The organism is Paraburkholderia sp. CNPSo 3272 (genome assembly GCF_024206495.1).
GTDB lineage: Bacteria > Pseudomonadota > Gammaproteobacteria > Burkholderiales > Burkholderiaceae > Paraburkholderia.
In genome coordinates this window covers 57,672-157,479 of the sequence record NZ_JAMBPQ010000016.1, presented here as the reverse complement: position 1 = coordinate 157,479, position 99,808 = coordinate 57,672, and the positions used below count along the sequence as shown (strand labels likewise).

Genomic DNA, 99,808 nt, shown 5'->3' with positions numbered 1-99,808 from the left:
CGGACCAAGCCGCACGTGAACGTGGGCACGATCGGTCACGTTGACCACGGCAAGACCACGCTGACGGCAGCGATCACGACGGTTCTGACCGCCAAGTTCGGCGGCGAGGCGAAGGCGTACGACCAGATCGACGCAGCGCCGGAAGAAAAGGCACGTGGTATTACCATCAACACCGCGCACGTCGAGTACGAAACGGCTAACCGCCACTACGCACACGTCGACTGCCCGGGCCACGCTGACTACGTGAAGAACATGATCACGGGCGCGGCGCAGATGGACGGCGCGATCCTGGTGTGCTCGGCCGCTGACGGCCCGATGCCGCAAACGCGTGAGCACATCCTGCTCGCCCGTCAGGTTGGCGTGCCTTACATCATCGTGTTCCTGAACAAGTGCGACATGGTCGACGACGCCGAGCTGCTCGAGCTGGTCGAAATGGAAGTGCGCGAGCTCCTGTCGAAGTACGACTTCCCGGGCGACGACACGCCGATCATCAAGGGTTCGGCCAAGCTGGCGCTGGAAGGCGACAAGGGCGAACTGGGTGAAGTGGCGATCATGAACCTGGCCGACGCACTGGACACGTACATCCCGACGCCGGAGCGCGCAGTTGACGGCGCGTTCCTGATCACGGCTGAAGTGTACGTGCTGAGCAAGGACGAAGGCGGCCGTCACACGCCGTTCTTCAACAACTACCGTCCGCAGTTCTACTTCCGTACGACGGACGTGACGGGCTCGATCGAGCTGCCGAAGGACAAGGAAATGGTCATGCCGGGCGACAACGTGTCGATCACGGTGAAGCTGATCGCTCCGATCGCGATGGAAGAAGGTCTGCGCTTCGCAATCCGCGAAGGTGGCCGTACCGTCGGCGCCGGCGTAGTTGCGAAGATCATCGAGTAATTCGAGTAGAATACTCGGCTCGCTGTAGAAGTTGATGTATCCAGGGACCGTTCTCGCGACGCCTTGTCGCGGGGCGGTCCTGCGCTCTTTATATCGTTTGGCGGCGCAAGTCCGCCTCGCTCTTTTCAAGGAATTGTCATGCAGAACCAAAAAATCCGTATCCGTCTGAAGGCTTTCGACTACCGTCTGATCGACCAGTCGGCTGCTGAAATCGTCGATACGGCGAAGCGCACGGGCGCCATCGTCCGCGGTCCGGTGCCGCTGCCGACGCGTATCCAGCGTTTCGACATCCTGCGTTCGCCGCACGTCAACAAGACGTCGCGCGATCAGCTCGAAATCCGCACGCACCTGCGCCTGATGGACATCGTCGACCCGACGGACAAGACCGTTGACGCGCTGATGAAGCTGGACCTGCCGGCTGGCGTGGACGTCGAAATCAAGCTGCAGTAAGAGCCTCGAACGCCGCCGAAATCTTCTGGTGGCGCTAAGTCTTTGATTGCTTGCGGAAAACGAAGAAGGACGTTATACTTGACGTCTTTTCGCGCGTTTGCGCAAAAATCGGTGTGTCCCTATCAGGCCTTTACCCTGGAAAACACGCCGGTACTTTGTAAATTAGCCCCGACCAATCGCAGTCGGGAATGGAGAAAACGATGAGCCTTGGACTCGTAGGTCGCAAGGTTGGCATGACCCGTATCTTCACGGCCGAAGGGGATTCGATTCCCGTGACCGTGCTGGACGTGTCCGACAACCGCGTGACGCAGATCAAGACTGTAGAAACCGACGGCTACACGGCCGTGCAGGTTACTTTCGGTACTCGCCGCGCATCGCGCGTGACGAAGCCGCTCGCAGGTCATCTCGCCAAAGCTGGCGTTCAAGCCGGTGAAATCCTCAAGGAATTCCAGATCGACGCCGCTAAGGCCGCCGAGCTGTCCGCTGGCGCTGTGATCGGTGTGGAACTCTTCGAAGAAGGCCAGAAGATCGACGTGCAAGGCACCTCGATCGGTAAGGGCTACGCCGGTACCATCAAGCGTTACAACTTCGCTTCGGGTCGTGCTTCGCACGGTAACTCGCGCTCGCACAATGTGCCGGGCTCGATCGGTATGGCGCAGGATCCGGGTCGCGTATTCCCGGGTAAGCGCATGACCGGTCACATGGGTGACGAGACCGTGACGGTGCAAAACCTCGAAATCGCCCGTATCGACGCAGAGCGCAAGCTGCTGCTGGTCAAGGGTGCCGTGCCGGGTGCAAAGGGCGGCAAGGTTTTCGTGACGCCCGCCGTCAAGGCGCGCGCCAAGAAAGGAGCGCAATAATGGAACTGAAGCTCCTGAACGCTAATGGTCAGGAAGGCGCAGCTGTTAACGCGTCGGACGTCGTGTTCGGCCGTGACTACAACGAAGCGCTGATCCACCAGATCGTTATCGCCTACCAGGCGAACGCGCGCAGCGGTAACCGCGCGCAGAAGGACCGCGAACAGGTCAAGCACACCACCAAGAAGCCGTGGCGTCAGAAGGGTACGGGCCGCGCTCGTGCCGGTATGTCGTCGAGCCCGCTGTGGCGTGGCGGTGGTCGCATCTTCCCGAATTCGCCGGAAGAAAACTTCTCGCACAAGGTCAACAAGAAGATGCATCGCGCAGGTCTCTGCTCGATCTTCTCGCAGCTGGCCCGCGAAGGCCGCATCTCGGTCGTCGAAGAGCTTTCGCTCGAAGCGCCGAAGACGAAGCTGCTGGCCGAAAAGTTCAAGGCCATGGGTCTCGAATCCGTGCTGGTCATCACCGACACGGTCGACGAGAACCTGTATCTCGCGTCGCGCAACCTGCCCCACGTGGCAGTCGTTGAGCCGCGTTTTGCCGACCCGCTCTCGCTGATCTACTTCAAGAAGATCCTGATCACGAAGGCAGCGGTCGCCCAGATCGAGGAGTTGCTGTCATGAGCGAGATTCGCAAGAACGATCATCGTTTGATGCAGGTCCTGCTCGCACCGGTGATCTCCGAAAAGGCGACGCTGGTTGCGGAGAAGAACGAACAAGTCGTCTTCGAAGTCGCGCCGGACGCGAACAAGCAGGAAGTCAAGGCTGCTGTCGAGCTGCTGTTCAAGGTGGAAGTCGAGTCCGTCAACGTGCTGGTCCAGAAGGGCAAAGCCAAGCGCTTTGGCCGCTTCAACGGCAAGCGCAAAGACGTGAAGAAGGCGTATGTCTGCCTGAAGCCCGGCCAGGAAATCAACTTTGAAGCGGAGGCCAAGTAATCATGGCAATCGTGAAAGTTAAGCCGACCTCGCCGGGTCGCCGCGCGATGGTCAAGATCGTCAACAAGGACCTCCATAAGGGCGCGCCGTTCGCGGCACTGCTCGAAAAGAAGTCCTCGACGGCCGGCCGTAACAACAACGGTCGCATCACGACGCGTCACCAGGGTGGCGGTCACAAGCAGCACTACCGTGTGATCGACTTCCGTCGTACGAAGGATGGCATCCCCGCGAAGGTGGAGCGTCTCGAGTATGACCCGAACCGTAGCGCGAACATTGCGCTGGTTCTTTACGCAGACGGCGAGCGCCGCTACATCATCGCGCCGAAGGGCGTGACGGTTGGCACGCAGCTGATGTCGGGTTCGGAAGCGCCGATCCGTGCAGGCAACACGCTGCCGATCCGCAACATTCCGGTCGGTACGACGATCCACTGCATCGAAATGCTGCCGGGCAAGGGCGCGCAAATGGCGCGTTCGGCTGGCACGTCGGCAATGCTGCTGGCACGTGAAGGCGTCTACGCGCAGGTTCGTCTGCGTTCGGGCGAAATCCGCCGCGTGCACGTCGAATGCCGCGCAACGATTGGTGAAGTCGGCAACGAAGAGCACAGCCTCCGTCAAATCGGTAAGGCTGGCGCGAACCGCTGGCGCGGCATCCGCCCGACGGTCCGTGGCGTTGCAATGAACCCGGTCGACCACCCGCACGGTGGTGGCGAAGGCAAGACTGCGGCTGGTCGCGACCCGGTGAGCCCGTGGGGCACGCCGACGAAGGGCTATCGCACCCGCAGCAACAAGCGCACGACGAGCATGATCGTCCAGCGCCGTCACAAGCGTTAAGGAGTAGGCAATGGCACGTTCTATTAAGAAAGGTCCGTTCTGCGACGCCCATTTGCTGAAGAAGGTTGAGGCGGCTGCAGCAACGCGCGACAAGAAACCGATCAAGACCTGGTCGCGTCGTTCGACGATTCTGCCGGACTTCATCGGCCTGACGATCGCCGTGCACAACGGCCGTCAACACGTTCCGGTGTATGTCACGGAAAACATGGTCGGCCACAAGCTTGGCGAGTTCGCATTGACCCGTACGTTCAAGGGTCACGCGGCCGACAAGAAGGCCAAGAAATAAGGGGCAATCAAGATGGAAGTGAAGGCAATTCATCGCGGTGCCCGCATCTCGGCGCAGAAGACGCGCCTTGTGGCTGACCAGATCCGCGGTCTGCCGGTCGACAAGGCACTGAACGTTCTGACGTTCTCGCCGAAGAAAGCGGCTGGCATCGTGAAAAAGGTTGTGCTCTCGGCGATCGCAAACGCGGAACACAACGAAGGTGCTGACATCGACGAGCTCAAGATCAAGAGCATCTACGTCGACAAGGCAGCTTCGCTGAAGCGTTTCACCGCGCGCGCCAAGGGCCGCGGCAACCGCATCGAGAAGCAATCCTGTCACATCACTGTGACGGTCGGGAATTAAGGAGCCATACGATGGGACAGAAAATTCATCCGACTGGCTTCCGTTTGGCCGTCAGCCGCAATTGGGCTTCGCGTTGGTACGCGAACAACAACAATTTTGCGGCGATGTTGAAGGAAGACATCGGTGTTCGTGAATACCTGAAGAAGAAGCTGAAGAACGCTTCGGTGGGCCGTGTTGTGATCGAGCGTCCGGCAAAGAACGCTCGCATCACGATTTACAGCTCGCGCCCGGGTGTGGTGATCGGCAAGAAGGGCGAGGACATCGAACTCCTCAAGGCCGAACTCCAGAAGCGCATGGGCGTTCCGGTTCACGTGAACATCGAGGAAATCCGCAAGCCGGAAACCGATGCTCAACTGATCGCCGATTCGATCACGCAGCAGCTCGAGCGCCGCATCATGTTCCGTCGCGCAATGAAGCGCGCGATGCAGAACGCGATGCGTCTGGGTGCCCAGGGCATCAAGATCATGAGCGCCGGCCGTCTGAACGGTATCGAAATCGCACGTACCGAGTGGTACCGCGAAGGTCGAGTGCCGCTTCACACGCTGCGTGCTGACATCGACTACGCAACCTCGGAAGCGAAGACGACGTACGGCATCATCGGCGTGAAGGTTTGGGTCTACAAGGGCGACACGCTCGGCCGCAACGACGCACCGGTGGTGGAAGAAGTCGCCGAAGAAAAGCGTCCGCGCCGCAACGCGCGTCCGGGCGATCGTCGTCCGCGCCGTGATGGTGAAGGCGCACCGGGTGCCCGTCGTGGCGCACCGCGCCGTGGCGCCGGCGGTGACGGCAAGAGTGGAGAATAACGATGCTGCAACCGAAACGCAGGAAGTATCGCAAAGAGCAGAAGGGTCGTAACACCGGCGTCGCAACGCGCGGCAACGCAGTTTCGTTCGGTGAATACGGTCTTAAGGCTATCGGTCGTGGTCGCCTGACCGCGCGTCAGATTGAAGCAGCGCGTCGTGCAATGACGCGTCACATCAAGCGTGGCGGCCGCATCTGGATCCGTATCTTCCCGGACAAGCCGATCTCGCAAAAGCCGGCGGAAGTGCGTATGGGTAACGGTAAGGGTAACCCTGAGTACTACGTCGCCGAGATTCAGCCGGGCAAGATGCTGTATGAAATGGATGGTGTGTCCGAAGAACTGGCCCGTGAAGCCTTCCGTCTGGCTGCAGCCAAGCTGCCGCTGAAGACGGTCTTCATGGTTCGCCAGCTCGGCGCCTAAGGAGTGATTGATGAAGGCATCTGAACTTCTTCAGAAAGACAAGGCCGCGCTCGACAAAGAGCTGTCGGACCTCTTGAAGGCGCAATTCGGCCTGCGCATGCAACTCGCGACCCAGCAGCTCACGAACACGAGCCAGCTGAAGAAGGTCCGTCGCGACATCGCACGTGTGCGGACCGTCCTGACTCAGAAGGCGAACCAGAAATGAACGAAAGCGTGAAAACCTCGCTTAAGCGGACGCTGGTCGGCAAGGTCGTCAGCAACAAGATGGACAAGACGGTCACCGTCCTGGTCGAGCGCCGCGTCAAGCACCCGATCTACGGCAAGTACGTCGTGCAGTCGAAGAAGTACCACGCTCACGACGAAGCGAACACGTACAACGAGGGTGACCTCGTTGAAATCCAGGAAACGCGTCCTCTCTCGAAGACGAAGGCCTGGACCGTGTCGAAGCTGATCGAAGCAGCACGCGTCATCTAAAAGTGGCGCATCACCCCGGGGAGCAACTTCCCGGGGTGTAAAAGTAATTGAAATCGCTGAAGATTTCGCTTGCTAGACCAAGATTATCGCGTTATAGTCTTGGTCTTCCCTCTTTATGGGCTTGCTGTTGGCAAAGCGGCAAGCGGCAAGTGGAAGTAGGTGGGGAAGCAGATCCGGGCGCCAGTCCGGGTTAGCAAGATTCACCGGAATGCGATGGCCGGTTTCGTTTGCCGTCGCTGCTGTTCTTACCCAAGCAGCTGAGCGGTCGTTCTAGTGGCGGCGCGGCTGACGGGACCAAGACTGACCGGATGTGCCATGGTGGCGCAACCGGATTAAGTTGGGAAAGATAAACCATGATCCAGACCGAAACTCGGCTTGAAGTGGCCGACAACACGGGTGCACGTGAAGTCCTGTGCATCAAGGTGCTCGGCGGCTCGAAGCGTCGTTATGCCAGCATTGGCGACATCATCAAGGTGAGCGTCAAGGAAGCAACGCCGCGTGGGCGCGTGAAGAAGGGCGAAATCTACAACGCTGTTGTGGTTCGCACCGCGAAGGGCGTGCGCCGTCAAGACGGCTCGCTGATCAAGTTCGATGGCAACGCCGCCGTGCTTTTGAACACCAAGCTTGAGCCGATCGGCACCCGCATCTTCGGGCCGGTCACGCGTGAGCTGCGTAGCGAACGATTCATGAAGATCGTTTCGCTTGCGCCGGAAGTGCTGTAAGGAGTCGCGATGAACAAGATTCGCAAGGGTGACGAAGTCGTCATCATCACCGGCAAAGACAAGGGCAAGCGCGGTGTCGTGCTGGCCATGGGCGAAGGGCGCGTGACCGTCGAAGGCATCAACATTGCCAAGAAGCATGTGAAGCCGAACCCCATGAAGGGTACGACGGGTGGCGTCGAAGCCAAGGCAATGCCGCTGGCTATCTCGAACGTCGCACTGGTCGACGCGAACGGCAAGCCGTCGCGCGTAGGCATCAAGGTCGAAGGGGACAAGAAGGTTCGTTTCCTGAAGACGACCGGTGCTGTCCTGAGCGCCTGACGCTGCGGAGTAAAAAATGGCACGTTTGCAAGAATTTTATAAAGAGAAGGTCGTTCCTGGCCTGATCGAGAAGTTCGGTTACAAGTCGATCATGGAAGTGCCGCGCCTCACCAAGATCACCCTGAACATGGGTGTCGGTGAAGCCGTCGCTGACAAGAAGGTCCTCGAGCACGCCGTTGGCGACCTCACGAAGATTGCCGGTCAAAAGCCGGTCATCACGAAGTCGCGCAAGGCAATCGCGGGCTTCAAGATCCGTGAAGGCTACCCGATCGGCACGATGGTCACGTTGCGTGGCCAGGCTATGTACGAATTCCTCGACCGTTTTGTGACGGTTGCGCTGCCTCGCGTGCGCGACTTCCGCGGCGTGTCGGGTAAGGCGTTCGACGGCCGTGGTAACTACAACATCGGTGTGAAAGAGCAGATCATTTTCCCCGAAATCGACTACGACAAGATCGACGCGCTGCGTGGGCTGAATATCAGCATCACGACGACCGCGAAGACCGACGAAGAAGCAAAGGCACTGCTCGCCAGCTTCAAGTTCCCGTTCAGAAACTGAGGTTACCGTGGCTAAACTGGCACTGATCGAACGTGAAAAGAAGCGCGCTCGTCTGGCAGCGAAATTTGCGCCGAAGCGCGTAGCGCTGAAGGCGATCATCGACGACCAAAGCAAGTCGGAAGAAGAGCGTTACGCAGCTCGCCTTGAACTGCAACAACTGCCGCGCAACTCGAACCCGACCCGCAAGCGTAACCGCTGCGCGCTCACGGGTCGTCCGCGTGGCACGTTCCGCAAATTCGGTCTCGCACGTAACAAGATTCGTGAAATCGCGTTCCGTGGTGAGATCCCTGGCATCACCAAGGCGAGCTGGTAATAGGAGAAACATAAATGAGCATGAGTGATCCTATCGCCGATATGCTGACTCGCATCCGCAATGCGCAGATGGTCGAGAAGGTTTCGGTTGCTATGCCCTCGTCGAAAGTGAAGATTGCGATTGCGCAGGTTCTGAAGGACGAAGGTTATATCGATGACTTCGCGGTGAAGACCGAAGGTGCGAAGTCTGAATTGAACATCGCGTTGAAGTACTACGCTGGCCGTCCCGTTATCGAGCGCATCGAACGCGTCTCGAAGCCGGGTCTGCGCGTGTACCGCGGCCGCAACGACATCCCGCAGGTTATGAATGGCCTGGGCGTGGCGATCGTGTCGACGCCCAAGGGTGTGATGACGGACCGCAAGGCGCGCGCTACTGGCGTCGGCGGCGAAGTTATCTGCTACGTCGCTTAAGGCCTAAGGAGAAGAAACATGTCTCGAGTAGGTAAGAGCCCGATCGCGCTGCAAGGCGCAGAAGCGACGCTCAGCGACGAGAAGATTACCGTCAAGGGCCCGCTGGGTACGATTTCGCAAGCTGCGAACCGCCTCGTGAAGGTGGTGAACGACAACGGTACGCTCAAGTTCGAGCCGACCGATGAAAGCCGCGAAGCCAATGCGATGTCGGGCACGATGCGCGCGATTGTCGCGAACATGGTGCTAGGCGTGACGAAGGGTTTCGAGCGCAAGCTGACGCTGGTTGGCGTTGGTTATCGTGCTCAAGCGCAAGGCGACAAGCTGAACCTGTCGCTGGGTTTCTCGCACCCCGTGGTGCACCAGATGCCGGAAGGCATCAAGGCTGAGACCCCGTCGCAAACGGAAATCGTGATCAAGGGGATCGACAAGCAGAAAGTCGGCCAAACCGCTGCAGAAGTGCGCGGTTATCGCCCGCCTGAGCCCTACAAGGGCAAGGGTGTGCGTTACGCCGACGAGGTCGTGATCCTCAAAGAAACGAAGAAGAAGTAAGGGTGCGCAATCATGGATAAGACTCAATCTCGCCTGCGCCGCGCTCGTCAGACGCGTCTCAAGATCGCTGAGCTGCAGGTCGCGCGTCTGGCCGTGCATCGCACGAACACGCACATCTATGCGCAAGTGTTCTCGCCCTGCGGCACCAAGGTGCTGGCCAGCGCGTCGACGCTTGAAGCTGAAGTGCGTGCGCAACTGGCTGACCAGTCGGGCAAGGGCGGCAACGTCGCCGCTGCCTCGCTGATCGGCAAGCGTATTGCAGAAAAGGCTAAGGCCGCCGGCATCGAATCCGTCGCCTTTGACCGCTCGGGTTTCCGCTATCACGGCCGCGTCAAGGCGCTGGCTGATGCTGCGCGCGAAGCCGGGCTCAAGTTCTAAGGAAGGAATTCGTCATGGCAAAGATGCAAGCGAAAGTTCAGGCTGACGAACGCGACGACGGCCTCCGCGAAAAAATGATTTCGGTCAATCGCGTGACCAAGGTCGTGAAGGGTGGCCGTATTCTCGGTTTCGCCGCTCTGACCGTGGTTGGCGACGGTGATGGCCGCGTCGGTATGGGCAAGGGCAAGTCGAAGGAAGTGCCCGTTGCTGTCCAGAAGGCGATGGAACAAGCTCGCCGCAACATGTTCAAGGTGCCCCTGAAGAACGGCACCCTGCAACACGAAGTGCACGGCAAGCACGGCGCATCGGTCGTCCTCCTCGCTCCGGCGAAGGCAGGTACGGGCGTGATCGCCGGCGGCCCGATGCGCGCAGTGTTCGACGTGATGGGCGTGCAGAACGTCGTGGCCAAGAGCCACGGTTCGACGAACCCGTACAACCTCGTTCGTGCCACGCTGGACGGTCTGCGCAAGCAGTCGACGCCGGCTGACATCGCGGCGAAGCGCGGCAAGTCCGTCGAAGACATTCTGGGCTAAGGGTGGGCACCATGTCTGAAAAAACTGTCAAGGTTCAGCTCGTCAAGAGCCTGATTGGGACCCGCGAAACGCACCGCGCCACGGTGCGCGGTCTCGGCCTGCGCCGCCTCAACTCGGTCTCCGAGCTGCAGGACACGCCGGCTGTGCGCGGCATGATCAACAAGGTCTCGTACCTCGTCAAGGTCATCGGCTAAGCGGTCGACCAGGACTCCAGGAGTTGAAAATGGAATTGAATAACCTGAAGCCGGCAGAAGGCTCGAAGCACGCCAAGCGTCGCGTCGGTCGCGGCATCGGCTCCGGCCTCGGCAAGACCGCTGGCCGTGGTCACAAGGGTCAGAAATCGCGTTCGGGCGGCTTCCACAAGGTTGGCTTCGAAGGCGGTCAAATGCCGCTGCAGCGCCGTCTGCCGAAGCGCGGCTTCACCTCGCTGACGAAGGAATTCGTCGGTGAAGTGCGCCTCGCCGACATCGAGAAGCTGCCGGTCGACGAAATCGATCTGCTGGCTCTCAAGCAGGCAGGCCTCGTGGGCGAACTGACCCGTAGCGCAAAGATCATCGCCACCGGCGAGATCAAGCGCAAGGTCGTCGTGAAGGGTCTGGGTGCGACGAAGAATGCGCGTGCTGCGATTGAAGCAGCAGGCGGTTCTTTTGCCGAGTGATTGTGAGTGGTGCGCGCGGGCTTGCCCGCCGTCACTAGCATCTGCATCGGAGAAGCTACTTGGCTAACAGCCCGAGTCTCGCAAAAACCGGTCGCAGCGCTCCGAAGTTCGGCGACCTGCGCCGGCGTGCAGTGTTCCTGCTGCTGGCGTTGGTCGTTTATCGTATCGGCGCGCATATTCCGGTTCCGGGTATCGATCCGGACCAACTGGCGAAGCTCTTTCAGAGCCAGTCGGGCGGCATCCTTGGCATGTTCAACATGTTCTCGGGTGGCGCACTGTCGCGGTTCACGATCTTCGCGCTGGGTGTGATGCCGTATATTTCGGCGTCGATCATCCTGCAGCTGATGGCAATTGTTTCGCCGCAGCTGGAAGCGCTGAAGAAAGAAGGGCAGGCTGGGCAACGCAAGATCACGCAGTACACGCGGATCTTCACGGTGGTGCTGGCGACGTTTCAGGCGTTCGGCATCGCGGTCGCGCTGGAAAACCAGCCTGGCCTCGTGATCGATCCGGGCATGGTGTTCCGCTTGACGACGGTCGTGACGCTCGTAACGGGCACGATGTTCCTGATGTGGCTTGGTGAGCAGATCACGGAACGCGGGCTTGGCAACGGTATCTCGATCATCATCTTCGGCGGGATCGCGGCAGGCTTCCCGAATGCGCTCGGTGGTCTTTTCGAACTGGTCCGCACCGGCTCGATGAGCATCATCTCGGCGATCATCGTGGTCGTTCTGATCGCAGCCGTGACGTACCTGGTGGTGTTCATCGAACGCGGCCAGCGCAAGATCCTCGTGAACTATGCGAAGCGTCAGGTCGGTAACAAGATTTACGGCGGGCAGTCGTCCCACCTGCCGCTCAAGCTGAACATGTCGGGTGTGATTCCGCCGATCTTCGCGTCGTCGATCATCCTGTTCCCGGCAACTATCCTGAACTGGTTCAGTTCGGGGTCGCGAACCGGCTGGTTTGCGGACACGCTGCACAATGTGGCCGAAGCCCTCAAGCCTGGCCAGCCCGTGTACGTGTTGCTGTACGCGTTGGCGATCGTGTTCTTCTGCTTCTTCTACACCGCACTGGTGTTCAACAGCAGGGAAACGGCCGACAACCTGAAGAAAAGTGGCGCGTTCGTACCTGGCATCCGCCCGGGCGATCAGACGGCACGCTATATCGACCGCATCCTCACGCGTCTGACGCTGGCCGGTGCGATCTATATCGTGTTCGTTTGCCTGCTGCCGGAGTTTCTGGTGCTGCGCTGGAATGTGCCGTTTTATTTTGGTGGAACGTCGCTGCTGATCATTGTCGTCGTCACAATGGACTTCATGGCGCAGGTGCAGTCGTACGTGATGTCGCAACAATATGAATCGCTGCTCAAGAAGGCCAACTTCAAGGGCGGCGGCGTCCCGATGCGTTGAAAGGACCTATGGCCAAAGACGATGTAATCCAGATGCAAGGCGAGGTGATCGAAAACCTCCCCAACGCTACCTTCCGGGTGAAGCTGGAAAACGGCCATGTCGTTCTGGGACATATTTCCGGAAAGATGCGGATGCACTACATCCGCATTCTCCCGGGCGACAAGGTGACGGTTGAGTTGACGCCTTACGATCTGTCGCGTGCGCGGATCGTGTTCCGGGCGAAGTGATTTAGGAAAAAGGGTAATATCATGAAAGTGATGGCATCGGTAAAGCGCATTTGCCGCAACTGCAAAATCATCAAGCGCAACGGCGTCGTTCGCGTGATCTGCAGCTCGGACCCGCGCCACAAGCAGCGCCAAGGCTGATTAGCGCGCTTGCGCTTTTTGTTTGAGGAAAAACAATGGCTCGTATTGCAGGGGTTAACATCCCGAACCACCAGCACACCGAAATCGGCCTGACGGCAATTTTTGGTGTTGGCCGCACGCGTTCGCGCAACATCTGCGTGGCCGCCGGTGTGCCGTTCAACAAGAAGGTCAAGGACCTGAACGACGCGGATCTGGAAAAGCTGCGTGAGGAAGTGGGCAAGTTTGTCGTCGAAGGCGATCTCCGCCGTGAAGTGACGATGAACATCAAGCGCCTGATGGACCTCGGCTGCTACCGCGGCGTGCGCCATCGCAAGGGCCTGCCCCTGCGTGGCCAGCGTACGCGTACCAACGCTCGTACGCGTAAGGGTCCGCGCCGCGCAGCACAGTCGCTGAAGAAGTAAGCGGAACTGAAAGTTACAGGAAAACGTAATGGCTAAGGCTTCGAACAACTCCGCGGCGCAACGCGTTCGCAAGAAGGTTAAGAAGAACGTCGCCGAGGGCGTGGTTCACGTTCACGCGTCGTTCAACAACACCATCATCACGATCACCGACCGTCAAGGCAACGCGCTTGCCTGGGCAACGTCGGGCGGTCAGGGCTTCAAGGGCTCGCGTAAGTCGACCCCCTTCGCAGCTCAGGTCGCAGCCGAGTCGGCTGGCCGCGTGGCGATGGAATACGGCGTCAAGAACCTCGAAGTGCGGATCAAGGGCCCCGGTCCTGGCCGCGAATCGGCGGTGCGCGCGCTGCATGGTCTTGGCATCAAGATCACCGCGATCTCCGACGTGACGCCGGTTCCGCACAACGGCTGCCGTCCGCCGAAGCGTCGCCGTATCTAAGGCGTCGCGTTCGCCGTTCGCCTGAGCCGCCGGAAACGGCGACCCAGGCTCTCGGCGTTATTGAATTGACTAAGTCCACCGTTCGGTCCAAAGGGCCGGACTAGCGCGATACCGCGGGTTTCCCCACTCAGGTTTCGCGTGATCAATTATCGAAGGAAAGCAACGTGGCACGTTATATCGGCCCGAAGGCCAAGCTGTCCCGCCGTGAAGGCACCGACCTCTTCCTGAAGAGCGCGCGCCGCTCGCTCGCCGACAAGTGCAAGCTCGACAGCAAGCCGGGTCAGCATGGCCGCACCTCGGGCGCCCGTACGTCCGACTACGGCACGCAGCTTCGCGAAAAGCAGAAAGTGAAGCGTATCTACGGCGTGCTCGAGCGCCAGTTCCGCCGCTACTTCGCGGAAGCTGACCGCATCAAGGGCAACACCGGCGAAAACCTGCTGCAACTGCTCGAGTCGCGTCTCGACAACGTCGTGTACCGCATGGGCTTCGCATCGACCCGCGCTGAAGCGCGCCAGCTCGTGAGCCACAAGGCTCTCACGCTGAACGGCGTCGTCGCGAACATCCCGTCGATGCAAGTGAAGGCTGGCGACGTCGTCGCGATTCGCGAAAAGGCGAAGAAGCAGGCGCGTATCGTCGAAGCCCTCTCGCTCGCAGAGCAAGGCGGCTTGGCAGGTTGGGTGTCGGTCGACGCGAAGAAGTTCGAAGGCACGTTCAAGAGCATGCCTGAGCGCAGCGACATCGCTGGCGACATCAACGAAAGCCTGATCGTCGAATTGTATTCGCGGTAATCGGATTGACGGCCGGGGTAACCTCTGTGCTTCGCGCAGGAGGCGGCCTCGGCCGTTTTTTTCAGGTTGTTGCCATCTCAGCCTTATCGGTGTAACGAGCCGAGGGTATTGAAAAGGAAAACCTATGCAAACCAGTTTGTTGAAACCCAAGATCATCGCTGTGGAATCGCTCGGCGACAACCACGCGAAAGTGGTCATGGAGCCGTTCGAACGCGGTTATGGCCACACCTTGGGTAACGCGCTCCGGCGCGTGCTGCTGTCGTCGATGGTGGGCTACGCGCCGACCGAAGTGACGATCGCAGGCGTCGTGCACGAATACTCGACGCTCGATGGTGTGCAAGAGGATGTGGTCAACCTGCTGCTGAACCTGAAGGGTGTCGTTTTCAAGTTGCATAACCGTGACGAAGTGACGGTTACGCTGCGCAAGGAAGGCGAAGGCCTCGTCACCGCTGGCGACATCGAACTCTCGCATGACTGCGAAGTGATCAACCCGGATCACGTGGTTGCGCATCTGACGAAGGGCGGCAAGCTCGACGTGCAGATCAAGATCGAAAAGGGCCGTGGCTATGTGCCGGGCAACGTGCGCCGTTACGGCGAAGAGTCGGCCAAGATCATCGGCCGCATCGTGCTGGACGCGTCGTTCTCGCCGGTTCGCCGCGTGAGCTACTCCGTGGAAAGCGCGCGTGTCGAACAGCGTACCGACCTCGACAAGCTCGTGATGAACATCGAAACCAACGGCGTGATCTCGCCTGAGGAAGCGATCCGCCAGTCGGCGCGCATCCTCGTGGATCAGCTGTCGGTGTTCGCGGCGCTGGAAGGCACGGAAACGGCCGCGGAAGCGCCGTCGCGCGCCCCGCAGATCGACCCGATCCTGCTGCGTCCGGTGGACGATCTCGAACTCACGGTTCGCTCGGCGAACTGCCTGAAGGCCGAGAACATCTACTACATCGGCGATCTGATCCAGCGTACCGAGAACGAGTTGCTCAAGACCCCGAACCTGGGTCGCAAGTCGCTCAACGAGATCAAGGAAGTCCTCGCTTCGCGCGGTCTCACGCTCGGCATGAAGCTCGAAAACTGGCCGCCGGCTGGTCTCGACAAGTAAGAAGTCTGGCACGGACGCGGATTTTCCTTTAAAATCCGCGTCTCGCCTTTTTCATGTACCGGCCCGTGCCTTGATCGGGGTTGCCAAACCCGCGAGGCGATAGAAGAGCTGGACCAAAACTTTGTTTCAAGGAAATTGAAATGCGTCACCGTCATGGTCTGCGGAAACTGAACCGCACGAGCAGCCACCGTCTGGCAATGCTCCGTAACATGTCCAACTCGCTCATCGAGCACGAAGTCATCAAGACGACGCTGCCGAAGGCGAAGGAACTCCGTAAGGTTGTCGAGCCCCTCATCACGCTGGGCAAGAAGCCGTCGCTCGCAAACCGTCGTCTGGCGTTCAACCGCCTGCGCGATCGTGACTCGGTCACGAAGCTGTTCGACGTGCTCGGTCCGCGTTTCGCGAACCGTCCGGGCGGCTACCTGCGTATCCTGAAGTTCGGTTTCCGTGTCGGCGACAACGCACCGATGGCACTGGTCGAACTGCTCGACCGTCCGGAAGTCGCGGAAGAGAACGTCCAGGAAGCGGAATAAGCTTTCCGTCGCTCGATCCCCGGATTGAGCCGCATGCAAAAAAGCCAGGCCTAGCCTGGCTTTTTTGTTTTCGGGCGCGGATTAAATCGCGTCGTGCCGTGTTTGCCGGTTGCAGTCCGCTTTTGCCACACGGTGCACGAGAGAAGCCGATCGGCGCCGATGGTACGATTACGTTCTGCCCCGAAGCCCGTTTGCCGTCGCACACGGGCGCCACGCCGGAGTTCGTCGTGACCCTCAATGTGACCCTGATGCTGACTACGGTGCCCGACGAGAGCGCCGCCGAAACGCTCGCCGCCGGGGCGCTCGCGCAGCGTCTCGCCGCGTGCGTGACGCGCCTGGGCGCCGTGCACTCGCAGTATCACTGGCAGGGCAACATCGAGTCGGGCAACGAGATCCAGCTGCTCTTCAAGACGAGCCTCGCCCGCGCGGCCGCTCGAACAGTTCATCCAGACCCAGCATCCCTACGAGACGCCCGAGATTCTCTCGTGGCAAGCCACGGCGTCGAACGCCTACGGGCAATGGGTCAATGCCGAGACTCAGCGCACTCTTCATGTTTAACCGCTTCGATCGGCGCTCGCGCGCCGCGCCGTACGCTACGCTGTCCGGCTTCCTCCTGCTCGTCTGCTGCCTGCTGCCGATGCTGTTTAGCACTTCGCTGGCGCGAGCCGCCGACGACGACTTCCTGCCGCCCGACCAGGCCTTCACGTTCAGCGCGAGTGAAGCGCCGGGCATGGTCGACGTGCACTTCAAGATCGCAGACGGCTACTACATGTACCGCGAGCGCTTCGCCTTCGCCGCGCGCAACGGCACGGCGCAGATCGGCGAGGCGCAGATCCCGCCTGGCCACGTCAAGTTCGATCCGACTTTCCAGAAGAATGTCGAAACCTATCGGGGTGAACTGACGATCCGCGTACCGGTTCAGAAGGCGAGTGGTCCGTTCGATCTCGCGGTGACCTCGCAGGGCTGCGCCGATGCGGGCATCTGTTATCCGCCCGCGGAACACGTGTTTCACGTCAGTGGCGCGGCTTTGCAGGCCGCTGCGGCCGGCCAGAGCGCCGTGCCGGGCGCCGCGAACCCGACGCCCGCGCCCCAGCCGCAGACCAGCGCAGCACCCGCAGCAGACGCCACCGAGGAGCCCTGGTACGAACGCGCCACGAGCGCCGACTACGCGCAGTCGCTGCTGCAAGGCGGCGGCTTTTTCGCCGTGGTGGGTCTCTACTTCGTGGCCGGCATGGTGCTGAGCCTCTTGCCCTGCTCGTATCCGATGATCCCGATCCTGTCGGCGATCATCGTCGGTGAGGGCGAGCGCGTCACGCGCTCGCGCGGCTTCGCGCTCTCGTTCGTCTACGTGCTCGGCATGGCGCTCGTCTACACGGTGCTCGGCATCGCCGCCGCGCTGGTCGGCCAGAGCCTTGGCGCATGGCTGCAGAACCCGTGGGTGCTGGGCGTGTTCGCGGTGCTCCTCACCGCGTTCGCCGTCATGCTGATCGCGGGCTACGACATCGCGCTGCCGCAGCGCTGGCAGGACGGCGCCTCGCGCGCCACCCAAGGCCGTTCCGGCGGCAAATTCGCCGCCGTCGCCGTGATGGGCGCGCTTTCCGCGCTCGTGGTGGGCGCCTGCATGACCGCGCCGCTCTTCGCGGTGCTGGCGTTCATCGCGCACACGGGCAACGCCCTGCTCGGCGGCGCGGCGCTTTTTGCGATGGGCCTGGGTCTCGGCGTCCCGCTGATGATCCTCGGCCTCGGCGCGGGCACGCTGCTGCCGCGTGCGGGCACGTGGATGGACGGCGTGAAGGTGTTCTTCGGCGTCGTGCTGCTCGCGGCCGCGCTGTGGATCGTCTGGCCGGTGCTTGGCGCCACCGCGCAGATGCTGCTCGCCGCCCTCTGGCTGCTGCTCGCGGCCGCCGCGCTTGGCCTGTTCACGCCGAACGCGGGTGCGGCCAACGTCTGGCGGCGCCTCGGGCGTGGTCTCGGCGCGGCGTTCGCGATCTGGGCCGCGACGCTGATCGTCGGTCTTGCGGCGGGTTCGACCGATCCGCTGCGCCCGCTCGCGGTGCTGGCCGCTCGCGTGGGCGGCGCGAGCGATGTTGCCGCCGCCGGCGCGACGCCGTTCACCGGCGCCGGCGAAGCGAAGGCGCTGGTATTCGCACCCGTGCGTTCGCCCGCGCAGCTCGACGCGGCGCTCAAGACTGCGGGCAAACCGTCGATGCTCGACTTCTACGCCGACTGGTGCGTGAGCTGCAAGGAAATGGAGAAGTTCACGTTCAGCGACCCGCGCGTGCAGGCGCGCCTCGCGGAGCTGGGGCTCTTGCGCGCCGATGTAACCGCCAACAATTCGGACGACCAGGCACTGCTCAAGCGCTTCGGGCTCTTCGGACCGCCGGGCATCATTTTCTTCGATACGCAAGGGCGTGAAGTGCTGCGCGTGGTCGGCTACGAGAATGCCGACCGGTTCCTCGCGCGCCTTGATCGCGTGACGGCGCCGGCGCCGCAGACGCCGGCAGCGCCATCGGCCTGATTGGCCCTGATTGGGCCGATCGGCATGATCGGCAGCATTGCGCGCGCGTGAGAGCGCGCATCGGCCCAAAAGCAAAAAGGCACGTCCGCGGACGTGCCTTTTTCATACGATGCGTGCAGCGCTTACTTCTGTGCGCGCAGCAAACGCGCGGCGTCGAGCGCGAAATACGTGAGAATGCCGTCGGCGCCCGCGCGCTTGAACGCGAGCAGCGATTCCATCATCACCTTGTCGTGATCGAGCCAGCCGTTCTGGGCTGCGGCCTTGAGCATGGCGTACTCGCCGCTCACCTGGTACACGTAGGTCGGAAAGCGGAATTCGTCCTTCACACGGCGCACGATGTCGAGATACGGCATGCCGGGCTTCACCATAACCATGTCGGCGCCTTCCTCGATGTCGAGGCGCACTTCGCGCAGCGCCTCGTCCGAGTTCGACGGGTCCATCTGGTAGGTCATCTTGTTGCCCTTGCCCAGATTCGACGCCGAGCCCACGGCGTCGCGGAACGGACCATAGAACGCCGAGGCGTATTTGGCCGAGTACGCCATGATGCGCGTGTGGATGTGGTTCTCGCTTTCGAGCATCTCGCGGATCGCACCGATGCGCCCGTCCATCATGTCCGAAGGCGCGACGATATCGACGCCGGCTTCCGCCTGCGCGCGCGCCTGCGCAACGAGGATCTCGATAGTCTCGTCGTTGATGACGTAGCCGTTTTCGTCGAGCACGCCGTCCTGGCCGTGGCTCGTGTACGGGTCGAGCGCGACGTCGCAAAGCACGCCGAGGTCGGGGAAGCGTTTCTTCAGTTCGCGCACGGCGCGCGGAATCACGCCGTCGGGGTTCGTCGCCTCGATGCCATCGGGCGTCTTGAGCGCCGGATCGACGACGGGGAAGAGCGAAAGCACCGGAATGCCGAGTTCGACGCACTGCTCGGCGACGCCCATCAGCAGATCGATCGACACGCGTTCGACGCCGGGCATCGACGGCACGGCTTCGCGCACGTTGTTGCCCGCAATCACGAATACGGGGTAGATCAGGTCGTTCGTGGTGAGGAGGTTTTCGCGCATCAGACGGCGCGAGAAATCGTCACGTCGCATGCGGCGCGGACGATGATGCGGATAGAAGCTCATGTCGGCGGATATCTTGAAACGGGATGGGTTCCTGGGGCGCAGGAAACTTTTCGGGACAATGGTATATCATACCGATCGAGCGAGGCGCCTGGCGCCGAGCTCCCCGCTTCTCCTCCCTGAGCGGGTGCCTGTCGTTTTTCGATAAGGCTGTTTAACCCGCCGGAAATCACGGCGGGTTTTTTTATGTGCGCCGGAAGGGGCGTGGCAAAGCCCGCGGCGCAAGCGAACGGGCGCTTGTGGCAGCGTTTGGCGTGGTCTGTATGCGCTAGCCCACATAACGCGGCAAATGCCGCGCCGGCCTTGCGAAAAGATCTGATGAAAGCGCATGAAAAGCCCGACAGTATGGGCTTTCACACGACTGAGGGCCTGCCCGAAGCGACTGGCCCGAGGTGCGCTATTCCGCTTGCGCGTCGGTTTCGCCGACGGATTCCTGCGGCACGATCCAGCTCTCGATCACCGCGTGCGCTTCGTCGAGCCCAACGCGCTTGAGCGCCGAAAAGAGCTGGGCGCTCAGCTTCCCTTCGTAGCCTTGCTTGCTGTATTCGTCCAACGCCTTGTTCGTCGTGCGCAGCGCGAGCACGCTTTCTTGGCGCGTCAATTTGTCGCACTTCGTGAGGAGTGTGTGGATCGGTTTGCCCGTCGGCGCAAACCATTCGATCATGCGGCGGTCGAGGTCGGTGAGCGGGCGGCGGGCATCCATCATCAGGATGAGCCCCGAGAGCTGCGCGCGCGTTTGCAGATAGAGCGAAAGCAGCTGCTCCCAGTGCGCCTTCGCGGCTAACGGGACTTCGGCATAGCCGTAGCCGGGCAGGTCGACGAGATAGCCCGCTGGTTCGTCCGCGGGGCCGACTGAGAAGTAGTTGATATGCTGGGTGCGGCCCGGCGTCTTCGAGGCGAAGGCGAGCCGCTTCTGGTTGCACAGCAGATTGATGGCGGTGGACTTGCCGGCGTTCGAACGGCCGGCGAACGCCACCTCGGGCCGCGCCGTAGCGGGCAGGTCGCGCAAATGGTTCACCGTCGTGTAGAAGCGGGCTTGGTGCAGCAGGAAGGCCATCGGAAAGGACCACAATGTGAGACAACGCGGCGGGTGGCCCCGCCGGGCCCGGACGCGCCCGGGATGGATTCTGGGATATCGGGGGCAGGCCCGACTGGCGCCGTGGCGCCTTGCGCGCTATTGTACAATGCGATGGTTTACTGAATACCAGTGAGGCCAGCGCGGGCCTTCGAGGTAGACGGTCGCTGTCGTCCATTGCAGAACCTGATTCCCACAAGACGAAACAAGGTGCGCGAATGAATCGACTGGGCAAGTGCTTGAAGGTATTCGAGAGTGCGATAGCGTCAGGTCTTACAGCAGGTCTATTCATGATGGCGGGGCAGGCAAGCGCGGCGGATCAGGGAACGCCGGCCAAGCCCGACGTCGCCCGGGGGCAAGCCATTGCTGCGCAGGTATGCGCGGCCTGTCACGCGGCGGACGGTAACAGCTCCGGCGGCGCGTATCCCAAGCTCGCCGGCCAGCACGCCGACTATCTCGTCAAGCAACTCAAGGACTTCAAACCGCAGCCCGGCGGCAAGCCGGCGGCGCGCGCAAACCCCATCATGGCCGGCTTCGCTGCCGCGCTGTCAGACCAGGATATGATCAACGTCGCAGCCTGGTTCGCCTCCCAGACACCCAAACCCGGCTACGCGCACGACGCGAAGACCGTGCCGTTTGGCCAGTCGATCTGGCGCGGCGGCATCGCCGACAAGGGCGTGCCAGCCTGTGCAGCGTGCCACGGACCCACGGGCCAGGGGATTCCGATCCAGTTTCCGCGTCTTTCGGGCCAGTGGTCGGAATATGTCGTTGCACAACTCAATGCTTTCCAGCAGGGCACGCGTAACAATAACGATCCGATGCGAACCATCGCGCACCGGCTCTCGGACGACGAGATCAAGGCCGTCGCCGATTACGCCGCCGGGCTGCATTGAGCGTAATCGGTTTGCCGCACGTTTGATCAGCAGTTTCACGGCGCGGCCGGCCGGAAAACAAGAAAAGGGTGAGGGCGTCGTCACGCCGACGGCGCGCCTGCACCCTTTTTTGCTGTAGCGCCTGATCGGCGAGAAGCCAGCAAAAGCGATAAAGCGGAGTTTGAATGAGCGTCACCACGCAGGGTTTGCAGTTGAATGTTCGCCAGAAGGCGGTGAAAGTCGCCGTCGAGCTGATCAGTTCGATGCGCTTCGCGATTGCGCTGCTCGTCGTGCTCGCCATTGCGAGCATCATCGGCACGGTGCTCACGCAGGACGACCCGTACCCGAACTACGTCAACCAGTTCGGCCCTTTCTGGGCCGATATCTTCCGCTCGCTGAGCCTCTACACGGTCTACAGCGCGTGGTGGTTCATGACGATCCTCGGCTTTCTCGTGGTGTCGGTCTCGCTGTGCGTGATCCGCAACGCGCCAAAGATGCTCGCCGACATGAAGAGCTGGAAGGACAAGGTCCGCGAAGGCAGCCTGCGCGCGTTCCATCACAAGGGCGAGTTCGCGGTAGAGGACGGCACGCGCGAGCAAACGGCCGCCACGCTCGGCAAGCTGGCGGGGCGCATGGGCTACCGGTTCGTCACGCGCGAGAGCGATGGCGCGACGCTCATCGCGGCCAAGCGCGGTGCGCTTACGAAGATCGGCTACATCTTCGCGCACCTCGCGATCGTGATCATCTGCCTCGGCGGCCTGCTCGACAGCAATCTGCCGATCAAATTCCAGATGTGGCTGTTCGACAAGACGCCGATCCGCAGCAACGCAGTCATCAACGACATTCCCCCCGAGCACCGGCTCTCGCAGTCGAACCCGACCTTCCGCGGCTACGCGTGGGTACCCGAGGGCCAGTTCGTCTCCACGGCCATCCTCAACCAGCCCGACGGCTCGCTGATTCAGGACCTGCCGTTCTCCATCCAGCTCAACAAGTTCATCGTCGATTACTACTCGACCGGCATGCCCAAGCTGTTCGCGAGCGACATCGTCGTGATCGATCACAAGACGGGCCAGCGCGTTCCGGCGCGCATCGAGGTGAACGAGCCGTTCGAGTACGACGGCGTGTCGATTTATCAGTCGAGCTTCCAGGACGGCGGCTCGCAGATGTCGATGACGGCGTGGCCCATGTCGGGTGCAAGCGCGAAGACCTTCCCGTTCGGCGGCACGATCGGCAATTCGGCGCCGCTCGCGGTGCCTGCTGGCCAGGCGCTGCCGGGCGTGGATGGGCAGACGATCGAATTCGCGGACTTCCGCGCGATCAACGTCGAGAACATCTCGAATGGCAGCGGCGCGAACGACGCGCGCGGCGTGGCGCACCAGTCGCTCAAGGAAGCGTTCGACGAGCGCCTCGGCTCCGGTGCGAAGAGCTCGAAGCCGCTCGACCTGCATAACGTCGGCCCCTCGGTACAGTACAAGGTGCGCGACAAGGACGGCCAGGCGCGCGAGTACAACAATTACATGCTGCCCGTGGACGTGGGCGGCGGCGATCGCATGTTCCTCGCGGGCATGCGCGAGAATCCCGACGATCCGTTCCGCTACCTGCGAATTCCCGCCGACAGCGGCGGCACGCCGAAAGAGTGGATGATGCTGCGCGCGGCCTTCGAGGACCCCGCATTGCGCGCGCAGGCCGCGAAGCGTTTCGCCGCGCGCTCAGTCCCCGCTTCGAACCGCGAGTTGCAACAGCATCTCGAGGACAGCGCCGAGCGCGTCTTGACCCTGTTCGCGGGATCGGACGCCCCGCAGGCAGGCGCTGCGGGGGCTGCAGGTGCCGCAGGCGGCTTCCAGGCCGTGGCGGCGTTCATTGACAAATCGGTGCCGAAGGAGCAGCAGGAAAAGGCCGCGAGCCTCCTGCTGCGCATGCTCGAGGGCGCGACATGGGACCTCTGGCAACTCGCGCGGGAGCAGGCAGGCGAGCCGGACCTGAAGCCCGATGCCGACGCCGCGCGCTTCGTACAGGATTCGATCAACGCGATATCCGACAGCTTCCTGTATGGATCTCCTGTCTATCTACAGCTCGATTCATTCAAGCAGGTGCAAGCTTCGGTATTTCAGTTGACGCGCGCGCCGGGCAAGAAAGTCGTGTATCTTGGCAGCCTGTTGCTCGTGCTCGGCATCTTCTCGATGTTTTACGTGCGTGAGCGGCGTGTGTGGTTCTGGCTGAAGGACCGGAAGGGTCAGGACGGTCAGGACCACGGCGTCGACGTCATCATGGCGATGTCGACCGCCCGCCGTACCCTCGACTTCGAGAAGGAGTTCGCCCGTACCCGCGACGCGGTCGGCCGTGCGCTAGGCGCGGCGCCGCAAACAGGCGCCACCAACCAGGCGGGCGACACGAACGGCAGCGGCACGGACCGTGCGCCCTGATCCACGCACGCGATTGCAGCCACTCACGATCAACACCGGTAAGCCCATGGACTTGTCTCAGGTTTCCTCCTCCGCGAAGGCCCGGCGCGCCGAACGTGCGCAGGTGGCCAATGCCGCTGTGGCGCACGGCGCCGCAAGTGAGCGCGATCCCCTCGCCGATATTCTGTTCGACGAACGCCCTTTCCTGCGCCGCCTGACGGTGGTGGACTGGCTGTTCGCGCTGGCGCTCGTGGCGGGCGCGGGCTTCGCGCTCTCGCGCTACCACGCGCACATGAACTATTACGACAAGCTGGTGCTCTGCGGCACGACGCCGGCACTCGTCGTACTGGGGTGGCGCTGGAAGCCAGCGCGGCTGCTCATGGCCGGCATCGCAGTGCTCGCGCTGTTCGCGATCCAGATCTACCAGGGCGATCTCGCGCGCGCGGATCAGGCCTTCTTCCTCAAGTATTTCCTCTCCAGCCAGTCGGCCATTCTGTGGATGAGCGCGCTGTTCGTGCTCGCCACGCTGTTCTACTGGATCGGCCTGCTTTCGCGCTCGCCCTCGGGCGGCTCGATCGGCTCGAAACTCACGTGGGCGGCGGTGCTCATGGGCTTCGTCGGCCTGATGGTGCGCTGGTACGAGTCCTACCTCATCGGCGCGGACGTCGGGCACATTCCCATCTCGAACCTCTACGAAGTGTTCGTGCTGTTCAGCCTCATCACCGCGCTCTTCTATCTGTATTACGAAAAGCACTACAACACGCGTGCGCTCGGCGCGTTCGTGCTGCTGGTGATCAGCGCGGCCGTGGGCTTCCTGATGTGGTACTCGATCTCGCGCGACGCGCAGCAGATCCAGCCGCTCGTGCCCGCGCTGCAGAGCTGGTGGATGAAGATCCACGTGCCGGCGAACTTCATCGGCTACGGCAGCTTCGCGCTTTCGGCCATGGTGGGCGTGGCGTACATCATGAAGGAGCGCGGCGTGCTGGCGGACCGCCTGCCCGCGCTCGAAGTGCTCGACGACGTCATGTACAAGTCGATCGCCGTGGGTTTCGCGTTCTTCACCATCGCGACGATTCTCGGCGCGCTGTGGGCGGCGCAGGCCTGGGGCGGCTACTGGAGCTGGGACCCGAAGGAAACCTGGGCGCTGATCGTGTGGCTCAACTACGCGGCCTGGCTGCATATGCGGCTCATGAAGGGCCTGCGAGGCGGCGTGGCGGCCTGGTGGGCGCTCACGGGTCTGCTCGTCACGACCTTCGCGTTCCTTGGCGTGAACATGTTTCTTTCGGGCCTGCACAGCTACGGCAAGCTGTAACCGAATCCGCTCTCAAGACGAACTAACCGTCGGATGCCTCGCGCTCCGACGGTTTTTTTTCGTCCGCCGGGAAGTTTTCTGCGAATTGCGCGTTTGCCCGCTTGAGGTCATTCAGTCGATCCACGTCCTGCGCTGCACGGCAGGACGGGTCGAGATACGATCAATGTGCTGGCGGCGCACGCCACGCAAGACGCAGGAGCAGCGATATGTGGATCAAGCGGAGCAGCAGGATCTTGCTCAACGGTGACGACATCCGCGCGAGCGAAATCACGCCGCAAAAGGTATACGAAGAGCGGCGGCGCATTCTGCGGGCAGCGGGCGCGCTCGCGCTCGGCGGCATCGCGGGGCCGTTCGGTGCAAGAGAGGCGCTTGCGGAATACGCCCCCGGCGACCCGAAGGCGCAGAAGCTCGCCGCGCAGACGAACACCAGGTTCATCGCGCTCGACAAGGTCACGCCCTACAAGGACATCACGACCTACAACAACTTCTACGAATTCGGCACCGACAAGGGCGACCCGGCTCAAAACGCGCATACGCTGCGGCCGCGTCCGTGGAAGCTGAGCGTCGAGGGCGAGGTGAAGAATCCGAAGGTCTATGACATCGACGAGATCCTCAAGCTCGCGCCGCTCGAAGAGCGCGTGTACCGGCATCGTTGTGTGGAGGGCTGGTCGATCGTCGTGCCGTGGATCGGTGTTTCGCTTTCCGAACTGATCCGCCGCGCGCAGCCCACGGGCAACGCGCGCTACGTGCAGTTCATCACGCTCGCCGACCCCTCGCAGATGCCGGGCCTCGCCGAGCCGATTCTCGACTGGCCGTATTCCGAAGGCCTGCGCATGGACGAAGCGATGAACCCGCTCACGCTGCTCACGGTGGGCCTTTACGGCCAAGTGCTGCCGAACCAGAACGGCGCGCCCGTGCGCGTGATCGTGCCGTGGAAGTACGGCTTCAAGAGCGCGAAGTCGCTGGTGAAGATCCGCTTCGTCGCGAACCAGCCGCCCACGAGCTGGAACAAGTACGCGCCGAACGAGTACGGCTTTTATTCGAACGTGAATCCGAACGTCGATCACCCGCGCTGGAGTCAGGCCACGGAGCGGCGCATCGGCGAGGACGGCTTCTTCCAGCCCAAGCGCAAGACGCTTATGTACAACGGCTACGGCGACCTCGTCGCGTCGATGTATCAGGGCATGGATCTGCGCAAGAACTTCTGAGCAACGAGCTTGATGGAGCGAGAGATGGAATCGACGACGACACCGCAGGCCGCAGCGCGCGTGGGGGCGGGGCAGACGCGTCCTGCGCGAAAGGCGGGTGCGGCGAGCGTGACGGGCCCGCGCTGGCTGCCGTGGGCGAACGTGGGGGTGTTCGTCGCGGCGTTGTATCCGCTCGCGCGTCTCGTGCTGTTCGGCTTCACAGACGGGCTCGGTGCGAATCCGATCGAGTTCATCACGCGGTCCACGGGCCTGTGGACGCTGGTGTTCCTCTGCATCACGCTTGCGGTCACGCCGCTGCGACGACTCACGGGCTGGAATACGCTGATCCGCTTTCGGCGCATGCTGGGCCTCTTCGCGTTTTTCTACGCGACGCTGCACTTCACGACCTACATCTGGTTCGACAAGTGGTTCGACGTCGCCGCGATGTTCAAGGACGTGGGCAAGCGGCCGTTCATCACGGTGGGTTTCGCGGCGTTCGTGCTGCTGATTCCGCTCGCCGTGACGTCCACGCGCGCGATGGCGCGGCGGCTCGGACGCCGCTGGCAGACGCTGCATCGGCTCATCTACGCGATCGGCGTGCTGGCGATCCTGCACTTCTGGTGGATGAAGGCGGGCAAGCACGACCTCGTGCTGCCCAAGCTCTACGGCGCGATCATGCTGGCGCTGCTCGGCTGGCGCGTGGCCGTGTGGCTGCTTGCACGCTGGCGTGCTTCGCGCGCGGGTGCGGGCGCCGCGTAGGTGCACCGCGCGCAGGCAGGCAAATAAAAAGCGACGCCGTGGCGTCGCTTTTTTACATGGGCGAGCGGACGCAAGACTCAGTCCGGCAGCACGCGCTCGCTCGCGAACAACTGCGCCACGCTTTCGCGCTCGCGCGCGAGATGCACGCGCTTGCCGTCGACCATCACTTCGGCCGCGCGCGCACGCGTGTTGTAGTTCGAGCTCATCACGAAGCCGTATGCGCCCGCGGAGCGGATCGCGAGCACGTCGCCCGGTTCGATCGCGAGCGAGCGGGCGCGGCCCAGCCAGTCGCCGCTTTCGCACACCGGGCCAACCACGTCGTAGGTCTGCGGCGCGGACTGGCGCGCAACCACCGGCTCCATCGCGTGATACGCGTCGTACATGGCGGGACGGGCGAGGTCGTTCATTGCGGCGTCGACGATCGCGAAGTTCTTTTCCGAGCCCGGCTTCAGGAACTCGACCGTGGTGAGCAGGATGCCCGCATTGCCCACGAGCGAGCGCCCCGGCTCGAAGTAGACCTCGCGCGCCTTGCCCGTTCTCGCGCCATACGCCTCGATGCGGTCGAGCACCGTGCGCACGAACTCGCCGATGTCGGGTGGCGTTTCGTCATCGTAGGTGATGCCGAGGCCGCCGCCCACGTCGATGTGGCGGATGTTCACGCCGTCGGCTTCGATCTGGTCGACGAGTTCGAGCAGCTTGTCGATGGCGTCGAGATACGGCGCGATTTCGGTGATCTGCGAGCCGATGTGGCAGTCGATGCCGACCACGTCCAGGTGCGCCATGGCCGCGGCCGCGCGATAGGTCGGGCGCGCTTCGTCGAATGCCACGCCGAACTTGTTCGCCTTCAGGCCGGTGGAAATGTACGGATGCGTTTTCGGATCGACGTCCGGATTCACGCGCAGCGAAACCGGCGCCTTCTTGCCGAGCTTGCCCGCCACCTCGTTGAGGCGGTCGAGTTCGGGAATCGACTCGACGTTGAAGCACTTCACGCCAGCTTCGAGCGCCGCGCGCATTTCGCCGGCGGTCTTGCCGACGCCCGAGAACACCACGTCCTGCGCTTTACCGCCTGCCGCGAGCACGCGGGCGAGTTCGCCCGCCGAAACGATGTCGAAGCCCGCGCCTTCGCGCGCGAATACGTTGAGCACGGCGAGGTTGCTGTTCGCCTTGACCGCGACGTGCACCTTGGCGCGGCGGCCGGCGCAGGCGTCGGCGTAGGCGTGCCATGCGGCGGTGAGCGCCGCGCGCGAATACACATAAAGCGGCGTGCCGTACTGTGCTGCGAGATCTGCGGCCGAGACGCCTTCTACGAAGAGCGTGCCGTTATCGCGGTGAAAAGCGGACTGGGTCATGCGAGCGTTCTTACTGGATTGGCGTGGCGTCGGAAGCCGCCTGCGGGCTGCCGGTGGTCGCGGGTGTGGTGCCGAGTTCGGTGTCCGGCGACAGCGAAAGCGGCGTGCCGGAGGTGTCCGGAATCGTGCCTACGGGCGCCGAAGCCGACTCCGGAGCACTCGCAGGCGTCGCGCCGGTTTCCGGCTGCGTGGTTTCGAAATTGGGCTTGGGCGGAAGCGGCGGCACGGTGGGCATGTAGAGCGCGCCGCGCTGGCCACAGCCTGCGAGCGCGGCGGCGCCGATCGCAAAAGCCGCTAGAATCGCGCGGGGCGTCCATGCGCTGGGGGCCGCTGCGCGCGTCCGGGAAATGACACGCATAATTGTCCCTGAATGAATAACCGGTGGAGTTTAGCATGCCAGACAATGACTACCTGAGCCGCGCGGAGGCCGTGCTGGCGGCCGTGGAGCGGGCCGTGGACGAGGCCGAAGCGGACATCGAACTCGAGCGCAGCGGCAACGTTCTGACGCTCGAATTCGAGAATCGCACGAAGATCATCGTGAACCTGCAGCCGCCGATGCGCGAAATCTGGATCGCGGCGAAGGCAGGCGGTTTCCACTATCGCTTCATCGACGGCGAATGGCGCGATACGCGCACGGGCACCGAGTTCTTCTCGGCGCTCACGGCCTATGCAACGGAGCAGGCGGGCGAGCCGGTACGGTTCGAGCCGTAAGGGCGCAAGCGTGAGCTCATAAAAGAAACGGGCGCGAGTCGCAAGACTGTGAACTGAACCCCAAGAGTTGGACATAGATCCGACCCTTGGGGTTTGTTCATGGCCCTGCGGTGTGCCTCAGTGCCCGCGGAACAGATTCATGATGTCTTCCTTCTCCTTCGCATTCACGTGCTCGGGCGTCGGGTCTGCACCGGCATCGTCGGCGCCCGATGCGCCGCCAGCCGACGCTTCGAGCGCCGCCTGACTGATGCCCACTGTCGAGACGAAGCCGTGGCCCGGCGTGGCGTCGGCGTAGTAGAGCTCGTCGCCGAGCGTAACGATGCCGTCCGGCATCGCCATCTTGTACTCGGGCACGCCGCTGAGCGCCTTCTGCATGTAGTCGATCCAGACCGGCAGCGCGAGACCGCCGCCCGTTTCCTTGTCGCCGAGGCTGCGCGGATTGTCGTAGCCGATCCAGGCGATCGCGGCCAGCGTGTGCTGATAGCCCGCGAACCACGCGTCGCGCGAGTCGTTGGTCGTGCCGGTCTTGCCGCCGAGGTCGGTACGCTTGAGGACGTTCGACTTCGCGCCCGTGCCGCGCTGCGCGACGCTCTGCAAGAGGCTGTTCATGATGTACGCGTTGCGCGGGTCGATGGCGCGCGGCGCGTTCTGCTCGGCCACGAGCGGCTGCGCCTGAGCGACCACCATGCCGCGCTGGTCGGTGACCTCGGCGATCAGATACGGATTCACGCGATAACCGCCGTTGGCGAACACCGAATAGCCCGCGGCCATTTGCAGGGGCGTGACGAGACCGGCGCCGAGCGCCATCGGCAGGTAGGCGGGATGCCGGTCGGCGTCGAAGCCGAAGTGCGTGATGTACTGCTGTGCGTACTTCGTGCCGATGTGGTTGAGGATACGGATCGACACGAGGTTCTTCGACTTCATGAGCGCCGTACGCATGCTCATGGGACCATCGAAGCCGCCACCGTAGTTCTTCGGCTCCCACGGCTGGCCGCCTGTTTCGGCGGCGCTGAAGAAGAGCGGCGCGTCGTTGATGACGGTCGCCGGCCCGAGTCCCTTGTCGAGCGACGCCGAGTAGATGAACGGCTTGAAGCTCGAACCCGGCTGGCGCCATGCCTGGGTGACGTGGTTGAACTTGTTCTTGTTGAAGTCGAAGCCGCCCACGAGCGCGCGGATCGCGCCGTCCTGCGGCACGATCGAGATGAACGCGCCTTCGATTTGCGGCAACTGCGTGATCGACCAGTCTCCCGCGTTGTTGCGCGCGACGCGGATGATCGCGCCCGGCCGGATCTTCTGCGACGGCTGCGCGCGCGCGGAGAGTGCGAACTGCGCGAAGCGCACCCCGTCGCCGGTGATGCTCGTTGTGTTGCCGTCCATGAACGTGACCCGCACTTCCTTCGGGCTCGCCGCCGTCACGACCGCCGCCACGAGTTCGCCGTTGTCGGGGTGCTCGACGAGCGCGTCGTCGATGGCCTGCTCGCGCTCGTCGCTGTCCGTAGGCAGGTCGATGAACGCCTCGGGTCCGCGATAGCCGTGGCGCCGCTCGTAGTCCATCAGCCCCTTGCGCAGCGCGCGATAGGCGACGTCCTGATCGGCGGAGTCGATGGTGGTGACGACGTTCAGACCGCGCGTATACGCCTCCTCGTGGTACTGCGCGTACATCATCTGGCGCACCATTTCCGCGACGTACTCGGCGTGGACGCTGAATTCCTTGCCCGCGCCCTTGACGACGAGCGGCTGCGCCGCGGCCTCGTCATACTGCTGCTGGGTGATGTAGTGCAGCTCGAGCATGCGCTGGAGGATGTACTCCTGACGCACCTTCGCCCGCTTCGGATTGACGACCGGGTTGTAGGCCGACGGCGCCTTGGGCAGCCCGGCCAGCATCGCGCACTCGGCGAGCGTGAGGTCTTTCAGATCCTTTCCAAAGTACACGCGCGCGGCGCTCGCGAAGCCATATGCGCGCTGGCCCAGATAGATCTGATTCATGTACACCTCGAGAATCTGATCCTTCGAGAGCTTCGACTCGATCTTGTAAGCGAGCAGCATCTCGTAAATCTTGCGCGTGTAGGTCTTTTCGCTCGAAAGGAAGAAGTTGCGCGCCACCTGCATGGTGATCGTGCTGGCACCCTGGGTGGCGTGGCCGTTGGTGAGTGCGACGAAGCCCGCGCGCGCAATGCCGGCGAGATCGACGCCGCCGTGATCGTAGAAGCGCGCGTCTTCGATGGCGAGAATGGCCTTCTTCAGGTTGTCGGGCACGTCCTTGAAATGGACGATATCGCGCCGCTCCTCGCCGAATTCGCCGATCAGCACGTGGTCGCGCGTGTAGATGCGCAACGGCACCTTCGGGCGATAGTCGGTGAGCGCCTCGAGCGACGGCAGGTTGGGCGTCGCCACGACGAGCGCGTAGCCGAGCACCAGCGCCACGCACACCACGCCCGCGAAGATGAGGCCGAAAAAGGCGATCAGCAGCGTGGCCCACCACGGGCGCTTGCGCCGCCGGGGCGGCTCGGGCGGCGTGGAAGGCGGTACGGACGAAGGAAGCTGATCTTGCATACGAACACCAGAAAAACAGTCCCGCGATTATAGCCGCCGCTCGCTCGCGGGCTTTCTAGATGCTTACATTGATGGGGGCGCGGACACGCAACCCGCTGTTTTTGTCGACGTTTGTACTGACGCTTCTGTTGATATTCGCACTGTAGACGCGCCCCTCGCGCGTGGATAGCGCTTGCACCGACCGTTGGCCGTTCGGCCGAATATTCGCGCGCCGCCCTGGTTCGCACAATCTCCTCATGGTGGCGCCGTGAACGGTTTGCGGCGCGCGCACGTACGGGAGGGGTGCGATGGGTTTCGGTAATCCGCTGTTGTTGGGCGCTCGCCGCTTTGCTGCGGGAGTGGATCTAAGCGCACGCGGGGTCACGCTCGCGGTGTTGAGCCGGCGCATTCTCGGGGCGGGGCCGGTCCGTCTCGAATGGCTGGCGGCCGCGCCGCTCGCGCGCGAAGCGCTCGCAGGCGCGGAGATCGTCGACCGGGCGGCCATCGTCGCGGCGCTTCGCAGCGTGTTTAGCGAGTTGCCGCGCGCCAGCGCCGCGGCGTCGCTGCGTTGTGCGATGGCGCTGCCCACGAGCGCGACGCTCGTCGCGACTGTGCCGCTCGCGCGTCTGGCGCCCTCGGGCGCTACGGACGAATCGGGTATTCACGCGGCGCTCGAGCCGCTCGTGCTGGCGGAGGCGGAGCGTGTCGCGGGTGTGGAGCGCGGCGAGCTGGCGGTCGACTGGGATGTGCTCCCGGCCACACCACGCAGCCACGAAGCGCAGGTGACGATTGCGGCGACAGCGCGGCAGCATCTCGAAGCGCGCATCGAATGCGCGGCCATGGCGGGCATCACGCTGAGCGCCGTGGACGGCGACGCGCACGCGGCGTTGCGCGCCATGCGGCACGCGGCGCTCTACGAGTTGCCGGCGCACGAACCCTGGGTGGCGATCTGGGTCGGCCCGGAAGGCGTGCACGGCTGGTTGCTCGTCGACGACTCGGTCATCCGGCACATGCGCTTTCCCGCGCTCGAACATGCCGATCTCGTGGAGGCGCTGCGCGACCTCGTCGCGGGCGAACAGGCCGGCTGCGTGCAGGTCTCGGGCGAGCTTGCCATGCTGCGCGGCGCGAATTTCACGATGGCCGACATCGGCGACGCGCTGGGTGCACCGGTGCTGCCCTTCGAATGCGCACCGCTGGCCGACGTCGAGTGGCCGCTCGCGGCGACGCTGCTGCATGACCCGGCGTGCGCGGTGGCCTTCGGACTCGCGCTGCGCGGGGTGGCGGAATGACGCTCGCGCGCGGGGTGCGCGCCTTTCCGGCCCAAGCCATCGGTGGATTCAATCTGTTGCCGTGGCGGCAGCGCGCGATGCGCAGGCTGCTTCGCCGGCGCCTGCTCGAATGGGGCGCCGCGGCGTTTGGCGGGTGCGCTTGTGCGCTGGGTGTCGTGCTTTGGCAGCGCGTCGAATTTAGCGCACTCGAGGCTCGGCGCGTGGCGCTGGAGCGGCCGCTGGCGCAGTGGCGCGCACCGCTCGCCGAGGCGCAGCGCCTCACGCGGGAGAGCGAAGCGCGGCGAGTCGGCGATCGACTGGCCCGGCAGCACGCGCAAGTTACGACGCGCTTTTTAGCCCTTGCAGACGCGTTGGCAAGCGACGCTGCGCCAGGTGTCGGCTTGCAGCAGCTCGCGCAGTTCGCCGATGAAACCGATCTGCAGGCGAGCGCGGCGGACGAATCGGCGGCTGCGGCCTGGCTCGGACGGCTGCGCTCGCTGCCCGACGTCGAGGCCTTGAGCGTGCGTGAACTGAAGCGCGGCGTGCCGGCTGGCGCTGCACGTGAGCGTGCGCCCGATGGCGAACCGATTCGCGTGGCGGCTCATCTCGTCTGGCAAGGCGCCAGCACCGTGCCGCGGGCTGGCGCACCGCGAGCGCGCAAGGCGTCCCGAGCATCGAGCGGCGCCGCAGCGAAGGAGGCGACATGAGCACAATGCCTGCTCACGCCGGACAGGAGCGGGCGCTCGTTTTCGCGCAGTCAGGCATGAGCAGCGCGTTGCGCGGCTGGCCGCCGCTTTACGCGTGGAGCCCGCGCCGCCGCCTGGCTGTCGGGCTGTCGATGGCCGTGCTGGCTCTCGCTATCGCGAGCGGTGCCTGTATTGTCGGGGATCCGCTTGGCGTGCATGAAGCGCGCGCCGCGCTGGAAGGCGCTCAACGGCGCCACGCCGACGCCCGGCAAGTCCTGGCGCGCCTGCCCGCGCTGCGCGACGCTGCGGCGCGAACGACTTCGCGTGCGCCGCGTGCTGGAAATTCCGCCGACGACATTCGCCGCATCTCGCAACTCGCTGCGCAATCGGGCCTCGTGTTGCACGCGCTGGAGCCAGGCGCCGGGGGCGGCGCGCAAGCCGAGGCGTTCAGGACGGTCAATCTGGTCGCCCAAGGCAGCTTCGCGCAACTGCGTGGGCTGCTCGAAGGGTTGGCGGGCGAGCCGGCACTCACGGTGCCATCCGAGCTTGCAGTCCGGCGCACGGGGACCGGCTTGTCGGTCTCAGCAACTTTGCGTGTGTACGATGCGCTTCCCCCTGCGCCGCTGGCGGTAGCGTCTGCCGCAGCGGCGGCTCGCGATCCCTTCACGCATGCGGCTGCGGCCGGGAGGGCGGAAGACGGGTGGCGCCTTGCCGGCATTCTGCAGGATCGGCAGCGCATCGTCGCGCTCCTGGAAACGCCCGAGGGCGTCGTGACCGCGCAGGCGGGCGAGGCGGTCGGTGACGCTCGCGTGCTGGAAATCGGCCCGGCGCGGGTCGTCGTCGCGGCGGGTGGGACGACGCGCGCGCTCGCCTGGGCGGAGCCGGCGCAATGAGCGTGCGCAAACGGAGCGTTGCTGTCCTCGGCGGGTTGACGGTGAGCGTTGCTGCATGCGCTGCATGGGCCGCGGTGCCGTTGCCTCGACCTGGGTGGGCAGGTCCGCCAGCGGCGCTCGCGCGCTACGAAGTGCCGCCGTTACCCGATGGTGCGGCTGAGCCCGCAGTGAAACAGTGGATCGCCAATCCGTTCGCGGGAGGCAGCGATGCTCCTGCGCCCGAAGACGCTTCGCAGGCGCTCGCGGACGGCGACGCTGGCGCGTCCCAACTCGCCTCCCAGCCTTCGCGCGAACCCGGCACCGACGCCCCAGCAGCCGGGCCGCTCGAAGGACCGCCCGTACCCATGCGCGCGCCGATGCGCCTTCGCGACGCCGACGCAGCCAACGACGGGTTGCCGCCGGACCGGCCGATCACGCTCAACTTCCAGCGGGCAGAACTCACGGCTGTGCTGCATGCGTTCGCCCAGTTCACGAAGCTCAATATCGTCGCAAGCGAACGGGCGCGCGGCCGGGTGACGTTGCGCCTCGACCGCGTGCCGTGGCGTACCGCGTTCGACCTGCTGCTAGAGGCAAGCGGCCTGGCGATGTCGCGCATCGGCGATGTGATCTGGGTCGCGCCCGCCGCGGAGGTGGCGGCGCGCGAGCGGCAGCGTTACGAGGCGCACGCCCGGGCCGCGGAGCTGGAGCCGCTCGCGAGCCGGTCGTTCGAGTTGCACTACGCACGCGCCGAGGATTTGCGCCGCTTCCTGACCGGTTCGGGCACCCAGCGCGCTTTGTCGAAGCGCGGCACGGCGGTGGCTGACGCGCGCACGAACCTCTTGTTCGTCACCGACCTGCCGGGCCGACTCGAGCAGATCGGCGAGCTCGTGTGGCGGCTCGATGCGCCCGCGCGTCAGGTGCTGATCGAGGCGCGCATCGTCGAGGGAGACGAGGGGCTGTCGCGCGAATTGGGCGTGCGTCTTGGCGTGACGCCGGTGGCCGTGGATGCAACGCCCTCACGCGGCCTGACCACGAGAGCCGACGGCACGGTGTACGACCTCGCGGCGGGCCCGATCGCCGGCTTCGAGGCCGCAGGCCTTGGGCTCACGTTGCTGGCCGCGCGCGCCACGCGCCTGCTCGACATCCAGTTGAGCGCGCTCGAGGCAGAAGGGCGCGGGCGCGTGGTGTCGAGTCCGCGCGTCGTCACCGCCGACCGTACGAAGGCTGTCGTCGAGCAGGGCACCGAGCTGCCTTATCAGGCGAAGGTCGGGCAGGGCGTTTCGGGCGTGCAGTTCCGGCGCGCCAGCCTGAAACTCGAAGTCGAGCCGCAGATCACACCCGATGGCCGCGTGATACTCGACCTCGATGTGGCCAAGGACAGTGTCGGCGAGCAAACGGCCGCCGGGCCTGCGATCAACACCAAACACGTGCAGACACGCGTGGAAATCGAAGACGGCGGGACGGTCTCGATAGGCGGCATCGACGCCACCGATGACCGTGATGATGTGACGCGCGTCCCACTCCTGGGCAAAATACCGGTTCTGGGCGCGCTTTTTTCGCATCGCGCGCACCGGGATCAGCGCAGCGAACTGGTGGTGTTCATCACGCCGCGTGTCGTGGAGTCGAATTGACCCTCGTTGATTGCCCAGACCGGCCGCAAGCGCGCAGCCGCATGTTCGTCGGGGCCGGAACAACGGGGCAGCAGGCTCGACAACGCCGCCGCTTTGCCAGTAAGCTGCGGCACCAACCTTTCGTAGGAAACGCTGCAAGTGCGGGACGCAAACGCCAATGTATTTTTTGTAGGGCTCATGGGCGCCGGCAAGACGACCGTGGGCCGGGCGGTCGCGCGCCGGCTGGAGCGTCCGTTCTTCGACTCCGATCACGAGATCGAGGCGCGCACGGGCGCGCGCATCCCGGTGATCTTCGAACTCGAAGGCGAAGCGGGTTTTCGCGACCGCGAGGCACAGATGATCGAAGAGCTCACGGGGCGCGAAGGCATCGTTCTCGCGACCGGCGGCGGCGCGGTGCTGCGGCCCGAGAATCGCGCGGCGCTCAAGGCGCGCGGCTTCGTCGTGTATCTGCGCGCGCATCCGCATGACCTGTGGCTGCGCACGCGGCGCGACAAGAATCGTCCGCTCCTGCAAACCGAAGACCCTAAGGCGCGGCTCGAAGCGCTGTACGAAGTGCGCGACCCGCTATATCGCGATGTCGCGGATTTCGTGATCGAAACCGGCCGGCCTTCCGTCAACGGACTCGTCAACATGGTGCTGATGCAGCTCGACATGGCCGGCGTCGTGCGGGCCACGGCGCGCGAGTAGGGCGCAGGTCGCGCTGTGAGTGGCGCTGAGTCCTGAAGCAGGCAGTGCATCGGAAACCCAACAGGTTCAGAGCATGATTACCGTCAACGTCGAACTGGGCGAGCGCGCCTACCCCATCCATATTGGCCCCGGCCTGATCGGTCAGACGGCGCTTTTCGCGCCCCATATCGCCGGCAAGTCGGTGACGATCGTGACGAACACCGTTGTCGACCCGCTCTACGGCGAGGCGCTGCGCGCCGCGCTCGCGCCGCTCGGCAAGGACGTCAACACGGTGGTGCTGCCCGACGGCGAGGCGCACAAGAACTGGGAAACGCTCAACGAGATCTTCGACGCGCTGCTCACCTCGCGCGCCGATCGCAAGACCACGCTCATCGCGCTGGGCGGCGGCGTGACGGGCGACATGACGGGCTTCGCGGCCGCCTGCTACATGCGCGGCGTACCGTTCATCCAGGTGCCGACCACGCTGCTTTCGCAGGTCGATTCGTCGGTGGGCGGCAAGACGGGCATCAATCATCCGCTCGGCAAGAACATGATCGGCGCGTTCTACCAGCCGCAGGCCGTGATCGCCGACATCGGCGCGCTTGCCACGCTGCCGCAGCGCGAGCTGGCGGCGGGCATTGCCGAGGTCATCAAGACCGGCGCGATTGCCGACGCCGAATTCTTCGACTGGATTGAAGCCAACGTCGAATCGCTCAACCGTTGCGAGCCCGAAGCGCTCGCGCACGCTGTCAAGCGCTCGTGCGAGATCAAGGCATCGGTCGTGGCCGCCGACGAGCGCGAGGGCGGCCTGCGCGCCATCCTCAACTTCGGCCATACGTTCGGCCATGCGATCGAGGCCGGGCTCGGCTACGGCGAGTGGCTGCACGGCGAGGCGGTGGGCTGCGGCATGGTGATGGCGGCGGACCTTTCGGTGCGCATGGGCATGCTGGACGAAGTTTCGCGCACGCGCCTCGTGCGCGTGGTCGAGGCCGCGAAGCTGCCGGTGCGTGCGCCCGCGCTCGGTGCCGAGCGCTACGTCGAGCTGATGCAGGTCGACAAGAAGGCCGAGGGCGGGGCGATCAAGTTTATCCTGCTCGAGCGCTTCGGCGAGACGCATATCGGCCGCGCGCCCGACGAAGCCGTGCAGGCCACGCTCGCCGCCGCGACGCAGAGCTGAGGCGGCGCCGGCGACAACCCTTTGCGGAGGAACGGTGAGCGACACCCGCAGCGATAACCGTAGTGATCCCCATAGTGTTCAGGAAGGCAGCGAGGCGCCTGGTGGCGACGCCAGCGCCGCGCTGGTCGCGTCATTCGAGGCCGGCCTCGCGCCTTACGCGGCGCACGCCTCGCGCTCGCGCGGGCGGCGCTACCCAGAGCCGCCGCCCGCCGCGCGTAGCGAGTTCCAGCGCGACCGTGACCGCATCGTCCATTCCACGGCGTTTCGCCGCCTCGAGTACAAGACCCAGGTGTTCGTGAATCACGAGGGCGATCTCTTTCGCACGCGGCTCACGCACAGCCTGGAAGTCGCGCAGATCGCCCGTTCGGTCGCCCGCAACCTGCGCGTGAACGAGGATCTGGTCGAGGCGATCTCTCTCGCCCACGACCTCGGCCATACGCCGTTCGGCCATGCGGGCCAGGACGCGCTCAACGAGTGCATGCGCGAGCACGGTGGCTTCGAGCACAATCTGCAGAGCCTCGCGGTCGTGGACGAGCTCGAAGAGCACTACGGCGCGTTCGACGGCCTGAACCTGTGCTTCGAGACGCGCGAAGGCATTCTCAAGCACTGTTCGCGCGAGCATGCGCGGCATCTGGGCGATCTGGGCGAGCGTTTTCTGCTCGGCCGGCAGCCGTCGATCGAAGCGCAGATCGCCAATATCGCCGATGAAATCGCCTACAACAACCACGACGTCGACGACGGTTTGCGCTCGGGCCTGCTCACCATCGAGCAGCTCGCCGAGGTCGAACTCTGGCAAACGCACTACGACGCCGCGCGCGCCGAATATCCGCAGATCGAGGGCCGCCGGCTGGTTCACGAGACGGTGCGGCGCATCATCAACACGCTGATCGTCGATCTGATCGGGCAGACGCGGCGCAATCTCGCCGAGTGCGCGCCGCAGTCGCTCGACGACGTGCGCACGGCGCCCGCGCTCGTCGCGCACAGCGAGCGCGTGGCCGCGCAGGCGGCAGCGCTCAAGCGCTTCCTCTACCGCAACCTGTATCGCCACTATCGCGTGATGCGCATGGCCAACAAGGCGCGGCGCGTGGTGAAGGGGCTGTTCGAGGCGTTCAGCGAAGACTCGCGCCTGTTGCCGCCGCCGTACCAGACGCAGGACGCCGCCGTGCAGCCGCGGCTGATCGCGCATTACATCGCGGGTATGACCGACCGCTACGCCCTGAAGGAGTACCGCCGTCTCTTCGTCGTCGCCGACGACGTTTGAGGGCGCGGCTCGCCCTATCTCACCGCCCCTGCCTTCCGGGAGCCCATTTGATCAAGTCCTGGCCCTATCCGCGCGTTGCCGCGCACCGAGGAGGCGGCACGCTCGCGCCCGAGAACACGCTCGCGGGGCTGCGCACCGGTGCGGGCCTCGGCCATACGATGGTCGAGTTCGATGCCAGGCTGTCCCTCGACAACGTCGTGTTCCTGCTCCACGACGACACGGTGGACCGCACGTCGAACGGGCACGGCGCGGCGGCGTGCATGCGCTACGCGGAACTTGCCACGCTGGACGCGGGCAGCTGGCGGGACGCGCGTTTTGCAGGCGAACGGATGCCCCCGCTCGCTCAAGTCGCGGCGTGCTGTCGTGAGCTGGGGCTTGCGGCGAACGTCGAGATCAAGCCTTGCACGGGCCGCGACGTGGAGACAGGGCGCATGGTCGGCGCCGAAACGGCGCGCCTGTGGGAGCAAGAAGCGCAGACGGGCATGCCGCCTTTGCTCTCGTCGTTTTCCTACGCGGCGCTCGAGGCAGCGCGCGCGAGCGCGCCGCAACTGCCGCGCGGCCTGCTATTCGAGCGCGTGCCCGCCGACTGGCGCGAGCAGACGGCGGCGCTCGAGTGTGTGTCGCTCCATACGAGCCATCGCCATCTGGACGAGGCGCTCGTCGAGCGCATCAAGTCGGCGGGGCTTTTCATCCTCGCCTATACGGTGAACGACCTCGAGCGCGCCCGGCAACTAGTGAGCTGGGGCGTCGATACGGTCTGCACCGACCGTATCGACGTGATCGGGCCGCACACGCTCGACGCTTGAGGCCCAGCCCGGGCGCCCGGCGCCCGGATCTTCCTTCAGCGGCGCGACAGCAGGGCGCCCATTACCAGCGCTACGCCGCCAGCGATCGCGACGGCCTGCCAGGGATTACGGTGCACGTAGTCGTCGGCGCCGGCGATGGCCGCGTCAGTATGGTCGCGCGCGGCTGCACGCGCCACTTCGAGCCGCTCGCGGGCGGCGTCGAGACGCTTGCGGATGTCGGCGCGCAGCGCGGCGGCATCGGCCTGGGTTCCTTCGCCCAGCGTGTTTTCCAGCTCGGCGAGCAGATCACGCAGCTCGTCGGTGATATCGGCGGCGGCGCTGCGGCCGCGGCGCGCGATGCGCCGCGCGTGTCGGCTGGTGCGCGTCCAGGAATCGCCGAGGGCTTCTCGCGTGTTCGGAAAGGCGCTCATGTATGGCTCCGTCGTTGAAAAGTCACAGGTAAAAAGGCTCGCCGCGGGGCGCACGAAAAAGGGCGCGGTAGGGCGAGGGCAGGAGGGCAAGTATTGCGCAATTCCAGTGCCCGAGCCTTGAACGAGCGCAGCGCGCCGGGGGCAAACGCCTGCCAGGCTGGGATTCGCTCTCTGGTGACAAAACAGGTGATTACGGGGACAGCACGCTTTTTCGCAGAGGCATAGAATCAGGATAAGCCCATGCGAAGGCGGGGAAAAATCGATGGAGACGCCAAGAAGGGAAGTGCACGGCCGGGCGGGAAACGCCGCCCTCCGCCAGACGCCGCAAGGGCGGGGCGAAGGGGCGGCGCGAGGTAGTGCGGGGCGCCGAAGGGCGTTAGAAGTTGTAGCCGACCTTCAGGTACGTCACGAGCGGGTTCAGGTGAATCTTCGATTCCGCGACTCGCTGGGTGCCGAACTGGTTGTTCAGCGTCGTGTGGTACGTGGCCGTCACGTTGATCGGGATGTACGAGAGCGAGAAACCGGCGAACCAGTGCTTCGTGAAGTTGTAGTTGAAGCCCAGGTTAAACACGGGGGCCCAGGAACGATCCGTCGAAACACTGGTCGGACCCCCAAGTACACCCTGTTCGAAGGAGCCGTTGGTGATCTTCGCGTCGGTGAACCAGGCGTAGGTCACGCCGACGCCGAGGTAAGGACGGAATTTTGCTTCGGGGCTGTTGAAGTAGTACTTGAACAGCAGCGCGGGACTCCACAGCTTTGCCGAGCCGACCTTGCCGAAGCTGCTGAAGCTGCCGCCGCCGGAAATATCGAACTTCGGCGGAATGCCCAGTTCGGCTTCGGTAGCGAAGTGGTCGGTGATGTAGTAGCCGAGGGAGAAACCCACGGTGTCGGCCGAGCCGACACTGGCGCCTGTATTCGGAATGGCCATGTTGACGGGCGCGCCGCCGACGGTGTCGATCTTGAGCGGATCGCTGGTGTCCTGCGGCATGAAGCGGAACCAGCCGGTGGTGACGTAGAAGGTGTTTGCGGATTGTGCGTGTGCCGCCGTGAAACTGGCGAGCGCGGCGACCCCTGCCAGCGCCTGTTTTAATTTCATATTAATTGCTCCTCCATGAAAGGCCCGCTCATTATGAACACAACGTTTGCAACAAACCAGACGCGACCGTTAGAGCTTTTTTACTAAGCGCCGCGAGCTTTCCGCCGAAGCCGCATGCCAGCGAGAACTAACGCTGGTGGGGCCTGGCGGGTCTGCGGGTATTCACCAACGGAACCAGGAAAATCGAGCATGGCACGGCTTGCACGTCTTTATGTTCCCGATCAGCCACAGCATGTGATCCTGCGCGGTCTCGATCAGCAGCCCGCGTTCGTCGATGACCAGGACTACGAACTGTTCATCGACTGCCTGAAGGCCGCGGCGCGCGATCATCATCTGGCGGTGCATGCGTGGGTTTTGATGCCCGGCGCGGTGCAACTGCTCGTGACGCCCTCCGACGAATCCAGCCTGCCCAAGGCAATGCAGGCGGTCGGCCGGCGCTACGTGGCGCATTTCAACCGGCGCTATGCGCGTCGCGGCACGCTCTGGGAGGGGCGCTACCGCGCGACGGTCATCGAGGGCGAGCGCTTCTTCCTGCTGGCGAGCCGCGTCGTCGAGCTCGCACCGGTGCGCGGCCACCTCGTGACGGCGCCCGAAGACTATCGATGGTCGAGCTACCGGCATCACATCGGCCTGACCGTCGACAGCCTCATCACCGACCATCCGCTCTACTGGGCGCTCGGTAATACGCCGTTCGAGCGTCAGCGCGCGTATCGCGAACTCTGCGAGCAGGTGCTCGACGAACGCGAAACGACGCAGCTCATGCAGGCCACGCTCAAGGGCTGGGTGCTCGGCAGCGACACGTACCGCGATTGGGCGTCGCGCACGGCGAACCGGCGCGTCTCGCCGCTGCCGCGCGGGCGCCCGCGCAAGGTGCGCGAGGCGCCGGGCACGCCTGCGGCAACGCAGGGCGCTATTGGCGCCGCGCCCACCGCAAGCCCGGCTTCGACGCCTGCGGCCGGATCGGGCGCAGGCGGCGGTCAGCCGGCGGGGCATGGCGCCGCCAAATCTGGCCCCCATTCTAGCTCGCACTCCGGCGCCAACCCGGCTGGCTCGACCTCGACGCACGGAGGCGGCCACGCCGGGAGTGGTTCGGCTACAACATCGGGTGGAAATCCGGGTGGCGCGAGCGGCCATTCCGGTGGTTCGCAGGATTCCGGCAACGGTGCCTCCTCCGGTTCGAGTTCGGAACACGACGAGCGCAAGCCGGGCACTGGTGCTCACTGATTGCTTTTCGGATCAAATGTTTACGAGATAAACGGCATCTCCGGATGCCGTTTTCTTTTGTCCGTCTTTGATATGGCACCAATAAAAAAATGTGCGAATGCACCAACTCGATAATTGGGGTTCAATCATCACCTTTTATTTGCATCCCCTTGATTCGTCGCGTATATTCGCCTTTCGGCTCTCCTGGGCGCATAACGCGGGAAGCACGTAGTACCCGCGCAACGCCGTACAGCGGTCACGTAAGCGGCGTAAATCAAGAAAACGGATTCAACGGCTGGCAACGGCCCCCACTCTGACGGTGTCCCCATGAACGATCACCAGCAGCGCGCCGCGGTGCCCGCCGCGCAAGGTCTCTATGACCCGCAAAACGAACACGACGCCTGTGGCGTCGGCTTCGTCGCCCACATCAAAGGCAAGAAGAGCCACGAAATCATTCAGCAAGGCCTGAAGATTCTCGAGAACCTCGACCACCGGGGCGCCGTGGGCGCCGATCCGCTGATGGGCGACGGCGCGGGCATCCTGATCCAGATTCCGGACGCGTTCTATCGGGAAGAGATGGCCAAGCAGGGCGTGACGCTGCCGCCGTTCGGCGAGTACGGTGTCGGCATGATCTTTCTGCCGAAGGAACACGCTTCGCGCCTCGCCTGCGAGCAGGAGCTCGAGCGCACGGTGCGCGCCGAAGGCCAGGTCGTGCTGGGCTGGCGCGACGTGCCGGTCGATCATGCCATGCCGATCTCGCCCACGGTGAAGGCGAGCGAGCCGCTGATCCGCCAGATCTTCATCGGCCGCGGCAAGGACGTGATGGTCACTGACGCGCTCGAGCGCAAGCTGTACGTCATCCGCAAGACCGCGAGCCACCGCATCCAGGCGCTCAAGCTCAAGCACGGCAAGGAATACTTCGTGCCGTCGTGCTCGGCGCGCACGGTCGTCTACAAGGGCCTGCTGCTCGCCGGCCAGGTCGGCGTGTATTACCGCGACCTGCAGGACGAGCGCGTGGTCTCGGCACTGGCGCTCGTGCACCAGCGCTTCTCGACCAACACGTTCCCGGCGTGGGAGCTGGCTCACCCGTACCGCATGATCGCCCACAACGGTGAAATCAACACCGTGAAGGGCAACGTGAACTGGCTGAACGCCCGTACCGGCGCGATCGCCTCGCACGTGCTCGGCGACGACCTGCCGAAGCTCTGGCCGCTGATCTATCCGGGCCAGTCCGACACGGCATCGTTCGACAACTGTCTCGAACTGCTGGTGATGGCGGGCTACCCGCTCGTCCACGCGGTGATGATGATGATCCCGGAAGCCTGGGAGCAGCACACGCTGATGGACGAGAACCGCAAGGCGTTCTACGAATACCACGCCGCGATGATGGAGCCGTGGGACGGCCCCGCGGCGATCGCGTTCACCGACGGCCGCCAGATCGGCGCGACGCTCGACCGTAACGGTCTGCGTCCGGCGCGCTACATCGTCACGGACGACGACCTGGTCATCATGGCGTCGGAGGCCGGCACGCTGCCGATCCCCGAGTCGAAGATCGTCAAGAAGTGGCGTCTGCAGCCGGGCAAGATGTTCCTGATCGACATGGAACACGGCCGCATCATCGACGACAAGGAACTCAAGGACAACCTCGCCAACGCCAAGCCGTACAAGAGCTGGATCGACGCCGTGCGCATCAAGCTCGACGAGATCGAGCCGAAGGCGGAAGACGTCGCGACCGCGCGCGCCGAAGCCGCCGCGCTGCTCGACCGTCAGCAGGCGTTCGGCTACACGCAGGAAGACCTCAAGTTCCTGATGGCGCCGATGGCAATGTCGGGCGAAGAGGCGGTCGGTTCGATGGGCAACGACTCGCCGCTGGCGGTCATGTCCAACAAGAACAAGACGCTCTACAACTACTTCAAGCAGCTGTTCGCGCAGGTCACGAACCCGCCGATCGACCCGATCCGCGAAAACATGGTGATGTCGCTCGTGTCGTTCATCGGCCCGAAGCCGAACCTGCTCGACACCAACAACATCAACCCGCCGATGCGTCTCGAAGTGTCGCAGCCGGTGCTCGACTTCAAGGACATCGCGAAGATCCGCGCGATCGAGCAGTACACGGGCGGCAAGTTCAGCAGCTACGAGCTGAACATTTGCTACCCGGTGGCCTGGGGCAAGGAAGGCATCGAAGCGCGCCTCGCGTCGCTGTGCGCGGAAGCTGTCGATGCGGTCAAGTCGGGCTACAACATCCTGATCGTGTCGGACCGCCGCGCGGACCGCGACAACGTCGCTATTCCCGCGCTGCTCGCCACCTCGGCCATCCACTCGCACCTCGTGCAGCACGGTCTGCGCACGAGCACGGGTCTCGTCGTGGAAACGGGTTCGGCGCGTGAAACGCACCACTTCGCGCTGCTCGCCGGTTTCGGCGCGGAAGCCGTGCACCCGTACCTCGCGATGGAAACGCTCGCGCAAATGGCGCAGGGCCTCAAGGGCGACCTGTCGGGCGAGAAGGCCGTCTACAACTTCACCAAGGCAGTCGGCAAGGGCCTGCTCAAGGTGATGTCGAAGATGGGCATCTCCACGTACATGTCGTACACGGGCGCGCAGATTTTCGAAGCCGTCGGTCTGGCTGACGACCTCATCGCCAAGTACTTCAAGGGTACGGCCTCGAAGGTGGGCGGCATCGGCCTGTTCGAAGTGGCCGAAGAAGCGATCCGTCTGCACCGCGACGCCTTCGGCGACAACCCGGTTCTCGCCAACATGCTCGACGCGGGCGGCGAGTACGCGTACCGCGTGCGCGGCGAAGACCACATGTGGACGCCGGACGCGATCGCCAAGCTCCAGCACTCGGCGCGCAGCAACTCGTATCAGACGTACAAGGAATATGCGCACCTGATCAACGATCAGACGAAGCGCCACATGACGTTCCGCGGTCTGTTCGAATTCCGCCTCGACCCGGCGCGCGCGATCTCGATCGACGACGTCGAGCCGGCCAAGGAAATCGTCAAGCGCTTCGCCACGGGCGCGATGTCGCTCGGATCGATCTCGACGGAAGCGCATGCCACGCTCGCCGTTGCGATGAACCGCATCGGCGGCAAGTCGAACACCGGTGAAGGCGGCGAAGACGAGAAGCGCTACCGCAACGAACTGCGCGGCATTCCGATCAAGAACGGCGACACGATGCAGTCGATCATCGGACCCGAAGTCGTGAAGGACATCCCGCTCAAGGATGGCGACTCGCTGCGTTCGAAGATCAAGCAGGTGGCGTCGGGCCGCTTCGGCGTGTCGGCGGAGTACCTGTCGTCGGCGGACCAGATCCAGATCAAGATGGCGCAGGGCGCGAAGCCGGGCGAAGGCGGTCAGCTGCCGGGCCACAAGGTTTCCGAGTACATCGGCAAGCTGCGTTACTCGGTGCCGGGCGTGGGCCTCATCTCGCCGCCGCCGCACCACGACATCTATTCGATCGAAGACCTGGCGCAGCTCATTCACGATCTGAAGAACGTGAACCCGGTTTCGTCGATCTCCGTGAAGCTGGTGTCGGAAGTGGGTGTGGGCACGGTGGCAGCCGGCGTGGCGAAGGCCAAGGCCGACCACGTCGTGATCGCCGGTCACGATGGCGGCACGGGCGCCTCGCCGCTCTCGTCGCTCAAGCACGCCGGCACGCCGTGGGAACTCGGTCTGGCGGAAACGCAGCAGACCCTGGTGCTGAACCAGTTGCGCGGCCGTATCCGCGTGCAGGCCGACGGCCAGATGAAGACGGGCCGCGACGTGGTGATCGGCGCGCTGCTCGGCGCGGATGAATTCGGCTTTGCGACGGCGCCGCTCGTCGTGCAGGGCTGCATCATGATGCGCAAGTGCCACCTGAACACCTGCCCGGTCGGCGTTGCGACGCAAGATCCGGTGCTGCGCGCGAAGTTCTCGGGCCAGCCCGAGCACGTCGTCAACTTCTTCTTCTTCATCGCTGAAGAAGTGCGCGAAATCATGGCGCAACTGGGTATCCGCAAGTTCGACGACCTGGTCGGCCGCGCGGATCTGCTCGACACGCGCCGTGGCGTGGAGCACTGGAAGGCGAAGGGCCTCGACTTCTCGCGCGTGTTCTATCAGCCGTCGGTCGGCGCTGAAGTCGCGAAGAAGCACGTCGACACGCAAGACCACGGTCTGGACCGCGCGCTCGATCACACGCTGATCGAGAAGGCCAAGGCTGCGATCGAAACGGGCGAGCACGTCTCGTTCATCCAGCCGGTGCGCAACGTGAACCGCACGGTCGGCGCGATGCTCTCGGGCGTCGTCGCGAAGAAGTACGGCCACGACGGTCTGCCGGAAGACACGATCCACATCCAGTTGAAGGGCACGGCGGGTCAGAGCTTCGGCGCGTTCCTCGCACGCGGCATCACGCTGGACCTCGTGGGCGACGGCAACGACTACGTCGGCAAGGGCCTCTCGGGCGGCCGCATCATCATCCGTCCGACCAACGACTTCCGCGGCAAGTCCGAAGAAAACATCATCTGCGGCAACACGGTGATGTACGGCGCACTCGAAGGCGAAGCCTTCCTGCGCGGCGTGGCGGGCGAGCGGTTCGCGGTGCGTAACTCGGGCGCGACGGCGGTCGTCGAAGGCACGGGCGACCACGGCTGCGAATACATGACGGGCGGCACGGTGCTCGTGCTCGGCGAAACGGGCCGTAACTTCGCGGCGGGCATGTCGGGCGGCATCGCCTACGTGTACGACCCGGACGGCACCTTCGCCGGCAAGTGCAACAAGTCGATGGTCGCGCTCGACCCGGTCCTGCAGCAGGCCGAACAGGAGCGCACCGTGGACCGCGCACTGTGGCACACGGGCCAGACCGACGAAGCGCTGCTCAAGGGACTCGTCGAGCGTCACTTCCAGTTCACGGGCTCGACGCGCGCCAAGGCGCTGCTCGAAAACTGGGATGCGGCGCGCCGCCAGTTCGTGAAGGTGTTCCCGACGGAATACAAGCGCGCACTGACCGAACTCGGCGCGAAGAAGGCGAGCCAGGAAGAACTGGCCGCCTGATCCGCAAGACGACGACTGAACGAAGACGAAGCGCCCGCCGCGCTCACTGAAGCGGCGGCGGGCGCGGTCCCCTCACCGAATAGATAGAGATAGACGAGAACCCTATGGGTAAGGCAACCGGTTTTCTCGAGTTCGAGCGCCAGCATGAGGCGTACGAAGCACCGCTCACGCGCGTGAAGCACTACAAGGAATTCGTGGCGGCGCTCTCCGACGCCGACGCGAAGATCCAGGGCGCACGCTGCATGGACTGCGGCATCCCGTTCTGCAACAACGGCTGCCCGGTCAACAACATCATTCCGGACTTCAACGACCTCGTGTTCCGCCAGGACTGGAAGAGCGCGATCGACGTCCTGCATTCCACGAACAATTTCCCCGAGTTCACGGGCCGCATCTGCCCGGCGCCCTGCGAAGCGGCGTGTACGCTCGGCATCAACGACGATCCGGTCGGCATCAAGTCGATCGAGCACGCGATCATCGACAAGGCCTGGGCCGAAGGCTGGGTCGCGCCGCAAGTCGCGAAGCACAAGACGGGCAAGAAGGTTGCCGTAGTCGGTTCGGGCCCCGCGGGCCTCGCCGCCGCACAGCAGCTTGCCCGTGCCGGGCACGACGTGACGGTGTTCGAGAAGAACGACCGCATCGGCGGCCTGCTGCGCTACGGCATCCCCGACTTCAAGCTGGAAAAGTGGCTGATCGACCGCCGCATGCGCCAGATGGAAGCGGAAGGCGTGACGTTCCGCACCAACGTGTTCATCGGCCGTGGCGAGTTACCTGCGCACATCGGCAACACGGCGAAGGAAACGGTCTCGCCGGAGGAGTTGAAGGACCAGTTCGACGCCGTGGTGATCGCAGGCGGTTCGGAAACGCCGCGTGACCTGCCGGTGCCGGGCCGTGAACTCGAAGGCATCTACTACGCCATGGAGTTCCTGCCGCAGCAGAACAAGGTCAACGCCGGCGACAAGCTGCCGAACCAGTTGCTCGCCAAGGGCAAGCACGTGGTCGTGATCGGCGGCGGCGATACGGGTTCCGACTGCGTGGGCACCTCGAACCGTCATGGCGCGAAGAGCGTCACGCAGTTCGAACTGCTGCCGCAGCCGCCCGAGGAAGAGAACAAGCCGCTCGTGTGGCCGTACTGGCCGATCAAGCTGCGCACGTCGTCGTCGCACGACGAAGGCTGTTCGCGCGACTGGGCGGTGGCGACCAAGCGCCTCGAAGGCAAGAACGGCAAGATCGAGAAGCTGGTCGCCGCGCGCGTGGAGTGGAAGGACGGCAAGATGGTTGAAGTGCCGGGCTCGGAATTCGAAATGAAGGCCGATCTCGTGCTGCTCGCCATGGGCTTCACGCAGCCGGTTTCGCCGGTGCTCGAAGCATTCGGCGTCGAGAAGGATGCGCGCGGCAACGTGCGTGCCTCGACCGAAGGCGAGAAGGCGTACTACACGTCGGTCGACAAGGTCTTCACCGCCGGCGACATGCGCCGCGGCCAGTCGCTCGTGGTGTGGGCTATCCGTGAGGGCCGTCAATGCGCGCGCTCCGTCGATGCGTATTTGATGGGCAGCTCGGAGTTGCCGCGTTAAACCGCGGATTGGGACCAGAGTAAGCGCTAAAGCGCTAACTCTGGTCGACACGTGAGGGCCGTCAATGCGCGCGCTCCGTCGATGCGTATTTGATGGGCAGCTCGGAGTTGCCGCGTTAAACCGCGGATTGGGACCAGAGTAAGCGCTAAAGCGCTAACTCTGGTCGACACGCGAAGGCCGCCAATGCGCGCGCTCCGTCGATGCGTACCTGATGGGCAGCTCGGAGTTGCCGCGTTAAATCCGGTGTGTCCCGCTATTCGACACGGTCGGTTAGAGGGGACACACGGGAGACCGCAGGAGACGCAACGACAGAAGCCGGGCACCCGCGAGGGTGACCCGGCTTTTTTACGTCCGTGCGCGGGTCTGCATGGGCGCGCGCCTCGCCCGAGAGGATTACCATGACGCGATTGCCCGACCGAACGAGGCCCGCCGATCATGTCCGAAGCCCGCGAGACCGATCGTGACACGCAGCAATGGCGGCGCTGCTTCATCGCGCTTTCGCCCACTGCGGCGTCGCGCGATGCGCTCGCCGCGCTGGACGTGCCGCCCAATGCGCGGCGCGTGCCCTATGCGCAGCTCCATCTGACAGTGACATTCATCGGCGCGATGTCGTTCGACCAGGGGCACGCGCTGTCGCGGCGGCTCGCCGAGCACGCGCCGCTCATCCCGCCCGCGCAGGTCACCGATATCGAATGCTGGCCGGGACGTGCGCATCCGCGCCTTATGGTGGCGGTGCTCGCGATGTCGGATGCGTTCACGGCGCTCGACTGGCACGTGCGCTCACTCATGGGCGACGTGGGATTGCCACTCGACGCGCGAGCGTTCCGCCCGCACGTGACGCTCGCGCGCTTCGCGCGCGACGCCGTGGGCGCGCCGGCGGCTAGCAGCGGCGAAGCGCTGCCGCCGTTGCGCTTCGAATCGCTGGTGCTGTATTCGAGCACGCTCGCGAGGCAGGGCGCGCGCTACGAGGCGTTGGCGAGCGTCGCGCTCGATTGAGGCGTCGCCGCGGATTGAGGCGTCGCCGCGAGCTGGAGTCTCGACCGGCGTTTAGTGGCGATACCGCGCCAGCGTCAATCCATCGAGATCGATTTCCGGCACGCGCTGCGTGACGAGATCCGCGAGCACGCGTCCCGAGCCCATCGACATCGCCCAGCCAGTCGAGCCGTGCCCGACGTTCAGCCACAGGCCATCCACGCCCGACGTGCCGAGCAGCGGCGCGCCGTCCGGCACCATCGGCCGGCGCCCCACCCAGAATTGCGCCGACGAAGGCGTCGCGGCGTGCGGGAACCAGTCGTCGAGCACCTTCATGAGCGTTTGCAGCGCCTGCTCGCGCAGCGTCGCGCGGTGGTCGCCCAGTTCCGCCGTCCCCGCCACACGCAGATACGGGCCGAAGCGCGTGATCGCCGTCTTGAGCGACTCGTCCATGAGCGCCGCGCGCGGGGCCTTCTGCTCGTCGACCACGGGCAGCGTGGCCGAATAGCCTTTCACCGGATACAGCGGCACCCGCACGCCAAGCGGCGCGACGAGCGCCGCGCTCTCCACGCCCAGTGCGACCACCACGGCGTCGGCGGCAAGCGTGTAGGGCGTGTCGTCGGTGGGCTCGCTGCGCTCGGCCGGGCGCAGCACTTCGGCCGGCGCGCGGCGCAGCTCGCGCCGGTCCTTTCGGTTGTTCGCCGTGCGCCGTCCAGGCACGGCGCGCACGCGCACGCCGTTCACCTTGCCGCCCGCGGCTTCGAGCGCGAGCACTTCGGTATCGAACAGAAACGTGACGCCGCGTGCTTCGCAAACGGAGCGCAACTCGCGCGTAAAGCGTGCGCAGTCGCCGGCCTCGTCTTCGGGCAGATAGACGCCCGCCACCGGTTTCACGCGCGACCAGGCGAGCCCCGGCTCGACCTGCGCGCAGGCGGCTGCATCGAGCTCGCGATAGACGATGCCCGCGTCGCGCAGCACGCCGAGCGCCGGTTGTGCGAGTTCGAGGTCGTAGTCGCTGCGAAAGAGCTGGAGATAGCCCTGGCTGCGCCCGTACTCGAACGCGTGCGTGGCGCGAAACGCGTGCAGGCATTCGCGGCTGTAATAGGCGATGCGCTGCATGCGCTGCTTGTTCACGCGAAAGCGCGCGAGATCGCACTCGCGCAGCCAGCGCGCGATCCAGCGCCACTGCGCGGCGTCGAGCGTGGGCCGGAAGATGAGCGGCGAGGTAGGCTTGAGCAGATACTTGATGAGCTTCGCGGGCATGCCGGGCGCGGCCCACGGCGTGACATAGCCGGGCGCGATGACGCCGGCGTTGCCGAAGCTCGTGCCGAGCGCGACGCCCGGTTCCCGTTCGACGACCGTGACGTCGCAGCCTCGTTCGCTCAGATAGTACGCAGTAGCGACGCCGATCACACCGGCGCCGAGGACGATCGTTTTCATGCCGGTAGCCCAACACGGAGGGACGGTCGGTATTGCAGCATGTTCGCGCTCATCGTGCAGTGGACTCCGCAGACGCTCGCTCGCTCCCGGCATCAGGCACTTCCTCGGTCAGCGCCTTGCCCTTTGTCTCCGGCAGGCACAACGCCGCGACGATCACGAGCAGATAGCCCGCGCCGGCTACCACGCCGATCGCCTTCACGAGCGAGGTGGTTTGCGCGAACATGCCTACGAGAATGGGGAAAAACGAGCCGAGTCCGCGTCCGAGGTTGTAGCAGAAGCCCTGACCCGAGCCGCGAATCGCGTTCGGGTAGAGCTCCGAGAGATACGCGCCCACGCCCGCGAAAATGCCCTGCACGACGATGCCGAGCGGAAAGCCGAGCAGGAGCATGGCGGTGTCGGTGATCGGCAGCATGGTGTAGGCCATGCCGAGCGCAAACGAGCCGATGGCGAACAGGATGAACGAGGCGCGTCGGCCGATCTTGTCGCACAGGATCGCGCCGACGATGTAGCCCGTGAACGAGCCGACGATCAGCACGATCAGATAGCCGCTCGTGTTGAACACCGAGAGATGGCGCACCGTCTTGAGGTAGGTGGGCAGCCACGTGGTGATCGCGTAGTAGCCGCCGAGCATGCCGGTGCACAGCGCGCTGCCGAGCAGGGTGGTGGCCAGATGCGCGGGCGCGAAGATCTGCATGAAGTGGCTTTGCACCGCGCCGCTTTCGCGCGCCCGGCGCGTGGCGACGAACACGTCGGGATCGCTCACGTTGCGGCGCACATAGAGAATCCAGAGCGCAGGCACGATGCCGATCCAGAAGCACGCGCGCCACGCGTATTCCTCGGGTAGCAGGGCGAAGAAGGCCCAGTACAGGATGGCGGCCGCGCCCCAGCCGAACGACCAGCTGCTCTGCACCGTGCCCACGGCTTTCGCGCGATGCTGCGGCGAGCGGATCGTTTCGGCCATCATCATCGTGACGACCGTCCATTCGCCGCCAAAGCCGATGCCCTGCAGCGTGCGCGTGGCGAGCAGTTGCCAGAACGAATGCGTGAAGCCGGAGAGGCAGGTGAAGAGCGCGAAGGTGGCGATGGTCCACTGCAGCACGCGCACGCGGCCGTAGCGGTCGGCGAGGATGCCGGCGAGCCAGCCGCCGATCGCCGACGAGATCAGCGAACTGGTCGCGATCATGCCGGCCTCGCCCTTGGTCATGCCCCAGGTCGCGATGAGCGTCGGGATCAGGAACGAGTAGATCATGAAGTCGAACGCGTCGACAGCGTAGCCGCCGAATCCCGCGTAGAGCGTGCGCCGCTCGCGCGCGTTCAACTCGGTGAACCAGTGAAAGTAGCCCACAGCGTGTCTCCCATATTTGTTGTGCGCGCAACGAGCCGGGTGAGCGGCGCGTGCTGCGCAAGCGACCCGGCTCGCGCAGACGCGTTGGGTGGCGTGTGCGCTTGACGCTGGCGGGCTGCGCGGTGCGCCGCCGCCCGTCTCCGGTGTGCTGGAGGGCTATTTTACGGTGCGAAACCGCGCTGAGGCGAGGGGCATTTTTTGGCGCCCGCTATCGTTGTATTCCGATAGTTATTTCGAAGTTCAGTTCAGGGTTTAGTTCGATAGCGAGCGAACGACGGCGCGCGCGAACTGCTCGGACGCTACAGCGTGCGCCCGCCGTCGACGTGAATCACCTGGCCGGTGATGTGGCGCGCGGCGTCCGAGAGCAGGAAGGCGATGAGTTCGGCGACATCGGCCGGATCGGCAACGTGGCCGAGCGGCGTTTCCTGTGCCGCTCGCTCCCACACCGGCGCGTTTTCCGACGTGGGGCCCTTGTCCTTGCGCGTATAGCCGGGGGCGACGCAGTTCACGGTCACGCCGTGCGGCGCGAGCTCCGCCGCGGCGGTTTTCGCCAGCGATTCGAGCGCGGCCTTCGCGGCGGCCGTGGCCGCGAACGGTGCGCCGGCGCGGTAGCGGTGCGCGACGAACGAACTCAGCGCAACCACGCGGGCGCGCGCCGAGCGTTCCAGCGCCGGCTGCGCGCGTTGCACGAGCGCCGCGAACGCCGCTGGCATGGCCGCAAAGGCGTTTTCGAGCGATGCGGCGTCGAGCGCGGCGAGCGTCTGGCGCTGCGCGTGCCCGGCGTTGGCGACGAGCTGGTCGAGCGCGCCGAAATGCGCGAGCGTGGCGTCCACGAGCGCGGCCACCTGGCCGGCCTGCGCGAGATCCCCGTACGCGGTGGCGCTGGTCGAGCCGCGCTGTTCGCACTCGGCGGCGACGGCGGCGAGCCGGGCACGCGATGCCTCATCCGCGCCGCGCGCATGCAGCATCAACGCCACGCGAGGCGCCGCGATGCGCCGCGCGAGCGCCGCGCCGATGCCCGAGCCCGCGCCCGTGATCAGCACGACGCGTTCAGGGCGCTCGGCGCTTGCGCTCACGCGGCAACTCGCTCTTCGGGCATGCGCTCGATCTCGAGCGTGTCGTGGTGGTACGCCGCGAGCGACTCGCGGTGAGCGACGCTCACGATCGCCGCCTTGGGCAGGCGTTCCATGAACAGCTTGTAGAGACGGCTTTCGTTGTCGGGGTCGAGCGCGCTCGTCGCTTCGTCGAGGAACAGATAGTCGGGCTTGTGCAGCAGCACGCGCGCGCCCGCAAGGCGTTGCTGCTCGCCCGGCGAGAGCACGCGCGTCCAGTGCGCCGATTCGCCGAGACGATCCACGTACTCTTCGAGGCGGCAGGCGCGCAACGCTTCGCGACAGTCTTCGTCGCTGTAGTCGTCGGCGGGCGAGGGGTAGGTGAGCGCCGCCTTGAGCGTGCCGATGGGCAGATAGCTCTGCTGCGGGATGAACATCATGCGCGCATCGACAGGCGCGTCGATCGAGCCTTCGCCGAACGGCCACAGGCCCGCGAGCGCACGCATCAGCGTGCTCTTGCCCGCGCCCGAGGGGCCGCGCACGAGCCAGCGCGAGCCGGGCTTGATGGCGATGTCGCGCACCTCCGAGAGCGGCGTACCGTTGGGCAGCGAGAGCTTGAGGTGCTCGGTGGCGAGTTCGTTGTTGTCGATGAAGTGCAGGTTGATGCCGCCGTGCTCGGTGGCGGGCGAGACCGATTCCTTCAGGCGCGGCGAGTGCACCACGCGCACGAATTCGCGCAGACGATTCACGGTAGCGCGCCATTCGACCAGCGTGGAGTAACTGTTGATGAACCACGAGAACGAGTCGCTCACGGTGCCGAACGCCTGCGAGATCTGCATCAGCACGCCGAACGTGAAGGCCCCCGCGAAGTAACGCGGCGCGGCCACGACGAGCGGGAAGATGATGGCGATCTGGCCATAGAAGCTCAGCACGAAGGTGAGGCGCTTCGTGTACTTCATCACGCGCCACCAGTTGTCCTTGATGTGCGCGAAGAGGCCTTGCGCGTTGCCGCGCTCGGTGTCCATGCCGTCGTAGAGGGCGATCTGCTCGGCGTTTTCGCGCAGGCGGATCAGGCCGAAGCGGAAGTCCGCTTCCACTTTTTGTTGCTGGTAGTTGATCGACACGAGCGGGTGGCCGACCTTCTGGATCACGAGCGAGCCGAACACCGCATAGAGCGCGGCAGCCCAGACCATGTAGCCCGGAATCGCGAGCGGCTGGCCGCCCAGCGTGACGGTGAGCGCGCCCGCGAGCGTCCACAGGATCGTGATGAACGAGATGAGCGTGACGACCGTGGAGAGCAGGTCGAGCGTGAGCGAGAGCGTGGTCGTGGCGAACGACTGGAGGTCGTCGCTGATCCGCTGGTCGGGGTTGTCGGCGAGGCGGTCGCGCTCGATGCGGTAGAACGCGCCCTTGCCGAGCCACTCGCTCAGGAACCGCGTGGTGAGCCACTGACGCCAGCGAAAGCCGAGCATCTGGCGCAGATAGCGGCCATACACCGCGAGGATGATGAAGCCGAACGCCAGCTCGGTGAAGGTCATCAACAGCGGCGGGAAGCGCTTGACGTCCTTGGCCTGCAACGCGTTGTAGAACTCCGCGCTCCAGCCGTTCAGGCGCACGTTGATCCACACGACGAGCAGGTTCATCACGATGATCGCGACGAGCAGGCCCCAGGCGATCCAGCGTTCCTCGGAGACCCAGTAGGGCTTGATCAGGCTCCACGCGGTGATCTTCTGATGCTCGTTCTGATCGGGCGTGGCGCGGGCAGGTTGGTTGGTCATGTGCGTCCTGAAGGTGTGGCGGCCCGCTTGGGGCATGCGCCGCGCGCCGCACGGCGGCAGCGTTGCAGGGATTTTTGCAGCGATTCTGTCGTCGGGCGCTTAAGTGAGTCTTAACGCGTCACAGGCGGAGCTAAAACCGGCGCGAGGCGCAGACAAAAGCGCACGCCGGCGCCGCCGTAGCGTGGCGCTCATTGTCTCACCGCGCGGGCTCGGGAGGCGAAAGAGCCGGGTTCAGGGCATTGTGCCAGACCACGACCCCCGGCTCCGCCGAGGTTTGCGGGCCGCGCGCGTTTTGTGGTCTAATCGTCGTTGACGAAACAGGGGTGCTTCACCGGTATGCCGGGCATGCCGCCAGTGAGGCTGAGAGAAACCCTTTGCACCCGATCCGGGTAATACCGGCGCGGGAAGTTTCCAGAAAGTCTTGGCCGGCGCCCAGCCTGGGTTTTGAAAAGGCGGGGGGCGCCAGGATTCCCGCCGGGCTGCGCTTTGGGCGCCTGGGTTCGTATACGCATTCCGTATCGGGCCGTCTGCGCCGCATAGCCTCCACGGTCGGCCTTGCCAGCCGGTTTCGTCCTTGGGTACGTCTGCTGCTGCCGTACGGAAAGGATACGATGACCGCCTATTCTCTTTGTTCCCCTATTCTTATCGCGTTCGCCTTGCGTGACGGAGCACTGTCATGAGCCGCGCCCGCAACCCCAACGTGGGCAGCGTGCCCGACTTCGCCGTGCTCGGCGGCGGCCTGAGCGGCCGGCTCGTCGCATGGCGTCTGGCCGGCGAGGGCCATCGCGTCGCGCTTTACGAGCGCGGCGGCCCCGAAGGCGGCGAAGCCGCCGCCTGGGTCGCGGCGGCCATGCTTGCGCCGCTCGCGGAGGCCGCTGTCGCGGAACTGCTCATCACCGAGCTTGGCGTCGCGTCGCTCGAATCCTGGCCGCGCATCCTGGCCGAGTTGCCGGAGCCCGTGTTCTTCCAGCGCAACGGCACGCTTGTGGTCTGGCATAGCGCCGATCGCACCGAAGCGCCGCTCTTCGAGCGACGCGTGCGCGCCAACGCGCCGCGTTCTCTCGCCGATGCCAACTTCGTCGCGCTCGCCGGTGCGCAGCTCGACGCCGCCGAACCGGCGCTCGCGGGGCGCTTCGCGCGCGGCTGGCTGCTCGAAGGCGAGGGCCAGCTCGACAATCGCCAGGCCCTGGCCGCGCTGGCGGCGGGGCTCGCTGCGCGCGGCGTGGAAACCCACTGGCACACCGCGGTAGACGAGGCCAATCCGCCGCCCGCGCGCGTGACGATCGACTGCCGCGGGCTGGGCGCCAAACCGGCGCTGCCGGGCTTGCGCGGCATTCGCGGCGAAGTCGCGCGCGTGCACGCGCCGGGCATCACGCTCACGCGCCCGGTGCGGCTCCTGCATCCGCGCTATCCGCTCTATATCGCGCCCAAGGAACACGATGTCTTCGTGATCGGCGCGACCGAGATCGAAGGCGAGGACCGGTCGCCCGTGAGCGTGCGCTCGGCGCTCGAACTGCTGAGCGCGGCGTTTGCGGTGCATCCGGCGTTCGGCGAGGCGCGCATCCTCGAGTTGAACTCGCAGTGCCGCCCGACGCTGCCCGACCACCGCCCGGCGCTCATCTGGGACGGCAAGACGACGCTGCGCGTGAACGGTCTCTATCGGCACGGTTTCATGATCGCGCCGGAAGTCGCCGACGAAGCCGCGCGCTTCGCCCAGGCACTGCTCGCCGCCCGCGTGAGCGATGCCGATTCCTTCGAGGCGCTGCGCCGCGCGTCGCGCTGGGGCGACATGCTGCACGCGCAGGGCGCGCACGAGCCGGCCTGACGCCTCACCAGAAACAATCCGCAGTTTGAGAACGTATTTGCCATGGACATTCATATCAACCAGAAGCCGATCACGCTGCCCGAGGGCGCGACTGTCGCCGATGCGCTCGCCGCATTCGGCGCGCGTCCGCCGTTCGCCGTCGCGCTGAACGGCGATTTCGTGGCGCGCACCCAGCATGGCGCGCGCTCGCTCCAGGCGGGCGACCGCCTCGACGTCGTGAGCCCCGTGGCCGGCGGCTGAGCCTCGCTCGCCCAAGCCACCGGTCGCGCGCATCGCATGTATCGCGAGCGCGTTCACGACACCGCCAAGGATTCCCACCCATGACCACCACATCCACCGCCGACGCGCTCACGCTCTACGGCGAAACCTTCGCGAGCCGCGTGCTGCTCGGCACGTCGCGCTATCCGTCGCTGCAGTCGCTCGCCGACTCGATGGCTGCCGCGCGCCCCGGCATGATCACCGTTGCGCTGCGCCGCCAGATGAACGAGGGCACCGCCGAGGCCGGCTTCTTCGATCTGCTCAAGCGCCACGGCGTGCCGCTCCTGCCGAATACGGCCGGCTGTCTCACCGTCAACGAGGCCGTGACGACGGCGCACATGGCGCGCGAAGTCTTCGAAACCGACTGGATCAAGCTCGAACTGATCGGCGACGACTACACGCTGCAGCCCGACCCGGTCGGCCTGATCGAGGCCGCGTCGCGCCTCGTGAAGGACGGCTTCAAGGTGCTGCCGTATTGCACCGAGGATCTCGTGATCGGCCGGCGTCTGCTCGACGCGGGTTGCGAGGCGCTCATGCCGTGGGGCGCGCCGATCGGCACCGGCAAGGGCGTGATCAACCCCTACGGCTTGCGCGTGCTGCGCGAGCGCTTGCCCGATGTGCCCCTCATCGTCGATGCGGGCCTGGGCGTGCCTTCGCACGCGTGCCAGGTGATGGAGTGGGGCTTCGACGGCGTGTTGCTCAACACGGCCGTCTCGCAGGCCACGCACCCCGCGGCGATGGCGCGCGCGTTCGCGCAGGGCGTCGAGGCCGGGCGCGCCGCGTTTCTCGCCGGACCGATGGCCGAGCGCGAAGCGGCGGTCGCGAGCACCCCCGTGGTCGGCATGCCTTTCTGGCACCAGGATGGAGACAAACGATGACTGAAACGCTGCGCCTGCAGGACCGCGAACTGTTCTGGCCGCCTGCCGACGAACTCACCGAAACGGCGGAGCGCATCCGCGCACGCCTGGGCGACTGGCAGCCCACGCATGCGCCGTGGCGCATCTGTCTCACGCCGCCCGACGCGCCCAACGGCGGCGATCTGATCATCGTGACCGACGCGGCGCCGCATCTGGCTAACATCGCGCGCTGGATGACCGACGGCGCGGGCGTGATCGAAGCCGCGGGCGAAAACCCGAAGGCGGCGCGCGCCACGCTGCATCTTGGCGGCGAGCGCTACGCGCTGGAGGGCGAGCTGGCGGAAGACTGGATCCCGGCGCTGGCGGCGTTCCTCGACTGCGGCTTCGATCCGCACGACGCGCTCGTGCTCGCGCTCGCCTGGCGCGACGGCGACGAGCAGCAGACCGACGCCTGGCCCGTCGACATCAAGCGTTTTCCGCGCGTGCTGGGCTTGCCCGCCGCGCCCGCGCAGCCGTTCGCGCCGTGTCCCGCGAAGCTTGGCTTGTATCCGGTGCTGCCCACGGCCGACTGGGTCGAGCGCGTGCTCGACTACGGCGTCAAGACGGCGCAGCTGCGCAGCAAGCAGCCGAAGTCTCCGGCGCTCACGAGCGAAATCGAGCGCTGCGTCGCGGCGGGCCGCAAGCACGACGCGCAGCTCTTCATCAACGATCACTGGCAGGAGGCCGTCGCGGCCGGCGCTTATGGCGTGCACCTCGGCCAGGAAGATCTGCGCGAAGCCGACCTCGGCGCGATCGCGGCGGCCGGCGTGCGTCTTGGCCTCTCGACGCACGGCTACTTCGAGATGCTCACGGCGCTTCATTTCCGTCCGAGCTACCTCGCCTGCGGCGCCGTCTTCGCGACCACGACCAAGGCGATGCCCACGGCGCCCCAAGGCCTCGCGCGTCTGGCCCGCTACGTGAAGCTGCTGGACGGCGTCGTGCCGATGGTGGCGATCGGCGGCATCGACGGCAATGTGCTGCCCGAGGTGCTCGCCACGGGCGCCGGCAGCGCGGCGGTGGTGCGCGCCGTGACCGAGGCGGCCGACCCGGCTGCCGCGCTTGCTGCATTGCGCAACGCGTTTACGCAATAATGGTCCGCCCTGGCATCGGGCTGCGTCGCGCGCGCGATCCGATGCCGAGGGGGCCGCAACCCGTAACACTGGGCGCTTGCGGCTTACATCAACGGGTCCAGGGGCGTCACGGCAGGTTTTCCACGATGGCCCTATAATCCCGCCTTCGTGTAAATGGACTGTCAGCCACGTGCCCTCAACCTCTGAGACCCTACTGGAGCTGCGCGACGTCGACTTCGGCTACGGCGACCGGCTCGTCCTGTCCGGCCTGAACATGCGCTTCGCGCGCGGTCGGGTGGTGGCAGTCATGGGCGGTTCCGGTGGCGGAAAAACGACAGTGCTGCGCTTGATCGGCGGCCTCGTTCGCGCCCAGCGCGGCCAGGTGCTGTTCGGCGGCCAGGACGTCGGCGCGCAGTCGCGCGACGGCCTTTACGCCCTGCGCCGCAAGATGGGCATGCTCTTCCAGTTCGGCGCGCTCTTCACCGACATGTCGGTGTTCGAGAACGTCGCCTTCGCCCTGCGCGAGCACACCGACCTGCCTGAAGAGCTGATCCGCGACCTCGTGCTCATGAAGCTCAACGCCGTCGGCCTGCGTGGCGCGCGCGACCTCGCGCCTTCGGAAATTTCCGGCGGCATGGCGCGGCGCGTGGCGCTTGCGCGCGCCATCGCGCTCGACCCCGAACTCATGATGTACGACGAGCCCTTCGCCGGTCTCGACCCGATTTCGCTCGGCATCACCGCGAACCTCATCCGCACGCTCAACGACGCGCTCGGCGCAACCTCGATCCTCGTCACGCACGACGTGCCCGAGTCGTTCGCGATCGCCGATTATGTGTACTTCCTGGCGAACGGTCGCGTGCAGGCGCAGGGCACACCCGCCGAGCTGCGCGCCTCGACCGACCCGATCGTGCGCCAGTTCATCGACGGCGCGCCGGACGGCCCGTTCCGGTTCCATTACCCGTCGAACTTGCCGCTCGAAGCGGACTTCGGCATTGGCGGAGGCCGCTCATGATCGGCGCCATCAGCTCGATCGGGCGCACCGTGCTCGAAACGATCGCGCGCGCGGGGCATGCCACGCGCTTTTTCGTGCGCCTCGTCCTCGAATTCTTCCCGCTGCTGCGCCGGCCGCGTCTTGTCACGAAGCAGATCCACTTCGTCGGCAATTATTCGCTCTTGATCATTGCCGTGTCGGGCCTGTTCGTCGGCTTCGTGCTCGGGCTGCAGGGCTATTACACGCTCAACCGCTACGGCTCCGAGCAGGCGCTCGGGCTGCTGGTCGCGCTTTCGCTCGTGCGCGAGCTCGGGCCCGTCGTCACCGCGCTGCTGTTTGCGGGCCGCGCGGGCACCTCGCTCACGGCCGAGATCGGCCTCATGAAGGCGGGCGAGCAACTCACGGCCATGGAGATGATGGCGGTGGACCCCGTGCGCGTGGTAGTTGCGCCGCGCATGTGGGCAGGCGTGATCGCCATGCCGATCCTCGCGGCTATTTTCAGCGCAGTCGGCATTCTGGGCGGCTACGTGGTGGGCGTGCTGCTGATCGGCGTGGACGCCGGCGCGTTCTGGTCGCAAATGCAGGGCGGCGTGGACGTCTGGACCGATGTGGGCAACGGCGTGATGAAGAGCATCGTGTTCGGCTTCGCCGTGACGTTCACCGCGCTCTATCAGGGCTATGAGGCGAAGCCCACGCCCGAGGGCGTGTCGCGCGCGACCACCAAAACGGTCGTGTACGCGTCGCTCGCGGTGCTCGGCCTCGACTTCCTGCTCACCGCGCTGATGTTCAGCTAAAGACGCCGGGTAGCGACCCGGCCGCGCGGCGCGCACAGGAGCGACGCCGCAACGGATTCTCATTGGGATGACGATGAAAAAGAATGCTCTCGACTTCTGGGTCGGTCTGTTTGTGGTGCTGGGCTTTATCGCGCTGCTGTTTCTTGCGCTGAAGGCCGGCAACATGAGTTCGCTGTCGTTCCAGGCCACCTACCCGGTGAAACTCAAGTTCGACAATATCGGTGGCCTCAAGCCACGCGCGCCGGTGAAGAGCGCAGGCGTGACCGTGGGCCGGGTGGCTTCGATCGGCTTCGACCCCACCACGTATCAGGCGCTGGTGACGATCAACCTCGATCAGCAGTACCAGTTTCCGAAGGACACGTCGGCGAAGATCCTGACGTCGGGCCTGCTCGGCGAGCAGTACATCGGCCTCGAGCCGGGCGGCGATTCGGAAATGCTCAAGGCCGGCGACACCATTTCGATGACGCAGTCGGCCATCGTGCTCGAGAACCTGATCGGCCAGTTCCTCTATAGCAAGGCGGCCGATTCGGGCGCCGCGAAGCCGTCGAGCGGCGCGAGCACGGACGCGGCGCCTGCTGCCGCACCCGCGCCCGCACCGGCTCAGGCACCGGCACCGGCACCGGCTGCTTCGGCGGCCCAATAAGGAGAAAAAGAATGACGACCATACGCATGCGCGCCATTACGCTTGGCGTCGCAGCGCTTGCACTCGGGGGCTGTTCGACGGTGCAGACGCCGTCGAAGGAAGATCCGTGGGAAGGGTTCAACCGCACTGTGTACACATTCAACGACAAGGTTGACACGTACGCGCTCAAGCCGGTGGCGCAGGGCTACGTGAAGGTGACGCCGCAGCCCGTGCGCGACAGCGTGACGAACTTCTTCGCGAACATCGGCGACGTGTACAACGCCGCGAACAACTTCCTGCAGCTGAAGATCACCGACGGCGTCGAGGACATCATGCGGATCGTGATCAACACGGTCTTCGGCCTCGGCGGCCTGTTCGACGTCGCGACGCTCGCGAAGCTGCCCAAGCACAACCAGGACTTCGGTCTCACGCTCGGTCACTATGGCGTGCCGCCCGGCCCGTACCTCGTGCTGCCGCTGTTCGGTCCTAGCACGGTGCGTGACGGCGTCGGCCTCGTGCCGAACTACTTCATCAATCCGCTCACCTATGTGGATCCGGCCGCGCTGTCGTGGGGCCTTTACGGCCTCAACGTGGTGAGCACGCGCGCCAACCTGCTTGGCGCGAGCGACCTGCTCGAAGGCGCGGCGATCGACAAGTACTCGTTCATCCGCAACGCCTATTTGCAGCGCCGCCGCTATCTGCTCTCTGATGGCCGCGCGTCGTCTGGCAGCAACTTGCCGGATTACGGCGATGGTGCGCCGCTGCCGAAGTACGACGACACCGACGAAGGCGCGGCAGCCGGTGCGGCGGTCCCCGCTTCGGGCAGCGAGCCTGCGGCCACGCCCAATGCGGCCAGCATGGTGCCCGCAAACCCCAACGGCGCAACGACCGCGCCGGCCACGCTGGAAGGACCGGCTGGCGCCGCGGCTCCCGTGGGCGCGTCGGAAACCACGGTGCCGGGCGACCAGATGATTCCGCCCGCGCGCATCGGCTTCCCGGGCATGCTGCGTCTGCGCTGAGCGCTGCGCTCCGGCGTGGTGAAACGCCTCGCCGGAGCGTTCGTCTGACACATACGTCCGACGTAACAAGCAGAAACGCTTGTCGCACTTTGCTGGCAGTTTCTGACACAGTGCGATAGATCTCGCGTGATATCGTTGGCTCCAACGGGGCGATGTCCCCCAACCAGCAGGACTCGATATGAAAAAATTATTTCTGTACCCGTTTTTCGCCATGTTTCTTTCGTTTGCCGGCGGCGCGTTCGCCCAGACGGTAGACAGCAGCAATCCCGACGCGATGGTCCAGACGGTCACGCAACAGGTCATGAGCCAGATCAAGGGCGACAAGTCCATCCAGTCCGGCGACATCAGCAAGATCACCCAGCTCGTGAACGAAAAGATCCTGCCGTACACCGACTTCCGCCGCACCACGCAGCTCGCGATGGGCCGCAACTGGCGCACGGCCACGCCGGAACAGCAGCAACAGGTCATCGAACAGTTCAAGACGCTGCTCATCCGCACGTACTCGGGCGCGCTCGCCCAGGTGCGCGACCAGCAGATCCAGTACAAGCCGTTCCGCGCGAACCCGGACGACACCGACGTCGTGGTCCGTTCGACGGTCATGAACGGCGGCCAGCCGATCGAGCTCGACTATCGCCTCTACAAGACGCCGCAAGGCTGGCGCGTATATGACATCAACGTGCTCGGCGCGTGGCTCATTCAGGCGTATCAGCAACAGTTCCAGGAAAAGATCCAGCAAGGCGGCGTGGACGGCCTGATCCAGTTCCTCACGCAGCGTAACCAGCAACTTGCATCGGGCAAGGCGACCTCGTGAGCGAGCGTTTCGCCACCGGCGCCAACCTGACCCACGAGAGCGCGAATGCCGCGCTCTCTGCCGGGTTCGCGCAGATCTCGGCGGGCGCAACCGCCGTGGACTGCGCAGCGCTCACCCAGTTCGATTCTTCGGCGCTCGCCGTGCTGATCGCGTGGCAGCGCGCCGCGCGTGAGCGCGGCGCTTCCCTCGCCGTGCTCAACTTGCCCCCCGCGCTCGCCTCTCTCGCGCGCGCCTACGGCGTCGATTCGCTTCTCAACGAGCGACATTGACCCGCGTCGCCTGGCCGGACGCTAGCGTTCGCGCGGTATCACACCGCACTGCCGGGCCGACGCCGTTCCCCTCCAGGGCCAGGCCGCGCTTTCCGACTTGGCCTATAATCAACCGTTTTTCGGGCGCTGCCTCGGCGCGAAAAGTACCGCTTGGTATGTAATAAGCGTGCCCTGAGACAGCAAAGCCGGCCTCACAAGCCGTCCCCAATTCCGGTCTTCCCCGCAGCATTGATGCACTCTTGAGCCGCGCCGTTCGCAAACGGGCGGCGTATTAGTCATGCCAGCCATAGAAATCCGTAACGTCAAGAAGCGCTACAAGTCGCTTCAGGCGCTCAAGGGCGTCAGCTTCACGGTCGAAGACGGCGAGTTCTTCGGGCTGCTCGGCCCGAACGGCGCGGGCAAGACGACGCTCATCAGCATTCTTGCCGGCCTCGCGCGTGCGGACGAGGGCTCGATCGCCGTCCGCGGCCACGATGTCGTCGCCGACTACCGCAACGCCCGCCGCAATCTGGGCGTCGTACCGCAGGAACTGGTGTTCGATCCGTTCTTCACCGTGCGCGAGACGCTGCGCATCCAGTCCGGCTATTTCGGCCTGCGCAACAACGACGCGTGGATCGACGAAGTCATGGCCAATCTCGATCTCACCGAGAAAGCCGACGTGAACATGCGCGCGCTGTCCGGCGGCATGAAGCGCCGCGTGCTCGTGGCGCAGGCGCTCGTGCACCGGCCGCCCGTGATCGTGCTCGACGAACCCACCGCCGGCGTGGACGTGGAACTGCGCCAGACGCTCTGGAAGTTCATCGCGCGCCTGAACCGCGAAGGGCACACCATCGTGCTCACCACGCACTATCTCGAAGAAGCCGAGCAGTTATGCGACCGCATCGCCATGCTCCGGCGCGGCGAGATGGTCGCGCTCGAGCGCACGAGTGCGCTGCTGCAGCGCTTCGCCGGCACGCAACTCTTTTTGCGCTTCTCGGAAGGCGTGCTACCGAGCGACCTGCGCGCGCTCGAAGTCGATCCGGCGGGCGCCAGCGCACACCAGCATCTGCTGCGCCTCGCGAGCTACGACGACGTCGAGCGCATTCTCGCGAAGTGCCGTGCGAACGGCTGCAAGCTCGAAGAGGTGGAAGTGCGCAAGGCCGATCTGGAGGATGTCTTCGTGCAGGTGATGAACGGTCCTGAAGTGGTCGAGGGTCTCGCATGAGCGGTTTCCGTACGCTGTTCTACAAGGAAGTGCTGCGTTTCTGGAAAGTCGCGTTCCAGACCGTGCTCGCGCCCGTCATTACCGCGCTGCTCTATCTCACGATCTTCGGTCACGCGCTGCGCGGGCACGTCGAGGTGTATCCGGGCGTGGAGTACACGAGCTTCCTGATCCCCGGCCTCGTCATGATGAGCGTGCTGCAGAACGCCTTCGCGAACAGCTCGTCGTCGTTGATCCAGTCGAAGATCACAGGCAATCTCGTATTCGTGCTGTTGCCGCCGCTCGCTGCATGGGAGATGTTCGGCGCCTACGTGCTCGCCTCGATCGTGCGCGGCCTCGCCGTTGGCGCGGGCGTGTTCGTCGTGACGATCTGGTTCATTCCGATGAGCTTCGCCGCGCCGTTCTACATCCTCGCGTTCGCGGTGCTCGGTTCGGCGATCCTCGGCACGCTCGGCCTGATCGCCGGGATCTGGGCGGAGAAGTTCGACCAGCTCGCGGCGTTTCAGAACTTTCTCATCATGCCGCTCACGTTCCTTTCGGGCGTGTTTTATTCGACGCATACGCTGCCGCCCCTGTGGCGCGAAGTGTCGCGGCTCAATCCTTTCTTTTACATGATCGATGGTTTCCGCTTCGGGTTCTTCGGCCTGTCCGACATCAACCCGCTCGTGAGCCTGTCGATCGTTTTCGTGTTTTTCGTGGCGCTGGCCACGCTCGCCATGCGTTTGCTCGCGAGCGGGTACAAGCTGCGTCACTAAGCAGGAGCCATACTCATGTTGCCGACTCCGGAACAGATCAAGCAGTACATCTCGGCAGGGCTCGCGTGCGAGCACCTCGAAGTCGAAGGCGATGGCCAGCACTTCTTCGCGACCATCGTCTCTTCAGCGTTCGACGGCAAGCGCTTGATCCAGCGCCATCAGCTCGTCTACGCGGCGCTCGGCGACCGCATGCGCGAGGAAATCCACGCGCTCAGCATGAAGACGCTCACGCCCGCCGAATGGCAGAACGCATAATCTGGAATCTCAGTGCGAATTACCCAGGACAAAGACGCCGCCGCGAGCGGCGCAGCTCAACATCAAGCGACCCCGCAAGCCGGCCGCACCGATCAGGAAACCTCAGGCATGGATAAACTCGTCATCGTCGGCGGGCAGAAGCTCGCAGGGGAAGTGGCTGTTTCCGGTGCAAAGAATGCGGCGCTGCCCATTCTCTGCGCAGGCCTTCTGAGCGCGGAACCCGTTCATCTCGACAACGTGCCCGACCTTCAGGACGTGCGCACCACGCTCAAGCTGCTTGGACAGATGGGCGTGCGTACCGAGCAGAACGGCGCGCGCGTGCAGCTCGACGCCTCGAAGGTGAACAACCTCGTCGCACCGTATGAGCTCGTGAAGACCATGCGCGCGTCGATCCTCGTGCTCGGGCCGCTCGTCGCGCGCTTCGGCGAGGCGAAGGTGTCGCTGCCGGGCGGCTGCGCGATCGGCGCGCGCCCCGTGGATCAGCACATCAAGGGCCTGCAGGCGATGGGCGCCGAGATCAACATCGAGCACGGCTTCATCGAGGCGCGCGCAAAGCGCCTGAAGGGCGCGCGCATCGTCACCGACATGATCACGGTCACCGGCACGGAAAACCTGCTGATGGCCGCCGTGCTCGCCGATGGCGAAACGGTGATCGAGAACGCCGCGCGTGAGCCCGAAGTGGGCGACCTCGCGCACCTGCTCGTGGCGATGGGCGCGAAGATCGAAGGCATCGGCACCGACCGCCTCGTGATCCAGGGCGTGGACAAGCTCCACGGCGCGCACCACACCGTCATTCCGGACCGTATCGAAGCGGGCACGTTCCTGTGCGCGGTCGCGGCGGCGGGCGGCGACGTTACGCTGCGCCACGTGCGTCCGCACATCCTCGACGCCGTCACCGACAAGCTGCGCGAAGCGGGCGTGACGATCGAAGAGGGCGACGACTGGATGCGCGTGCGCATGCAGGAGCGCGCGCGCGCCGTAAACGTGCGCACCTCCGAATATCCGGCGTTCCCGACCGACATGCAGGCGCAGTTCATGGCGCTCAACACGATCGCGGACGGCACCTCGCAGGTGGTCGAAAACATCTTCGAAAACCGCTTCATGCACGTGCAGGAACTCAATCGCCTGGGCGCCCACATCACGATCGACGGCAAGACGGCGCTCGTCGCCGGTGTCGAGAAGCTCTCGGGCGCGAAGGTGATGGCAACCGACCTGCGCGCCTCGGCGAGCCTCGTCATCGCGGGCCTGTGCGCAGACGGCGAAACGCTGATCGACCGCATCTATCACCTCGACCGCGGCTACGACCGCATGGAAGAGAAGCTCACGAAGATCGGCGCGAATGTGAAGCGGATCAAGGGGAGCGCGCAATGAGCACGGTCGAGTCCAGGCCCACGCCGGCGGCCGCGGCCAGCGTGCCGCTCACGCTTGCGCTCTCGAAGGGCCGCATCTTCGAAGAGACGATGCCGCTGCTCGCCGCGGCTGGCGTGCATGTGACCGAAGACCCGGAAACCTCGCGCAAGCTGATCCTGCCGACCACCGACCCGAACCTGCGCGTGATCATCGTGCGCGCGAGCGACGTGCCCACCTACGTGGAGTACGGCGCGGCCGACTTCGGCGTGGCGGGCAAGGACGTGCTCAACGAGCACGGCGGCGGCGGCCTGTATCAGCCGATCGATCTCGACATCGCGCGCTGCCGTCTCTCGGTGGCCGTGAAGGGCGGCTTCGATTACGCGAACGCGGTGCGCCAGGGCGCGCGCCTGCGCGTGGCGACCAAGTACACGGAAGCCGCGCGCCAGCACTTCGCGGCCAAGGGCGTGCACGTCGACCTCATCAAGCTGTACGGCTCGATGGAGCTCGCGCCGCTCGTGGGCCTCGCCGACGCGATCGTCGACCTCGTCAGCACGGGCGGGACGCTGCGCGCGAACAATCTGGTCGAGGTCGAGGAGATTATGGAGATCTCCTCGCGCCTCGTCGTGAATCAGGCGGCGCTCAAGCTCAAGCGCGCCGCGCTGCGGCCGATCATCGACGCGTTCGAACGCGCGTCGCGCGGCACGCAGCCGAGCTGACCGGGTAGAAGCGAAGGGCGGCCGCAATCACGCGCCGCCTCGCGCGCTGTGCGCCTCAAAGGGCGCGGCGCGCACAAACGTAACGGATGGATACCAGCATGGCTATCACGATGCGCAAACTCGATTCCGGCGCCGAAGGCTTCAAAAAGGCGCTGCACGCGGTGCTCGCCTTTGAGGCGAGCGAGGACGAGGCCATCGAGCGCTCCGTCGCGCAGATTCTCGCCGACGTGAAGGCGCGCGGCGACGCCGCCGTGCTCGACTACACGAACCGCTTCGACCGCCTTGCCGCCCCGAGCGTCGCGGCGCTCGAACTGCCGTTCAGCGAACTCGAAGCGGCGCTGGAGAGCCTCGAGCCCAAGCAGCGCGCGGCGCTCGAAGCGGCGGCGGCGCGGGTGCGCGGCTACCACGAGAAGCAGCGCATCGAGTGCGGCTCGCATAGCTGGCAATACACCGAATCCGACGGCACGGTGCTCGGCCAGAAGGTCACGCCGCTCGACCGCGTGGGCCTTTATGTGCCCGGCGGCAAGGCCGCGTATCCGTCGTCCGTGCTGATGAACGCCATTCCGGCGCGGGTCGCGGGCGTACGCGAAATCATCATGGTCGTGCCCACGCCCGACGGCGTGAAGAACCCGCTCGTGCTGGCGGCGGCGCTGCTCGGCGGCGTCGATCGCGTGTTCACGATCGGCGGTGCGCAGGCCGTGGCGGCGCTCGCGTTCGGCACGAATACGATTCCGGCCGTCGACAAAATCTGCGGGCCGGGCAACGCCTATGTCGCTTCGGCCAAGCGCCGCGTGTTCGGGACGGTCGGCATCGACATGATCGCGGGCCCCTCGGAAATCCTCGTGATTTGCGACGGCACGACCGATCCGCGCTGGGTGGCCATGGACCTGTTCTCGCAGGCCGAGCACGACGAGCTCGCGCAATCCATCCTGCTGTGCCCGGACGAGAGCTTCATCAAACGCGTGGAAGACGCCATCGACGAGCTGCTGCCCGCCATGCCGCGCGCCGAAGTCATCGCCACGTCGCTCACGAACCGCGGCGCGCTCGTGAAGGTGCGCGACATGGCCGAGGCCTGCGCCATCGCCAACGAGATCGCGCCGGAGCACCTCGAGATCTCGGCGCTGGAGCCGCAGAAGTGGGGCGCCGAAATCCGCCACGCGGGCGCCATCTTCCTTGGCCGCTACACGAGCGAAAGCCTCGGCGACTACTGCGCGGGGCCGAATCACGTGCTGCCTACGTCTCGTACCGCACGTTTCTCGTCCCCGCTTGGCGTCTATGATTTCATCAAGCGTTCGAGCCTCATCGAGGTGAGCGCGGAAGGCGCGCAAACGCTCGGCGAGATCGCAGCGGAACTGGCCTACGGCGAAGGCCTGCAAGCCCACGCGCGCAGTGCCGAATTCCGCATGAAGCAGATGTAAGGCACGCCTCGCAACTGGCAGAAACCGGTTGAGTGAGCCGCCGCGTGGCATGGAGACGCCGCGCGGGGCGCAGCAGTTTGACCTTCGGTTCGACCCGCACGCAGCAGAGACCACGACGATAACCAGGGCAGCCGGCTCGCCGAGCTGCCCGTGCCGGCGGCCCCGCTTTTCGCGAGCCGCCTTTCGACATGACGACACCACAAGACATCATCCGTCGCGACGTGCTCGCGATGACGAGTTACCCCGTGCCCGACGCTTCCGGTTTCGTGAAGCTCGACGCCATGGAGAACCCGTTTGCCCTGCCCGCCGACCTTGCAGCGCAATTGGGCGAACGCCTCGCGGCGGTCGCGCTCAACCGCTATCCCGCGCCGCGTCCCGAGGCGCTGATCGCGAAGCTCAAAGAGACGATGCGAGTGCCTGCCGACTGCGACGTGCTGCTCGGCAACGGCTCGGACGAGATCATCAGCATGATCACCATGGCGTGCGCGAAGCCGGGCGCGAAGGTGCTCGCGCCGGTGCCGGGCTTCGTCATGTACGCGATGTCGGCGAAGTTCGCGCAGCTGGAGTTCGTCGGCGTGCCGCTGAAGCCCGACTTCACGCTCGACCTCGACGCGACGCTCGCGGCCATCGCAGAGCACACGCCCGCCGTGATCTGGCTGGCGTACCCGAACAACCCCACGGGCACGCTGTTCGACGACGCCGACATCGAGCGCGTGATCGCGGCGGCTGAAAAGGCGAAGAGCCTCGTGGTGATCGACGAGGCGTACCAGCCGTTCGCGATGCAAAGCTGGATGCCGCGCGCGGGCGAGTTCGACAACGTGGTCGTGATGCGCACGATGTCGAAGCTCGGGCTCGCGGGCATCCGCCTCGGCTATCTGGCCGGGCGTCCCTCGTGGCTCAACGAGTTCGACAAGGTGCGTCCGCCCTACAACGTGAACGTGCTCACGCAGGCGGCGGCGGATCTGCTGCTCGATCATGTGGACGTGCTCGATGCGCAGGCCGCCGAATTGCGCGCGCAACGAGCGACGCTGGCCGTCGAAGTGGCGAAGCTGCCGGGCGCCCAGGTGTTCGAAAGCGCGGGCAATTTCCTGCTCGTGCGCGTGCCCGACGCGGCGGCGGTTTTCGACACGCTGCTGTCTGCCCGGATTCTGATCAAAAACGTGGGTAAAATGCACCCATTGCTTGCGAACTGTGTGCGCCTGACCGTTGGCACCCCCGACGAAAACGCGCAATTGCTCGCTGCCCTGAAGCTCGTGCTGCGTTAGGCCGATGCTTCGTTCTCCCACTCTCCTGTTACGGGCTGTTTGAAGGATATTGCCATGCGCGTCGCGCAAGTCGTTCGCAACACCAGCGAAACGCAAATCCGCGTGAAACTCAATCTGGACGGCACCGGCGAGCAAAAGCTCGCGACCGGTGTGCCGTTTCTCGACCACATGCTCGACCAGATCGCACGACACGGTCTGATCGATCTCGAGATCGAGGCGCATGGCGACACGCATATCGACGACCACCATACGGTGGAAGACGTCGGCATCACGCTCGGCCAGGCGGTGGCGCAAGCCATTGGCGACAAGAAGGGCATTCGCCGCTACGGCCACGCCTATGTGCCGCTCGACGAAGCGCTCTCGCGCGTCGTGATCGACTTCTCGGGCCGTCCGGGCCTCGAATTCCACGTGCCGTTCACGCGCGCGCGCATCGGCACGTTCGACGTCGACCTGTCGATCGAATTCTTCCGCGGCTTCGTGAACCACGCCGGCGTGACGCTGCACATCGACAATCTGCGCGGCCTCAACGCGCACCATCAGATGGAAACCGTGTTCAAGGCATTCGGCCGTGCGCTGCGCCAGGCCGCCGAACTGGACGAACGTCAGGCGGGCAAGATCCCGTCGACGAAGGGCAGCCTCTAAGCGACGCCTTTCACAGACCAGAAGGCGGGCCGCGCTGCGTGCGCTGTGCCGGCGCATGCCGGAGCCGGACTTCGAGCGCGCCGCGCCGGGGCCGTCGCCTGCATGCGGCATGCGCGCCACATTAGCCATTCGGCTTATGGGCTCGTACGCGCCGACTGGCGTACATTGACGGCTTCGAACAGATCAGGGCACATCGCGGCGCACATGCGCCACACAGCCAGGGGCAAGGCCTTTTGAGCAGGCCGGATTCGAGATGAAAACTTCAATTGCGATTGTTGATTATGGAATGGGCAACCTGCGTTCGGTGGCGCAGGCGCTGAGGCAGGCCGCGCCGGAAGCCGACGTGGCCATCGTCGAGCGTCCCGAGGCGATCCGTGCTGCCGACCGCGTGGTGCTGCCGGGGCAGGGCGCGATGCCCGACTGCATGCGCAGCCTCGCCGAGTCGGGCCTGCAGGACGCCGTGCTCGAAGCCTCGCGCACGAAGCCGCTCATGGGCGTGTGCGTGGGCGAGCAAATGCTGTTCGACTGGAGCGCGGAAGGCGACACGAAGGGCCTGGGCCTGCTGCCCGGCAAGGTCGTGCGCTTCGATCTGGAAGGTCAGTTGCAGGACGACGGCTCGCGCTTCAAGGTCCCGCAAATGGGCTGGAACCGCGTGCGTCAGGCGCGCGCGCACGCCCTGTGGGACGGTGTGCCCGACGAAAGCTTCTTCTACTTCGTGCACAGCTACTATGTGGTTCCGGCGGATGCGTCGCACACCGTGGGCGAAACGCCGTACGGCGCGGCCTTTACCTCGGCCGTGGCGCGGGATAACATCTTTGCCACCCAATTCCACCCGGAAAAGAGCGCCGCTGCGGGCTTGCGCGTCTATCGCAACTTCGTCCACTGGAATCCCTGACTTCCTGCGGCGCTGGCGCTCGCAGCCGCCTTCGCGCACGAGCGCCGCGGCATCAGATTTGCGTCAGCAAGGCCGCCGAAAGAGTTGTACTAAACTAGCGAAACGGCGTCGGATCGGGTCTTTTTTCCGCCGGCGCTGCAGACTTCAACCCCACTCCCAGACACACCCGAAGCTATGCTGCTGATTCCGGCCATCGATCTCAAAGACGGTCACTGCGTGCGCCTCAAACAAGGCGATATGGACCAGGCGACGATTTTCTCCGAGGAACCGGCGGCTATGGCCCGACACTGGGTCGAGCGCGGCGCGCGGCGCCTGCACCTCGTCGACCTCAACGGCGCGTTCGCCGGCAAGCCGAAGAACGAAGACGCGATTCGCGAGATCATCCGCGCAGTCGGCGACGAGATCCCCGTGCAGCTTGGCGGCGGCATCCGCGACCTCGACACCATCGAGCGTTATCTCGACGACGGCCTGTCCTATGTGATCATCGGCACCGCCGCCGTGAAGAATCCGGGCTTCCTCCAGGAAGCATGCACCGCATTTGGGGGTCACATCATCGTGGGCCTCGACGCGAAAGACGGCAAGGTCGCGACCGACGGCTGGAGCAAGCTCACCGGTCACGAAGTCGTCGACCTCGCGCGCAAGTTCGAGGACTACGGCGTCGAGTCCGTCATCTACACCGACATTGGCCGCGACGGCATGCTTCAGGGCATCAACATCGAAGCGACGGTGCGCCTCGCGCGTGCGGTGAAGATTCCGATCATCGCGAGCGGCGGGCTTTCCAACCTTGCCGATATCGATGCACTGTGCGAAGTCGAGGACGAAGGCGTGGAGGGCGTGATCTGCGGCCGCGCGATCTACTCGGGCGACCTCGATTTCACCGCCGCGCAAACGCGCGCAGACAGCCTGCGCGAATCGGACGACGCGTAAAGCGTCGAACGCCGGCCTCCGTCACTGGAGGCCTTTTGTTTTTGGCGCGGCGCCGCCATCAATGGACTGGCGCTCGCGCGGGATTATTGCGCCTCAGGGCGCAAGGCACGGCGCAAAGCGCGCGACAATGGGCTGCGCGCCACGTCCGAACCGGGGCCGGCAGCCTTCTCGCGAAAGGTGCTCGCCGCACACACACCGACTGGCAACTTCGGCAAGATCATGGCTCTACCCAAACGCATCATCCCCTGCCTCGACGTGACCGCCGGGCGCGTCGTCAAGGGCGTCAATTTCGTCGAACTGCGCGACGCGGGCGACCCTGTCGAAATCGCGCGCCGCTACGACGACCAGGGCGCCGACGAACTCACGTTCCTCGACATCACCGCGACCTCCGACCAGCGCGACCTGATCTTGCCGATCATCGAAGCGGTGGCTTCGCAGGTCTTCATTCCGCTCACCGTGGGCGGCGGCGTGCGCGCCGTGGCGGACGTGCGGCGCCTGCTCAACGCCGGTGCCGACAAGGTCAGCATGAACTCGTCGGCGGTCGCCAATCCGCAGCTCGTGCGCAATTCCGCCGACAAATACGGCTCGCAGTGCATCGTCGTCGCCATCGACGCGAAGCGCACGTCGACGCTCGGCGAACCCGCGCGCTGGGAAGTGTTCACGCACGGCGGGCGCAAGGCCACGGGCATCGACGCCGTGGAATGGGCGCGCAAGATGGCCGAACTCGGCGCGGGCGAAATCCTGCTCACGAGCATGGACCGCGACGGCACGAAGAGCGGCTTCGACCTCGATCTCACGTGCGCGGTGTCCGACGCGGTGCCGATTCCCGTGATCGCCTCGGGCGGCGTGGGCGGTTTGCAGGACCTCGCGGACGGTATCGTCAAGGGCCATGCCGACGCCGTGCTGGCCGCGAGCATCTTCCACTATGGCGAGCACTCGGTGGGCGAGGCGAAGCGCTTCATGGCCGGCCAGGGCATTTCGGTGAGGATGTAACGTGATGAGCAACACTCAAAGCGGCAAACCCGACAACGACCTCGCCAATGCCAACTGGCTCGACAAGGTCAACTGGGACGCCAACGGCCTCGTGCCCGTGATCGCGCAGGAAGCCACCACTGGCGACGTGCTGATGTTCGCGTGGATGAACCGCGAAGCGCTCGCGAAGACTGTCGAGCTGCGCCGCGCCGTGTACTTCTCGCGCTCGCGCCAGCGCCTGTGGTTCAAGGGCGAGGAGTCGGGCCACGTCCAGCACGTGAGCGAGATCCGCCTCGACTGCGACGAAGACGTCGTGCTGCTCAAAATAGAGCAGGTCTCGGGCATCGCGTGCCACACGGGCCGCCACTCGTGCTTTTTCCAGCAATTCGAAGGCACCGTCGACGAAGGCCGCTGGGTCGCCGTCGACCCGGTGCTAAAAGACCCCGAACACATCTACAAATGACGCAACTGAACACCAACGACACCTTGCTGCGCCTCGCGGCGGTCATCGACAGCCGCAAGGGTGGCGACCCGGACGCCTCCTACGTCGCACGCCTGTTTCACAAGGGCGACGACGCGGTGCTCAAGAAGGTCGGCGAAGAGGCGACCGAAGTCGTGCTGGCCGCGAAGGACGTGCGCCAGGGCGGCGCACCGAAGGCGCTGGTCGGCGAGATGGCCGACCTGTGGTTCCATTGCCTCGTCGCGCTCTCGCACTTCGATCTGAGTCCGGCTGACGTGCTTACTGAGCTGGAACGCCGCGAAGGCCTCTCGGGTCTCGAAGAAAAGGCGCTGCGCAAGAGCCGCGAGCGCGAAGAGAACGGCGACTGAGGCTCTGCGCCGCGTACATCGTTCTACAGAGGGAGATAAACAACATGTCCACGTCCGGCGACTATCCGCCCCCTTCGTACCGCAACGGCGTCGACGCGGACCGTTTGCGCAGCCTGCGCACCTTCACGCACGTGCTGTACGCGCTCTATGCGGTGTACTGGCTGACCGGTGGCATTTCGGTGCTGGTGGCCATCATCCTCAACTACCTCAAACGCGACGAAGCGCTCGGCACGCCCTATGAGCAGCACTTCACGTGGCAAATCCGCACCTTCTGGCTCGGGCTGGCCGGCCATCTGATCGGCGGCGTGCTCATCTTCGTGCTCGTCGGCATTCCAATTTTGTGGGCTGTCGCAATCTGGACGTTGTACCGTATCATCAAAGGCTGGCTGTACTTGTACGACAACAAGCCGCTGCACAACCCGCGCGCCTGGTTCTGAGGGGTCCCGGGGGCGCGTGCGGCTTTGCTCACCAGGAGCACCATGAGTCACGACCGCAGCACCTGTCTCTTCTGCAAGATCGCCGATGGCCATATTCCCAGCACACGGGTGTATGAGGACGAAGAATTCGTCGCCTTCCGCGACATCCGGCCTGCAGCTGAAACCCATGTCCTCGTGATTCCGCGCCAGCATATTTCCACCCTTGCCGATTGCAGTGAAAACGACGCACCGCTGCTTGGTAGAATGTTTGTATTGGTCGCACGGCTCGCCAAGGAGCTGGGCGTCTCGTACACGGGCGGCGAAACCGGGTTTCGGACGGTGGTGAACACGGGGCCGGGCGGCGGGCAGGAGGTCTACCATCTGCACGCGCATTTGCTCGCTGGGCCGCGTCCGTGGCACCGCATGGGCTGAGTGCCGGCGGCGGTGAAAATCGGTATAAATGACGGATGGCGTGGGTACACTTGGGCGTCGCTAAACGGTCGCACGCCACGACCATGCAACATCGACCAGGCACAATTTATCGCGTCGCGCACCTCGCGCGGCGGCGGGGTTAAGGAGAGAGTCAATCATGGGTTCGTTGAGCATCTGGCACTGGCTGATCGTCTTGTTGATCGTTGCGCTCGTCTTCGGCACCAAGAAGCTGCGCAATATCGGTAGCGATCTGGGCGGTGCGGTGAAGGGTTTCAAGGAAGGCATGCGCGAGAACGAAGGCGCCGGCGCCGACACGCAAAAGCCCGAACTTCCGGCCGACGGCGGCGCAGTCGACGTCGAAGCGAAGGACAAGACGCAGCGCTCGAACGACTACCGCTAAAACGCGTGGCGGCCGTCGTTTTTGCCACCACACGTTTTCCCGCGTGTTTCCCGCTCGTTTCCACTAAGGCAGCCAAGGCTGACGGAAAACTCCATTCATGCTCGATCTCGGTTTAACCAAGATGGCGCTGATCGGCGTCGTCGCGCTGGTCGTTCTCGGGCCGGAGCGGTTGCCGCGCGTCGCACGCACGGCCGGCGCGCTGTTCGGGCGCGCGCAGCGCTATATCAACGACGTCAAGGCGGAAGTCACGCGCGAGATCGAACTCGACGAGTTGCGCCGCATGAAGACCGAGTTCGAAGCCGCGGCGCAGAACGTCGAGAAGAACGTTCAGGACAATCTGCGCAAGCATGAATCGGAGTTGAACGACGCGTGGAGCGCGGGCACGTCGGTGTCGCCGAGCATCGCAGGCGGGGCGGATCCGGCCAGCCTGGAAGGCGCTGCGGCCAATGCGATAGAGGGCGTCGCGACGCAATCGGGTTGGCGTTCCGGCAACGCGGGCGCAAGCGGCGCGAAACGCAAGAACTGGCGCGTGAAGCAGAGCGCCTCGCCGGTCTGGTACAAACGCGCCACGCTGCGCCGCACGCGGGTCCAATCGGGCGCTGCGCGCGTGGCGCAGCACACGCCGGCGAGCCTGCGCCGGCCCACGCGGTTCTTCTGAGGCGGATCCGCCTTTGCGCACGACCATTTCCAATAGAGGGCCGGTGTGAGCGACCCCCAGCAAAAACTGGAAGAAGGTTCCGAAGAAACCTTCATTTCCCATCTCGTCGAGCTGCGCGACCGTATCATTCGCGCAGGCATTGCCGTGATCGTCGTGTTCGTCGGGCTCGTCTACTGGGCGCCCGACATATTCCGGCTGCTTGCACGTCCGCTCATGCAGAACCTGCCGCGCGACGGCAAGATGATCGTGACCGACGTGACCGGCTCGTTCTTCGTGCCCATGAAGGTCACGATGCTCGTGGCCTTCGTGATCGCGCTGCCGGTCGTGCTCTACCAGATTTGGGCGTTCGTCGCCCCAGGTCTCTACCAGCACGAAAAGAAGCTCGTCGCGCCGCTCGTGGCCAGCAGCTACACGCTCTTCCTGTGCGGCATGGCGTTCGCGTACTTTGTGGTGTTCCCGACCATCTTCCGCGTGATGGCGCACTACAACGCGCCGCTCGGTGCGGAGATGACGACCGACATCGACAATTACCTGAGCTTCGTACTCACCATGTTCATCGCCTTCGGCGTGACCTTCGAGGTGCCGATCATCGTCGTGCTGCTCGTGCGCATGGGCGTGGTCACCGTGAAGAAGCTCAAGCAAATCCGACCCTACGTGATCGTCGGCGCCTTCATCGTCGCGGCCGTGGTGACGCCGCCGGACGTGTTCTCGCAGCTCATTCTCGCGCTGCCGCTCATCCTCCTCTACGAGGCGGGCATCATCGCGGCGCGTATCTTCATCGGCACGGGCGAGAAGAAGCCCGCGGACGAGAGTCAGGCGGCGAGCTAGCCCAGCTGGCTTGGCGGAGAAAAGCCGCAGAAAAGCAGAAGGCCGCGAACCCCGGTTCGCGGCCTTTTCGTTTTCCGGTTGCGAGTCCGGCCGCGGGCAGGGCGCGATGCACCGCCTGCGGTCGTGACATCAACCGCCGTCGTCGTCGCCTTCGCCGTCTTCCTGAGCCGGCTGCTTCGGCGGCGGCGGGCGCTTGCCGATCAGCACGTCCAGATCCATGTCCTTGTTCTTGCGCACGAGGTGGATCTTCGCGTCGGTGCCCGGCTTGATCTGCGCGATGACGTTCAGGAGGCGCGTGGTGTCGGTGATGGCCTCACCGTTCACCGAGGTCAGCACGTCGCCCGGCTTGATGCCGGCCTTGTCGGCGGGGCCGCCCTGCAGCACGCCCGCGACGATCGCTCCCGACTTCTCCTTCAGACCGAACGAGTCGGCGATCTCGGGCGTCACGTCCTGTGGCTCGACGCCGATCCAGCCACGCGTGACCGAGCCCGAAGTGATGATGCTCTCCAGCACGCTGCGCGCCGTGGAGACTGGAATTGCGAAGCCGATGCCGAGCGAGCCGCCTGAGCGCGAGTAGATGGCTGTGTTGATGCCGAGCAGGTTGCCGTTCACGTCGACGAGCGCGCCGCCGGAGTTGCCCGGATTGATCGGCGCATCGGTCTGAATGAAATTCTCGAACGTGTTGATGCCGAGGTGGTTGCGGCCCAGCGCACTGATGATGCCCATGGTGACCGTCTGGCCCACGCCGAACGGGTTGCCGATGGCGAGCACGACGTCGCCCACGCGCGTCTGGTCCATGCGCCCGAGCGTGATGGTGGGCAGGTTCGGCAGATTGATCTTGAGCACCGCGAGATCGGTTTCCGGGTCGATGCCGATCACCTTGGCGTTGGTGGTGCGGCCGTCGGAAAGCGCGATTTCGATCTGGTCCGCGCCGTCGATTACGTGCTGGTTCGTTAGAATGTAACCGTCCGGACTGACAATTACGCCCGAACCGAGGTTGGCGGCAGGCTGTTCCTGCTGCTTCTGGTTTTTGTTGCGATCGCCGAAGAAGTAGCGAAATAGCGGATCGTTCTGGCGAGGATCGGGCGGCAGCGACCCATCCTTGCTCGAGAACACGTTGACGACTGCGGGCATAGCCTTCTGGGCGGCGTCCGCATAGGAGCCCTGGGCGGCGCCTCCACCGATACCTGGCGCCACTTCCCGCAGTGCGACGATCGGTTCGGCAAGCTGCTTGCCGAACTGCCCCTGGTGCTGCAGCCACTGCGGTTTGAGCGTGGCGATGATGAACATCAACGCCAGCAGGACCGTCACCGCCTGGGCGAAGAACAGCCAAAAGCGTCTAAGCATCTGAAGATTAGAGGATTATATGGATCGGATCGAACTGGAATTGTATCTGAACAATCTTCTGGAATCCGCGCGGTTCAAGGACTACTGCCCCAATGGCCTGCAGGTCGAAGGGCGGCGGCGCGTGGAGAAGATCGCCACGGGCGTGACCGCCTCGCTCGCTTTCCTCGAAGCCGCGCTCGAGTGGGGCGCCGACGCGGTGCTCGTGCATCACGGTTACTTCTGGAAGAACGAAGCGCCGCAAATCACGGGCCGCAAGTACCGGCGCCTGAAGACGCTGCTCGCGAACGACATAAACCTGTTCGCCTACCATCTGCCGCTCGACAGCCATCCCGAGCTGGGCAATAACGCGCAGTTGGGTGCGAGGTTCGGCTGGATCGGCGAACAACGCTTCGGTGAGCAGGATCTTGGCTGGATGGCCACGCTGCCCATGCCCATCACGCTCGCGCACTTTACCGCCGAGGTCGAGCAGACGCTCGGACGCACGCCGCTCGTGCTCGGCGATCCCGACTGGCAGCTGCGCCGCGTGGCCTGGTGCACGGGCGCGGCGCAAAGTCTCTTCGACGCGGCAATCGACGCCGGCGCCGACGTCTTCCTCACCGGCGAGATCTCCGAGCCGACCACTCATACCTCTGTGGAAAGCGGCGTCGCGTTCCTCGCCGCGGGCCACCACGCCACCGAGCGCTACGGCGTGCAGGCGGTGGGCGCGCACCTCTCGGAAGCCTTCGACATCGAGCATCTTTTCATCGATATCGACAATCCCGTTTGACTGGTATTCGGCGCTAATTGTCGTGGCGCAGCATCGTTTTATTCATAAGGCATTTACAAACTGAAAAGAAAGTGGCCCTCTTTTCTGCGGGAAAACCCCGAGATATCAAGGACTTCCGAGGCTTTTTCGAGAACGCCCCTTGTAAATGCCAACTCCATTCGAGCAAACTAGCGTTCGGCAGCACCGCGGGTAAGCTGGCGTGACGGAAAAATCCAACTCAGAAGTGGGGCGATGTGATGCGAGACAACGAGAATGACCGCGTCGATGGCAGCCGCCGAACCTGGCTGATTGCGACGTCCGTAGCAGGTGGCATTGGAGGCGTGGCCACTGTCGTACCTTTCGTAGGTTCCTTTGCACCATCCGAAAAAGCCCGTGCCGCGGGCGCGCCCGTCGAAGCCGATATCACGAATCTGCAGCCCGGCTCGATGATGACCGTTGCCTGGCGCGGCAAGCCCGTGTGGATCCTGAACCGCACGGATCGCATGATGGCCGACGTGAAGAAGGCCGATCCCGAGCTGGCCGACCCGAACTCCGAACATCCGTTCTCGATGCCGATGCCCGAGTACTGCATGAACGAATTCCGTTCGCGCGCCGAGCATCAGAACATTCTCGTGGCGGTGGCCGTCTGCACCCATCTGGGCTGCACGCCGACGCCGCGCTTCCAGGAAGGCCCGCAGCCGAACCTGCCCGACAGCTGGCCGGGCGGCTTCCTGTGCCCGTGCCATGGCTCCACCTACGATCTCTCCGGCCGCGTGTTCAAGAACAAGCCGGCGCCGCAAAACCTCGACATTCCCCGCTACATGTTCGCGTCGCCGACGCAGATCGTGATCGGCAAGGACGAAAAAGGAGAAGCGTAATGGCGACGGGAACCGAAAAGGATGTGGTGGAGACGGCCGGCCTGCAAGGCTGGATCGACAAGCGCTTTCCGATGACGGCGAGCTGGCGCGCTCACGCTTCCGAGTACTACGCGCCAAAGAACTTCAACTTCTGGTACTTCTTCGGTTCGCTCGCGCTGCTCGTGCTGGTCAACCAGATCATCACCGGCATTTTCCTCACCATGAACTACAAGCCCGATGCGACGCTCGCGTTCGCGTCGGTCGAGTACATCATGCGCGAGGTGCCGTGGGGCTGGCTGATTCGCTACATGCACTCCACGGGCGCTTCGATGTTCTTCGTGGTCGTGTACCTGCACATGTTCCGCGGGCTGCTGTACGGCTCGTACCGCAAGCCGCGCGAGCTCGTGTGGATCTTCGGCTGCGCGATCTTCCTCTGCCTGATGGCCGAGGCGTTCTTCGGCTACCTGTTGCCATGGGGCCAGATGTCGTTCTGGGGCGCGCAGGTGATCGTGAACCTGTTCTCGGCGATTCCCTTCATCGGCCCGGACCTCTCGCTGTGGATTCGCGGCGACTACGTGGTTTCGGACGTTACGCTGAACCGCTTCTTCGCGTTCCACGTGATCGCCATTCCGCTGGTGCTGGTCGGGCTCGTGATCTGTCACATCATCGCGCTGCACGAAGTGGGCTCGAACAACCCGGACGGCATCGAGATCAAGGCGAAGAAGGACGCGAACGGCGTGCCGCTCGACGGCATCCCGTTCCATCCGTACTACTCGGTGCACGACTTCATGGGCGTGTGCATCTTCCTGATGATTTTCGCGGCGATCGTGTTCTTCGCGCCGGAGATGGGCGGCTACTTCCTCGAGTCGAACAACTTCGTACCGGCCAACCCGCTGCAGACGCCGCCCGAAATCGCGCCGGTCTGGTACTTCACGGCGTTCTACGCAATGCTGCGCGCCACCACCGACCCGTTCAAGATCGTGTTGATGATCGTGATCGCGCTGCTCGGGCTGCTCGCGCTCGTACGCGCCCGCGGCAAATGGCGCGCCGGGCTGCCGGTGCTGGCGGTGCTCGTGATCCTCGCGATGTACTTCACCGAGTCGAAGTTCTGGGGCGTGGTGGTGATGGGCACGGCGGTGATCTCGCTCTTCTTCCTGCCGTGGCTCGACCGCTCGCCGGTGAAGTCGATCCGCTACCGGCCCTTCTTCCATAAGGTCTTTCTCGGCATCTTCGTGCTGGCATTCCTGACGCTCGCGTTCCTCGGCACGAAGCCGCCATCGCCAGCGGCCACGCTGATCGCCCAGATCTGCGCGCTCGTCTACTTCGCTTTCTTCCTCGGCATGCCGTTCTGGACGCCGCTTGGCACTTTCAAGCAGCCGCCCGAGCGCGTACGGTTCAAGCCCCATTAATTGACGAGCGAGGAAGATATGACGAAACGTTCTCTTTTTTCGACGCTCGCGACGATGAGCGTAGGGGTTGCCGGCGTCCGGGCCGGCTTGGCCGCGCTGGCGCTCTCATGCGCCTTCGGGGTCGGGTCTGTCGCAGCACAGGAAAACATTCCGCTCGACCGCGCTCCCGATAACGGCGAAAATCTTGCTTCGCTGCAACACGGCGCCAAATTGTTTGTAAACTATTGTCTGAATTGCCATAGCGCCAACTTGATGCGCTACAGCCGGTTGCAGGTTCTCGGCATTCCGCGGCAGCAAATCGAAGATAATCTGTTGTTTACGACCGACAAGGTCGGCAACACGATGTCCATCGCGATGCGCCCGGACGACGCGAAGGCGTGGTTCGGCGTGGCGCCGCCTGATCTCTCCGTGGAAGCGCGGGCGAAAGGGCGCGACTGGCTGTACACGTATCTGCGCAGCTTCTACCGCGACGACACACGGCCGACCGGCTGGAACAATCTGGTGTTCGAAAACGTGAGCATGCCGCACGTGCTGTGGCAGTTGCAGGGCATCCGCACGGCGAAGTTCGAGGACACGACGGACGAGGAAACCGGGGAAAAAGTCCGTCGCTTTGCCGGGTTTCAGCAGGTCACGCCCGGAACGCTTTCGCCGGTGGATTATGATGCCGACGTGGGCGACCTGGTGGCCTACCTCGGCTGGATGGCCGAACCCGAGCAGAAAACCCGCAGGCAGCTTGGCGTGTGGGTGCTCCTGTTCCTCGGCGTGTTGAGCTTTTTCGCGTGGCGATTGAACGCCGCGTACTGGAAAGATATCAAATAGGCACGTCCTGACCGACGTGGGGCCGGTGCGACGAGATGCCGTCTGACGGTTCAGGAACCGTTAGACGGTTTTTTCGCCCGCTGGCCTTTTGGGTTTATTGAGGAAATGTAAATCATGATGGTTCTGTACTCCGGCACTACCTGCCCGTTCTCCCAGCGCTGCCGGCTGGTGTTGTTCGAAAAGGGCATGGACTTCGAAATCCGCGACGTCGACCTGTTCAACAAACCGGAAGACATCGCCGTGATGAATCCGTACGGTCAGGTGCCGATTCTGGTCGAGCGCGACCTGATTCTGTACGAGTCGAACATCATCAACGAGTACATCGACGAGCGCTTCCCGCATCCGCAGCTGATGCCGGCCGACCCGGTCCAGCGCGCCCGCGCGCGTCTGTTCCTGCTCAACTTCGAGAAGGAACTGTTCGTGCACGTGAGCACGCTCGAAAACGAGAAGGGCAAGGCGGCCGAGAAGAACCACGAGAAGGCGCGCCTCGCGATCCGCGACCGCCTCACGCAGCTCGCGCCGATCTTCCTGAAGAACAAGTACATGCTGGGCGAAGAGTTCTCGATGCTCGACGTCGCCATCGCGCCGCTGCTGTGGCGCCTCGACCACTACGGCATCGAGCTGTCGAAGAATGCCGCGCCGCTCATGAAGTACGCCGAGCGCATTTTCAGCCGTCCGGCGTACATCGAGGCGCTGACGCCGTCTGAAAAGGTCATGCGTCGTTGAGCAGTACCCTGGCGGTCGCAGGTAACAGAGGCGGCGTGCACAGCGTGGGTGTGGATGCCGCCTCGCGAAAGGATTGTTGATGCAAGAGATTTCCACCAAGCCGTATTTGCTGCGCGCGCTGTACGAGTGGTGCACCGACAACGGCTTCACGCCGCATATCGCGGTGCGGGTCGACAACCGCACGCGGGTGCCGCGCCAGTTCGTGCGTGACGGCGAGATTGTGCTGAACATCAGCTTCGAGGCGACGAGCCAGCTGCAGATGGGCAATGAGATGATCGAGTTCCACGCGCGCTTCTCGGGCAAGTCGCACAAGATCGAGGTGCCGGTGTCGAACGTGCTCGCGATCTACGCGCGCGAGAACGGCCAGGGCATGGCGTTCCCGGTCGAGTCGCCGCCCGGCGATGCCGACGACGTGCTGTCCTCCGAGGACCACGAAGAAGCCGAAGCGCATGAGGCGCACGCAGTGCGCGACGAACCTGCCGAGGAACCCGCTGCACCGCTCGCGCCGGTCGCGACGCGCGCCGTCGACAAAGATGACGAAGGCGGCAACAAGGGCGGCAAGGGCCACCTCAAGATCATTAAATGAAGTAGAATAGCGGGCTACGCCGGCTTAGCTCATCTGGTAGAGCAGTTGATTTGAATGTGTACCAGTAGCTGCTGTTGCGTTTCCTACCCCTAGACGGTAGCATCCCTCCGTGGTTTTGCTTTTTCAGCCTATCTTTGATAGGCGAGTAGCAAGGAGGGGGTCCGGGGGAGGAAAATGCCTGTGGATAAGTCCCTGCTCTCGCATTGGCGGGAGGTTCCTGCAGTCGACGTGCTCACGGCACTCGCTGACCACGCAAAGCGGGATGTGTCCTACATCGCGCTCAAATCTCCTCTCTCTAGTCGATGGCATGCCCGCTATGGCAGCCGCGAGTTCGAACTTCTTCTGACCGGCCCAAAGTTCTGGGATACGCGCGAGCGCAAGGGCGGAGGCGGTGCCTTGGACCTTGCTATGCACCTCGCGCAGGTGAATTTCTCTGAGGCGGTTCGTCTGCTTCAAAGCCACGGCTTGTAGGGGCGGACATGAGCGTCGTCCCGACCAAAGCCAATCCACCTTACGTCGTCACATCGCCATCGTGCTTCGGCCGCCCCCGTTTCTGGTCAACGGTATGGACGTTAGCTAACGCTGGTAAAAAGTGGGCTGAAAACACGCAACTGACCCGGTTGCGGCACTTGGACAGGCTTTACCTGTACTGCGACAACAGATTCGGTGTCGAGGCACTCGATATCGCTCTTGGTGACGCAAATGCTTGGCTCGTTCATGTGATGGTCAACGACTTTTACGTCGAACTGACTTCGAACAAAGAGTACACGTTTGCTGACGTTCAATGCTGGGATGCCGTCCGAATGTTCATCCTTCACTTCGCGCGCCACTGGGCGGTTGCGAGCGAGGAGTGGCGTGCAGTTGTCTCGGCGTTGACCGGCACGGGTCGGATGCGTGAGCCCAAACGCGGTCGGCTTAAGTTCATTCGAGCGCTACCAGACGTTACCTTGACCGAGTTGCTGGCTGTAGCTGAGCCAGGTGCGAGCCGGAATCCCTTCGAGAGCTTCGCCATCCAGGTGCGCAATTGGTTGGTCGTGCTTCTTCTGCTTCTTTGCGGCCTGCGGCGCGGAGAGGCTCTCCTGCTGACGGTTGACTCGCTAAAGCACGACCTCGACCGACAGTCTGGCGAGGTCAAATACTGGCTGGACGTGACAACCACCGACGACGAAGACCGGCGCTCATCGAAGCCGGGTATCAAGACCTCCGACTCCCATCGCCAAGTTCCCATATCCGGAGACCTTGCCAGCCTTATCGAGATGTATGCAGCCGAGCATCGCCGCGACGACGGTGAGTCACGGTTCCTTCTTACGTCCGACGACGGCGTTGAGCTGTCAGCGGAGAGCGTGAATAAGTTGCTTGCACAGCTCTCCGCTGCAATCTTGCCGGCGGCCCTCCAACGATTCACCGAGCGAACCGGTGGCAAGAAACGCATCTCGGCGCACGACCTGCGCCATACGTGCGCGACCGTGAGATATGGGCTACTCATCGCAGCGGACCCCGACAGGGAGCTGGCCTTCCAGCGCATGAGGGCCTTCTTCGGTTGGGCAATCGAATCCGATATGCCGGCTGTGTATGCGCGAGCCGCAATCGAAGACGACCTGATGAAGTCGTGGAGCGATGTATTCGACAAACGCGTGGGTGTTCTGCGAGGGGTAGCCGCATGAGTGGACGCAAGCGTAAAGAAGCCATCCGCGCACCCACGCGTGATGTTCCCGGCGTCTTGAACTGGGCGTGGCCGACCTCTCCTCGAATCTTTACGGTCTACGACAAATACGCGGATATGGAGGCTGTGCTGGTGGCGGGGGCCGAAGTGTGGACCCTGTCGGTGCAGGGGAGAGAGCAAGTGTTCCGGTTCCCCTCAGAAGCGGAGCGCGGATTGCAGCAGAAGTTGGTGATGCTTACGCAGGTCGAGCGGTCTCCTTCCTCCGTGTACAAGTTCACGCGCTCGCTTCTGTTGAACTGGACACTTTACGTCCACCTTCTCGAGGAAGGGCCTTTGCGTGTTCAGGAGTGCTGGGACGACTGCGTGCACGATATCGACACGGCGAAAGCTGCCAAGACCATTCTCAGGCTCGCAATTAGCTCGTCCCTGGGTGATTGGGGGACGCGTTACGGGGATTTGGTCAAAGGGCTGGATACGAGGGCGAATGCAATCGTTGCGGCTCAACGCGGAAAGATTCGGCGGCGCGAGTCACTTGTCAGCATTGCGCGACAGGCGGAGCTTGTTAGAGTCCTGGACACTCGTGGACTGGAGCCCGCGTTACTTGAGCAGCAAGCTGAAGGCTTGGCGGCGTTGGCGCTTGCGTTCCAACATGGAATGCGGCCGGTCCAGATGCTGTCCATCAAGCTGGAGCATGTTCATAGCCTGGTAGATGCGTCAGGCGACCCAATCTGCCTTGTGTCCTTCCATCAGGCAAAACAAAAGGACGGGAACACTGTTAACGGGGAGATGGTGCGCCAAGTAAACCCGGAATGGGCGCGGCCAGTGGTCTTGCTGCTCGAATATGCAAAGAGCGCTGGGCGAACGCGTTTGTTCTCATCTGAAAACAGCGAGGACCTCTGGTCAAAAGTTAAGAACGCCTGCTCAGCGGTTGATGCCAAAGTCGACTTCAATATCAGCAAGCTTAGGCATTCTTCGGCACAGGCCTTGGCCGATGCCGGACACAGCCGCAAGAGCATTCAATGGTTCTTGGGGCACGCGAACGACAACGCGGCAAGCTCATACGTCAAAGCAAGCCGCCTTCAGGGAAACCTCATTAACGAGGCGCTTGGGGCGTCAAAGCTCTACGACAGTATGGTGTCGATGGCGTTCGGAGAGTTCGTGACGGTGGAAGAACTCAGCCGAGTCGACGAAGCCGAACAAATCGGCGGAATCATAGGCGACACGCTTGTCGCCGGTATTGGACGCTGCCGCACCAGGCAAAGTGCATGCAGCTATGACCCCGTCATCTCCTGCTACGGGTGTCACAAGTACATTCCTGCATTGAATCCCGCTGCACACATGGAAGCGATAGCAGGCATGCGTGAGCAAGTCCTCGTATTCGTGAAAGCTGGCGATGAAACGAGCGCGACATACCTTCAAATGAGGAAAGCTCTCGCTGGCGCACAAAGAGCGCTGGAGGACTCCCGGCGGATTCTCGGAGGCGCGCGTGGCTAAGCTCCCCTTTCCGCAAAAATCAGCGAGTGAGCCACCTTCCACCTATGCCGACTTCATTGCTCGGATGCGTCGCTTTGTAGAGTCAAAAGGCGTCACGTGGGCGATTCTCGTAGCTAAGGACGGTAGCGTTTCCGAGGAAGCCGACTGGGACCTTCGTATGCTGACCGGCAGCCACTCGCGATTCGCCTCGCGTACGAATGGCTTCGCGATTGATTGGGAAGCGCGTGAAGCCGCCGTCGAAGCTGGATGGGCTGCTGCCCATATGCCGGAAGGGCAGGTGCTGAGTCACGACACCCAAGAGTTCATCAAGGCAGTCATCGCATGCCGCTGCAGGCAGCACATTGTGCCAAGGAGCGTTCGGCACGAGGCATCCGTCTGGCGCACATTCTTCTCGCTTGTGAACAAGGCTCCGTGGGACCTGAACTCGGACGACTTCAATCGATTCATGGCCCTAAGGGAATGGAGCGATAAGGCTGTGGCCGCTATTAGCGTTCTCGCGAATGAGATAAACGAGAACATGCTGTCTGAAAACGTGCCCGTCGGAACTGAGGTGCGCGTGAAGGCTGCGAAGCGCCTGCAAACCTACTTGGACGACCGCCGTGACTCAGAAAAGCTGCCGGACCCGAAATCGCTGCATGAACTGGTTCGTATCGTATTCCAAGAGACTCCGGTCGGGCACCAAGACCGCATTCGTTTCTACGCCCTTCGCTTGCTTCTCTTTACCGGGCTACGGTTTAACGAGGTTCTGATGCTCCCGGCTGACTGCCTGTCCTGGGAGGACCACGTTGATGTTGTAACCGGCCAAAATGCTGGCGAAATCGGCGGAGTCGGTCGCACGCTTTGGTTGCGCTACTTTGGCGAGAAGCGGGACGAGGGACGACCGGACGTTCTAGTCGAAGACCGCCAGTTCGTGCCAGAACAATTCCAGCGCATCATCATTGAGGCCGTCGAAGGCGCGTTGGCAGCTACAGCCTCCCTACGTGCTGCATTGAAGCGTAACCCTCAGGGTGGTCGCCGGTTTAAGACCGCGGGCGGCGATGAGCTTGGTGTGTTAGACCTCCTGTTTCTCGTCCTACACGGCGGGACAGGGGAGCTGCCTGCGGTCATCCCCGGCGGTGAGGTCATTGAGGTCGTAGCCGAGTCCTCCTTCTACGCGTTCCTGACCAGTCGGAACAATCGGAGGAACACTATCTTTACGCGATACGGGAATGGGCCTGACCTCGAAAGCCTGAGGATAAATCCGCACTCGTTGCGACATCTGATGAACACAGAGTTCTTCCGACTCAACATTCCAGATACGGTCATCACGCACCACTTCGGAAGGACGACAGTTGCACAAAGTCACAAATACGACCACAGAAGCCTGGGCGAGCAACTCTCCTTCGTCGAGTTGCCGAAAAGTGCCCAAGCCATCATTGCGCCGGGAAGCGTGCAAGAAACGGTGGCGAAGATGGTCCTGTCAGGCTTCGTTGGGCTTAGTCACGTTGCCGAATCCTTCAAAAAAATCCAGCAGGAGCACGGCGACGAGGCGGCGTTCACGTATTTGGCAGCGACGTCAGACGGATTCCACGTTACCCCTTACGGCTTCTGCACGACCAGCTTTGCAGTGAATCCTTGCGTGCGGCATCTGAAGTGCTTCCACAAATGCAAACGCTACGTCCCGAGCGGTCTGCCGGAACATCGCATCACATTGGAAGAGTTGCGCGGCAAGCTGTCCGTGATGCGAGAAAAGGCTGCGGCCAAACCGGCGAATTCGATTGGACGCAAGAACCAAATTGCTCATGCGGATGAGCTTCTTGCGGGCGTTGACGCCGCACTTAGTGCGCACCCTGGAACAATCGTATTTCCTGACGGAAAGGACTACTCTGAGCCAGAGGAGGACGTGTTTGCATGAAACCACGAGCCGACGACGATAACACTGAGCTTGCAGGCGTGCTGGACGCGCTGCTTGCTTCAGACGTTGACATTACGGTTCGCGAAGTTGCGAGGCGGCATCCTTCCCTGCGCAACGCGTCTGCGTTCACCCGAGACCCCGACCGAATGAGGTTGATTCAACATTCTCAGGCTCGGCAGCAGCACTTACGCACGACGCTCAATCCGCACGCAGAGCGTGCACTGACACTCTCTGAGAAGCTTGACGTGAAGTCAGGACACGCCACCGAGCTTGAGGCTCAAGTGCGCGCGTTAGTGACGTCTCACGCGGCCTGCATCCAGGCGGTTATGGTGGCGGGTGGGATGGCTGCGCTCGAACGATTCTGGAAAGAGTATCGAGAGGTCGGAGAAAAGCTGCGCGAGGTCAGCGCTTATCCAGACGCTGCCGATGTGGTTGAGTTCCGAAAAGGGAAGCCCGCGCCGTAGTCCGTCGGTATTGTTTGCACGGCCCCTTCCGGTGGCCGAAATTTAAAACGATGGGCTATAATTGTCTGCTGTGCCGGATTAGCTCAGTTGGTAGAGCAACCGCCTTGAATTTACGAGTGCCCTATCGGAAACGGTGGGAGTAGAACCCCTCAAACTCGGGGAAAGCTAAGGTCCGAAAGGACTATGCCAATCCCGAGCCAAGCTTGCTAGCGCAAGAAGGTGTAGAGACTAGACGGGGGGAGCCTAAAGCGTCAGCCATGGCTAAGGGATAGTCCAGACCACAAACGGAAGGCGACGAAAGTCGTAGTGGTAAGGTAAGCGGTAGGTCGTCTGTTCGAGTCAGACATTCGGCACCAGAATACTCTGGCAATCGCAACACCACGCGATTGTCTAAGCAACAACCAAAGATTACAGTCCCGCGCCGCAAGGGTTCGAAACGCAACACCCTCAAGGTACGCATTTTGACTGGTAATCATCAGGTGGCGGGTTCGAGTCCTGCAGCCGGCACCATACAAAAGACAAAGGGTTACGTGATATCTCACGTAACCCTTTGTGCTTTCTGCGGCCGCCCGCCCCAGATTCCTCACTCCGCCCATTCCGGATCGCTCGTGAACATGATCGTGAGCCAGCGGTGCGATTCGTCCCCGCCGATGGCGCGGCCGATCTCATCGCGGATCGCATCCCATTCGGCGATGCGCTTGGCTGGCATACCAGGCGGCACGACGAAATACAGTTCGATCTCGCGGGAGCGGCCCACTTTCGCGACATAAGCGCGGTAATACTCAAAGGCGTAGCGCTCGACGAAGCGTTTCGCGACGGCATCGACATGCTGCTTGAGATCCGCGGGCGCCACGAGCAGCACGTCCAGCAGGGCCTGGCGGATTTCCGCGAGCGGAATCGGAATGATCACCACGCACACCGCCACGAGCGCCGCCGGGTCGACGTAAGGGGTGAAGCGCTCCCACGCCGTTCCCTGAATCGCATAGCCGACGCTGAAGGCGACGAGGAGCGCAGCCGTGATACCCGCGGACATGATCCACGACTTGATGTCGAGGCGCACGAAATCCGAGTGGATCCGGCGGTTCGCGCGCGCTTCGAACACCGCCATCGCCACGCACGCGCTCACGGTGAGCACTGCGTAGACGAGGGCAGGACCGAAGTGCAGCTCGTGGCCGCCGGAGAGCAGGTTGGTGACGCCATTGATCAGCGCGTAGACGGCCACGCCCACGAGCAGCATGCTGTTGAGCCCGAGCACCATGGGTTCGAGATGCCAGAAACCCATGGTGAAGCGCTCGCGCCATTTGCGCGGCAGGTCGACGTTGACCGCGTAGGAGGTGATCAGGCGCACGACGGCGAGCGCGAGCGCGCTCATGCTCGCGTCGACGAGCGAATAGACGCCGTCGAACACGATCGAAAACGAGCCGGAGATCAGCCCGAACAGAATGCCGATGAGGGCGATCACCAACGTCGTGGCGATCGATAGCGTCAGGACGCTGCTCTCGTCGGAAGCACTGAAGAAGCGAAGCCGTTCCATGATGTCTGCCCTGCACGAGGATGAGCAAGACTAGCCGACTCGCCGGCACGCCGTCGCCGCGCTGCGCGCTCAGCTGGTGTCGCGCGCCCGCGAGCCGGCGCGGCCTTCCACGAGGTCGATCTCCTGTGGCGACAGCCCAAATGCCGCATAGAGGCGTCGATCGATCTCGCGCGCGATGTCGTCCACCTCAGCGGCGTCGCATCCGGCCTGGCCCGCGCGCAGCAACCGGGTCACGCAGTCGGCGACTTCGCCGCGCACCAAGGCGCAGCCCGGGACGGGCAACGCGTCGATCATCGCTGTCGTGAACGCCACGCCGCCGTTGTAGCTCGACGCGCCGTACTTCGCGCGGATCAGGAACACCGAGAGCGGGCAATTGAGCAAAGCCGCCGCGAACTTCAGCAGGTTCTCGTCGTCCGAGCGCAGGATCAGCGTCGTCTTGCCAGGGATCGTGTCGCCTGCGAGATCGAGCGTCGCGTCGAGTCGTGTGAGGCCTTTCACGATCACCTTTTTAGCGTTGGCTTTCGCGCCGTAGCCGTTCCCGAACGTCGACGCGAAGCGCTCGCGCTCGACCACGGGGGCGTCGTAGCGTCGCCCGAGATAGGTCATCGGCTTGCTGCCCCAGCGCGAGACGTAGCGCCCGAGCGTGCCGGTGTTGACCACGCGGTAGTGATGCTCTGGCTGGAAGCGGCCTTCGGCCGCTTCGACGAGAGGCGCGAGCCGGTAGGCGTCCGACGTCGCGCATGCGTTTTCGCAAGGCAGCAGCGAACCGAGTGTCGCGTGCGCCCGGGCGAACCGCTGCACGAACGCGGCGTGCGGCGAGAGCAATGCATCGAGCGGCCATGGCGTCGCGAGCGTGCCTTTGTCGGTTTGCGCAAGCTCGGTGAGCGTCTCGCCATCGATGCGCGCGGTCGCGATGGCGGGCGTGCCGGACTCGCGAAAGAGGGTGATGATCGAATCCACGCGCGCCTGCTCGAATACGTCGGGCCCGAGCCTGACGATGCGTTCGATCTTGTCCAGATGCCGGGTGCGCAACGCATCGCCGAAGGGCTTCGAGAGCCACTTGTCGGGCGTGAGATACGCCATCGCGCCGCCCGGCCTCAGGAGCGCGAGGCCCAGCTCCATGAACACGATGTAGAGGTCCCAGTTGCCCCGCGCGCTCGGCCAGCGCCGCGTCAGCCGCTCGCGCAGCGAGCGCTGGCCCTGGTTGATCATGCGCTCGGAGTCGATATAGGGCGGGTTCGCGATAACGGCGTCGAAGCGCTCGAAGTCACCTTCGTCGGTGAGCAGCTCGGCGAATTCGATGCGCCATTCGAACGCCGCGGCGTCTTCGGGAGGCGTTTCGGCCTGGTTCTTCGCGAGGGCGTTGTGCAACGCTTCGCGCAGTTGTTCGTATCGAGCGATTTCGGCGCGCCTTGCGTCGGGTGTGGCTGTCGCCCGCAGTCTTGCCGCGCTCGCGCGATAGTTCGCGACTGGGTCAGCGTAGCCGCGCAGGGGCGTATCGAAGGCGAAACGGCTGAGCGTCGCGTTGCCTGCCTTGAGGCTGGTCTCCAGGTTCGGCAGCGAAGCGGTGAAATCCGCGTGTTCGAGCAGTTCGATCCACAGCCGCAGGCGCGCCATGCCGACCGAATCCGCGTCGATATCCACACCGAAAAGCGAGCGCTCGACGATGTCCCGCTTGCCGCGAAAGAGCGCGGCTTCGATCTCGCGGATGGTCGTGCCATCGCGCTCGCGGCTGAGCGGTTCGCCATTCGCGTGCGTGACGCAAAGCCGGTCCGCGGTGACGCCGATGCGGCAAGCGCCGAGCGCTTCGCGGTCCTGCGCGTTCAACAAACCGAGGCGCACTTTCAGGGCCAGCAACTCGTTGAGCGCCGAAACGAGCAGATGGCCCGAGCCGACGGCGGGATCGCAGATGCGCAGCGAGTCCAGAATCGCGCGCGCTTCGTCGCGGTTTTCGATCGATTCACCGATCAGTTCGGATAGCTGATCGATGTTCGTGCAGTGCCAGCCCCTGGCGCGGTTCAGGCGATTGAGCGCCGCCTGCGTGATGGCGGGACGGGCGAGCTGCATCGCGACGCTGCCAGGCGTGTACCACGCGCCGTCGCGGTAGCCGTTGAGCTTTTCGAAGACGAGCCCGAGCGAGGAGGCGTCGAGGCAACGCCTGTTCGCCGCAGTTGGCGCTTGCGCGGCCAAATCGGCGGAGAAGTCGAACGCCGCGAGAAAATCGAGCAGATACGCGAGCGTGTTCCGTTCGCCGCTCGCAGGGGGGAGCACGGTCGCCGTGAAAAGCGGCAGTGTGGCGTGATCGTCTAGCGCGCTCATGCGGAGCAGGCTTCGGTCCAGGCCTTGCGGGGCGAAAAGCGAACCGTCGAAGCGGGGAAGGTGAGCGAAGCGAGCCGGCGGCGTGTCGTCACCAGCGCCTAGTACGGCGTCGCACAGCGCGTCGAGATCGCTGAACGAGCGGAGGCGCCGGGCGTCCAGGAACGTGTAGGTCGCATCGCCGCCATGCAGCGTCAGCAGACGCGTTTCGAGCACCTTGAGAAAAACGATGCGGCTGATCCATGCGATGCAAAGCCGCAGCGCGAGTTCGAAGTGGTCGGCCTGGGGCCCGTCGCTCTGGCTCTCGCCGTCGCGGGCGGCGAGGCGCGACAGCGCGAGTTCGATCAGCGCGCCGCGCAAGCGCTCGTGCGGTGCGAGTCGTGCGACGGTGCGCCTTGCGCCGGAGACGCTCTCCCGCAACCCCACGATATGCAGCAGTTCGGCGTAAAAGCCATCGTCGAGCCCACCACCGGCGCTGGCGCGGCGCGTGCGCGGTTTGCGCGCGCGGCGTTTCTGCTGGGTGGTCGCTGGCATGGTCTCGTGCGGGTGGGCTTGGTCCGGCGGGGCGCGGTCGGCGCCCATTTTACTGCGGGGCGTGCGCGTTTCGTCCTACGCCGTCTGGCCGAGTCGACGCGCCTGCCCGTCTGAGCGATCATCGTTGCGAAGGCGATGTGACGGAACGCGCCGCATCGCTCTGCTATATGATGGCGCCCCACGGCGCCCACCTGCGGGCAAGCTACGAATCGACGAACTCGCCCGCCGCACCGAATATCCGACTATGACCGAACATCCCACTCTCACCTGGCCCGACACCGAAGGCCCGCGCACGGTGCGCTGGCGCTCCGAGGCTGGCGTGCCGGCGCCCAAACGCGTAGTCATCGCCGACGATCACACGACTGCTGACGCCGCGTACCGTCTTGCCTGCGAAGGTACTGCGTTGCTGTGGCGCGGCGACTTTCAGAACGCGCGTCAACTGCTGCAGGCCATGGCGCGCCGCGGGGAGCGCAAACCCCGCAAGGCCGCGGCGCCCAAGGCGCCCGCTTCACCGCTCGAAGCGTTTCATCTGCATCGCCAGGCGCAGGCGCAGCGCGCCCGCACGCTCGGCATGGTGCTCATTCCCCTCGAAGGCGACTACGGCATCAACCTGCGCCGCGCACCCGACGTCCGGCTCGCGTGCGAAGAGGCGTGGGGCGCGCCTGATGGCGAAGCGTCCGCGGTGTCGCTGCGCGAAATTCTCGGTCTGGTCGGCGCGCACGAATGGCGCAAGAAGGGTGTCGAGATTGCGGCGTTGAACGGGGCGCGCATTCATCCGTACTACGGCGTGTTCTCGCCGGTGCGCGGCGAATACGTCGATCTCGTCGCGCGCACGGCGCTGCCGTCACTCGAAAAGGCCTTCGACATCGGCACGGGCACGGGCGTGCTCGCCGCCGTGCTCGCCTCGCGCGGCGTGAAGCGCGTGATCGCGACCGATCAGGACGCCCGCGCGCTGGCTTGCGCGAACGAGAACCTTGACCGCCTCGGCTACGCCGCGCAGGTCGAGGTCGTCGAGGCGGATCTGTTCCCGCAGGGGCGCGCGCCGCTCATTGTCTGCAATCCACCATGGGTGCCGTCGCGGCCCGCGTCGCCCATCGAGTACGCCGTGTTCGATCCCGAGAGCCGCATGCTGCGCGGCTTTCTCGACGGTCTCAAGGATCATCTCGAGCCGGGCGGCGAAGGGTGGTTGATTCTGTCCGATTTCGCGGAGCATCTCGGGCTGCGCACGCGCGAAGCGCTCGTGGAGATGATTGTGCAGGCCGGACTCGAAGTGGCGGGACGGGAGGACATTCGCCCGCGGCACCCGAAAGCAACGGATCCCACCGATCCGCTCTATCGCGCGCGCGCAGCCGAACTGACGTCGCTGTGGCGCCTCAAGCTGCGCGCAGAGTGAACCGGGGCGGGCGTAAGCGTTGGCAAAAAAGAAGAAGCCGGGCCGCTAACGGCCCGTGTGAGTGTCGAGTATCGGCGGCGGCCTGGATGCCACGCCGGACGTGCATCCGATTCACATCGGCTTCACCCCGGATAGGCCTCGTCGACCTTGAGGCCTGCCAGCTTGAAAATCACGCGCAGCGTTTGTGGCTTGATATCGCGGCGCGAAGCCAGCGCCGACATCACGAAATCGAGCACCTTCGCGTACTTCAGCAGAATCAGGCAGGTCTCGAGATCCGAAGGGCCGTCGCGCATGCTCTCCGCGACCCGCAGCATCTCCGCCGAGATGTCGCGCGCCATTTCCAGCTCCAGTTGCTGCTTTTCCGTCCAGTCGGGAACCGTGACGAGTTTCGTAAGCAGTTCCTGGAATTTTTGCTCTGCGTTTCCGTCAGGTATCGTATTCATTGCATGCCCCATGCAAGGCTGAACAGCGTCGCGCGCTCTTCGCGCAGCGAAGACTGCGCCAGCCTGATTCATCGCAACCGGCACTCCCGGTGCGACCTCCCAATGCGTGCCTGTCGATTCGTTGCCGACCGGTCGCGCTGCGTTTTGGTCCTTTTTCTTGGGCATCGGGGACAAAAATCCTCGTGTCTCTTCTATTCAACCCCTCCCTCCTGTCCGCACGTGGGTCAGCGTGCATGGACGCTATTACGACACGGGTCGCTCTTATGGGTTCGGCAGCCTCGACCAGCTTTTTTCGTAAAATGACAGAAATGCTCCAATCCATCTGTCGCCTGTCGCACGTTTCGCGACATACCACGCCTTTCATCTGACCACGCCGATGTCCAGCAAGACTTATGAAGTCCGTCCGAACCAGTCTGTCGAACTCCTCAAGGAGCTCCACATCCTGACGCGCGACGGCAAGATGAACCAGGACAGCCGCCGCAAGCTGAAGCAGGTCTATCACCTGTTCCAGTTCATCGAGCCGCTGCTCAAGGACCTCAAGGAGGATGGCCGCGACGTGACCCTCGTCGATCACGGTGCGGGCAAGTCCTATCTGGGCTTTATTCTCTACGACCTGTTCTTCAAGGATCAGCGCGACAGGTCACACATTTATGGCATCGAGACGCGCGACGAGCTTGTGCAGCACTCGCAGGAGCTGGCCAAACGGCTGGGCTTTGACGGGATGTCGTTCCTGAACCTGTCGGTCGCCGATTCGATCACCTCGCCGCAATTACCGCCGAGCGTCGATATCGTGACGGCGCTGCACGCCTGCGACACCGCCACCGACGACGCCCTGCGCTTCGCACTCAAGAAGCACGCGCGCTACATCGTGGTCGTGCCATGCTGCCAGGCTGAGGTGGCGGGGGTGCTGCGCCGCAACAAGGGCAAGTCGCTCGGCCAGGCGCTTGCGGAGATCTGGCGCCATCCGCTGCATACGCGCGAATTCGGCAGCCAGATCACCAATGTGCTGCGCTGTCTGCAGCTCGAGGCGCACGGCTATCAGGTGAGCGTGACGGAACTGGTGGGCTGGGAGCACTCGATGAAGAACGAACTCATCATCGCCCAGTACAAGGATTTGCCGCGCCGCCGTGCGGCGGCGCGACTCAACGAGATTCTCGATACGTTCGGGCTGGCGGACCTGCGCGAGCGCTTTTTCGCCGACGAGGGGGAAGCGGAGCCCGAAGCAGCAACCGAAAGCTGAACCGGCGGGCAGCGTGGCGTCAGTCGCGCCTGCTCATCCAGTCTTGCCAACCTTCGAAGCCGAGCTTGCGCAGCGTTTCCTGGTTGCGTTCGTAGATGTCGGCGGCGTCCGGGAATGCCTCGACTGCACGCTCGATGCTCGCTTCGCGCAGCAGGTGCAGGATCGGATACGGCGCGCGGTTCGTGTAGTTCTCGATGTCGTCGGGCTCGCTGCCCTCGAACTGGAATTGCGGGTGGAAGCTCGCGACCTGAAGGGTGCCTTCCAGCCGCAGCTGCTGCACGAGGCGCTCGGCAAACCACGTCGCATCGTTGAAATCGGCGAAATCCGCCAACGCGTGGGGCAGAATCAGGAGCGTCGTGTCGATCTGGTCGGCATGCGCCTGAGCCAGCATTTGCAGCTCGCGTTCGAGATCGATGAGGACACCTTCCAGATCGGTCGCCTCGCTGATCACATAGCGGATCTGGCTCTTCACATACACGCTTTTCGCGAACGGGCAGAGGTTCAGGCCGATCACGGCGCGCGTGAGCCAGTGGCGGGTCGCTTCGATAATGGCGGCGTGGTCGGGGGGCAGGGCAGCGGTTTCGTTCATCGTGACATTTTACGGGCCGCTAGCGCCGGGGACATGCCGCCTCGATCAACAGCTTTGCCATGCGCGGCGCGGCGAGAATCGCACCGCACCCAGGGCCGTATGTCTGGCTTGCGGCATAGATGCCTTCGACGAGCAGCGCGAGTTCCTCGGCTAGCGCGACCGGATCTTTGGCTCCCGCTTCCTGCGCGAGCGCGGTGAGCCGCGCCATGAGGCGCGTCTTGTTGTTGTCGACGCTGCGCCGTGCGGGGTGCGTGGCGTCGGGAAATTCGGTCGCGACGTTGACGAACGGACAGCCGCGATAGTCGGGCACCGAGGCGCGGCGCGCGAGGTCCTCGAAATACTGCACCAACTGCTTTGCCGGCTCCCCAGGGTGCTTCGCGAGACTTTCGTCGAAGCGCTCGAAAAAGCGCACGTCGCAGCGCTGCAGGTAGGCGACGACGAGATCGTCCTTCGACGAAAACTGCCGGTACAGGCTCATCTTGTTGACGCCGGCGCGCTCGACCACGGCCTCGATGCCGACCGCGCGCACGCCCTCGCGATAGAACAGCTCGTCGGCGGCGCGCAGCAGGTGCTCGTGCGCGCGCGCACCAGCCGTCTGCGTGCGGGGGCGGGGCGTGCGGGCAGCGGCGGTAGCGGTTTCGTCGTGGCCTTCGTGTTTCATGAGGGCATCTCGCGATCAGGGTGATTGCTTGACATGTTACCGAGCGGTAACTACTATCGCAACACACTTGTGACCGATCGGTAACAATCCAGCGATGGCGAATCGTCGCAGCGAGCGGTCATACCAACGAAAACATCGGCGTGTTGAACCCGGCGTGCCGTGACAGGAGCACCAATGGACTGGGCAGCGAGGCGAATAGGCGGACGTTTCCACTACGGATGGCTCGTCGTGGCGGTGGTGTTTCTGGTGTTGCTGGCGGCGGCCGGCACACGCGCTACGCCCAGCGTGATGATGGTGCCGCTCGAGCATCAGTTCGGCTGGAGCCGGGCGACGATCTCGCTCGCCATTTCGGTGAACATCGCGCTCTATGGCCTCATGGGCCCGTTCGCGGCGGCGGCCATGCAGCGCTTCGGCGTGCGGCCCACGCTGCTCGCGGCGCTCGGCACCATGGCGGCGGGCGTGGCGCTTTCCGCGCTGATGACGCATCCGTGGCAGATGATCCTGATTTGGGGCGTGATGGTGGGCGGCGCCACCGGCGTCGCGGCGCTCTCGCTCTCGGCTACCGTCGTCACGCGCTGGTTCCACTCGCACCGCGGGCTTGCCATGGGCATCCTCACCGCGAGCTCCGCCACGGGCCAGCTCGTGTTCCTGCCGCTCCTTGCGGCGATCGTGGAGAAACACGGCTGGCAGTCGGTGGTGCTCGTGGTCGCGGTGGCAGCCGCGGCGGTGC

Annotated in this window: 106 protein-coding genes, 3 pseudogenes and 1 riboswitch (1 of these 110 running past the window's edge); of the genes and pseudogenes, 92 read left to right on the top strand and 17 right to left on the bottom strand. The window is 64.3% G+C overall.

The window, feature by feature from the left end; genetic code table 11:
• The 32 genes and pseudogenes from M3I53_RS20810 to dsbD all read left to right on the top strand — a co-directional run.
• A partial coding sequence (locus M3I53_RS20810) for a GTP-binding protein (protein WP_254317731.1) occupies positions 1-894 on the top strand: 894 nt, incomplete at its 5' end.
• A 138-nt stretch (positions 895-1,032) separates the two neighbouring features.
• A complete protein-coding gene (gene rpsJ, locus M3I53_RS20805) occupies positions 1,033-1,344 on the top strand; it encodes a 30S ribosomal protein S10 (protein ID WP_017777154.1) in 312 nt (103 codons plus the stop codon).
• Between the two features lie 200 nt (positions 1,345-1,544).
• On the top strand, positions 1,545-2,204 hold the full coding sequence (rplC, locus tag M3I53_RS20800; protein WP_028206511.1) for a 50S ribosomal protein L3: 660 nt from the start codon (positions 1,545-1,547) through the stop codon (positions 2,202-2,204).
• A complete protein-coding gene (gene rplD, locus M3I53_RS20795) occupies positions 2,204-2,824 on the top strand; it encodes a 50S ribosomal protein L4 (protein WP_028206512.1) in 621 nt (206 codons plus the stop codon). The genes rplC and rplD overlap by 1 nt, the downstream gene beginning before the upstream one ends.
• Entirely contained in the window at positions 2,821-3,135 is a 315-nt protein-coding gene (gene rplW / locus M3I53_RS20790) for a 50S ribosomal protein L23 (RefSeq protein WP_028206513.1), read from the top strand. The genes rplD and rplW overlap by 4 nt, the downstream gene beginning before the upstream one ends.
• Before the next feature lie 2 nt (positions 3,136-3,137).
• Positions 3,138-3,965, top strand: a complete 828-nt coding sequence (gene rplB, locus M3I53_RS20785) for a 50S ribosomal protein L2 (protein ID WP_069268211.1) — start codon at positions 3,138-3,140, stop codon at positions 3,963-3,965.
• Between the two features lie 10 nt (positions 3,966-3,975).
• A complete protein-coding gene (gene rpsS, locus M3I53_RS20780; protein WP_027797286.1) occupies positions 3,976-4,251 on the top strand; it encodes a 30S ribosomal protein S19 in 276 nt (91 codons plus the stop codon).
• 12 nt (positions 4,252-4,263) lie between these two features.
• Positions 4,264-4,593, top strand: a complete 330-nt coding sequence (gene rplV / locus M3I53_RS20775) for a 50S ribosomal protein L22 (RefSeq protein WP_004199272.1) — start codon at positions 4,264-4,266, stop codon at positions 4,591-4,593.
• Positions 4,594-4,604: 11 nt separating this feature from the next.
• Positions 4,605-5,396 (top strand): 30S ribosomal protein S3, encoded by a 792-nt coding sequence (gene rpsC, locus M3I53_RS20770; protein ID WP_027797287.1) that lies wholly within the window; start codon positions 4,605-4,607, stop codon positions 5,394-5,396.
• Positions 5,397-5,398: 2 nt separating this feature from the next.
• Positions 5,399-5,815 (top strand): 50S ribosomal protein L16, encoded by a 417-nt coding sequence (rplP, locus tag M3I53_RS20765; RefSeq protein WP_027797288.1) that lies wholly within the window; start codon positions 5,399-5,401, stop codon positions 5,813-5,815.
• A 10-nt stretch (positions 5,816-5,825) separates the two neighbouring features.
• Positions 5,826-6,020: a 50S ribosomal protein L29 gene (rpmC, locus tag M3I53_RS20760; RefSeq protein ID WP_028206515.1), complete on the top strand. Its 195-nt coding sequence runs from the start codon at positions 5,826-5,828 to the stop codon at positions 6,018-6,020.
• A complete protein-coding gene (gene rpsQ, locus M3I53_RS20755) occupies positions 6,017-6,289 on the top strand; it encodes a 30S ribosomal protein S17 (RefSeq protein ID WP_028206516.1) in 273 nt (90 codons plus the stop codon). Before rpmC ends, rpsQ begins: the two co-directional genes overlap by 4 nt.
• 353 nt (positions 6,290-6,642) lie before the next feature.
• Complete coding sequence (gene rplN / locus M3I53_RS20750) at positions 6,643-7,011, top strand: 50S ribosomal protein L14 (protein ID WP_028206517.1); 369 nt, start codon at positions 6,643-6,645, stop codon at positions 7,009-7,011.
• A gap of 9 nt (positions 7,012-7,020) precedes the next feature.
• Entirely contained in the window at positions 7,021-7,329 is a 309-nt protein-coding gene (rplX, locus tag M3I53_RS20745; protein ID WP_254317730.1) for a 50S ribosomal protein L24, read from the top strand.
• Positions 7,330-7,345: 16 nt separating this feature from the next.
• The gene (gene rplE, locus M3I53_RS20740) at positions 7,346-7,885 is read left to right on the top strand and encodes a 50S ribosomal protein L5 (protein ID WP_254317729.1); all 540 of its coding nucleotides are present in this window, start codon (positions 7,346-7,348) and stop codon (positions 7,883-7,885) included.
• 7 nt (positions 7,886-7,892) lie between these two features.
• On the top strand, positions 7,893-8,198 hold the full coding sequence (gene rpsN / locus M3I53_RS20735; protein ID WP_254317728.1) for a 30S ribosomal protein S14: 306 nt from the start codon (positions 7,893-7,895) through the stop codon (positions 8,196-8,198).
• Positions 8,199-8,212: 14 nt separating this feature from the next.
• A complete protein-coding gene (gene rpsH, locus M3I53_RS20730) occupies positions 8,213-8,608 on the top strand; it encodes a 30S ribosomal protein S8 (RefSeq protein WP_027819345.1) in 396 nt (131 codons plus the stop codon).
• An 18-nt stretch (positions 8,609-8,626) separates the two neighbouring features.
• The gene (rplF, locus tag M3I53_RS20725; RefSeq protein WP_254317727.1) at positions 8,627-9,157 is read left to right on the top strand and encodes a 50S ribosomal protein L6; all 531 of its coding nucleotides are present in this window, start codon (positions 8,627-8,629) and stop codon (positions 9,155-9,157) included.
• A 12-nt stretch (positions 9,158-9,169) separates the two neighbouring features.
• Positions 9,170-9,535 carry a 50S ribosomal protein L18 gene (gene rplR / locus M3I53_RS20720; protein WP_027819343.1) on the top strand — a complete coding sequence of 122 codons (366 nt, stop codon included), beginning with the start codon at positions 9,170-9,172 and terminating at the stop codon, positions 9,533-9,535.
• A gap of 14 nt (positions 9,536-9,549) precedes the next feature.
• Entirely contained in the window at positions 9,550-10,068 is a 519-nt protein-coding gene (gene rpsE, locus M3I53_RS20715; protein ID WP_028206522.1) for a 30S ribosomal protein S5, read from the top strand.
• An 11-nt stretch (positions 10,069-10,079) separates the two neighbouring features.
• Complete coding sequence (gene rpmD, locus M3I53_RS20710) at positions 10,080-10,262, top strand: 50S ribosomal protein L30 (RefSeq protein WP_010106952.1); 183 nt, start codon at positions 10,080-10,082, stop codon at positions 10,260-10,262.
• A 29-nt stretch (positions 10,263-10,291) separates the two neighbouring features.
• Complete coding sequence (rplO, locus tag M3I53_RS20705; protein ID WP_254317726.1) at positions 10,292-10,726, top strand: 50S ribosomal protein L15; 435 nt, start codon at positions 10,292-10,294, stop codon at positions 10,724-10,726.
• Between the two features lie 59 nt (positions 10,727-10,785).
• Positions 10,786-12,132, top strand: coding sequence for a preprotein translocase subunit SecY (secY, locus tag M3I53_RS20700; RefSeq protein WP_028206524.1), 1,347 nt, complete (start codon positions 10,786-10,788; stop codon positions 12,130-12,132).
• 8 nt (positions 12,133-12,140) lie between these two features.
• On the top strand, positions 12,141-12,359 hold the full coding sequence (gene infA, locus M3I53_RS20695; RefSeq protein WP_004521905.1) for a translation initiation factor IF-1: 219 nt from the start codon (positions 12,141-12,143) through the stop codon (positions 12,357-12,359).
• A gap of 21 nt (positions 12,360-12,380) precedes the next feature.
• Positions 12,381-12,497, top strand: coding sequence for a 50S ribosomal protein L36 (gene rpmJ, locus M3I53_RS20690; RefSeq protein WP_027819338.1), 117 nt, complete (start codon positions 12,381-12,383; stop codon positions 12,495-12,497).
• Between the two features lie 35 nt (positions 12,498-12,532).
• Positions 12,533-12,898, top strand: coding sequence for a 30S ribosomal protein S13 (gene rpsM, locus M3I53_RS20685; protein WP_028213337.1), 366 nt, complete (start codon positions 12,533-12,535; stop codon positions 12,896-12,898).
• A gap of 28 nt (positions 12,899-12,926) precedes the next feature.
• Entirely contained in the window at positions 12,927-13,331 is a 405-nt protein-coding gene (gene rpsK / locus M3I53_RS20680; RefSeq protein ID WP_006052224.1) for a 30S ribosomal protein S11, read from the top strand.
• Positions 13,332-13,495: 164 nt separating this feature from the next.
• On the top strand, positions 13,496-14,119 hold the full coding sequence (gene rpsD, locus M3I53_RS20675) for a 30S ribosomal protein S4 (protein WP_233883160.1): 624 nt from the start codon (positions 13,496-13,498) through the stop codon (positions 14,117-14,119).
• A 124-nt stretch (positions 14,120-14,243) separates the two neighbouring features.
• Entirely contained in the window at positions 14,244-15,221 is a 978-nt protein-coding gene (locus tag M3I53_RS20670) for a DNA-directed RNA polymerase subunit alpha (protein WP_254317725.1), read from the top strand.
• Between the two features lie 140 nt (positions 15,222-15,361).
• Positions 15,362-15,754 carry a 50S ribosomal protein L17 gene (rplQ, locus tag M3I53_RS20665; RefSeq protein WP_027797304.1) on the top strand — a complete coding sequence of 131 codons (393 nt, stop codon included), beginning with the start codon at positions 15,362-15,364 and terminating at the stop codon, positions 15,752-15,754.
• A 248-nt stretch (positions 15,755-16,002) separates the two neighbouring features.
• Positions 16,003-16,312 (top strand): annotated as a pseudogene (cutA, locus tag M3I53_RS20660) (divalent-cation tolerance protein CutA).
• The gene (gene dsbD, locus M3I53_RS20655) at positions 16,305-18,272 is read left to right on the top strand and encodes a protein-disulfide reductase DsbD (RefSeq protein WP_254317737.1); all 1,968 of its coding nucleotides are present in this window, start codon (positions 16,305-16,307) and stop codon (positions 18,270-18,272) included. Before cutA ends, dsbD begins: the two are co-directional and overlap by 8 nt.
• A 122-nt stretch (positions 18,273-18,394) precedes the next feature.
• On the opposite strand, the gene hemB is transcribed toward dsbD, so the two are convergent.
• On the bottom strand, positions 18,395-19,393 hold the full coding sequence (hemB, locus tag M3I53_RS20650; protein WP_028206531.1) for a porphobilinogen synthase: 999 nt from the start codon (positions 19,391-19,393) through the stop codon (positions 18,395-18,397).
• Positions 19,394-19,787: 394 nt separating this feature from the next.
• Entirely contained in the window at positions 19,788-20,447 is a 660-nt protein-coding gene (gene yihA, locus M3I53_RS20645) for a ribosome biogenesis GTP-binding protein YihA/YsxC (RefSeq protein WP_254317724.1), read from the bottom strand.
• 236 nt (positions 20,448-20,683) lie between these two features.
• Here yihA and M3I53_RS20640 point away from each other — a divergent pair, with 236 nt between their 5' ends.
• From M3I53_RS20640 to msrQ, 5 genes are all read left to right on the top strand, one after another.
• Positions 20,684-21,358, top strand: coding sequence for a cytochrome c (locus M3I53_RS20640; protein ID WP_069268222.1), 675 nt, complete (start codon positions 20,684-20,686; stop codon positions 21,356-21,358).
• 164 nt (positions 21,359-21,522) lie between these two features.
• A complete protein-coding gene (locus tag M3I53_RS20635) occupies positions 21,523-23,760 on the top strand; it encodes a cytochrome c biogenesis protein ResB (protein ID WP_254317723.1) in 2,238 nt (745 codons plus the stop codon).
• A gap of 46 nt (positions 23,761-23,806) precedes the next feature.
• Entirely contained in the window at positions 23,807-25,051 is a 1,245-nt protein-coding gene (gene ccsB, locus M3I53_RS20630) for a c-type cytochrome biogenesis protein CcsB (RefSeq protein ID WP_254317722.1), read from the top strand.
• Between the two features lie 206 nt (positions 25,052-25,257).
• Positions 25,258-26,259 (top strand): protein-methionine-sulfoxide reductase catalytic subunit MsrP, encoded by a 1,002-nt coding sequence (gene msrP / locus M3I53_RS20625; RefSeq protein ID WP_254317721.1) that lies wholly within the window; start codon positions 25,258-25,260, stop codon positions 26,257-26,259.
• Between the two features lie 12 nt (positions 26,260-26,271).
• Entirely contained in the window at positions 26,272-26,997 is a 726-nt protein-coding gene (msrQ, locus tag M3I53_RS20620) for a protein-methionine-sulfoxide reductase heme-binding subunit MsrQ (protein WP_375542559.1), read from the top strand.
• Between the two features lie 77 nt (positions 26,998-27,074).
• Here msrQ and lysA read toward each other — a convergent pair whose 3' ends face one another.
• Together lysA and M3I53_RS20610 are read right to left on the bottom strand one after the other, a co-directional pair.
• Positions 27,075-28,346 (bottom strand): diaminopimelate decarboxylase, encoded by a 1,272-nt coding sequence (gene lysA / locus M3I53_RS20615; RefSeq protein ID WP_254317719.1) that lies wholly within the window; start codon positions 28,344-28,346, stop codon positions 27,075-27,077.
• Positions 28,347-28,356: 10 nt separating this feature from the next.
• Positions 28,357-28,704: a lipoprotein gene (locus tag M3I53_RS20610; protein WP_254317718.1), complete on the bottom strand. Its 348-nt coding sequence runs from the start codon at positions 28,702-28,704 to the stop codon at positions 28,357-28,359.
• Positions 28,705-28,739: 35 nt separating this feature from the next.
• On the opposite strand from M3I53_RS20610, the gene cyaY reads away from it, so the two are divergent.
• Positions 28,740-29,057: an iron donor protein CyaY gene (cyaY, locus tag M3I53_RS20605; RefSeq protein ID WP_028206540.1), complete on the top strand. Its 318-nt coding sequence runs from the start codon at positions 28,740-28,742 to the stop codon at positions 29,055-29,057.
• A 117-nt stretch (positions 29,058-29,174) separates the two neighbouring features.
• On the opposite strand, the gene M3I53_RS20600 is transcribed toward cyaY, so the two are convergent.
• Positions 29,175-31,610, bottom strand: coding sequence for a penicillin-binding protein 1A (locus M3I53_RS20600; RefSeq protein ID WP_254317717.1), 2,436 nt, complete (start codon positions 31,608-31,610; stop codon positions 29,175-29,177).
• Between the two features lie 287 nt (positions 31,611-31,897).
• Here M3I53_RS20600 and pilM point away from each other — a divergent pair, with 287 nt between their 5' ends.
• The 8 genes and pseudogenes from pilM (at position 31,898) to ugpQ (ending at position 39,956) form a co-directional block, all read left to right on the top strand.
• Positions 31,898-32,878: a type IV pilus biogenesis protein PilM gene (gene pilM / locus M3I53_RS20595; protein WP_254317716.1), complete on the top strand. Its 981-nt coding sequence runs from the start codon at positions 31,898-31,900 to the stop codon at positions 32,876-32,878.
• The gene (locus M3I53_RS20590) at positions 32,875-33,564 is read left to right on the top strand and encodes a fimbrial assembly family protein (protein ID WP_254317715.1); all 690 of its coding nucleotides are present in this window, start codon (positions 32,875-32,877) and stop codon (positions 33,562-33,564) included. The genes pilM and M3I53_RS20590 overlap by 4 nt, the downstream gene beginning before the upstream one ends.
• Positions 33,561-34,436: a hypothetical protein gene (locus tag M3I53_RS20585; RefSeq protein ID WP_254317714.1), complete on the top strand. Its 876-nt coding sequence runs from the start codon at positions 33,561-33,563 to the stop codon at positions 34,434-34,436. Before M3I53_RS20590 ends, M3I53_RS20585 begins: the two co-directional genes overlap by 4 nt.
• Positions 34,433-36,046, top strand: a complete 1,614-nt coding sequence (gene pilQ, locus M3I53_RS20580) for a type IV pilus secretin PilQ (protein WP_254317713.1) — start codon at positions 34,433-34,435, stop codon at positions 36,044-36,046. Before M3I53_RS20585 ends, pilQ begins: the two co-directional genes overlap by 4 nt.
• 132 nt (positions 36,047-36,178) lie before the next feature.
• Positions 36,179-36,733: a shikimate kinase AroK gene (gene aroK / locus M3I53_RS20575; protein WP_254317736.1), complete on the top strand. Its 555-nt coding sequence runs from the start codon at positions 36,179-36,181 to the stop codon at positions 36,731-36,733.
• A 73-nt stretch (positions 36,734-36,806) separates the two neighbouring features.
• A complete protein-coding gene (aroB, locus tag M3I53_RS20570) occupies positions 36,807-37,889 on the top strand; it encodes a 3-dehydroquinate synthase (protein ID WP_254317712.1) in 1,083 nt (360 codons plus the stop codon).
• Between the two features lie 127 nt (positions 37,890-38,016).
• Positions 38,017-39,150 (top strand): annotated as a pseudogene (locus M3I53_RS20565) (deoxyguanosinetriphosphate triphosphohydrolase); the annotation flags it as partial.
• A gap of 50 nt (positions 39,151-39,200) precedes the next feature.
• Positions 39,201-39,956: a glycerophosphodiester phosphodiesterase gene (gene ugpQ / locus M3I53_RS20560; RefSeq protein ID WP_254317734.1), complete on the top strand. Its 756-nt coding sequence runs from the start codon at positions 39,201-39,203 to the stop codon at positions 39,954-39,956.
• 35 nt (positions 39,957-39,991) lie between these two features.
• On the opposite strand, the gene M3I53_RS20555 is transcribed toward ugpQ, so the two are convergent.
• Both M3I53_RS20555 and M3I53_RS20550 read right to left on the bottom strand, forming a co-directional pair.
• Positions 39,992-40,366 (bottom strand): YqjD family protein, encoded by a 375-nt coding sequence (locus M3I53_RS20555; protein WP_254317711.1) that lies wholly within the window; start codon positions 40,364-40,366, stop codon positions 39,992-39,994.
• A 376-nt stretch (positions 40,367-40,742) separates the two neighbouring features.
• Positions 40,743-41,462: an OmpW family protein gene (locus M3I53_RS20550; protein ID WP_254317710.1), complete on the bottom strand. Its 720-nt coding sequence runs from the start codon at positions 41,460-41,462 to the stop codon at positions 40,743-40,745.
• 189 nt (positions 41,463-41,651) lie between these two features.
• On the opposite strand from M3I53_RS20550, the pseudogene M3I53_RS20545 reads away from it, so the two are divergent.
• The 4 genes and pseudogenes from M3I53_RS20545 to thpR all read left to right on the top strand — a co-directional run.
• A pseudogene (locus tag M3I53_RS20545) lies at positions 41,652-42,368 on the top strand (transposase); the annotation flags it as partial.
• Between the two features lie 624 nt (positions 42,369-42,992).
• Positions 42,993-47,693, top strand: coding sequence for a glutamate synthase-related protein (locus M3I53_RS20540; RefSeq protein WP_254317709.1), 4,701 nt, complete (start codon positions 42,993-42,995; stop codon positions 47,691-47,693).
• A gap of 104 nt (positions 47,694-47,797) precedes the next feature.
• Positions 47,798-49,264, top strand: coding sequence for a glutamate synthase subunit beta (locus M3I53_RS20535; protein ID WP_254317708.1), 1,467 nt, complete (start codon positions 47,798-47,800; stop codon positions 49,262-49,264).
• A gap of 435 nt (positions 49,265-49,699) precedes the next feature.
• A complete protein-coding gene (gene thpR / locus M3I53_RS20530; RefSeq protein ID WP_254317707.1) occupies positions 49,700-50,260 on the top strand; it encodes an RNA 2',3'-cyclic phosphodiesterase in 561 nt (186 codons plus the stop codon).
• A 51-nt stretch (positions 50,261-50,311) separates the two neighbouring features.
• Here thpR and M3I53_RS20525 read toward each other — a convergent pair whose 3' ends face one another.
• From M3I53_RS20525 to M3I53_RS20510, 4 genes are all read right to left on the bottom strand, one after another.
• Entirely contained in the window at positions 50,312-51,676 is a 1,365-nt protein-coding gene (locus M3I53_RS20525) for a D-amino acid dehydrogenase (RefSeq protein WP_254317706.1), read from the bottom strand.
• Positions 51,677-51,725: 49 nt separating this feature from the next.
• Entirely contained in the window at positions 51,726-53,021 is a 1,296-nt protein-coding gene (locus M3I53_RS20520) for an MFS transporter (protein ID WP_254317705.1), read from the bottom strand.
• A 299-nt stretch (positions 53,022-53,320) separates the two neighbouring features.
• Entirely contained in the window at positions 53,321-54,097 is a 777-nt protein-coding gene (locus tag M3I53_RS20515; RefSeq protein ID WP_254317704.1) for an SDR family oxidoreductase, read from the bottom strand.
• Positions 54,094-55,851, bottom strand: coding sequence for an ABC transporter ATP-binding protein/permease (locus M3I53_RS20510; protein ID WP_254317703.1), 1,758 nt, complete (start codon positions 55,849-55,851; stop codon positions 54,094-54,096). The genes M3I53_RS20515 and M3I53_RS20510 overlap by 4 nt, the downstream gene beginning before the upstream one ends.
• 309 nt (positions 55,852-56,160) lie before the next feature.
• A riboswitch (TPP riboswitch) is annotated at positions 56,161-56,275 on the top strand.
• A gap of 252 nt (positions 56,276-56,527) precedes the next feature.
• Between M3I53_RS20510 and M3I53_RS20505 the strand changes: the two genes are divergently transcribed.
• The 28 genes from M3I53_RS20505 (at position 56,528) to tatC (ending at position 78,364) form a co-directional block, all read left to right on the top strand.
• Entirely contained in the window at positions 56,528-57,676 is a 1,149-nt protein-coding gene (locus M3I53_RS20505) for an FAD-dependent oxidoreductase (RefSeq protein WP_254317702.1), read from the top strand.
• A gap of 42 nt (positions 57,677-57,718) precedes the next feature.
• The gene (gene thiS / locus M3I53_RS20500) at positions 57,719-57,916 is read left to right on the top strand and encodes a sulfur carrier protein ThiS (RefSeq protein WP_028206558.1); all 198 of its coding nucleotides are present in this window, start codon (positions 57,719-57,721) and stop codon (positions 57,914-57,916) included.
• A gap of 80 nt (positions 57,917-57,996) precedes the next feature.
• Positions 57,997-58,812, top strand: a complete 816-nt coding sequence (locus M3I53_RS20495; protein WP_254317701.1) for a thiazole synthase — start codon at positions 57,997-57,999, stop codon at positions 58,810-58,812.
• Positions 58,809-59,921 carry a thiamine phosphate synthase gene (gene thiE / locus M3I53_RS20490; protein ID WP_254317700.1) on the top strand — a complete coding sequence of 371 codons (1,113 nt, stop codon included), beginning with the start codon at positions 58,809-58,811 and terminating at the stop codon, positions 59,919-59,921. Before M3I53_RS20495 ends, thiE begins: the two co-directional genes overlap by 4 nt.
• A 169-nt stretch (positions 59,922-60,090) precedes the next feature.
• A complete protein-coding gene (locus M3I53_RS20485; RefSeq protein ID WP_254317699.1) occupies positions 60,091-60,912 on the top strand; it encodes an ABC transporter ATP-binding protein in 822 nt (273 codons plus the stop codon).
• Positions 60,909-61,685, top strand: coding sequence for a lipid asymmetry maintenance ABC transporter permease subunit MlaE (gene mlaE, locus M3I53_RS20480; RefSeq protein ID WP_028206561.1), 777 nt, complete (start codon positions 60,909-60,911; stop codon positions 61,683-61,685). Before M3I53_RS20485 ends, mlaE begins: the two co-directional genes overlap by 4 nt.
• A gap of 73 nt (positions 61,686-61,758) precedes the next feature.
• Positions 61,759-62,328: an outer membrane lipid asymmetry maintenance protein MlaD gene (gene mlaD / locus M3I53_RS20475; protein WP_254317698.1), complete on the top strand. Its 570-nt coding sequence runs from the start codon at positions 61,759-61,761 to the stop codon at positions 62,326-62,328.
• An 11-nt stretch (positions 62,329-62,339) separates the two neighbouring features.
• Positions 62,340-63,326: a VacJ family lipoprotein gene (locus tag M3I53_RS20470; protein ID WP_254317697.1), complete on the top strand. Its 987-nt coding sequence runs from the start codon at positions 62,340-62,342 to the stop codon at positions 63,324-63,326.
• A 178-nt stretch (positions 63,327-63,504) separates the two neighbouring features.
• Positions 63,505-64,137 (top strand): phospholipid-binding protein MlaC, encoded by a 633-nt coding sequence (locus M3I53_RS20465; RefSeq protein ID WP_254317696.1) that lies wholly within the window; start codon positions 63,505-63,507, stop codon positions 64,135-64,137.
• Positions 64,134-64,406: an STAS domain-containing protein gene (locus M3I53_RS20460; protein WP_254317695.1), complete on the top strand. Its 273-nt coding sequence runs from the start codon at positions 64,134-64,136 to the stop codon at positions 64,404-64,406. Before M3I53_RS20465 ends, M3I53_RS20460 begins: the two co-directional genes overlap by 4 nt.
• Before the next feature lie 277 nt (positions 64,407-64,683).
• Complete coding sequence (locus tag M3I53_RS20455; protein WP_254317694.1) at positions 64,684-65,610, top strand: ABC transporter ATP-binding protein; 927 nt, start codon at positions 64,684-64,686, stop codon at positions 65,608-65,610.
• A complete protein-coding gene (locus M3I53_RS20450; protein WP_042269663.1) occupies positions 65,607-66,362 on the top strand; it encodes an ABC transporter permease in 756 nt (251 codons plus the stop codon). Before M3I53_RS20455 ends, M3I53_RS20450 begins: the two co-directional genes overlap by 4 nt.
• 15 nt (positions 66,363-66,377) lie before the next feature.
• On the top strand, positions 66,378-66,617 hold the full coding sequence (locus M3I53_RS20445) for a BolA family protein (RefSeq protein ID WP_028206568.1): 240 nt from the start codon (positions 66,378-66,380) through the stop codon (positions 66,615-66,617).
• A gap of 108 nt (positions 66,618-66,725) precedes the next feature.
• Positions 66,726-67,988: a UDP-N-acetylglucosamine 1-carboxyvinyltransferase gene (murA, locus tag M3I53_RS20440; RefSeq protein ID WP_254317693.1), complete on the top strand. Its 1,263-nt coding sequence runs from the start codon at positions 66,726-66,728 to the stop codon at positions 67,986-67,988.
• Positions 67,985-68,683 carry an ATP phosphoribosyltransferase gene (hisG, locus tag M3I53_RS20435; protein WP_254317692.1) on the top strand — a complete coding sequence of 233 codons (699 nt, stop codon included), beginning with the start codon at positions 67,985-67,987 and terminating at the stop codon, positions 68,681-68,683. The genes murA and hisG overlap by 4 nt, the downstream gene beginning before the upstream one ends.
• Positions 68,684-68,781: 98 nt before the next feature.
• The gene (hisD, locus tag M3I53_RS20430; protein WP_254317691.1) at positions 68,782-70,101 is read left to right on the top strand and encodes a histidinol dehydrogenase; all 1,320 of its coding nucleotides are present in this window, start codon (positions 68,782-68,784) and stop codon (positions 70,099-70,101) included.
• A gap of 188 nt (positions 70,102-70,289) precedes the next feature.
• Positions 70,290-71,366 carry a histidinol-phosphate transaminase gene (gene hisC / locus M3I53_RS20425; protein WP_254317690.1) on the top strand — a complete coding sequence of 359 codons (1,077 nt, stop codon included), beginning with the start codon at positions 70,290-70,292 and terminating at the stop codon, positions 71,364-71,366.
• 54 nt (positions 71,367-71,420) lie between these two features.
• Complete coding sequence (gene hisB, locus M3I53_RS20420) at positions 71,421-72,008, top strand: imidazoleglycerol-phosphate dehydratase HisB (RefSeq protein ID WP_133186218.1); 588 nt, start codon at positions 71,421-71,423, stop codon at positions 72,006-72,008.
• A 253-nt stretch (positions 72,009-72,261) separates the two neighbouring features.
• Positions 72,262-72,903 carry an imidazole glycerol phosphate synthase subunit HisH gene (gene hisH / locus M3I53_RS20415; RefSeq protein ID WP_254317689.1) on the top strand — a complete coding sequence of 214 codons (642 nt, stop codon included), beginning with the start codon at positions 72,262-72,264 and terminating at the stop codon, positions 72,901-72,903.
• 174 nt (positions 72,904-73,077) lie between these two features.
• Complete coding sequence (hisA, locus tag M3I53_RS20410) at positions 73,078-73,830, top strand: 1-(5-phosphoribosyl)-5-[(5-phosphoribosylamino)methylideneamino]imidazole-4-carboxamide isomerase (RefSeq protein ID WP_254317688.1); 753 nt, start codon at positions 73,078-73,080, stop codon at positions 73,828-73,830.
• Positions 73,831-74,049: 219 nt separating this feature from the next.
• Positions 74,050-74,823, top strand: a complete 774-nt coding sequence (hisF, locus tag M3I53_RS20405) for an imidazole glycerol phosphate synthase subunit HisF (protein WP_254317687.1) — start codon at positions 74,050-74,052, stop codon at positions 74,821-74,823.
• Between the two features lie 4 nt (positions 74,824-74,827).
• On the top strand, positions 74,828-75,265 hold the full coding sequence (gene hisI, locus M3I53_RS20400) for a phosphoribosyl-AMP cyclohydrolase (protein ID WP_254317686.1): 438 nt from the start codon (positions 74,828-74,830) through the stop codon (positions 75,263-75,265).
• Positions 75,262-75,630 (top strand): phosphoribosyl-ATP diphosphatase, encoded by a 369-nt coding sequence (locus tag M3I53_RS20395; protein ID WP_254317685.1) that lies wholly within the window; start codon positions 75,262-75,264, stop codon positions 75,628-75,630. The genes hisI and M3I53_RS20395 overlap by 4 nt, the downstream gene beginning before the upstream one ends.
• Before the next feature lie 44 nt (positions 75,631-75,674).
• Positions 75,675-76,067, top strand: coding sequence for a membrane protein (locus M3I53_RS20390; RefSeq protein ID WP_028206579.1), 393 nt, complete (start codon positions 75,675-75,677; stop codon positions 76,065-76,067).
• Positions 76,068-76,109: 42 nt separating this feature from the next.
• On the top strand, positions 76,110-76,478 hold the full coding sequence (locus M3I53_RS20385) for a histidine triad nucleotide-binding protein (RefSeq protein WP_254317684.1): 369 nt from the start codon (positions 76,110-76,112) through the stop codon (positions 76,476-76,478).
• A 157-nt stretch (positions 76,479-76,635) separates the two neighbouring features.
• The gene (gene tatA, locus M3I53_RS20380; protein ID WP_254317683.1) at positions 76,636-76,878 is read left to right on the top strand and encodes a Sec-independent protein translocase subunit TatA; all 243 of its coding nucleotides are present in this window, start codon (positions 76,636-76,638) and stop codon (positions 76,876-76,878) included.
• 97 nt (positions 76,879-76,975) lie between these two features.
• On the top strand, positions 76,976-77,536 hold the full coding sequence (gene tatB / locus M3I53_RS20375; protein ID WP_254317682.1) for a Sec-independent protein translocase protein TatB: 561 nt from the start codon (positions 76,976-76,978) through the stop codon (positions 77,534-77,536).
• Between the two features lie 45 nt (positions 77,537-77,581).
• Entirely contained in the window at positions 77,582-78,364 is a 783-nt protein-coding gene (gene tatC, locus M3I53_RS20370; RefSeq protein WP_110388460.1) for a twin-arginine translocase subunit TatC, read from the top strand.
• A gap of 129 nt (positions 78,365-78,493) precedes the next feature.
• Here the strand turns inward: tatC and M3I53_RS20365 are convergent, their stop codons facing one another.
• Positions 78,494-79,711, bottom strand: coding sequence for a Do family serine endopeptidase (locus M3I53_RS20365; protein WP_028206584.1), 1,218 nt, complete (start codon positions 79,709-79,711; stop codon positions 78,494-78,496).
• 19 nt (positions 79,712-79,730) lie between these two features.
• Between M3I53_RS20365 and M3I53_RS20360 the strand changes: the two genes are divergently transcribed.
• The 11 genes from M3I53_RS20360 to M3I53_RS20310 all read left to right on the top strand — a co-directional run bounded on the left by M3I53_RS20360 (position 79,731) and on the right by M3I53_RS20310 (position 90,368).
• Positions 79,731-80,477 (top strand): Nif3-like dinuclear metal center hexameric protein, encoded by a 747-nt coding sequence (locus M3I53_RS20360; RefSeq protein WP_254317681.1) that lies wholly within the window; start codon positions 79,731-79,733, stop codon positions 80,475-80,477.
• A 236-nt stretch (positions 80,478-80,713) separates the two neighbouring features.
• Entirely contained in the window at positions 80,714-81,334 is a 621-nt protein-coding gene (petA, locus tag M3I53_RS20355; RefSeq protein WP_254317733.1) for a ubiquinol-cytochrome c reductase iron-sulfur subunit, read from the top strand.
• Positions 81,334-82,722, top strand: coding sequence for a cytochrome bc complex cytochrome b subunit (locus M3I53_RS20350; protein WP_254317680.1), 1,389 nt, complete (start codon positions 81,334-81,336; stop codon positions 82,720-82,722). The genes petA and M3I53_RS20350 overlap by 1 nt, the downstream gene beginning before the upstream one ends.
• Positions 82,723-82,776: 54 nt before the next feature.
• A complete protein-coding gene (locus tag M3I53_RS20345; protein WP_375542560.1) occupies positions 82,777-83,541 on the top strand; it encodes a cytochrome c1 in 765 nt (254 codons plus the stop codon).
• A gap of 114 nt (positions 83,542-83,655) precedes the next feature.
• Complete coding sequence (locus M3I53_RS20340; protein WP_027797364.1) at positions 83,656-84,267, top strand: glutathione S-transferase N-terminal domain-containing protein; 612 nt, start codon at positions 83,656-83,658, stop codon at positions 84,265-84,267.
• Positions 84,268-84,346: 79 nt separating this feature from the next.
• Complete coding sequence (locus M3I53_RS20335; RefSeq protein WP_254317678.1) at positions 84,347-84,853, top strand: ClpXP protease specificity-enhancing factor; 507 nt, start codon at positions 84,347-84,349, stop codon at positions 84,851-84,853.
• Between the two features lie 174 nt (positions 84,854-85,027).
• The gene (locus M3I53_RS20330; RefSeq protein WP_254317677.1) at positions 85,028-85,324 is read left to right on the top strand and encodes a hypothetical protein; all 297 of its coding nucleotides are present in this window, start codon (positions 85,028-85,030) and stop codon (positions 85,322-85,324) included.
• Between the two features lie 8 nt (positions 85,325-85,332).
• On the top strand, positions 85,333-86,517 hold the full coding sequence (locus M3I53_RS20325) for a tyrosine-type recombinase/integrase (protein ID WP_254317676.1): 1,185 nt from the start codon (positions 85,333-85,335) through the stop codon (positions 86,515-86,517).
• Entirely contained in the window at positions 86,514-88,010 is a 1,497-nt protein-coding gene (locus M3I53_RS20320) for a tyrosine-type recombinase/integrase (RefSeq protein WP_254317675.1), read from the top strand. The genes M3I53_RS20325 and M3I53_RS20320 overlap by 4 nt, the downstream gene beginning before the upstream one ends.
• Entirely contained in the window at positions 88,003-89,904 is a 1,902-nt protein-coding gene (locus tag M3I53_RS20315) for a hypothetical protein (RefSeq protein WP_254317674.1), read from the top strand. Before M3I53_RS20320 ends, M3I53_RS20315 begins: the two co-directional genes overlap by 8 nt.
• A complete protein-coding gene (locus tag M3I53_RS20310) occupies positions 89,901-90,368 on the top strand; it encodes a hypothetical protein (protein ID WP_254317673.1) in 468 nt (155 codons plus the stop codon). The genes M3I53_RS20315 and M3I53_RS20310 overlap by 4 nt, the downstream gene beginning before the upstream one ends.
• A 583-nt stretch (positions 90,369-90,951) precedes the next feature.
• Here M3I53_RS20310 and M3I53_RS20305 read toward each other — a convergent pair.
• Positions 90,952-91,902, bottom strand: a complete 951-nt coding sequence (locus M3I53_RS20305) for a cation diffusion facilitator family transporter (RefSeq protein WP_254317672.1) — start codon at positions 91,900-91,902, stop codon at positions 90,952-90,954.
• 69 nt (positions 91,903-91,971) lie between these two features.
• Positions 91,972-94,752 carry an Eco57I restriction-modification methylase domain-containing protein gene (locus tag M3I53_RS20300; protein ID WP_254317671.1) on the bottom strand — a complete coding sequence of 927 codons (2,781 nt, stop codon included), beginning with the start codon at positions 94,750-94,752 and terminating at the stop codon, positions 91,972-91,974.
• Positions 94,753-94,996: 244 nt separating this feature from the next.
• On the opposite strand from M3I53_RS20300, the gene M3I53_RS20295 reads away from it, so the two are divergent.
• Positions 94,997-96,145: a class I SAM-dependent methyltransferase gene (locus tag M3I53_RS20295; protein ID WP_254317670.1), complete on the top strand. Its 1,149-nt coding sequence runs from the start codon at positions 94,997-94,999 to the stop codon at positions 96,143-96,145.
• 122 nt (positions 96,146-96,267) lie between these two features.
• Here the strand turns inward: M3I53_RS20295 and M3I53_RS20290 are convergent, their stop codons facing one another.
• Complete coding sequence (locus M3I53_RS20290) at positions 96,268-96,588, bottom strand: DNA-binding protein (RefSeq protein WP_254317669.1); 321 nt, start codon at positions 96,586-96,588, stop codon at positions 96,268-96,270.
• A 376-nt stretch (positions 96,589-96,964) separates the two neighbouring features.
• Between M3I53_RS20290 and M3I53_RS20285 the strand changes: the two genes are divergently transcribed.
• Positions 96,965-97,828, top strand: coding sequence for an SAM-dependent methyltransferase (locus tag M3I53_RS20285; RefSeq protein ID WP_254317668.1), 864 nt, complete (start codon positions 96,965-96,967; stop codon positions 97,826-97,828).
• A 19-nt stretch (positions 97,829-97,847) separates the two neighbouring features.
• Here the strand turns inward: M3I53_RS20285 and M3I53_RS20280 are convergent, their stop codons facing one another.
• Entirely contained in the window at positions 97,848-98,417 is a 570-nt protein-coding gene (locus M3I53_RS20280) for a DUF1415 domain-containing protein (RefSeq protein WP_254317667.1), read from the bottom strand.
• A gap of 19 nt (positions 98,418-98,436) precedes the next feature.
• Entirely contained in the window at positions 98,437-99,078 is a 642-nt protein-coding gene (locus M3I53_RS20275; protein ID WP_254317666.1) for a TetR/AcrR family transcriptional regulator, read from the bottom strand.
• A gap of 174 nt (positions 99,079-99,252) precedes the next feature.
• Here M3I53_RS20275 and M3I53_RS20270 point away from each other — a divergent pair, with 174 nt between their 5' ends.
• Positions 99,253-99,808, top strand: partial view of an MFS transporter gene (locus M3I53_RS20270; protein WP_254317665.1) — the 5' end (the start) only. The gene runs 728 nt beyond the window's last position; the window shows 556 of its 1,284 coding nt (coding positions 1-556); the start codon lies at positions 99,253-99,255; its stop codon lies beyond the right edge, outside the window.

Coding starts and splice junctions, on each gene's coding strand:
- rpsJ (WP_017777154.1), top strand. CDS start 1,033: ATGCAGAACCAAAAAATCCGTATCCGTCTGAAGGCTTTCGACTACCGT.
- rplC (WP_028206511.1), top strand. CDS start 1,545: ATGAGCCTTGGACTCGTAGGTCGCAAGGTTGGCATGACCCGTATCTTC.
- rplD (WP_028206512.1), top strand. CDS start 2,204: ATGGAACTGAAGCTCCTGAACGCTAATGGTCAGGAAGGCGCAGCTGTT.
- rplW (WP_028206513.1), top strand. CDS start 2,821: ATGAGCGAGATTCGCAAGAACGATCATCGTTTGATGCAGGTCCTGCTC.
- rplB (WP_069268211.1), top strand. CDS start 3,138: ATGGCAATCGTGAAAGTTAAGCCGACCTCGCCGGGTCGCCGCGCGATG.
- rpsS (WP_027797286.1), top strand. CDS start 3,976: ATGGCACGTTCTATTAAGAAAGGTCCGTTCTGCGACGCCCATTTGCTG.
- rplV (WP_004199272.1), top strand. CDS start 4,264: ATGGAAGTGAAGGCAATTCATCGCGGTGCCCGCATCTCGGCGCAGAAG.
- rpsC (WP_027797287.1), top strand. CDS start 4,605: ATGGGACAGAAAATTCATCCGACTGGCTTCCGTTTGGCCGTCAGCCGC.
- rplP (WP_027797288.1), top strand. CDS start 5,399: ATGCTGCAACCGAAACGCAGGAAGTATCGCAAAGAGCAGAAGGGTCGT.
- rpmC (WP_028206515.1), top strand. CDS start 5,826: ATGAAGGCATCTGAACTTCTTCAGAAAGACAAGGCCGCGCTCGACAAA.
- rpsQ (WP_028206516.1), top strand. CDS start 6,017: ATGAACGAAAGCGTGAAAACCTCGCTTAAGCGGACGCTGGTCGGCAAG.
- rplN (WP_028206517.1), top strand. CDS start 6,643: ATGATCCAGACCGAAACTCGGCTTGAAGTGGCCGACAACACGGGTGCA.
- rplX (WP_254317730.1), top strand. CDS start 7,021: ATGAACAAGATTCGCAAGGGTGACGAAGTCGTCATCATCACCGGCAAA.
- rplE (WP_254317729.1), top strand. CDS start 7,346: ATGGCACGTTTGCAAGAATTTTATAAAGAGAAGGTCGTTCCTGGCCTG.
- rpsH (WP_027819345.1), top strand. CDS start 8,213: ATGAGCATGAGTGATCCTATCGCCGATATGCTGACTCGCATCCGCAAT.
- rplF (WP_254317727.1), top strand. CDS start 8,627: ATGTCTCGAGTAGGTAAGAGCCCGATCGCGCTGCAAGGCGCAGAAGCG.
- rplR (WP_027819343.1), top strand. CDS start 9,170: ATGGATAAGACTCAATCTCGCCTGCGCCGCGCTCGTCAGACGCGTCTC.
- rpsE (WP_028206522.1), top strand. CDS start 9,550: ATGGCAAAGATGCAAGCGAAAGTTCAGGCTGACGAACGCGACGACGGC.
- rpmD (WP_010106952.1), top strand. CDS start 10,080: ATGTCTGAAAAAACTGTCAAGGTTCAGCTCGTCAAGAGCCTGATTGGG.
- rplO (WP_254317726.1), top strand. CDS start 10,292: ATGGAATTGAATAACCTGAAGCCGGCAGAAGGCTCGAAGCACGCCAAG.
- infA (WP_004521905.1), top strand. CDS start 12,141: ATGGCCAAAGACGATGTAATCCAGATGCAAGGCGAGGTGATCGAAAAC.
- rpmJ (WP_027819338.1), top strand. CDS start 12,381: ATGAAAGTGATGGCATCGGTAAAGCGCATTTGCCGCAACTGCAAAATC.
- rpsM (WP_028213337.1), top strand. CDS start 12,533: ATGGCTCGTATTGCAGGGGTTAACATCCCGAACCACCAGCACACCGAA.
- rpsK (WP_006052224.1), top strand. CDS start 12,927: ATGGCTAAGGCTTCGAACAACTCCGCGGCGCAACGCGTTCGCAAGAAG.
- M3I53_RS20670 (WP_254317725.1), top strand. CDS start 14,244: ATGCAAACCAGTTTGTTGAAACCCAAGATCATCGCTGTGGAATCGCTC.
- rplQ (WP_027797304.1), top strand. CDS start 15,362: ATGCGTCACCGTCATGGTCTGCGGAAACTGAACCGCACGAGCAGCCAC.
- dsbD (WP_254317737.1), top strand. CDS start 16,305: ATGTTTAACCGCTTCGATCGGCGCTCGCGCGCCGCGCCGTACGCTACG.
- hemB (WP_028206531.1), bottom strand. CDS start 19,393: ATGAGCTTCTATCCGCATCATCGTCCGCGCCGCATGCGACGTGACGAT.
- yihA (WP_254317724.1), bottom strand. CDS start 20,447: ATGGCCTTCCTGCTGCACCAAGCCCGCTTCTACACGACGGTGAACCAT.
- M3I53_RS20640 (WP_069268222.1), top strand. CDS start 20,684: ATGAATCGACTGGGCAAGTGCTTGAAGGTATTCGAGAGTGCGATAGCG.
- M3I53_RS20635 (WP_254317723.1), top strand. CDS start 21,523: ATGAGCGTCACCACGCAGGGTTTGCAGTTGAATGTTCGCCAGAAGGCG.
- ccsB (WP_254317722.1), top strand. CDS start 23,807: ATGGACTTGTCTCAGGTTTCCTCCTCCGCGAAGGCCCGGCGCGCCGAA.
- msrP (WP_254317721.1), top strand. CDS start 25,258: ATGTGGATCAAGCGGAGCAGCAGGATCTTGCTCAACGGTGACGACATC.
- msrQ (WP_375542559.1), top strand. CDS start 26,272: ATGGAGCGAGAGATGGAATCGACGACGACACCGCAGGCCGCAGCGCGC.
- lysA (WP_254317719.1), bottom strand. CDS start 28,346: ATGACCCAGTCCGCTTTTCACCGCGATAACGGCACGCTCTTCGTAGAA.
- M3I53_RS20610 (WP_254317718.1), bottom strand. CDS start 28,704: ATGCGTGTCATTTCCCGGACGCGCGCAGCGGCCCCCAGCGCATGGACG.
- cyaY (WP_028206540.1), top strand. CDS start 28,740: ATGCCAGACAATGACTACCTGAGCCGCGCGGAGGCCGTGCTGGCGGCC.
- M3I53_RS20600 (WP_254317717.1), bottom strand. CDS start 31,610: ATGCAAGATCAGCTTCCTTCGTCCGTACCGCCTTCCACGCCGCCCGAG.
- pilM (WP_254317716.1), top strand. CDS start 31,898: ATGGGTTTCGGTAATCCGCTGTTGTTGGGCGCTCGCCGCTTTGCTGCG.
- M3I53_RS20590 (WP_254317715.1), top strand. CDS start 32,875: ATGACGCTCGCGCGCGGGGTGCGCGCCTTTCCGGCCCAAGCCATCGGT.
- M3I53_RS20585 (WP_254317714.1), top strand. CDS start 33,561: ATGAGCACAATGCCTGCTCACGCCGGACAGGAGCGGGCGCTCGTTTTC.
- pilQ (WP_254317713.1), top strand. CDS start 34,433: ATGAGCGTGCGCAAACGGAGCGTTGCTGTCCTCGGCGGGTTGACGGTG.
- aroB (WP_254317712.1), top strand. CDS start 36,807: ATGATTACCGTCAACGTCGAACTGGGCGAGCGCGCCTACCCCATCCAT.
- M3I53_RS20555 (WP_254317711.1), bottom strand. CDS start 40,366: ATGAGCGCCTTTCCGAACACGCGAGAAGCCCTCGGCGATTCCTGGACG.
- M3I53_RS20550 (WP_254317710.1), bottom strand. CDS start 41,462: ATGAAATTAAAACAGGCGCTGGCAGGGGTCGCCGCGCTCGCCAGTTTC.
- M3I53_RS20540 (WP_254317709.1), top strand. CDS start 42,993: ATGAACGATCACCAGCAGCGCGCCGCGGTGCCCGCCGCGCAAGGTCTC.
- M3I53_RS20535 (WP_254317708.1), top strand. CDS start 47,798: ATGGGTAAGGCAACCGGTTTTCTCGAGTTCGAGCGCCAGCATGAGGCG.
- thpR (WP_254317707.1), top strand. CDS start 49,700: ATGTCCGAAGCCCGCGAGACCGATCGTGACACGCAGCAATGGCGGCGC.
- M3I53_RS20525 (WP_254317706.1), bottom strand. CDS start 51,676: ATGAAAACGATCGTCCTCGGCGCCGGTGTGATCGGCGTCGCTACTGCG.
- M3I53_RS20510 (WP_254317703.1), bottom strand. CDS start 55,851: ATGACCAACCAACCTGCCCGCGCCACGCCCGATCAGAACGAGCATCAG.
- M3I53_RS20505 (WP_254317702.1), top strand. CDS start 56,528: ATGAGCCGCGCCCGCAACCCCAACGTGGGCAGCGTGCCCGACTTCGCC.
- thiS (WP_028206558.1), top strand. CDS start 57,719: ATGGACATTCATATCAACCAGAAGCCGATCACGCTGCCCGAGGGCGCG.
- M3I53_RS20495 (WP_254317701.1), top strand. CDS start 57,997: ATGACCACCACATCCACCGCCGACGCGCTCACGCTCTACGGCGAAACC.
- thiE (WP_254317700.1), top strand. CDS start 58,809: ATGACTGAAACGCTGCGCCTGCAGGACCGCGAACTGTTCTGGCCGCCT.
- mlaE (WP_028206561.1), top strand. CDS start 60,909: ATGATCGGCGCCATCAGCTCGATCGGGCGCACCGTGCTCGAAACGATC.
- mlaD (WP_254317698.1), top strand. CDS start 61,759: ATGAAAAAGAATGCTCTCGACTTCTGGGTCGGTCTGTTTGTGGTGCTG.
- M3I53_RS20470 (WP_254317697.1), top strand. CDS start 62,340: ATGACGACCATACGCATGCGCGCCATTACGCTTGGCGTCGCAGCGCTT.
- M3I53_RS20465 (WP_254317696.1), top strand. CDS start 63,505: ATGAAAAAATTATTTCTGTACCCGTTTTTCGCCATGTTTCTTTCGTTT.
- M3I53_RS20455 (WP_254317694.1), top strand. CDS start 64,684: ATGCCAGCCATAGAAATCCGTAACGTCAAGAAGCGCTACAAGTCGCTT.
- M3I53_RS20450 (WP_042269663.1), top strand. CDS start 65,607: ATGAGCGGTTTCCGTACGCTGTTCTACAAGGAAGTGCTGCGTTTCTGG.
- M3I53_RS20445 (WP_028206568.1), top strand. CDS start 66,378: ATGTTGCCGACTCCGGAACAGATCAAGCAGTACATCTCGGCAGGGCTC.
- murA (WP_254317693.1), top strand. CDS start 66,726: ATGGATAAACTCGTCATCGTCGGCGGGCAGAAGCTCGCAGGGGAAGTG.
- hisG (WP_254317692.1), top strand. CDS start 67,985: ATGAGCACGGTCGAGTCCAGGCCCACGCCGGCGGCCGCGGCCAGCGTG.
- hisD (WP_254317691.1), top strand. CDS start 68,782: ATGGCTATCACGATGCGCAAACTCGATTCCGGCGCCGAAGGCTTCAAA.
- hisC (WP_254317690.1), top strand. CDS start 70,290: ATGACGACACCACAAGACATCATCCGTCGCGACGTGCTCGCGATGACG.
- hisB (WP_133186218.1), top strand. CDS start 71,421: ATGCGCGTCGCGCAAGTCGTTCGCAACACCAGCGAAACGCAAATCCGC.
- hisH (WP_254317689.1), top strand. CDS start 72,262: ATGAAAACTTCAATTGCGATTGTTGATTATGGAATGGGCAACCTGCGT.
- hisA (WP_254317688.1), top strand. CDS start 73,078: ATGCTGCTGATTCCGGCCATCGATCTCAAAGACGGTCACTGCGTGCGC.
- hisF (WP_254317687.1), top strand. CDS start 74,050: ATGGCTCTACCCAAACGCATCATCCCCTGCCTCGACGTGACCGCCGGG.
- hisI (WP_254317686.1), top strand. CDS start 74,828: ATGAGCAACACTCAAAGCGGCAAACCCGACAACGACCTCGCCAATGCC.
- M3I53_RS20395 (WP_254317685.1), top strand. CDS start 75,262: ATGACGCAACTGAACACCAACGACACCTTGCTGCGCCTCGCGGCGGTC.
- M3I53_RS20390 (WP_028206579.1), top strand. CDS start 75,675: ATGTCCACGTCCGGCGACTATCCGCCCCCTTCGTACCGCAACGGCGTC.
- M3I53_RS20385 (WP_254317684.1), top strand. CDS start 76,110: ATGAGTCACGACCGCAGCACCTGTCTCTTCTGCAAGATCGCCGATGGC.
- tatA (WP_254317683.1), top strand. CDS start 76,636: ATGGGTTCGTTGAGCATCTGGCACTGGCTGATCGTCTTGTTGATCGTT.
- tatB (WP_254317682.1), top strand. CDS start 76,976: ATGCTCGATCTCGGTTTAACCAAGATGGCGCTGATCGGCGTCGTCGCG.
- M3I53_RS20365 (WP_028206584.1), bottom strand. CDS start 79,711: ATGCTTAGACGCTTTTGGCTGTTCTTCGCCCAGGCGGTGACGGTCCTG.
- M3I53_RS20360 (WP_254317681.1), top strand. CDS start 79,731: ATGGATCGGATCGAACTGGAATTGTATCTGAACAATCTTCTGGAATCC.
- petA (WP_254317733.1), top strand. CDS start 80,714: ATGCGAGACAACGAGAATGACCGCGTCGATGGCAGCCGCCGAACCTGG.
- M3I53_RS20350 (WP_254317680.1), top strand. CDS start 81,334: ATGGCGACGGGAACCGAAAAGGATGTGGTGGAGACGGCCGGCCTGCAA.
- M3I53_RS20345 (WP_375542560.1), top strand. CDS start 82,777: ATGAGCGTAGGGGTTGCCGGCGTCCGGGCCGGCTTGGCCGCGCTGGCG.
- M3I53_RS20340 (WP_027797364.1), top strand. CDS start 83,656: ATGATGGTTCTGTACTCCGGCACTACCTGCCCGTTCTCCCAGCGCTGC.
- M3I53_RS20335 (WP_254317678.1), top strand. CDS start 84,347: ATGCAAGAGATTTCCACCAAGCCGTATTTGCTGCGCGCGCTGTACGAG.
- M3I53_RS20330 (WP_254317677.1), top strand. CDS start 85,028: ATGCCTGTGGATAAGTCCCTGCTCTCGCATTGGCGGGAGGTTCCTGCA.
- M3I53_RS20325 (WP_254317676.1), top strand. CDS start 85,333: ATGAGCGTCGTCCCGACCAAAGCCAATCCACCTTACGTCGTCACATCG.
- M3I53_RS20320 (WP_254317675.1), top strand. CDS start 86,514: ATGAGTGGACGCAAGCGTAAAGAAGCCATCCGCGCACCCACGCGTGAT.
- M3I53_RS20310 (WP_254317673.1), top strand. CDS start 89,901: ATGAAACCACGAGCCGACGACGATAACACTGAGCTTGCAGGCGTGCTG.
- M3I53_RS20305 (WP_254317672.1), bottom strand. CDS start 91,902: ATGGAACGGCTTCGCTTCTTCAGTGCTTCCGACGAGAGCAGCGTCCTG.
- M3I53_RS20300 (WP_254317671.1), bottom strand. CDS start 94,752: ATGCCAGCGACCACCCAGCAGAAACGCCGCGCGCGCAAACCGCGCACG.
- M3I53_RS20295 (WP_254317670.1), top strand. CDS start 94,997: ATGACCGAACATCCCACTCTCACCTGGCCCGACACCGAAGGCCCGCGC.
- M3I53_RS20290 (WP_254317669.1), bottom strand. CDS start 96,588: ATGAATACGATACCTGACGGAAACGCAGAGCAAAAATTCCAGGAACTG.
- M3I53_RS20285 (WP_254317668.1), top strand. CDS start 96,965: ATGTCCAGCAAGACTTATGAAGTCCGTCCGAACCAGTCTGTCGAACTC.
- M3I53_RS20280 (WP_254317667.1), bottom strand. CDS start 98,417: ATGAACGAAACCGCTGCCCTGCCCCCCGACCACGCCGCCATTATCGAA.
- M3I53_RS20275 (WP_254317666.1), bottom strand. CDS start 99,078: ATGAAACACGAAGGCCACGACGAAACCGCTACCGCCGCTGCCCGCACG.